The following is a 115343-nucleotide window of genomic DNA, read 5'->3' on the forward strand; positions in this document are numbered from 1 at the left end:
CGAAGTATCCTTCGGCTCGCCACATTATGTATGATGCCAATTCGGTATCGGGCATTATTCAGGCAAACCAGGCGTCGTTCGGTAAGGCGGTTGTCCCATCATACGATTTCAGCAAAGCCAAAACGATTGTTAGTATTGGTGCTGACTTCCTGGGTACGTGGGTTGCTCCACTTGATCATGCCATGCCGTACGCCAAGACACGTAAAATTGGTGCAGTAGGTGGTGGTAACAAAGAGATGTCCCGTCACTATCAGTTTGAGACGATTATGTCGATGACTGGTGCTAACGCTGACTATCGGGGTACGTATAAGCCTTCGCAGGAAGGCCTGGTTGTTGCCAGTCTATATAACAAGGTAGCTGCCAAGTTGGGTGCGCCTGCGGTAAGTGCTACTGCGGTGACCGTTCAACACCTCGACAAGGCCGCCGCTGATTTGATTGCTTCGCGGGGCGCTGCTCTCGTCGTGGCTGGCTCAAATGATCCGAACGTTCAGATCCTTGTTAATGCGCTGAACAGCCTGTTAGGTAGCTATTCATCAACGATCAACCTTAATGTGCCGGTAAACTATCGTCAGGGGAATGATCAGCAAATGAACGCGTTCATCGACGAACTGAAAGGCGGTCGTGTACAGGCGGCTATGTTCTACATGGCCAACCCTGTGTATGATCACCCACGGGGTGCTGAAATTGCTGACGCTCTCCCTAAAGTTGGTCTATCGGTGTCATTTGCCGATCGGGCTGATGAAACAGGTTCGCTGGTAAAATACATGACACCAGCGCCTCACTTCCTGGAGTGCTGGAACGATACCGAGCCTAAGACAGGCTACTATAGCTTAACGCAACCTGCTATTACGTACATCTTCAAAACTCGTCAAATGCAGTCGAGCTTGTTGACATGGGCAGGGAAAAGCAACGATTTTCAGGAGTACGTTCGCAGCTATTGGCGCAACAATATATTCCCTAAAGCATCAGGCTTTGCTACATTCGACGAGTTCTGGATTAAGTCTTTACACGACGGTGTGTTCGAGCCGGCTTCAGCGGTACTTGTTCCATCAGGCGCAACGTTTGCCGGTAATGTAGCTGCTGCAGCAACGGGTATCAGTCAGCGTTACAAACCTACTACGGGTATTGAAGTAGCCCTTTACGAGAAAGTAGGTATGGGTAATGGCTCGCAAGCCAACAACCCCTGGATTCAGGAGTTTCCTGATCCTGTATCGAAAGCATGCTGGGATAATTATGCTGCCGTTTCTCAAAAGACAGCTACGGACCTTGGCGTTGAGCAAAACGAACTGATTAAGGTTGACGTGGCAGGTAAGTCTATTGAGCTACCTGTATTGATACAGCCAGGACAAGCGGATCAAACGGTAGCTATCGCTATTGGATATGGCCGATCAAAGTCAGGCAAATGTGCAAATGGCGTGGGCCAGAACGCGTACCCACTTGCTTCTATCTCGGGCGGAACGGTAAGTATGTCGGCCGTTAACGCGTCGGTTAGCAAATCAAGTGGTCGTCATGACATTGCCCAGACCCAAACGCATGAGACCGTAATGGGTCGTCGGGCTGTATTGCAGGAAGGTATTCTTGCCCGGTACAAGAAAAATCCGAAAGAAGGTCGTTACGAGCCCAAGGTGGAAACATCAGAAGGCCCGGTAGAGCCAACAGATATTACGTTGTGGCATGGTTACGGCAAGCCAAACCACTCGTGGGGTATGGTTATTGACCTGAACTCATGTATTGGTTGCGGTGCCTGTGTGGTTGGCTGTATTTCTGAGAACAACACACCAACAGTAGGTCGTGACGAAGTGTTAGCTCGTCGCGAGATGCACTGGATGCGGATTGACCGGTACTACAGCAGTGATGCCGACTTCGAGAATATGGGTGCTATTGAAGGGTATCGTGCACTTGAAGTAGCGTCGGCTAATCCTGAAGTAACATTCCAGCCGATGTTATGCCAGCATTGTAGTAACGCACCCTGCGAAACGGTTTGTCCTGTATTGGCTACCACGCACAGTACGGAAGGTTTAAACCAAATGACGTATAACCGGTGTATTGGCACTCGTTATTGCGCGAACAACTGTCCGTACAAGGTGCGTCGTTTCAACTGGTTTAAGTACCACGACGAAGATAAGTTTGATTATCAATTCAATAATGACCTGGGTAAAATGGTCATTAACCCCGACGTTACTGTCCGTGCCCGGGGGGTTATTGAGAAGTGTTCTTTCTGTGTGCAGCGTATCCAGGAAGGTAAGCTTACAGCTAAGAAAGAACGTCGTCGCCCATTGCCAGATGAAATTCAATCAGCGTGTGCTCAAGCCTGCCCAACAGATGCGATCATCTTCGGTGACATGAACAACCCTGAAAGCACAATTTCTAAGGTGCTGGAAACGGAATTAAATGAACGCGCTTTCCACGTTCTGGAAGAGATTAACGTTCGCCCGCAAATTGCTTATCTGACCAAAATCCGTAATAAGGAGGAAGGACCAAAGCAAGAAACTACTCAGAAAACAGAAGCGTAGGTCAACGTACTATTTGAAAATTTAAAAACGATGCATATCACTTCAGCCGTACGCACACCGTTAGTATCTAATGGGAAAACCTATGCAGATGTCACAGAAGACATCTGTAAGCAGGTAGAAGGCCGTCCAACTCGTGAGTGGACAATTGCATTTACGATTTCTGTCCTTGTACTTGTCTACGGCACAGCGTGTGTATTCTACACATGGTGGGAGGGCCTGGGCGTATGGGGTTTGAATAAAACTGTTGGCTGGGCCTGGGATATTACCAACTTCGTTTGGTGGGTAGGTATTGGTCACGCAGGTACGTTGATTTCTGCCGTTTTGTTGTTGTTCCGTCAGAAATGGCGGACGTCGATTAACCGGGCGGCAGAAGCTATGACCATCTTCGCCGTTATTTGCGCGGCAACGTTCATCTTTATGCACATGGGCCGTCCGTGGCTGGCATACTGGGCGTTACCGCTACCAAATACATTTGGCTCTTTGTGGGTAAACTTTAAATCACCGCTGGTGTGGGACGTATTCGCCATCAGCACTTACTTCACTGTATCACTGGTATTCTGGTACATGGGTCTGGTGCCTGATCTGGCTACTATCCGTGACCGGGCTCGTAGCAAAGTGAGCCGGTACGTGTACGGTGCGTTCTCACTTGGCTGGAATGGTTCAGCAAAAACATGGGCTCGGTACGAGTACATGAGCTTGATCCTGGCTGGTATCTCTACACCGTTGGTACTGTCAGTACACACGATTGTAAGTATGGACTTTGCTACGTCGGTTATTCCTGGTTGGCATACTACGATCTTCCCGCCTTACTTCGTTGCAGGTGCTATCTTCTCTGGATTTGCCATGGTGCAAAACCTCGTATTGATCATCCGCGTCGTGTTTAAACTGGAAGACTATGTCACTGTAGAACATATTGAGTCGATGAATAAAATCATCACACTCACGGGGTCTATTGTAGGAGTAGCTTATATTACCGAGTTTTTCATCGCCTGGTATTCAGGAGTTGAATTTGAAAGTTATGCGTTTATTAACCGGGGTACTGGGCCTTACTGGTGGGCTTACTGGGCAATGATGACCTGTAACGTAATTTCTCCACAACTGTTCTGGTCGAAGACAATTCGTACGTCAGTCGTGTGGACGTTTGTTCTTTCGGTTATCGTGAACATCGGTATGTGGTTTGAGCGATTTGTGATCATCGTTACGTCGCTGCACCGCGATTACCTGCCATCAAGCTGGGCCATGTTCCACCCAACCCTGTTCGATATCAGTGATTACCTCTTCTCATTTGGTGTGTTCTTTACGTTGTTCTTGTTGTTTGCCAAGTTCCTTCCCGTTGTTAACATGGCGGAAGTGAAATCAATCATCAAGTCTTCGTCGGCTCAATTACCAAAATCAGTTTCAGGCGTTGCAAAAGGAGAGCGTGTTACTGCGCCTACCTTTAACAAGAACGCTGACTAATTCACCTTTATACGTATCTGTATGGCTTCGCCAGTTAACAGTCGATTTTTAGTAGGCATTTTTGACGACGATGATGTCGTGATGAAGGCCGTCAGAGAAGTTCGTGAATCGGGAGTACGCATTCACGAGGTTTACACACCATTCCCGGTGCACGGTCTCGATGTTGCCTTAGGACATCCACGTTCACGGTTAGGTATAGCTGCATTCATGTTTGGCCTAACCGGCTTGCTGACTGCCGCTGCGCTGATGTCATACACTGAGAAATTTGACTGGCCAATGATCGTAGGGGGTAAGGACTCATTTTCCTACCCAATCTATGTTCCGATTGCCTTTGAGTTAACCGTATTATTCACTGCATTAGGCATGGTCTCGACCTTCATTATTTCTAATGGGCTCGGGCCAACAGTAAAGCCTCTTATGTTCGATTTGCGAACAACTGACAACAAGTTTGCTATGGCCATTGACATGGAAAATAACAAGCTTCAGGAATCAGAGATTGAGACGATCCTGCGGAAATCAGGTGCAGCTGAAGTAAACGTTAAGCAGTTCTAATAGACCGATTATGAAATTCAAGCATATAGTGCTTTCATCGATTGGGTTAGCATCTGTGCTTTTTTTGAGTGCCTGTGGTGATAGCCGGAATGATACAGGAACTCAATTTGCACCCCAGATGTATGACCCCGTTGGTTACGAGCCTTACAAGCAAACTAAAGCTAACCCGTTTACTGCTAATGGCCTGAACATGCGTGACCCAGCCCGGGGCACCGTATCTCGCCGTAATTACCATACTACATTTGGTAAAGGTGATAGCGCGACAACAGACCTGATGGTATATAACATACCTAAAGACAGTATTGCTATCGCTGAAAGAACCTTGACTAATCCAATTCCGAATACAGAAGCTAGCTTAAAGGAGGGTGAAATTCTGTATGGCCGTTATTGCATTCACTGTCACGGGGAAGGTGGTAAAGGAGATGGACTTGTGGGCAAAGAGTATAAGGGTGTACCTAACTACTCAGCGGGCGCTTATAAGACCATGAATGATGGACATATATTTCATGTCATTACGCACGGTAAAGGACGGATGTGGCCGCACGGCTCACAAATGACACCAGAAGAACGCTGGAAAATTGTCATGTACGTTCACAAACTTCAGCAAGGATAATTCTGAATCAGCTAGACTGCTATGTTCATCAACAGGCATAGCAGCCATACCATCAATAGAGTCAATAATGGCATCAGTACACGCAATACCTTCCCTTGATGAGCAGTTCGAATTTACTGCCGATTCGAAACGGCGTTTGCTAATCGGCGGAGCCGTCGGCGTAGCGTTAGTTGTTCTTGGCGCCGTTCTGTTATCATCGGGTGTAGGTGAACACGCACATGAAGCAGTTCAGGGGCATGGCCTGAGTGAAGGGCATGAAGGTGCTCACGGGCATTACAAGTGGACAACCCGACTATGGGCCAACATTTGGGTCAACAGTATTTATTTCACTGGTATTGCCGTTGCTGGCATGTTCTTCATGTCTTATAACTATCTGGCTCAGGCGGGATGGTCGTCGGTAATAAAGCGGGTTCCAGAAGCAATGCCTGCTTTCTTACCAGTTACGGGTATTATCATGCTGGGAGTTTTCCTGTTTGCCGGGCACGACATATTTCACTGGACACACGAGGGTTTATATGATAAGGCAAGCGAAGAATATGATCCGATAATTGCTGGAAAACATGGCTTCCTAAATACACCGTTCTTCCTGGCACGGATGGCATTTTACTTCATATCGTGGTATATGCTGTGGCGGGTTCTACGCAATCTTTCACTTCAGGAAGATTTGTATGGTGGAACGGAATACTATTATAAGAGTATGAAGTATGGGATCATCTTCCTCGTTGTTTTTGCTGTAACCTCATCAACGGCCGCCTGGGACCTGATCATGTCGATCGATACTCACTGGTTCAGTACAATGTTTGGCTGGTATACGTTGGCTAGCTGGCACGTAGCTGGTCTTGCAACAATGACGTTGGTGGTAGTTATGCTCAAAGAGCAAGGTTTCCTTAAGGCGGTAAACAATAGCCATTTACATGATTTAGGCAAGTTTATATTCGCCTTTAGTATATTCTGGACATATGTGTGGTTTGCTCAGTTCATGCTGATTTATTACGCTAACCTTCCTGAAGAAACGATCTATTACCGTGAACGTTTTAGCGGCCACGGCGGCATTTATCTGGCTCCATTCTGGGTTAACGTTGTTCTAAACTTTGTCTTCCCATTCCTCGTTCTAATGACACGGGATGCAAAGCGGACGAACGTATTATTGAAGCTTGCCTGTTGGGGAGTGTTGATTGGTCACTACTTTGATTTTTACATGAACATTATGCCCGGCACAGTAGGCGAGCATGGTGGATTTGGCCCGATTGAGTTTGGCATGATCCTTATTTTCGCCTGTGCGTTTATCTGGTCAGTCTCAACTCAGTTGACAAAAGCCAACTTGATTCCCAAGAATCACCCGTTGTTAGAAGAAGCATTGCATCACGACATTTAGACTTTATCTAAATCACACAAGTATGGTTTACATCGTAGGATTATTGTCGCTCGTTTTCCTTGCGCTTGCCTTTATGGTATTTGGTCGGCTGACCAGCGTAATGAAAAGTGTAGGTACGTCAGGAGAGCAGGAGACGTACGGAGGTACTAGTAATAAAATCAACGGAGCCATGTTCATGGTCTTCCTGATTGCTGGCACAATTGCTGCCACCTGGTCATTTATTCACTCTACCCAATACTTTCTCCCCGAAGCTTCGTCTATTCATGGTCGACGGGTTGATGGCCTTTTTTGGGGATCAATGGCAATTGTTACAGCCTCTGCGCTGCTGACAAATATTTTGCTGTTCTACTTTGCCTATCGTTACCAATATAAGGATGGAAAGCGGGCGTCATATTATCCTGAAAATCATAAGCTCGAGCTAATTTGGACCGTAGTACCTGCCGTTGTTATGGCGATCATGGTATTTACGGGTTGGAAAGCGTGGCGGGATATTATGTCTGAAGCACCTGAGGGTGCTCAGGAAGTTGAACTTGTAGGTAAACAGTTTAACTGGATTGCTCGCTACCCTGGTGTTGACAATAACAAACTGGGTGCTTTTAATTACAAGCTGATTGATAACACGAATGAGACCGGCATTGACTTCTCGGACGAATCTTCTTTTGATGATTTTACGAATCCTTCGGAATTACACATTCCTGTTGGTAAGCCTGTATTAATTCGGATTCGTGCCCGTGATGTACTGCACAGCGTGTTTATTCCTCACATGCGCGTGAAGATGGATGCCGTACCTGGCATGCCAACCCGTTTCTGGTTTCATCCAGACAAAACGACTGAGCAGATGCGTAATGAGACTGGCAATCAGAACTTCAAATACGAAATTGCTTGTACTGAGGTGTGTGGGCGTGGGCACTTCTCAATGAAGATGAATTTGATCGTAGAAGACGAAGATTCATTCAAAAAATGGTGTGCCGAACAGAAACCATTGCTGTCGACAGCACCAGAATACGCATCACGCATTCCGGCAAATCTGAAAGCAAAAGCCGCAAAATACCTGCCGACGGTTGGTGCTGATACAACATCTACCGCATCTGCCGGTGGTGTTGCCGGTTCAGGTAGTGCTTCATTACGTTAATCCTTTAGATCAACAAATCGCTAATAATGGCAACTACAGACGCAATTTCAACTGCCGGTGTTCATGTGGCTGAACATGAGCATCATGAGCACGAATTGAATTTTTGGCGCAAATACGTTTTCGCTGAAGACCATAAAACGATTGCCAAGCAATACCTGATTACCGGTATTTTCTGGGCAATCATCGGTATCAGTTTCTCTGTAATCTTCCGTTTGCAACTGGGCTTCCCCCAAATGAAAATGGAATGGTTACGCCCCCTGATCGGTAACTGGATCGAGGAAAGTGGAAAGCTAAGTCCTGACTTTTATCTGGCTCTGGTTACCATGCACGGTACCATCATGGTATTCTTTGTGCTTACAGCTGGCCTAAGTGGAACGTTCAGTAACTTCTTGATTCCACTACAGGTAGGTGCGCGGGACATGGCATCGGGCTTCATGAACATGTTGTCTTACTGGTTCTTCTTTATGGCCAGTCTGCTTATGTTCGTGTCGATCTTCTTGGAGACAGGTCCTGCTGCTGGTGGATGGGTCGTTTATCCGCCTCTTAGCGCGTTACCACAGGCACACAAAGGTTCTGAGATGGGTATGACATTATGGTTGAGTAGCATGGCTCTCTTCATTGTGTCTCAATTGCTGGGTGGTATCAACTACATCACGACGGTAATCAACCTTCGTACACGTGGTATGTCGTTTAGCAAACTGCCACTTACAATTTGGGCTTTCTTTTTGACGGCTGTTCTGGGTCTTATTTCGTTCCCTGTTCTCCTGTCGGCTGCGTTGTTACTGATTTTCGACCGTAGTTTTGGCACTAGTTTCTTCCTGTCAGATATTTATATTGCTGGGGAAGCACTGCCAAACGTAGGTGGTAGCCCAATCCTGTTCCAGCACTTATTCTGGTTCCTGGGTCACCCCGAAGTGTATATTGTGATGCTGCCTGCACTGGGTATTACATCTGAAATTATTGCGACGAACTCGCGCAAGCCAATCTTTGGCTATCGGGCCATGATCGCGTCAATGATGGGTATTGCTTTCCTTGCGTTCATTGTGTGGGCTCACCATATGTTCGTGACGGGTATGAATCCCTTCCTGGGATCTGTGTTTATGTTCCTGACGCTTATCATCGCTGTACCATCGGCGGTAAAAGCGTTTAACTACATCACAACCCTATGGCGCGGGAACATCCGGTTTACCCCGGCTATGTTGTTCTCGATTGGCCTCGTGTCTTTCTTTATCTCGGGTGGTGTTACCGGTCTTATTCTGGGCAATGCTGCACTTGACATTCAACTACACGATACGTACTTCGTTGTTGCCCACTTTCACTTAGTGATGGGCGCTTCGTCGGCCTTTGGTCTGTTAGCTGGTGTGTATCACTGGTTCCCCAAGATGTTTGGTCGCATGATGAATGATAAACTTGGGTACGTCCATTTCTGGTTAACATTCATCGGTATCTACTGTGTATTCTTCCCAATGCACTATATCGGTATCGCTGGTTTCCCACGCCGTTATTATAGCTTCACCAGCAACGATTTCACGAGCAATATCTTCCAGGATATGAACGCGTTTATCAGCCTTGCTGCTATCGTTACGTTCTCTGCTCAGTTCCTGTTCCTGTATAACTTCGTGTACAGCTTAATTAAAGGAAAGCGGGCTACATTGAACCCATGGCAGTCGAACACGCTGGAATGGACAACGCCCGTAGTACCAGGACATGGTAACTGGCCAGGTGAAATTCCAGCCGTATACCGCTGGCCATATGACTATAGCAAACCGGGTGCGAAGGATGACTTCATTCCTCAAAACGTACCATACTCGCAAACTCCTGAGTCAAACCTTCCGCATGAGAAAGAGTTGATTTCGCTGGAGAAGGCGATCGAAGCTCAAAACTTCAATGACCAGTTCAAGCAACCCCATTAATGAGCGTTCATTTCGGCGCCTGGCGCTTCTAACAGTTATTGCTGTCTTCCTGCTGATTTTAGTGGGAGGCGTAGTTAGAAGCACCGGGGCCGGAATGGGATGCCCAGACTGGCCAAGATGCTTTGGGCAATGGATACCACCAACTGATGTATCTCAACTTCCCGCAAACTATCAGGAAATCTATAGTCATCGCGGTTACGCAAATACTGAGTTCAATGTTGTAAAGACATGGACGGAGTATTTGAACAGATTGTTGGGGGCTTTGATCGGGGTGCTAATCTTCTTCACATTTGTAGCCTCTGCTAAAGCCTACTGGCAGCGTGACCGCGCCATTGTAGGCTTTAGTTTTTTAGCCCTGTTTCTCGTTGGATTTCAGGGTTGGCTTGGTGCAAAAGTTGTATCGAGCGTACTGGCCGCCTGGTTGATAACACTGCATATGTTGTTGGCCATTGTTATCGTTGGCGTGTTACTATATGTGGTGGCACGTACCCAGGCTGCAACTATGTCAGTCAGTTCGATGCGTTTATCAACAGCATCAAACCGATGGCTGTTGATAAGTTCCGGCCTGCTGCTTTTGCAGATCCTGTTAGGCACTCAAGTTAGAGAGACGGTTGATGAAGTCGCTCACCGGCTTGGAGAGATGCAACGGCTTCGCTGGATCGACGGGTTAGATCTCCGGTTTTATATCCATAGAAGCTTTTCGTTGGTTGTATTAATAAGCCAGCTTTTGTGGATAATACCAGTTGCCAGGCAATCTACAAATAGTGCACTCATTAAGCGGTTAGCAGTAGCTACAGGAAGCCTGTTGGTTGTTGAAATAGCTACGGGTGCAATTATGGCTTACTTCGCTATACCTGCCTGGGCGCAACCGGTTCATCTTACGTTAGCCGTTCTCTCATTAGGAATTCAATTCGTTGTTATTCTGTTTTCCTATAGAGAAGTGGTCATGAAAAGCATACCAGATCGGTCGTTAGCAACTACTGACAAATCTGGGTCAGTAACCACGTTATGAATTCATCCATAGAGCAACCAATAATGCCGCCTGCCAGTAAGCCGAACAAGGCATCTTGGAAGGATTACCTTGCTTTGACCAAGTTAAGGTTGTCATTGTTGGTGGGGTTTTCGGCCGTTCTAGGTTACCTGATGGCGGCTTCAAAGCCGTATTCGATTGGTCAGATCGCCTTATTTACTATTAGTGGCCTTCTTATCACCGGCGCTGCAAATGCCGTCAATCAGGTGCTGGAGGTCGAATTTGACCGATTAATGAAACGGACAGGCAGTCGGCCGTTGCCAACAGGACGCATTAGTAAAGAGCGGGCTATTGTATTTGTTGCCGTACTCTTGTTTATAGGGCTGTTTATTCAAACACTGTGGTTTAATCCATTGACGGCAGGTATCTCTTTCGTTTCTTTTTTGCTGTATGGATTTGTATACACACCCTTGAAACGAGTAGGTTCTATAGCTGTTTATGTAGGAGCCTTGCCTGGTGGTTTGCCGCCATTGATTGGTTGGGTAGCCTTCACAGGTACCATAAGCAATGAAGCACTTTGGTTGTTCGCCGTTCAGTTCGTTTGGCAGTTTACTCATTTCTGGGCTGTTGCCTGGGTGCTTGATGAAGATTATGCCAAAGCAGGTTTCAAACTTTTACCATTGAAGAGACCCGCCAAGGCACAAACGGCGTTGGTCATTTTAAGCTTCACTGTTTGGCTTATACCACTGGGCTTGTTGCCCTTTTATTGGGGGTATATTGGAATCATATCGGCAAGCATTGCAGTAGTTGCAGCACTTGCCTTGCTGTGGCTTAATATAGGCTTGGTTAGAAAGCCTGATATTGTTACAGCAAAACGTCTCATGTTTGCCGCGTTTGCCTACTTACCAGTTGTCCAAATCGCGTTTGTTTTAGATCGTGTTTAACATGAAAGAAGAAACGGAAGAAATAAAATGGCTCGAAGAAGAGCCTGAAGAGACGCTCTCCGTTAATCCACGGAAGTTCATTCTCTGGTTATTTATTGTGAGTATTCTGATGCTGTTTGCCTCATTCACAAGCGCATATCTGGTGCGGCGTGCAGAAGGCAACTGGCTTGAGTTTACGGTTCCGGCTATTTTTGGATATAGTACGGTTGTGCTAGTGCTGAGTAGTCTTACAATGCACTGGGCTTACCTGGCTGCTAAAAAAGACAATTTCAACGCGCTAAGGATAGCTATATCTATTACTTTTGCGCTTGGAATCGTATTTCTGTACATGCAATTTCAGGGGTGGATTGAGTTGGTGCGAAACAATGTGTACTTTGTTGGAAACCCGGCTGGATCATTCATCTATGTCTTCACGGGCATGCATGCATTCCACTTGATCTCTGGGTTGATTGTTTTGGTTTTTGCCCTCGTGGCAGCATTTAGATTACGCATACACGCGAAGTCACTTGAGCAGGTTCAGGTGGCTTCAACTTATTGGCATTTTCTGGACGTACTCTGGATCTACCTGTATTTCTTCTTACTTTATTTCCATTAATCAGCTCACGGACGCATGGCGGCTACAGCAACAACTGACGAGTCAGTAGTATTTGATAAGAAAGCCTGGATGGGGGGCGTAGAACCCATGAATGTCAGCTACGGTAAGCTGATGATGTGGTTTTTCCTCATCTCAGATACATTTACCTTCTCGGCATTATTAGTCACCTACGGTCTGATCCGCTATAGCTATCCAGCGTACGATCCGGTTATACACGGGACTCCCTTTCACTTCTCGAATATCTACTGGCCTGTTCCAGATCATGTGTTCAATGCGTTTCCGTTCTTTCACGGAACGAACCTGCCGCTGATCTTCGTAGGTCTGATGACCTTCATTCTTATCTTCTCGTCGGTAACGATGGTATTGGCTGTAGAAGCCGGACACCGTCGCGATCGGCAGGATGTTGAGAAATATATGCTGTGGACTATTCTGGGCGGTTTAGCCTTCCTGAGCAGTCAGGCATGGGAATGGTCGCACTTTATTCACGGAACAGAAGAGGGAAACACTATTCGCGAGTTGGTGAGCGGTACATGGGTTGAACGAACCATTTTTGGAGCCAACCTCACAGAGAATCAGTATGGACCGCCAGCCTTTGCCGATCTGTTCTTTTTCATCACTGGATTCCACGGTACGCACGTATTCTCGGGTGTTATTCTAAACATACTGATTTTCTATCGGACTGCAACTGGTATGTACGAGCAGCGAGGTCATTACGAGATGGTTGAGAAAGTAGGCCTCTACTGGCACTTTGTAGATCTGGTCTGGGTCTTCGTGTTTACGTTCTTCTATCTCGTTTAATTGCTTTTTCTTCCTTCGACAATGGCAAATACACCATACACCGACAACCACGGCGGCACAGATATAGCTCCACCGCCAGCGAATACTAAAGTAATTTGGCGCACATTTCTTATCTTATGTGGTATAACCGCCGTTGAATTCATTATTGCTTTTACAATGACTGCTGGCCATTTTCGTGTCGCAATCTTCGTAGGAATGACACTTATCAAGGCGTTTTACATCGTGGCCGAGTTTATGCACTTAAAACATGAGGTAAAAAGCTTAATCTGGGCCATTATGCTGCCAATCATTTTCATTGTCTGGTTGCTTATTGCATTGATGTACGAAGGCGGCTCGATTTTCCAATTGAGATAACAAATGAATACATACCGCAAAGCCGGGACTCTCCTCTTAACGTTGGTGGTCCCGGCTTTTGCGTACATACTGCTTAGAGCCTGTACGCAAAATCATTACACATTGCCCCGCTATATACCGGTTATCGACTCAACGAGGGGCGAACCGGTTATGCAAACGATTACAGATAAGAACGGAGATAAACGTCAGGATACCCTGTTCAGGCACGTACCTGGCTTCGCACTCATTGATCAGAATGGGAAGCCGGTCAACCAGTCAGTTACAAAAGGGAAAATCCACGTGGCCGATTTCTTCTTCACACGCTGCGGTACCATCTGCCCCAAGATTCAACTGAATCTTAGCCGGGTTCAGGAAATCTTTAAGGAGCGTAACGATCTGGTGTTCCTGTCGTATTCGGTAGACCCGGAAAATGACGGACCGGCCGAGCTGAAAGCCTACGCAAACAAGATAGGAGCAAAGCCGGGCATGTGGTATTTCCTGACAGGCGATAAGGCCCAAATCTACCATCTGGCGCAGCGTGGCTACTTCTTACCCGTTGTTGATCACGGGGTTAGTTACGGCAAGCCCGACGAAACTTTTATACACAGTGAAAAGTTGGTTTTAGTAGATAAAGAGGGCATAATCCGGGGGTTCTATGACGGAACCGATAAAAAGGACATCGACCGGCTAATCGCCGAAATCCGGGTGCTATTCGATATCTACAGTAAGCAAACGTAATTTATGGAAGCCACCTCACTCGTTGAAAAAGACAAGAATGCCAACCGGCTGATCAACATTGTTTCAATCGCCGTTCCACTTGTGGTTGCTCTGATGTTGGGCATACGCCAGAAGTTTGATCTGGGTTCGTGGACGACGTACCTGCCGCACATTAACGGCGTAATTAATTCGCTGACATCTGTGTTACTGGTTATAGGCTATTACTTCATTCGGCAGAAGAACGTAACCGCCCATCGTCGAACAATGATGACTGCGTTTACATTGGGAGCGTTCTTTCTGGTCAATTATGTACTGTATCACATCTCAAACGAATCAACACCATTCGGTGGCGAGGGATGGATTAGGCCGGTATATTACTTTTTATTGATCTCACACATCGCCTTATCTGTGGTCGTGTTATGGTTCGTATTACGAGCCGTCTATTTTGCATTGACCAAACAGTTTGTGCTGCATAAGAAAATGACCCGCTGGGCATTGCCAATCTGGCTTTATGTGAGTACTACGGGGGTGATTGTGTATTTGATGATTAAACCATATTACACACATTAATCGACGGAATCAGCGTATGAAAAAGTGGGGATGGGTGATCGTAACAGCACTGTTTGTCTGTTTTGGACCAGATGTGTTGGCTCAATGTGCTATGTGTCGGGCTACCGTTGAAAGCACCGTTAGTAACGGACGCAGCGTTGTTGCCTCTGATCTGAATCTTGGAATTTTGTACCTATTGGCGGCGCCCTATCTAATTGTGGCTTCCATCAGTTATCTCTGGTATCGCACCAGCAAAAAAGAACATGCCCAACGTATCAAAATTTCAAGCCGTGTCAAAGGGGCTATGTCCTAAGTGTAGACAGGGTAAGATTTTTCAAACGCCGCTGTATGCTCCGATTGGCTTCGGCAAAATGAATGAGTTCTGTCCACACTGCGGGATGCGCTTCGAAATTGAGCCGGGTTACTTTATTGGAGCCATGTATGTAAGCTATGCGTTCTCGGGCGGTATAGCGCTCGTATTGGGCTTTATTCTATTTTATCTGGCAAATAATCCGCCGGGCTGGGTATACTCGTTGGTAATTTCAATAGCCGTCATAGTAATCTCAGCCATAAACTTTCGGCTGTCAAGGGTTATCTGGCTGCATTATGTAGCCGGTATTCAATACAACCCGGCACTTTGAATTGAATAATTCATGAAAATCCCAACCTGCACAGGTTGGGATTTTTTAGTTTGGATGCAACCAGACGAAAACAAGCTGCATCTTGCTTATAAATGAAGTAAAAGATGGCTCTCTCTATACCATACTATCTGTCGGAAAGTCAGTTGGTAGTTGCGCTGCAACGGGGAGAGGCGCGTGCACAAAAGATTACCTACGAGCGGTATGCTACGCGAATGATGGCCGTGTGCCTCAGGTACGTTGCCAATCAGGCTGATGCCGAAGATGTATTGATCGACGCATTTATGCGCGTGTTTGAACGGATAAATCAGTTTAGGAACGAAGGGAGCTTTGAAGGATGGATTCGCCGAATCATGGTCACAGAGTCGCTGATGTTTCTGAGGAAGAACAAGTCACTCCGGCAGGAAATACCACTCGACACCGTGATGGAAGAACCCGATTACCCATGGGCCGATGAGAATCTGCAAGCCGATGACCTGTTGCGGCTGGTAGCTCAATTGCCAGATGGATACCGGACCATTTTCAACTTGTATGCTATTGAGGGGTACAACCACGCCGAAATAGCCAATCTGACAGGCATTAGCGAAGGAACGTCGAAGTCGCAGCTATCGCGGGCCAGAGCATTACTACAACAAAAGATTAGAACGCTTGAAACCGACGTGAAGTCGGCACCGATATATGGAAAAGCAGCCAGTTGATGACCTCTTCGCCCGCAAGCTGCGGGAAGCAGAAGCACCAGTCGGCCCTGATGTGTTTAACCAGCTACAAAAGCGAATGGGAGGACAGCCGACACCTATTCGTCGGCCGGTAGTTGCCTGGTGGCACGTTGCTAGCGCAGCCTGTCTGCTGGTGGCACTTTGGTTTCTGTATGTGATCAACAAAGTGGAGCCGGAAACGAGTATACCAATAGCTGTAAGGCAGGCTTTCCAAAAGCTGCAAAGCAACGGGGATGATGACAAAGCCATAGCCGATGCAACAGCAAAGCCTGAACTTGATCAAAAAAGACAGCATGATTTTGCAGTGGATGAAGCCAACAAACAGCAGGAAGAAGAAAGCATAGCTCAGGCAACGTACCTGGCCCAAAGAAAAAGCCAGACGAAGCTGTTCAATAAGCCTGAGGCCCCAACGCAAACGCCCGTTCGGCCAGTTGAAACAGAACGGATCGTAGCAACGCCTGAACAACTGGTTCAGCCCATAGTCGAACCGTCAGTTGTACCGATTAATCCAGTACCAGTTGAACGGATCGCCAGAGTAAACAACGCACAAAAACAGGCGACCGAGCGTACCATTCTGCTAACGATTGAAGAGCCGCAGTTAACGAATAGCCTGACAGCCGCAAAAAGCGACATCACGACGCTTGAGGTACAACAACCTCATCAAAATGGCTTATCGAGCTTATTTGGTAAGCTGAAGCAATTGAAGAATGGCGAAGTGTTGGCCAAAGCTGTTCCGGTCAGTAATCAGAATAATCAGAAGAACCGGCTGGGCCGGGTATTCTCGGAAGTGAAAGAAAGTTTGAAAAATGAAACGACACTAGAATAATGAAAACGCTCATCCTGTCTACCTGCCTCATTCTGAATTCGTTGGTTGCGCTATGTGCGCCAGCCGATTCACTCATCATTCGATTTGGCAATAAAGGGCGTATCGCTGTGTATGCGCCCACCAAAGATCAATTGAAAGGAATAACCAGATATGATCTGAACCGGATTGTCCGGGACATGGTCACCAAATTAGACTCTGTACCGGAGGGTCAGGTATATGCCATTGATGCCGCCAACGGTCAAAAATATTTGCGGGATACATTAATTGTTGTTCAAAAATCGAACGGCAAGGTCACTGTCACGGTCAAAAGTGATGAGTCGGATACAACGGACCTATATAAAAAAGGGGGCACAAGAGTTTACAAAGTCAAAAAAGACAGTAACTCAAACCGCAACAACTGGAAAGTCAATACGGATATTCACTTTGGCCTGAATACGTGGATAGGGGGGCCAGATGTGCAAACGTATGGCGGAAACTCGTACGAGCTTGACCCGCTGGGATCGCGCTACTTTGCCATCAGTATGACGCAGAACCCGGCTATTGTCAGAACCAATAAGTTTAAACTGAGTGTAAGGTACGGCCTTCAGATTGCCTGGAATAACTTCATGTTTCAGGAAAGTGTTGTAGCGCAGAAGGGACCAGATGGTATTCAGTTTAACCCATCTCAAACTCACTTAACAAAGAGTAAACTCACCGTCTGTAACCTTGAAATTCCGCTAGTACCTCAATTCTCGTTCTACAATACCAACCGTAAACGGGCTTTCAACATTGGTGTTGGCGGTTTCGTAGGCTACCGAGTCGACAGTTACACGAAGATCAAACAGGATAACGGCGACAAGTTTCATGATCACGCCGGTTTCTATCTTAATAATTTACAATATGGCGTTCAGGGAAACATCGGTCTGGCTAATTTCAACTTCTTTGTAAAATATAATCTGAACACTAGCTTCCAGGATGGGAAGGGCCCTGCTGTACACCCACTAAGCTTTGGCATAACGATTTAGCTAGTAAAAGTAGCAAGTCAGCAAGCCTCATCAGATAGGTCTGATGAGGCTTGCTGATGGGAAAGAAAAAAGATTTTTTACTTACCCTGTTGACAACGGAGAAAAACCTTGTAATTTTGCAACTCCAAACTGAGAAGCAGGGCGGAAATTGTTCTTTTTAGATTGACTTGGGGAGTTTCCAGAGTGGCCAAATGGATCAGACTGTAAATCTGCTGGCGTACGCCTTCGGAGGTTCGAATCCTCCACTCCCCACCATTTAAGTAAAGTAAGCGGGAGTAGCTCAGCTGGTAGAGCGATAGCCTTCCAAGCTATAGGTCGCGAGTTCGAACCTCGTCTCCCGCTCAACGACGTACCTGGAATTAGTTTTGTATTTGATGTAAATAGTCAGATTCAGTACTAATTCTTATTCGATTACACTGTACTTGCCTTCTTAGCTCAGTGGTAGAGCACTTCCTTGGTAAGGAAGAGGTCGTCGGTTCAAATCCGATAGAAGGCTCTAAGCTGCCAGATGTTGCTCTGTTGAGGCGGCTTTGATAAGGTGCTCTGCAAAGAGCACTTTTTGCGTAAGGGCAAATCAACTAACACTAACTATAGTTAACTAAAGCGTTTTTAGACATGGCAAAGGAGAATTTTGACCGCTCGAAACCGCACGTCAACATCGGTACGATTGGTCACGTTGACCACGGCAAGACGACGCTGACGGCAGCAATTACGAAAGTACTCGCCGGGAAAGGTCTGGCGGCAATGCGGGACTTCTCGTCGATCGATAATGCCCCAGAGGAAAAAGAGCGTGGTATCACGATCAACACCTCACACGTAGAATATGCGACGGCCAACCGTCACTATGCACACGTTGACTGCCCAGGTCACGCCGACTATGTGAAGAACATGGTAACGGGTGCCGCTCAGATGGACGGTGCTATTCTGGTAGTAGCTGCGACGGATGGCCCAATGCCACAAACTCGTGAGCACATCCTGCTGGCTCGCCAGGTAGGTGTACCCCAGCTTGTTGTCTTTATGAATAAAGTCGACATGGTGGATGATCCTGAACTGCTTGAGCTCGTTGAGATGGAAATCCGCGAACTGTTGAGCTTCTACCAATTTGATGGCGACAACATTCCAGTTATTCAGGGTTCTGCTCTGGGTGGCCTGAATGGTGACGATAAGTGGGTTGGAAGCATCGAAGAGTTGATGGATGCTGTTGACTCATTCATTCCCCTGCCTCCACGGATGACGGATCTTCCGTTCCTGATGCCTGTAGAGGACGTGTTCTCGATCACTGGTCGTGGTACTGTAGCCACTGGTCGTATCGAGCGTGGTGTGATCAACTCAGGTGAGCCTGTTGAGATCCTGGGTATGGGTGCTGAGAACCTGAAATCAGTTGTTACTGGTGTTGAAATGTTCCGGAAAATTCTGGACCGTGGCGAAGCTGGCGATAACGTAGGTCTGCTGCTCCGTGGTATTGAAAAGACCGATATCCGTCGTGGTATGGTTATTTGCAAGCCAGGTTCAGTAACGCCACACGCAAAATTCAAAGCTGAGGTGTATGTATTGTCGAAAGAAGAGGGTGGCCGTCACACGCCATTCTTCAACAAGTACCGTCCTCAGTTCTACTTCCGCACCACGGACGTAACGGGCGAGATCATCCTGCCAGCTGGTGTTGAAATGGTAATGCCTGGTGATAACATCACTATCGAGGTAACCCTGATCAGCAAAATCGCAATGGAGAAAGGTCTTCGGTTCGCTATTCGTGAAGGTGGTCGTACAGTAGGTGCCGGTCAGGTGACTGAAATCCTCGACTAATCAATTGATTTTTAAAACAAGTGCATCTCTCTACAGGGATGCACTTGTTTTTTGATCTCTTTTTGCGATCTTTGCAGTCCGATTGCAAAAGCGTCATTTACTGCGTGTTATTTCTTGTTATTGATTGCCATTCCCTGCTGAATGGCAATTCACAACAAATGACCACTTAATGACAATTAATTCTACGGGTGTAGTTCAAGGGTAGAATAGCGGTCTCCAAAACCGTTGATGGGAGTTCGAATCTCTCCACCCGTGCCAATTTTTAACAAACGATGGAAAAGGTTACTACCTTCCTCAAGCATTCCTGGGAAGAAGTTCAGCACAATGTGACTTGGCCCAAGTTCAGTGATTTACAGGCTAGTTCATCACTGGTACTGATCGCTTCGCTGATTTTCGCGCTAATGGTCGGCCTGATTGACTACCTGTTCGAAAACGGCCTGAATTTGTTCTACCAGTCATTCTAACTTGTTGTTTGGCCATTTGTTTGTTAAAGTTGAACAGACAGACAAGCAAACAGACAAACAACTTTTACGTATGGTCAACGGTATCAACTGGTACGTTATCCGAGCTGTCTCAGGGCAGGAAAAAAAAGTAAAATCGTATCTGGATAACGAAATACACCGTCAGCAACTAACGGAAGTAGTACCGCAGGTACTGATTCCTTCTGAGAAGGTGTATGAGATGCGGAATGGTAAAAAGCGAATTCGTGAGAAATCGTTCTTTCCAGGCTACATCCTGATATCCGCTGACCTGTCTAATGCGCGCGCGCTGGCCTTGATCACAACAATGCCTGGCGTTATTGGTTTTTTGGGCAATACAGGCTCAGGAAATTCAAAAATTCCCGTTCCACTTCGGGAAGTTGAAGTAAATCGCATTTTAGGTAAGGTAGAAGAAGAGACGCAGGAGGCCGCAACGCCAACCATAGCGTACCTGAAAGGCGAGTCAGTAAAAGTAGTTGATGGGCCATTTAGCGGCTTCATCGGTACAGTGGAAGAAGTGTTCGATGATCGGAAGAAACTGAACGTAGTTGTTAAGATTTTCGGTCGGAGTACACCTGTTGAATTGAGTTACGCACAAGTAGATAAAGAGAGTTAACAAATCGTTAGCGCTCATGCCCATGGGTCGATGCTTCCCATCGAGACACCGGGCAACCAACCAGTCCGCTGGCAGTTAATGAAGATTACGTCAGGTATGACACTGATCTAATAGGGAGTTGGCTGCAAATGACTTGTAAATAAGTATTAACAATGGCAAAAGAAGTAGCTGGCTACGTTAAGTTGCAGGTTAAGGGTGGTCAAGCCAACCCATCGCCTCCAATCGGTCCTGCGCTGGGTTCCAAGGGTTTGAATATCATGGAATTCTGCAAGCAGTTTAATGGCCGTACGCAGGATAAGATGGGCATGGTCTTGCCGGTACTGATTACGTACTACAAAGACAAGTCGTTCGACTTCGTCATCAAGACCCCGCCTGCACCAATTATGCTGATGGAAGCTGCTAAACTGAAAGGTGGATCAGCACAGCCAAACCGGAACAAAGTTGGTTCGGTTAGCTGGGATCAGGTGAAAACCATCGCCGAGACGAAAATGCCCGATCTAAATTGCTTCACGGTTGAATCAGCCATGAAGATGATCGCCGGTACGGCTCGTAGCATGGGTATCACAGTTTCAGGTGTAGCCCCTTGGGATAATTAGCAAACTTGCCTTAGGCATCTTAACGACATCATGGCAAAGTTGACAAAGAAACAAAAAGAAGCGCAGGCGAAGTATGATGCTACGCAGGTGTACTCACTCGAAAAGGCTGCTGAGATCCTGAAAGAGATTTCATACACCAAGTTCGACGCTTCTGTAGACATCGACGTGCGTCTGGGCGTTGATCCGCGTAAAGCTGATCAAATGGTTCGGGGTGTGGCAACACTGCCCCACGGCACAGGCAAAACGGTACGGGTTCTGGTGCTTTGCTCTCCTGATAAGGAAGCAGAAGCTACAGAAGCCGGAGCAGATTATGTAGGCTTAGACGATTATATCAAGAAGATCGAAGGTGGCTGGACTGACGTAGACGTGATTATCACGATGCCGACAGTTATGGCTAAAGTTGGTCGTCTGGGTCGCGTTCTGGGGCCACGTGGTCTGATGCCGAACCCTAAATCGGGTACGGTTACGTTGGAAGTGGGTAAAGCAGTGAAGGAAGTGAAAGCTGGTAAAATTGACTTTAAAGTCGATAAAACCGGTATCATTCACACCAGCATTGGTAAAGTATCATTCAGCCCTGAGAAATTGGCTGAAAATGCACAGGAAGTAATTTCTACGCTGGTACGTCTGAAGCCTTCTTCATCGAAAGGTACTTATGTGCAGACGATCTATCTGTCAAGCACGATGAGTCCGAGTGTTAGTATTGATAAAGCAACCGTTGCCGGACTGTAAACGATGACAAGAGAAGAAAAAGGCGCGATCATTGACGAGCTGAGTCAGAAGTTCCAGTCTATTCCGTATTTCTATATTACCGATGCCAGTGGCATGTCTGTAGCTGAGACGAACGATTTGCGTCGTCTTTGCTTCGAACGGGGAATTGAATACGTAGTAGTGAAGAACACCTTGATCAAAAAGGCGCTCGAAACGGTAGAAAACACGGATTATACCTCCTTCGATGAGGTGCTGAAAGGCTTTTCGGGTGTGATGTTTCACCCTGAGAACGGTAAAGCAGCCGCCCAACTGATTAAGGATTTCCGTAAAACCAACAAGAAACTTCAATTGAAGGGTGCTTCAGTTGATTATAGTTTGTTCGTTGGTGCTGATCAACTGGATACGCTCATCAACCTGAAGAGCCGTACCGAACTCATCGGCGATATTATTGGTCTGTTGCAATCACCTGCCAAGAACGTGGTATCTGCGCTCACAAGCGGTGGTGGCAAACTAGCCGGTATTCTGAAAACGCTGTCGGAGCGCGAAGAAAACTAAGCCCGACAATCATTAGTTCAATCAATCTTGTAACAACTTAATTTCCAATACAAAAATGGCAGATTTGAAAGCGTTCGCTGAGCAGCTTGTAAACCTGACGGTTAAAGAAGTAAACGAGCTGGCTGCTATCCTGAAAGATGAGTACGGCATCGAACCTGCTGCTGCAGCTCCAGTAATGGTAGCTGGTGGTGGTGGTGGCGAAGCAGCCGCAGCTCCTGTTGAGAAAACGTCATTCGACGTTATCCTTAAAGCAGCAGGTGCCAGCAAGCTGGCCGTTGTGAAACTGGTTAAAGACCTGACAGGTCTGGGCCTGAAAGAAGCCAAAGAACTGGTAGACGGTGCGCCTAAGCCTGTTAAAGAAGGTGTAGCAAAAGACGAAGCGGAAGCCCTGCGTAAGCAACTGGAAGAAGCTGGTGCTGAAGTAGAAGTTAAGTAAGCATACTGTCGTTCTACGATACTCCAAGCGGAAAGAGGCCTGGCTCCATGTCAGGTCTTTTTCCGCTTGGAGACTTTTTATCTATATACATCGTACCGTAAAAACTATTTTTTACGGGCAGGTGTTGCTTTTTTACGCCCTTTTAACTACGTTACAAAATTTCGTAAGGCAGAAGGGTGTTTTAGTATAGAATCAGTCGCTCAACTAAACGCAGAAGAGCCTTGGCTACAAACGCTAAAAACACCAACACACGCAAGAACTTTGCGACGATTCAGCCAGTACTTGAATACCCCGACTTTCTGGATATTCAACTGAAATCATTCCGCGACTTTTTCCAGTTGGATACCCCTTCAGACAGCCGTTCGCAAGAAGGCCTGTACAAGGTGTTTCAGGAGAACTTCCCGATTTCTGACTCGCGCGAGAATTTCAAGCTGGAATTTATCGATTATTCGGTTGATCCCCCAAAATATTCGGTCGATGAATGTATCGATCGTGGATTAACTTATTCAGTGCCCCTTAAAGCTAAGCTTCGGTTGTCGAATAGTGATCCTGATAATGAGGATTTCGAGACAATAGAGCAGGAAGTATTTTTGGGAAATATCCCTTACATGACCGCTAAAGCATCGTTTGTCATAAACGGAGCCGAACGGGTCATTGTTTCGCAGTTGCACCGGTCACCGGGTGTGTTCTTCTCGATGAGCAAACATACCAACGGTACCAAGTTGTATTCTGCCCGGATTATTCCGTTTAAAGGCTCATGGATTGAGTTCTCGACGGACGTTAACAATGTCATGTACGCGTACATCGATCGGAAGAAGAAATTTCCGGTTACGACGCTGTTACGGGCAATCGGATTTGGCTCTGACAAAGATATTCTGGACTTGTTCGGGTTATCAGAAGAGATAAATGCAACGCCGGCTAGCTTGAAAAAAGCAATTGGCCGTCGGTTGGCAGCACGCGTGTTACGTACCTGGACAGAAGACTTCGTTGATGAAGATACCGGTGAGGTAGTTTCGATCAGCCGTAACGAAGTGTTACTGGAACGGGATTCGGTAATCGGTGCTGACGATATTGATACGATTACGGAGTCGGGCCAGAAGTCGGTCATCCTGCACAAGGAAGACATGAACGTGGCTGACTACAACATTATTTACAATACACTTCAGAAGGATAGTTCGAACTCAGAGAAGGAAGCCGTAGAGCAAATCTATCGCCAGCTTCGGAACACGGAGGCACCTGATGAACAGTCGGCCCGCGAAGTGATTCAAAGCCTGTTCTTCTCAGACAAACGGTATGACCTCGGCGACGTTGGCCGGTATCGGATTAACAAGAAACTGGGCCTTGACGTAGCATTGGATACGAAAGTACTGACTACTCAGGATATCGTATCGATTGTAAAATACCTGATCGGTTTGATCAATGCCAAAGCGGTTGTCGATGATATTGACCACTTGAGTAATCGCCGGGTACGTACTGTTGGTGAGCAGTTATATGCCCAGTTCGGTGTTGGTCTGGCCCGTATGGCCCGAACCATCAAAGAGCGGATGAACGTACGTGATAACGAAGACTTCAAGCCTGTTGACCTGATCAACGCACGGACGCTGTCTTCGGTGATTAATTCGTTCTTTGGAACGAACCAGTTATCGCAGTTTATGGACCAGACCAACCCGTTGGCCGAAGTGACGCACAAGCGTCGTATGTCGGCACTCGGGCCAGGTGGTCTGTCTCGTGAGCGTGCAGGTTTCGAGGTACGTGACGTACACTATACCCACTACGGTCGGTTGTGTACGATCGAGACGCCTGAAGGACCAAACATTGGTCTGATTTCGTCGCTTTGCGTATTCGCGAAAGTAAACAGCATGGGCTTCATCGAAACACCATACCGGATTGTAGAAAACGGTAAGGTGCCCGATAAGCCAGTGATGTACCTGACGGCTGAAGAGGAAGATACTCACTACATCGCGCAGGCCAGCTCGGCGCTTGATGCGAAGGGTAACTTTAAAGTAGACCGTTTGAAAGCGCGTTTCGAAGGTGACTTCCCAATTTCGGAGCCATCGAGCGTGTCGTTCATGGATATTGCGCCCAACCAGATTGTATCGGTGGCCGCGTCGATGATTCCGTTCCTGGAACATGATGATGCTAACCGTGCTCTGATGGGATCGAACATGCAACGTCAGGCTGTACCACTTCTTCGTCCGGAGGCCCCAATCGTGGGTACTGGTCTGGAAGGACGTGTTGCTGTTGACTCGCGTGCACTGGTTATCGCCGAAACTGATGGTGTGATCGACTTTGTTGATTCAACCAAAATCATCGTTCGGTATAATTTGGATAAAGACACTGGTCTGGTAACGTTCGATGAAGACATCAAAACGTACAACCTGATCAAGTTCCGTCGGACTAACCAGGATACATGCATTAACCTGAAACCTGTTGTGTTGAAAAACCAGAAGGTGAAGAAAGGTGATGTGCTTTGCGAAGGCTACGCCACGCAAAAAGGTGAACTGGCACTGGGTCGTAACATGAAGGTTGCCTTCATGCCTTGGCAGGGTTATAACTTCGAGGATGCCATTGTGATTTCTGAGCGTGTTGTGCGCGAAGATATTTTCACGTCGATCCACATTGAAGAGTTTGAACTGGAAGTACGTGATACGAAACGGGGTGAAGAGGAATTAACCTCCGAAATTCCAAACGTATCGGAAGAAACCGTTCGTAACCTTGATGAGAATGGTATCGTTCGCGTGGGTACTGAAGTTAAAGAAGGCGATATTCTGATCGGTAAGATTACACCGAAAGGGGAAAGCGATCCAACACCGGAAGAGAAACTGCTTCGCGCCATCTTCGGCGATAAGGCTGGTGATGTGAAAGATGCGTCTAAAAAGGCACCACCTTCATTGAAAGGCGTTGTTATCGATACCAAATTGTTCTCACGTCCGTCGAAAGAAGATCGTGGCAAGCACAAGGAGGAATTGAAGGTGCTGATGAAGAAGTACGGTCGCGACCTGGTTGCGTTCCGTGCTCGCGGGATCGACAAATTAGTGGAATTGCTGGATGGCAAAACCAGCCAGGGCGTTAAGCACCGGTTTGGCGATGAAATCATCAGCAAGGGCACGAAGTTCAACCGGAAAAACATTACGGATAACCTGTTCCCGGATAAAAACCCGTATCGCGACGAAAGTGGCTACTCGGTACCGGAAGAGGTAAACCTGATGGCTGACCTGGTGTTGGAGAACTGGACCGAAGACGAAGCAACCAACGCGTTGCTGGTGAAACTGGTCAAGAACTATAACACCCGCCGGAACGAAATCTCAGGCCGTTTCAAGCGGGAGCGGTTCACCCTCGAAGTGGGTGATGAGTTACCAGCAGGTATTGTTAAGCTGGCCAAAGTTTATATCGCCAAGAAGCGTAAGCTGAAAGTAGGTGATAAAATGGCCGGTCGTCACGGAAACAAAGGTGTAGTCGCCCGGATCGTTCGTGATGAAGATATGCCGTTCCTTGAAGATGGAACACCTGTTGATATCGTTCTGAACCCACTGGGTGTACCATCCCGGATGAACATTGGTCAGATATATGAAACGGTATTGGCCTGGGCTGGTCAGAAACTGAACCGTAAGTATGCAACGCCGATCTTCGACGGTGCTACGGAGCAGCAAGTATCTGATGAACTGACAGAGGCAGGACTGCCCGAGTTTGGCCGGACGTACCTGTACAACGGTTTGTCGGGTGAGCGTTTCGATCAGAAAGTGACAGTGGGTATCATCTACATGCTGAAACTCGGTCACCTGGTCGATGACAAGATGCACGCCCGTTCAATCGGGCCCTACTCGCTCATCACACAGCAGCCGCTGGGTGGTAAAGCACAGTTTGGTGGTCAGCGGTTTGGCGAGATGGAGGTGTGGGCGTTGGAGGCTTTCGGAGCATCGAATATCCTGCAGGAAATCCTGACCGTTAAATCGGATGACGTGGTAGGCCGTGCCAAGGCGTATGAGGCTATTGTAAAAGGCGAAAATATGCCGAAGCCAAATATTCCAGAATCATTCAACGTACTCGTTCATGAGCTACGCGGTCTGGCACTTGAAATCACATTAGAGTAGGTCATTCTTTGTTATTTGTTGTCATTAAGTAGTCATTTATTGTCATGCATCGTAAAGGTTGTAGTGCTCACCACGAATGACAACAAATGACTACTTAATGACAACAAATGACGATTAAATGACTCGTTTCAACTATATAATCTCCAACAGATGTCTTTTAAGAAGAACAAGAAACTCAACAGCGATTTCCAGAGCGTAACGATCAGCCTGGCATCGCCCGAGTCAATTCTGGAGAGTTCATACGGTGAGGTCACCCAACCCGAAACGATTAACTACCGGACCTACAAGCCTGAAATGGGCGGTTTGTTCTGTGAGCGGATCTTCGGGCCGGTGAAAGACTGGGAGTGCCACTGCGGCAAATACAAGCGGATTCGCTATAAAGGCATTATCTGCGATCGTTGCGGTGTGGAAGTAACGGAGAAGAAAGTACGTCGTGAGCGAATGGGTCACATTGAACTCGTTGTTCCTGTTGCTCACATTTGGTACTTCCGTAGCCTTCCAAACAAAATTGGTTATCTGCTTGGCCTGTCGACCAAGAAGCTTGATCAAATCATCTATTACGAACGGTACGTTGTTGTTCAATCAGGCGTAAAAGCCGCTGATGGTATCAACGAACTCGATTTCTTAACGGAAGACGAGTACCTGGATATCATCGACAAATTGCCCGCTACGAACCAGCACCTCGACGATAAAGACCCAAACAAATTCATCGCTAAGATGGGGGCTGATGCGCTGGAGATGTTGCTGTCACGCGTGCAGTTGGATGAACTTTCGTTTAGCCTGCGCCACTCAGCCGCAACCGACACATCGCAACAACGTAAGGCTGAAGCCTTGAAGCGGTTGAAAGTGGTTGAAGCGTTCCGTGAGGCAAACGGTCGTGTAGAGAACCGTCCCGAGTGGATGGTGATTCGCATGGTACCGGTGATTCCACCCGAACTTCGTCCGCTTGTACCCCTTGATGGTGGCCGTTTTGCAACGTCTGACCTGAACGATCTATATCGTCGCGTAATCATTCGGAACAACCGGTTGAAGCGTCTGATCGAGATCAAAGCGCCAGAAGTAATTCTGCGTAACGAGAAGCGGATGCTTCAGGAAGCCGTTGACTCTCTGTTCGATAACTCGCGTAAAGTAAACGCGGTCCGTTCAGAAGGTAACCGGGCGCTGAAATCACTCTCTGATATGCTGAAAGGTAAGCAGGGACGTTTCCGTCAGAACTTACTTGGTAAGCGTGTCGACTATTCAGGTCGTTCGGTTATTGTGGTAGGTCCTGAACTGAAGATGCACGAGTGTGGTCTGCCGAAAGACATGGCCGCCGAGCTATTCAAGCCGTTCATTATCCGTAAGCTTATTGAGCGCGGTATCGTGAAAACGGTGAAGTCGGCCAAGAAGATCGTTGACCGGAAAGACCCCGTTATCTGGGACATTCTGGAAAACGTATTGAAAGGGCACCCTGTACTGCTGAACCGGGCTCCAACGTTGCACCGTCTGGGTATTCAGGCGTTCCAGCCGAAGTTGATCGAAGGGAAAGCGATTCAGTTGCACCCGCTGGTAACAACGGCCTTCAACGCTGACTTTGACGGTGACCAAATGGCTGTTCACGTTCCACTGGGACAGGAAGCCGTTCTGGAAGCCTCTCTGCTGATGCTGGCCTCGCACAACATTCTGAACCCTGCCAATGGCGCCCCAATTACGGTTCCTTCGCAAGACATGGTGTTGGGTCTGTATTACGTAACGAAAGGTCGGAAAACAACCGAAGCTTATCCGATTGCTGGTGAAGGTATGATCTTCTACGGTGCTGAGGAAGTAGTTATCGCGGTAAATGAAGGCAAACTGTCGAAGCACGCTAACATCAAGTGCCGGGTTAACGTACGGAACGAAGACGGTACACTGGAATCGAAAATCATTGAAACGGTAGCGGGTCGTGTGATTTTTAATCAGTTTGTACCAACTGAAGTTGGCTTCATTAATGAACTGCTGACCAAGAAAAAACTGCAGCAAATCATCGCCCTCATCTTTAAGATTTCGGGTGTTGCCAAAACCGCAGAATTCCTCGATAACATCAAAGAACTTGGTTTCCAGCAAGCCTTCAAAGGTGGTTTGTCAATCGGTTTGAGCGACATCAAGATTCCTGACGAAAAACAGGCGCTTGTTGATGAAGCGAAAAAAGACGTACAGGCTGTTTGGGATAACTACCTGATGGGTCTTATCACGGAAAACGAACGTTACAACCAGGTCATCGACATCTGGACACGGGTGAACTCACGCGTGACCGAGACGCTGATGAAGCAACTGGAAGCGGATCAGCAGGGCTTCAACTCCATCTACATGATGATGCACTCGGGAGCCCGTGGTTCGCGTGAGCAGATTCGTCAACTGGGTGGTATGCGGGGTCTGATGGCCAAGCCACAGAAAAACCTGCAGGGTTCGGTAGGGGAGATCATTGAAAACCCGATTCTGTCGAACTTCAAAGAAGGCCTCGACGTATTGGAGTACTTTATCTCAACGCACGGTGCCCGTAAAGGTCTGGCCGATACCGCCTTGAAAACGGCTGATGCCGGTTACCTGACCCGTCGTTTGCACGACGTGGCACAGGACGTAATCATCAGTGAAGTCGACTGTGGCACACTTCGTGGTATCCAGACGTCAGCGCTGAAAGACAACGAAGACGTTGTTGAACCGCTGTCGGAACGGATTCTGGGACGTACCTCAGTACACGATATTTACGACCCATTGAAGAAAAACGAGAACGGTGATCCGCTTTTGTTGATCGGCAATGGTGAACTGATCACGGAAGAGATTGCGGCCATCATTGATGAAACCAGCATCGAAACCGTTGAAATTCGTTCAGTACTGACTTGCGAGGCCAAGCAGGGCGTTTGCGCCAAATGCTACGGTCGTAACCTGGCAACGGGTCGCATGGTTGATATTGGTGAAGCAGTGGGCGTTATCGCTTCACAGTCGATTGGGGAGCCAGGTACGCAGTTGACACTTCGTACATTCCACGTAGGTGGTACGGCATCCAACATTGCGGTGGATGCATCGCTTCGCGCTAAGTTTGACGGTGTTGTGCAGTTTGAGGAAATGCGGACGGTAGCTTCACAAGATAACGAAGGCAATCCACAGACAGTGGTGATGGGCCGTTCGGGTGAAGTGAAGATCGTTGATCCGGCTAACCCGAATATCGTCTTCATCAGCAACAACGTACCATACGGTGCCTTCCTGCGGGTGAAAGAAGGTGATGTAGTGAAGAAGGGTGCTGAGTTATGCGTCTGGGACCCTTACAACGCCGTGATCCTGTCGGAACTGACTGGTAAAGTGTCGTTCGATGCCATTGAAGAGGCGATCACCTATCGTGAAGAATTCGATGAACAAACCGGCTTCCAGGAGATGGTTATCATCGAAACCCGCGACAAGGCGAAAAACCCGTCGATCATCGTAACGGGCACGACTACACTGCTGGAGGACACCACCGAGAAAGGCTACAACCTGCCCGTTGGTTCACGTCTGGTTGTGAAGTCAGGTCAGTCGATCGTGGCTGGTCAGCCGCTGGCGAAGATTCCGCGTAACGTGGGTAAAACCCGAGATATCACGGGTGGTCTGCCACGGGTAACTGAACTGTTTGAAGCCCGTAACCCGTCGAACCCGGCGGTTGTGTCGGAAATCGATGGTGTTGTTACGTACGGTGCCATTAAGCGTGGTAACCGCGAAATCTTCATCGAATCGAAAGACGGTACTCGTAAGAAGTACATGGTGCCGCTGGCCAAGTTCATCCTGGTGCAGGACAATGACTTCGTGAAGGCCGGTTCGCCGCTGTCTGACGGAGCCATTACGCCAAGCGATATTCTGTCGATCAAAGGCCCAACGGCTGTTCAGGAATACCTCGTAAACGAGATTCAGGAAGTATACCGCTTGCAGGGTGTGAAAATTAACGATAAGCACATTGAGTCGATCGTTCGGCAGATGATGCAGAAAGTTGAGATCACGGACTCAGGCGATACCAACTTCCTTGAAAATCAGGTTGTCGACAAGTGGTTGTTCCGTCAGGAAAACGACAAGATGATGGACGCTAAAGTGGTAACTGACGCTGGTGACTCAGAGAACCTGAAGCCTGGTCAGATCATTTCGGCCCGTCGTCTGCGCGATGAAAATTCGAGCCTGAAACGTCGTGACATGAAGATCGTAACTGTTCGTGATGCCATGACTGCCGTATCACAGCCAATCCTGCAAGGTATTACGCAGGCGTCGCTGGGTACCGACAGCTTCATCTCGGCGGCTTCGTTCCAGGAAACGACCAAGGTGTTGAGCGAAGCCTCGATTCGGGGTAAGCAGGACAACCTGGAAGGCCTGAAAGAGAACGTCATCGTGGGTCACCTGATTCCGGCTGGTACGGGTACGCGCAAGTACCTGAACACCATTGTTGGGTCGCAGGAGGAACTGGAGACAATCACCGAATCACGCGAGCAGTTTACGCGGAGTAAGAAGAAAGTAACGGCCTAAACTCAGGTACGTTAGTGAGCGAATAGAAAAGGCCAGCCTGGAAACGGGTTGGCCTTTTTATGTTTGGATGGATACTGTTGCATATGTGATGATGAAAAGCACATAGTGTAAACAGGTTAATTGCTTATATTTGGTATAAATCGAATTGATTATGAACGCTATACGTCAAATTGTTAGGCCCCTGAATGGGCGGATTTCCATAGATATCCCAAAAGAGTATCAGCAGAACAGTTTTGAAGTGATCATACTACCTATTGACGAAGTGCCTGATAAAGAACAGATTCAGGCTAAGATGGCCCGTTTTCTGGAAACGCTTCCACCTACAGAGCCTGACTTGACCGACAGCGACATTTTGGCGGAGATTAAAGATGTGAGAGCTAAACGGTATGAATAGCGAGTCGGTTGGCGTTGTAATCGACACGAATATCTGGGTGAGTATGGCTATTGGCAGTCGTGTTGTGGCAGAGCAAATGCAGACGATTATTCAACGTTCAGATATTGAGTTGTATATATCTGTTGAACTGCTTGACGAATTAACGGAGACACTATCTAAACAGCGTTTACAGAAGTATCTCACTCAGGAACGTACCCAAAGCCTATTTGATTTAATCTGGCTTGAAGCTAAACTGATTCAGGTAAACAGGGCAAATACATATTGCCGAGACCCAAAAGACGATTTTATCATCAATTTAGCCGTGGAAGCAAAAGCTCACTTTATCGTCACCGGCGATGATGATTTACTCGTGCTGAATCCTATTGATCAAATTCAGGTGTTGACTCTTTCTGAGGTCGTTCAGCGGTTTTAATTTTTTGGGTGAATAGGGCAATCACCGAATCACGCGAGCAGTTTACGCGGAGTAAGAAGAAAGTAACGGCCTAAACTCAGGTACGTTAGTGAGCGAATAGAAAAGGCCAGCCTGGAAACGGATTGGCCTTTTTTGAGTGTTTTTACTTGAGTTAAGGTATCTAATTTGTGAATAAGAGTTATTTATTCAGTACTTTTCTCCCTTGCTTGTGGTAAGTGCCTCGTATAGATTTGCGCTAATTAGTACAAAATGCCAAATTCAACGCCTTATGCACATGCTTTATTCATTCACCGCCGTCACTACCCTGTTGGCGCTGCTGACCAACTGCACCGACCGATCTGTACTTACGCCCACCACACCCGTAGTGGTGGCAACGCCGCCTGGCTCGCAAACCATCATCGACGCGGCTCCCCTGCCTACCGCCCCGCCCGTAGAGAAACTACCCGACTGGGGGCTGCACCCGATGGCCTATCCTTCGCTGATTACGGGCAAAACCGAGTACGTGTCGGGCCTGAAATCTGAAGCCCTTACGCCCGTGGCCGCCAACGTTGAGCTGGGTACGTTGGTGCCGACGGGGCAACCCCTGCGGATGATTGCTTTGGGGGGAAGCCTGACGGCGGGGGTACGCAACGGGGGCCTCTACCGCGAGGGGCAACTCACGGCCTACCCTAATCTGGTGGCCAGGCAGATGGGCATCACCGATTTTCAGTCGCCCACATTCGCGCCGCAGGAAGCCAACGGGACGGGTTTTTATGTGTACGATGAGCAGGCGACCACCTACCCCCGCTGGCGGGAGGTCAGTAATCAGAAAGCAGTGGTGCAAGCTGGCGACCCGCCTATACTAAGTGCTTACAGTGGCGTAGTTGATAACTATGCTGTGCCGGGGATGGGTGGTAGTGCCTTTAATTTCTTATGGTATCCCAACAGTACCGCCTATAATGGGACAGATCATAAATGGCTTCCATTTCAACTCTATTTGTGGCGGTATATGCCACAAGAAAAAAACCAACAGGTAGGTTTAACTGACGACATAGTCGCCGCAAAAAAGCCATATGACATCTTCCTGTTAGAAGACAAGATGGAAGCATGGTTGAAAATATTTACGAAAAACGATAATCTGCGTCTGATGGACTTCATCTATGAGTTGACCATCGGCATGTTCGAGTATGAGAAGTCAGCCACCAAACTATTACAGGGTGGCAAGAAGGGAGTGGTCTTTACTGTGCCCGACCCCAAAGACTATGCCTTTATGCAATGGTACAGGGCCAGCGATTTGAAAAAGAAGGCTCCCCTGATCGAAATTGATTATCGGGATGGAGCCTATCAGGAGCCTAGAATCAAACTCGATCCTGCTACTACCTTTTATTTTATGCCAACAGCCGCAGTGGCCAGACTATTCGAGACCCATAAAGAAGGCGATATCGTAAAGGCCACCCTGACCGATGCCGACGTGATGGATCAGGCAGAGGCCGTGGGCAGTAGGCCCAACGTGTATAACGAGGAGGTCGTGAAGTTGGCCCGGAAACTAAATCTGGCTTTGGTCGATCTGAATGAGGTTTACAGGCAGATTGCCCAGGGCACGTACCTGGCCGAAGGGGGGTTGGTGATTGATGGGTCACCCAAAGGCAATTTCTTTTCCTCAGATGGCACCTACCCTACGGCTATTGGGCAGGCGGTGATTGCCAACGAGGTCATCAAGGCCCTCAACAGGACCTACCAAAGTCGCATTCCGCTGATCAACGTGAGCGAGTTTGCCCGCACAGCGGGTGCTAAATGATCTGTCTGTACCATCACCATTCACGTAGTAACTCATGAAACCATTCATAAAGTTGATGCTGGCTACCCTTGTCGGGTGTGCCGCTCAAATCGCCATTGCCCAGTCGGTGCAGCTTTCTTATCCAATTGATTATTCAGTACTTCAACGCAATAACAGCGATCAGGCCGTTGTCACTATCGCGGGGCAGGTAGCCGGTGGCTCGTCGAGCGTTTCCAATTACCAGTTATACTATCGGACATCCATATTGGATGCAAGTGGTAACGCCATATCGACAACCGGCTGGTCCAGTTTGGGTATGCAGTCGAACGGGTCGTATTATACAACACCAGTGTTTAGCAAGGGCTGGTATCGGTTAGATATGGGCGTTTACAATAGTTTTGGTGGTAATATCGCAGTCGCCGCCAGCGTGAAGTTTGGCGTGGGCGATGTGTTTATGATTGCCGGACAATCCAACGCGTAAGGAATAAACGATGATATGGTTCCTTGGGGTTTACCTTCTACTACTAACTTTCCTGAGTGGGTGGTGGGAGTAAATGGAAACTGGAGTTGCGAGCAGCTTTTGCCGGGTATGCCAACCTTTTCAACCATCACAGGCTACAACAAGATTGGCCCTAATGGTAACAATAGCTGGTGCTATGCTGTGCTGGGCAAGAATATATCAGATGCGGGGGTATGCCCGTCGCTTTCTTTAACGCAGCCTACGGGGGAAGTACCATATTGAATTGATACAATAGCTCAACTAATACAGCATCTAATCAGGCTTTTACTCACAAGCAGACCTGCTTTACACCCTACCCGGATGATAATTCAACAACAGATGATAAAGGACGAACGGCCAGTTATTATAACGGTATGCCATATTTAACGCTCAGGAATACGCTCAATCTGCACGGATCACTATTTGGGACGAGAGGGTTACTCTGGCATCAGGGTGAAACAGATGCCGACCCGACAAGGAATGCCAGTGACCGCACAACCAACAAGCAGGATTATAAAGACCGGCTTCAACAGGTAATCAGCCAAACGCGTAGCGACTTTAATGGTAATCTGTCGTGGATAATTGCCCAGGCAACGTTCACAAATTACGGAAACATCACCCAGTCGATCCGGGACGCTCAATTGGAAAAGGGGCAGGAAGGCGACAAAAACGAAGGCCCTGATACGGATTACCAACCTAACGGTCAGTCAACAACAGATATATACAGAAGCGACGGAACCCACTTCAATGAGACTACCAATTCAGGGCTAACGTACCTGGCTACCTACGAATGGAGCGGTAAGGTAAACGCTCCCTCACCGGCTGGTTTCAATCGAATTAGTGCCAATCCGGTGCCAAGCCTGTCGATCTCCAAAAACGGTAGTAATCGGACACTGTCCGTGTCTCCTATCAGTGGGGCTCAGGAGTACCGCTGGGGTACAGACATTAACAATCCATCTCAGCAGGGAGCCAACCTGACAACGATAACCGTTAGTGCCTATTCGGGGAGCTATCGTTGCTATATAAAAGACGCTACCGGCAACTGGCGTATTTCACCCAAAGCAGATCTGGGTTGCCCTTCCTGCCGGGTGGGAGTTGAGGAAGCTGCCAATGAAGACCCCTACGGCCTTGCCCTGACAACGTACCCAAATCCATTTGCTAAAGACCTGACGATTGAATTTAACGTACCTGAGGCTAGGAGTGATGTTCGGCTTGAACTGGTAGATATAGAAGGTAAAGTGATTCGCACAGTTGCTACTGGTATTTATGATAAAGGACATTGGAAATACCCCCTGTCTAACTTAAATATACCAACTAACAGAGTTTATTTCTGTCGGTTGAAGGTGGGGGATCTATTTGTTACAAGGAAGCTGTTACCCATCGATTGATTGCCTGTATGAACTCGACCATACTCTGGATGGGCGGTGGCCCCCCAACGTTTGTGGCCTCTCTGGCAGCGAAGTTGAGGGCCGCAGGATATGAGATGCTTCAGCCCGATCCTCTGCGGCCGGGCTGGCAACTACCCACCGCTCAATTCGCCCTTATCGACTGGGCAGTGAACGAGCAACTGGCCCGGCAGCAGGCACAACTAGTGCGATGCCATCAACCGGCCTGTCATTTGCTGTTACTACTGCCCGAAGAACGTTCGGCTGTACTTGCAGGATTACTACTCACTGCCACTGGCTACCTGGCCGCACCGCTCTGCCCAACAGAATTACTGGCCTGTTTCACTAGCATTAGCCTGGGCAATGGGTACTGGAACGCCAACCTGCTAACGTTGCTGACCGGGATGGTGCCTGCCAGACAGACGTACCCGGCGGGGCTTAACAAGCGGGAGCATGAACTGTGGGACTACCTGGCCGATGGCTTAACCAACCGCCAACTGGAGGAGAAAATGTGTCTTAGTGCCAGTCGCGTTAAAAACTTGAAGACTTGCCTGGCGCAGAAGCTAAACCTCCCCAATGCCCATCACCTTACCGGGCAGGCCATTCTGTGGCGTAAACACAGTTGACAGGCGTACCTGATACTGTGCTGATTAGCTATCTGCTGGGCCGTGACCCGAAAAAACAGGGAGCGTTGGTTATATAACTCTTCCTGCTCTATATCGTTGAGTGGGTATGAATACACCCATCTCAAAAACAGCGGCAGAAGTTGCGCTTCAGAAAGCCGTTGAAAAAATTGGCCGTTACCTGGGGGCCGACCGTTGTTTTTTATACGTACGACAACCCGATCAGCAGCGCGGCCGAACGGCTTTTCAATGGCGCAGAAACGAAACCATTCCCGATACAATTCAGCCTGACTGGCAGGCAGACACGACGCACTTACCCAAAGAAGATCCGCTGATTCGGGCAGCACTGGATATGAAGCCGTCTGTTTACGTTGACGATGTGGAGAAAGCAGGTCCCGACGTGCTGAACCGTGAGTTTGAGCAGCGGACCTTTGGCCATCGTGCATTGATTCACGCGCACATACAGGCTGATGGGCAACTGTGGGGCATTCTACAGCCCTGCGTGTTTGGGCAACCACGCCAGTGGTCGCCCAATGAACGGGCCTACATCGAGCGCCAATTGCCGGGATTATTAGCGCCCATTCAATCCTTTGTTGCAGAGTAAACGTAAAAGGCCAATGGCCAGAATTGCTCCACATGCGTTAATCTGCGGAACAACTTTGGCCATTGGACTGTAAACCAGTCAGTTCAACTATACCGGTCGTTGCGCCAGGGGTAGGCGGTATTGGAGTAACCGCGCTCCTCCCAGAAACCCAGGCGGTTGCTGGTCATAAACTCAATTCGCTTGATCCACTTTGATCCTTTCCAGGCGTAAAGCTGAGGCGTGATCATGCGCAGTGGGCCACCATGCTCCAGCGTAAGTGGCTGGCCGTCGGCGGTATGGACCAGCAAAACGTCAGGTTTCAGGGCTTCTTCCAGCGAAATGTTGGTCGAATAGCCATCGTAGCCGTAGCACATCACGTGTGTAGCCGAGCCTTTCGGGTCAACCAGAGCGGCGAGGTCTATGAAGCGGACACCCACCCAGGGTACGTCGAGGCGCGACCAGGTGGTAACGCAGTGGAAATCGCTGGTGTCTTCAACCTGTGGCAAGGCCATTAGATCGTCCCACTTCAATCGAACGGGGTGATTCACTTCGCCATCGATGTTCAACTGCCATTTGTCGAGCGGAATAGTTGGCTGATAGCCCAGGTCGAGCACAGGCCATTTGGCAGTAACCGTTTGTCCGATGGGTACTTGTGGCATACCGTGCCGGTTGGTTGGCCCTTTTCCCCGTGGCTTAAAGGTGCCGCTGTCACTATCTGCTACAGACGGGGTCTGCGCCATCTTTTCGTCAAACCGCCGTTTCAGCTTCATGCGAGCTTCCACAATGCGATCGAGCTTATCGTTCGATTCCATGATGGGATTTCTTTCTTTTTTTAACCAATATGGCTGACTGCTTGTTCGCTTTACGCCGTTAATCTGGCAGAGCGGTGGCTAAAGGGGCTTGATGTTAAGAAATGCGTGCAGGTAGCAGCACGGTATCAGTTCTCGCAACGCGCAATGTACCTTTGGCACCACGAACCAATACACGCTATGAGCGAGAAAAAACCGCTAATTCTGGTAACAAACGACGATGGAATCACCTCGCGGGGTATTGCCTTTTTAGTCGACTGCATGCAGGAACTGGGCAATGTGGTAGTGGTGGCCCCCAACAGCCCACAATCGGGAATGGGGCACGCTATTACCATCGCCAATCCACTCCGGTTATATCCCACTACGGTGTTCCCCGACTTGCCAGCCTACGAATGCTCCGGTACACCCGCCGACTGTGTGAAGCTGGCCAAACATCATGTGTTGAAGGATAACGCGCCCGATCTGGTGGTGAGTGGAATTAATCACGGCAGTAACTCGGCCATCAGTATTTTATATTCGGGCACGATGTCGGCGGCCATCGAAGCGGCCATAGAGGGTATTCCGGCGATTGGTTTCTCCCTCGCCGACTACACCCGCGAACCCGATTTTTCGCATACGCGTGAGTACGTGCTGACCATAGCCCGTAATGTGCTGGAGAAAGGCATCAAAAAAGGGGTGGCGCTGAACGTGAACTTCCCGGCCCGTAGCCCGGATCCGCTAAAAGGGGTGAAAATTTGCCGGCAGGCCGATGCAAAATGGCAGGAGATTTTCGACGAGCGGCGCGACCCTAATGGCCGTCGTTACTTTTGGCTGGCCGGGGAGTTCGTCAATAACGACCCCGGCAAAGATACCGACGAGTTTGCGCTGGCCGAAAACTACGTGTCGGTGGTCCCCTGCCAGTACGACCTGACCGCCTACGACACCATGGCCACGATGAACGAGTGGGGAATGTAGTCAATGATCAATGACCAATTATCAGTCAACAGCAACTTTGATAATTGGTCATTGATCATTGTTAATTGATCATTATCTATGGCTATTCTTGGCAGTTTATTGAAACGCGGTATCCGGCTGACCAACGTGGTGCAGCGGCGTAAGAAACTGAACCCGTTCAGGGCGCAGAAAAGAACGCTGCTGAAACTGATCGAGAAGGCGCGATACACCGAATTTGGGCAGCGGTATACGTTCGACGAAGTATTACGCGAAGGGCACTTCGGGAGCGAACGGGCATTTTACGAAGCGTATAAACGGCACGTCCCCGTTTATGATTATAACTCTATTTTTGCGGCCTGGTGGCATCGTACCCTGGCTGGCGAAAAGAACATTACCTGGCCGGGGCGCGTCAAGTATTTCGCGCTTAGTTCAGGTACGTCGGAAGCGGCCTCCAAATACATTCCAGTGACGAAGGCCATGAGCAAGGCTATTCAGAAAACCAGTATCCGCCAGATTCTGACGCTGGGGAAATACCAGCATCTGCCTGCGTCGCTATATGAAAAAGGCTATCTGATGCTGGGCGGTAGCACGAAGCTGAACGCCCGTGAAGGTCATTACGAAGGTGATCTGAGCGGAATTACGGCGGGTAAGATACCATTCTGGTTTCAGCGGTTTTATAAGCCGGGTCCCGAAATTGCTCAGGAACGCGACTGGGGCGTCAAGCTTGATGAAATTACCGAACAGGCCGCCAATTGGGACATTGGGTACATTGTTGGCGTGCCAGCCTGGATTCAGTTGCTGATGGAAAAGATCATCACCCATTACAACGTGAAAACGATCCACGACATCTGGCCGAACCTGTCTGTATTCTGCCACGGCGGCGTGTCGTTCGAGCCGTATAAACTCGGTTTCGAAAAGCTGCTTGCCCGGCCTATCACCTACATCGAAACGTACCTAGCTTCGGAGGGATTCATCGCCTATCAGACTCACCCCGAGGCTGAAGGCATGCAATTAGTGCTGAACAACGGCATTTTTCACGAATTCGTACCGTTCAACGAAGCCAATTTCACACCTGACGGGGTGATGGTCGACACGCCGCAGACGCTGATGATCGACGAGGTGGAGGAAGGCAAAGAATACGCGTTGCTGCTATCGACCTGCGCAGGTACGTGGCGTTATTTGATCGGAGACACCATTAAGTTTATCTCGAAACAGAAAGCAGAGATCGTCATCACCGGCCGTACCAAGTTCTTTCTGAGCCTCTGTGGTGAACATTTGTCCGTCGATAATATGAATAAGGCGGTTGAACTGTCGGCGCGGGAGATGAACCTCGATGTTCGGGAGTTTACTGTGGCGGGCATCAACCATGATCCGCTTTTTGCCCATCACTGGTACATTGGGGCCGATGGCCAGGTCGACGCCGACCAGCTTCGCGACCGAATCGACGCCCATCTGAAGGCGTTGAATGACGATTATGCGACCGAGCGGCTCCATGCGCTGAAGAACGTTTTCGTTACCGTGTTGCCAACCCAAACTTTCTACAACTGGATGGAGGCACGCGGTAAAATGGGTGGTCAGCATAAATTTCCACGCGTGTTGAAAAAGAATCAGATCGCTGAATGGCAGGCATTTATTGGTGAATCGGAATCGTAGAAACGCATCCTTGCGTCTCTACAAATACAACTACCCTAAACTATGCGCCAACTCTACCTGCTTTTTCTGCTCATTCCCAGCCTGGCCAATGCCTTTGCGCCGCCGCTTAGCTCGCGAAATGCGAACTATCGGATCGACGTTCGGCTGAATACGGATACGAAACGGATGGACGGTAAACAGACGTTGACGTGGCAAAACACGTCGCCGGATGTCATTCGGGAACTGCAATTCCACCTGTATCTAAACGCCTTCAAAGATGCTAACTCCACGTTCATGCGCGAGTCGGGCGGACAGTTGCGGGGAGACGCGCTGGACAAATCGAAGCCGGAAAACTTTGGCTGGACGAAACTGACAGCCCTGACCGATCGGCGTACGGGTGAAAGTCTACTTGGTCAGATGCAGTTTATTCAGCCCGATGATCTAACGTCAGGTACGTTCAACCCCGACGATCGAACGGTGATCCGTGTGCCACTGAGCCGCCCGGTCGCGCCCGGCGAGACCATCGTGCTCGACATGGTGTTTCAGGCGAAGCTGCCCAAAATCTTTGCCCGGACGGGTTTTAGCAACGACTTTTTTCTGGTAGGGCAGTGGTTTCCTAAAATCGGGGTGTATGAACCGGCAGGCATGCGTGGTCGGCGTATTGGCGGATGGAACTGCCATCAGTTTCACGCCCACTCGGAGTTCTACGCCGACTATGGCACGTATGACGTGGCCATTACTACACCGCAGCCGTTCAGGATAGGTGCAACGGGCCAGCAAACGAACGAGCAGGCCAACCGCGACGGCACCAGAACTACCCGCTGGCATGCCGACGATGTGATTGATTTTGCCTGGACGGCTTCACCGCATTACGAACTGATTGATAGTCAGTGGAAAGGCAAATCGGGGGTGCCGGTGACTATACGGCTGATGATGCAGCCAGAGCATAGCGATCAGGCACAGCGCCATCTCGATGCGGCCAAAGCGGCTTTGTCGTATTTCGACACGTACCTGGGCCGCTATCCTTACTCAACGCTGACCATCGTTGACCCACCCTTGCGTGCTTCCGGAGCGGCGGGTATGGAATACCCAACCTTCATCACCGCAGGTACGTCCTGGGCCATTCCCGATGGGCTTCGTTTCCCCGAGATGGTTACCGTGCATGAGTTTGGTCATCAGTACTTTATGCTGTTACTGGCCAGTAATGAATTTGAAGAGGCGTGGCTCGACGAAGGGTTCAATCAGTATTACGAAGGCCGCATCATGGACGCTACGTTTGGCCCGCAGCGTGGCATGGTCGACTGGTTTGGGTTCCGAATGGGCGATCTGGAGGCTTCGCGCGATGGGTACGTTCATCTCGACAATCCGGCCATTAGCCCATCGTATGGCAATGTATGGCAATTGCCATCGTCTTATTATGGTGAACTGACGTACTCGAAAACGGCCACCTGGCTACGAACGCTGGACGGACTGGTGGGCCGTTCGGTGATGGACGAGATCATGCAGACATACTTTAGCCGCTGGCGGTTCAGGCACCCTAACGCGCAGAGTTTCATCGATGTGGTCAATGAAGTGGTGCCCCGGCGGCTGGGGGCTAAGTGGCCGGGATATGGCTCAGATATGAGCTGGTTTTTCTATCAGGTGCTTTTTGGCGATCAGGTCTGTGATTACAAACTGGCCCGCCTGACCAACCATACCGGTAGTCCGGCTACGCTGCGCATCGACCGGCTGGGCGATATGCACCTGCCCGTCGAGGTGCTGGTCCATTTTGATGATGGGAGGGAAGAAATGCTATATTGGGATGGCAAGGCACGTACCCACACCGTTTCCCCTACTCAGAAAGGGCGAGTAGCCTGGGCGCAGGTCGACCCTAAACAGAAGCTATATATGGATGTCAACGTAATTAACAACAGCTTGTCTGTGAGTCCATCAGATGCTCCGGCAGCCAAATACGCGACTAAATTTCTGTTTTGGGTAGAAACCACCATGCAGTGGCTGGCGTGGCTGGCTTAGTAATGTAAACAGGGGGTGCTAGTTAGGCCATATCTTGGATATATGGCCTAACTAGCACCCCCTGTTTTATGAGCCTAAAAGCCTATTTCACCGTGTACGTGAACAAAGTAGGCGCGGCGGTGCCAGTGCGGCCAACGGCTCCACGAACCACCAGCGTGTACTTGCGGCCCTGATCCAGCGTATTGAAACTCAATGCCGTTCCGATCAATGTGGTAGCGCCGGTGTTCCGTATCTGGAACGAATAGGGCGACGCGGCTGCGTTTGGATCTATCTCGGTGTAGGCCGAAACGCCCTTGTAAGGAACGTTCGTCAGCAATGGCGTACCGGTGCCAATGGCGAGATCAACCGCCTGACCACTACTGAGCAGGTTCAGCACCCGAATGTAGTTCTTCTTCGGGTTAGGAACCGTCTGGTCGTCATCGACTAGAAAACCGACTGGTGCCGTTGCTGTTCCGGCCGCAACCACCGAGTAGTATTTGTCGGCTTCGAGCGCAACGGGTGCCGTAAGTACGGTGGCTTCTGCTACCGTTCCTGAAGCGACCGTTGATACTTTTAGCGTTGTCTGACCCGGTGCAATGGCCGCGTATTCCGTTGGGAATGTAGTACCGTAGGCGATTGAGGTGCCGTTCAGCTTGGTGTCGTTGGCAAACACATTGATAACCGGCCCGTCGACCACCGCATGCACGAATTTTACACGCGCACCAGTAGCGGGAATCTGATTACTCAGAATATCACTTTTCGTCCCGCAGGCGGTCAGCAATAGAGCCAGTCCGCCAAGGAGATATATATTGGTTAACTTAGACATAGAATCAGGTAGTTAGGGTTGAGAGAACCACATCGGAACCGTGTGGTAATCTGGTTTATCGGCACCAATCTTAGCCAGTGAAGTAGCGTTCCACATGTACTCCGAGTTGAAACGGGGGCGTACGCGCTGTACCGTTTTACCATTGTTGTCGGGGAAGAGGCTGGCTGGCGGTGCAAAGCCGGTGTAAATGTCGGCGCTGTACTGAAAGCGGCGCATATCAACCCATGTTTCCAGCATACCGTGGCCATACATGGCGATGTACTTCTGGAGCATGATGTTGCTCAGCGTGAGGTCGGCGGCCGTTTGGGCTACCGCTTTACTGGCCAGGTACGTTGTCCGCTGGGCGGCGGTTACGCGTTTGGTGGCATCTGTTTCCAGGCTGTTGAGCAGGTCAAAGCTGGCGTTGATGCCGTTTTTATAAGCGGTAAGCGCCGTAGCCCGATCACCTTTGCGGAATGCCGCTTCGGCTTTGATAAACTGTAGTTCGCCGTAGGTCATGATCGGGTATGGCGCGTTATCGCGGAACATTCCCCGACCAGTACCCGACAGGGCTACCGTGTTGCCACCCCAGAAAGTGGGAATGAAGGCTGGTGTACCCGATGCATTCGGGTCGCCCTGTGCTGGTGCAATGGCCCGGTAAACACCATCGGCCGATGGGTTGAACAACAAGGTCTGCCGCGGATCTGGCGCACCCATTGTGGTACCATTCACCAGGTTCATGGCGAAAATAGCAGGCCGGAACGTACCCAGGTTATTCCGTAACGGACCGAAGAAGTTAGAATCGTCGGTGTTTGAGCCGTTATGCGGAACCAGGAAGTTATCGGCGTTGCTGGCCAGCGATTTATCGACAAAGGCGATAACATCGTCGGGCTTATACGAGGCTTTGTTACTGATATGGTTGGCATTGCGAGCCAGCACGGCATACGCAAACTTAGTCCATTTGGCGCGGTCACCGGCATAAACCAGATCAGCGCGGGCGGCTGTACCCGGCGTAACCTGATCGTCTTTGGCCAGATCGGCCAAGGCATCGTTTGCTTGCTTTGCTGCTTCCGCGTAGGCTACCTCCTGCGAGTCGAAGTCGAACGAGTAGCGGCCAAATTCAAACACCTGCTTCACAATCATGTCGCCATGCCAGTCGGTGGTCGATTGCAGGCTCCATGCCCAGATAGCTTTGGCAATACCCGAATAGGTGGGTCGGTTAGTAGCGGTGGCATCATCCATGATCAGGAAGAGGTTGGCTCCATTCCCAAAGTAATGTGACCGCCATTTTTCGGCACCAGCATCTGAACTGGCTGCGTAGCCCTGGCGATCCCACACGTTGGCCGCTGTGGTAACGGCCCAGTTCTGAATGAACGAGCCCGCGTAACGGCTATCGAAGAATTCGCCCCGGGCCATCTGCGCAAACATGGGCGGCAATATCACCTGCGAAGACGCCACCTGAGGCGTACTCGGGTTTTTATTGACGTCCAGGTATTCTTTACAGCCACTTGTTCCCAGCAGGAGGGCAGCGGCAACTAATAAGTATCTTTTCATGAGTTTTGTTGATGTTATAATTGAATCTGAACGCCGAACGCATAGCCGCGTGGCACAGCCACCGTGCCGTAGTCGAAACCAGCCGCGCCGCTACCGCCAGTCGAAGCGTTCAATCCGTTGATGGATGGATCGGCTCCGGTGTAGTTGGTTAGCAGGAACAGATCAGTACCCGTGAAGAAAACACTGGCACCGCGCACAAACTTGTTATCGCCCAGCAGGCTCTTTGGAAAGGCGTAGCGCAGGGTTACGTCGCGGAGTCGGAGCCAGTTGATATTGTGCTCAATGAAGTCAGACTCAACATAAGCCGTATTGTAAAAATCATTGCGGGTGCTAGGCGTTACCTGGATGGTGTTTACCGTTGGCTTCTCTGAGTTCTCTAAGCCATCGCGCAGCACGCCTTTAACCACCCGTGGAGTTTCCCGGTCAAGGGTTCTGGTGCTCAGACCATTGGTATACAGGAACAATTCGTTGGCGTTGAACACATCACCGCCGCGCCGAATGTCGAGCAGGGCCGATAGCGTGAAGTTCTTATACCGGAATGAGTTGGTTAAGCCCATCGTGAAGAGCGGGTTACGATCGCCAATCTCCGTAAAGTTGGTATTCTTAACCGGGTAACCAGTTGCCGGGTTGATCAGGATATCCCCTTTGTTGTTGCGCAGGTAATCATTACCACCAAACACAGTAGCCGGGCGGCCGGTGAACAGGCTGTTCCGAACATTAGTATACAGCCAGGTATCAGATACATAAAATTCCGGCTGACCAGCAGGCAGGCTGAGCACTGTGCTGTTGTTGCGGGTAAAGTTGAGCGTCACATCCCAGTTAAAGTTGGCTTTACGAACCGGATTACCCGTCAGGAGTAGTTCAAAACCACGGCTTTCGATGGTGCCGCTATTGATATACTGAAGAATAAAGCCGGTAGCGTAGCTAAGGCGGGGAGCCGAGATCTGGTTGTTGGCCGTGCGGTTAAAGTACGCCGCGTCGATACCCAGTCGTCCGTTGAAGAGGCGAACGTCAGCGCCAATTTCATAGGATGAGGTACGTTCCGGCACCAGAATGCCATTGCCACCCGTTACGTTGTAGGCCAGACCACCGCCCGTTGTCACCTGGCCAAGCAAGTTAGACTGTGTGATGTATGGAACCGGCGCATCTTTACCTACTTCGGCGTAGGAAGCCCGCAGTTTCGCAAACGAAATGATCTTACCGGCTTGGAGGCCAGGCAGTTCAGTAACCACAAAGCTACCACCTACAGATGGGTAGAAGAACGAGTTATTGGCTTCGGGCAGGGTGCTCGACCAGTCATTTCGACCCGTTACGGTCAGGTAAAGCATGCTTTCGTAGCTGGCCGTGAACTGCCCAAACGCCGCCTGCCGACGAATCAGGTTCAGGGTGTTTTTGGCCCGTTGAGTGGTTGGCAGTGTGTTGTTGATCCCGTTGAAATCCACTTCGTAGAACTGCTGACCCTGAACGGCATCTACATTGTACCGACGGTCGTCGAAGGACGTACCCAGCAGCAGCGACGTGCTGATTTTGCCGAAATCCTTCTTGCCCGTTACCAACAATTGACCGTTCAGCAATTGGCTGATCTCGGTGAAGTTTTCGATGCTACCCCGCGTTGAAATAGCCCGGTTCGACTGGGGGTGGAAGAGCAGGTTGCCCGTTGTCGAGTAAATATCGGCGCCAACAAGTCCCTGCACTTTCAGCCACGACAGCGGATCATACGTCAGCGTCAGGTTGGCCAGCATCCGGTTGGTCTGGTCCTTGTTTTTGTTTTTGTAGACATCGAAAAACGGGTTGTCAATGTCCTGTGTATCGCTGTTCGGGTTCAGGCGGCGGCGTGTTCCATCATTGTTTGTGTAATTCCGTGCGTCGTCAGATAGTGGCCATGACAAGAGCGCAAGCAACGTACTGCCTGCTCCTTTACCGGCCTTTGTGTTGCTGGTATTGATGTAGTTGAACGTGGTACTGGCTTCCAGTTTGTTGGTGATCTTGCTGGTACCCGCTAACCGTACCGACAGGCGTTTGTAATCGGTCGTTGGCACAACGCCCTGCTGACCCGTATACCCTACGCTAAGGCGATACGATGATTTGTCGTTGCCACCTTCCAGACCCAGGTTATGGCGGCTGGTGTAGCCCGTCTGGAAAAAGTTGGCCAGGTTGTCATACAAAGGCACATCAGACGGGTATTTGGGGCCGAAATACAGGCGGGTCGGCGTGCTGAATGTGCCGTTGTTGCCAGGGCCATACGTTTTCTGATACTCAGGGTAACGGTACACATCCTCGAAGCGGAAGGCGTTATCGTACGTAATGCGGCCACGACCGGCTGTGCTGCCTTTCTTTGTCGTGATCACGATTGCACCCGAAGCGGCGTCGAGACCATACAGGGCCGATGCTTCCGGTCCTTTCAGAATCGTCAGCGTTTCAATGTCGTTGGGGTTGATGTCGGCACCGCGGTTCTGGTAGTCATTGTTTCGGTTTGGTGAGTCAGATACCAACGCACCCTGGTTAAATGTCCGGTTGTCGATCGGTAACCCATCGACCACAAACAACGGCTGGTTATTACCACCAATCGAGCTAATTCCGCGCAGTGTGATCGAGGTCGACGCGCCGGGGTTACCGCTGGTTGGCGTGATAGACGCACCAGCCACGCGTCCGTTGAGGGCATTCAGGAAGTTGTCGCGTTGTGTTTCGGCAATAACGTTACCTTTTACTTCCTGTACCGAGTAGCTCAGGGCCCGTTTTTCCACCTTCTGACCGAGGGCAGTTACCACCACTTCGTTCAACTGGTTGTTATCGCCCTCCATCGCTACGTCGATTACTTCGGCATTGCCCACTACCACATCGCGTGATTTGCTGCCGATGAAGCTGAAGCGCAGAGTCTGACCTGCGTTGGCCTGAATGCGGTAATTGCCGTCAGCGTCGGCGGTTGTTCCCCGCGCGGTGCCCAAGACAACAATGCTGGCTCCGGGGATAGGCTTATTGTCTTCTGATGAGGTTACTTTTCCTCTGATGTCGCGGCTTTGCGCCCAGGTTGCCGATATTGACAGGCCTAAGCATAACCAAAACAACAGGCATCTACGTAGCAATTGCTTCATGATGTACGATGGTTTGAGATGAGTCGATTAATCTCCAAAATGGAGCAGTAACAAAGTTCTCTATAGGAAAGCAGGATTAAAAATGTGTTAGCGAAAATTCATCGCTTAATTGGGCCAAAGATTGTTTGTTCCGTAGATAATTTTCCGAAACAAATCGTGTACCGGGCAAATGAGCTGGTTTGTCATCGATAGCACACGAAAGAGTTATAAAATAACAGGCGCAGCGTATGGGGGTCGCTGCGCCTGAGTATGCTCCATGTAGATGCCTGTTTGTATTGTGGATCGCTATTCCTATCTGGTGGCTATGTGTTGTTCCTGCCCCTTCCGCCCCCGACTATCAATCCACACCACCGATCTTACGTGCTTGTCCAAGCTCAACGTACGGCTTGACTGGGATAGATAAGAACTGCCAAAGGGCAACTCTACCCGCTGCGTGCGCCCGTTGGCAAAGGTGATCAATGCGGCAACGTCGGTGGTTTTCGGAGTTAATAGCCGGGTAGGTACGTTGGTTTGGAAGGCACAGACAGGTCCACGGTTCTGGGTGCTCAGAAATAACGAATTCCCTGCCGCACCAGTCGCCAGCCGAACTAGCCCTTTAGCATTTCCGGTAACGCAAAAGCCGCTCTTTTGCATAGGCTGTGCGGTAAAGTTTCCGTTGCCATTGCCCTTCAAAAACAGACCATTCAGGGCGTCGTAGCGGCCAACCAGCACTTCACCGCTAAAGTCGTTCCCAACCGCCAGCAGGTCTAGATTGCCGTCGTGGTCCATATCGCTGGCTACCATACCAAACAAAGGGCTCATTTGAGCCTGCATGGGCAAGGGGTGCATAGCCAATTCGCCGTTTCCTTTATTTTCGATATACATCGATCGGAACTCATTCGCTTCAAGCACCAGTGCCCGCTGTCGTTCTTCAGGCTTCAGGAGCTTATCGATGCTGGCCTGGGTGAAGTCTTTATACTGCTGGAACCGACCCCGCATTAGGATCATCTGCTTAATGAGATCGTCGCGACCATGAAAGGTAAATTCACGCGCCTGCCCGTTCTCATCGGGGATGAATACCGTTGGAATGGCATCGTAGAAACCGTTATTGTCGAAATCGCCTGCATACGTCCGTACGGGTTGCTGCTCACTAGCCCGCATCCGGGCGTTGAGACCCAGATTGCCCGCTACATAATCAATATCGCCATCGTTGTCGAAATCGCCTGGTGTCAGCGAATTCCACCAGCCACGAGCGTTCGTTAGTTTACAATCTACCGGTTTCAGTTGGCCCTGCCGGTTTTCGAATAGGGTGATGGGCATAAACTCGCCAGCGAGCATCAGATCCGCGTCGCCATCGTTATCGGGGTCGGTCCAAAGCGCATCGCAGACAAGGCCAATATTGATCAGGGCTGGCGCTACCTGCGCCGTTACGTCGGTGAAACGGGGCTGTCCAGCTTTGCTATCATTGCGAAGCACTAAACTCGATGTTGGCTGAGGGTAGTGATCGGGAATGACCCGGCCACCCACAAACAGGTCGAGGTCGCCGTCCTGATCGAAATCGGCCGCTTTCACGCAGGATTTACTGATTGTACTGGCTGGTAATGCACCAACGGCCAGCGTATACATGCCCGTGCCGTTGTTTAGGTAAAGCCGATCCTGATAAGCCGGATCGCCAGCCGGTGCCTCCACGCTGCCACTGGCAATGTACAGATCAAGGTCTTCATCGCCATCCGCGTCGAAGAGCAACGTACCCATATCTTCCTGGGGTTTATCGGCTGGCTTTTTCAAGACGGGCAAGCCTCCTTTTTCAATGAAAGCACCAGCTCGCGTCTGAATCAACAAGTGTCCCTGTTGCTGCCGTGACCCACCCACAAACAGGTCTTCAAGGCCATCCCCATTCACATCCCCAACGGCTACCGACGGGCCAAACTGCGATAGCTTATGCGGTAGTAATTTCTGACTGTTGAAGTCGATAAACTCAGGCTCCGTATGTGTCAAACTCAATCCGATCGAATCGGTCAGGTCGCGGAGCAGGGGAGTAGCGGCAGGGCTGGCGGGCGTGGGCGCTTCGGTCGCATCCTGCTGCCGAAGCGTGAGCACCTGATTGGGCTTCACGTTTCGCAACGTTTGCTGGCGGGCAGGCTGTCCATCATGAGCCGGCCAGACCACCCGCAGTTCACCAATGATATCGACTGCGCCCAGCCCGAAATGGCCGATGGGCTCAACCGTCGACAAGTAACCCCGGTATGGGCTATGCTCATACACTTGCTGCTGACTGGTTTGTCCATCGCGTATATCGTAGTTGATGGTTACGTATGCACCAAGCCCCATTCGGTTGCGGGCAGGTCCCTCGAATCGAAGCCGCAGGTACGTTGCTGCCTGGCCTTGTTGTTCGATGAGGTTATTGCGGTATACAAAGGCCGAATCGTTGATATTGTTGACTACATAGTCCAGGTCGCCGTCGTTATCGAGGTCACCGTAGGCCGCACCATTGGAGAAGCTGGGGGTTTTAAGCCCCCATTCTTCTGTGACATCAGCAAACGCAGGTACGTTGCCACCCAGGTTTCGGAAGGCGTAATTTGGAATCTTAACTACCGGAATCTGATCGAGCAGGAATCGTTTGGTGGTTACCATTTCGCTTTGCTGGCGGAATGAGGTAAAATCCCGGTCGGTTACATCCTTCGGAAATCCGTTGGTAATCAATAAGTCGCGATGCCCGTCGTGGTCAAAGTCGACGAGCAAAGGTGCCCAGCTCCAGTCTGTTTCGGCCACATCGGCCAGTAGACTCACCTCACTAAATAAAGGGGCTCCTTGCTCTACCGGCTGAATCGGCATCGGTTGACCATCTGGTCGGCATGGCTGGCCACTGCTAAGGCCCCTGGTGCCAGGCCGTGGCCCCTGATTGAGTTGCAGCGTGTTTCGTGCATATTGATACGTAAAGCCGTACTGATCGTTGTTCAGGTACGTCTGATAGTTGTTGGGGCCGACCAGCATTTTCTTCCGAAAATTGTCGCGGGGTAACATGTCAACGGCGACAATGTCCATCAATCCGTCGTTATTCACATCGGCCACGTCGTTTCCCATTGCCGAACTGCTGGTATGTTTAAAATACTGGCCTGCCTCATCGCGAAACCCCGTGTGCTTACCGGCGTTGTGCTGATTGATCCAGAGCAGGTCGTCTGTGAGGTAGTCGTTGGTTACGTAAACGTCACGCCAGCCATCGCGGTTAAGATCGGTGATATTGAGTCCCAGGCCGTAGCCTTCCATCTGTATGCCTTCGGTCTTCGACACGTTGGTGAATACCGGATGCCCCAGCTTTGTATCGATGTCGTTCCGATAGAGCCGGTCGGTAGTTTTGGAGGCGCCATTGGCAACCTTGTAATGATACGTACCTGGGTTCCGCTCTTCGATGGTGTTTGTCAATACATACAGGTCCAGATCACCATCATTGTCATAATCAAAAAAGGCGGCGTTGGTGGTGTGTCCGTCGTCGGCAATGCCATATTCGTGGGCCATCTCCTTAAAAACGGGTGCCCCATTTTTCACACCCTGATTGACATAAAGCAGGTTTTGCCGTTTCACCGAATCCTTGCTGACGGTAGCGCCCACATACAGATCCATCCGCCCGTCGTTGTTGATATCGACCATTGCTACTCCTGAGCACCACTTTCCATTTCCGCCAACGCCAGCTTCCTGCGTTACGTCGTGGAAGTGCAGGTTGTGCGAACCCTGCTCCGTCTGGTTGATATACAGCCGGTTAGCTACCTGATTGCCGGTAAAAAACACATCTGTACGCCCGTCATTATCGAAATCGCCCAGTGCTACACCGCCTCCATTATAGATATACTCGAAGTCGACAATATTCATCGAGTCGTTGTCGAGGATACGATTAGCGAACGTAATGCCTGTCTCTTCGGCTGGTACTAAAGAGAATAGCGGTTTCCTACTAAACTGGCAGGAAGCCAGACTTATAACCAGTACTACAATAACCAACTGACCAGTAGGTATATGCTTAAGAGGGCGTAAAACTTCTATGATCGACACGATTGAGTACTAATCTTGATTAACAAAAAATTTATATTTAGTGCTATTTGAAAACTACTGTAGTAAGCCTGCATATGCAATTATACATCTTATTTTAGCTGAACATAAGCGATAATTGTATTATTTTGCAATTAAGTAGAGTATAAGAAAGTGGATCACCTCTTAAATAGGCTATAAAGTACCAAGTACATTTCTTATACTTTATGAAGGATTCATTACGTTTTAGTTGTCGTTTTTAAACCTACAATCTACATGAGAAGCAAGCTTCTACAAATTACTTACATGAGCATGGTGCTGTTCCTGATTGGGATTAGCACTTTTGCTCAGAACCGGCGCGTCAATGGGCGCGTTACCGGTCCCGATGGTGGGCTACCGGGCATTAACGTGGTTATTAAAGGCACCTCAACCGGTACGTCTACGGACGCAAACGGAGGGTATAGCCTCAATCTGCGGGGTAACAGTGATGTACTGGTTTTCTCTGGTATAGGCTTCAAATCGCAGGAGGTGGCTGTAGGCAACAAAACGAGCGTTGACGTAAGCATGAGCGAAGATGCTTCGGTGCTGAATGAAGTAATTGTGACGGGTTACACCAGTGAAACGCGAAAAGACCTTACCGGGGCAGTCTCTTCGGTAAAAAGCCGCGATTTAACGGTAGCGCCCTCTGGCAACGTCGAGCAGCTTTTCCAGGGCCGCGTGGCGGGTGTAACGGTAATTACAAATGGCCAGCCGGGTACCAACAGCCTGGTACGTATCCGGGGCTTTGGCTCATTCGACGGTAACCAGCCTCTGTATGTAGTAGATGGTGTGCCTATCAGCGACAACGGCAATGGTATAAACTTCCTTAGCCCGGATGATATTGAGCGCACCGACATCCTGAAAGATGCCTCTACGGCGTCGATCTATGGGGCACGGGCGGCTGGTGGTGTGATCAACATCACCACAAAGCGGGGTACGCGCAATGCCAAAAAACTAACGGTAACCTATGATGGCTTCTTCGGTGTAACAACGCCCGGTACAGGCCAACCGATCCTGAATCCGCAGCAACAGGCCGACTGGTCGTGGCAAGCCCGGAAGAACGATATCTTCCAGGCGGGGGGATCTATTAAACCCGATAGCTTCACTGGTATTGCCGGTGGCCAGTATGGTCAGGGACAAACGCCTGTATTGCCTACTTATATCAACGTTGGTGGCGTAGCCGGCGTAAGTGGTGCCGTGGATCTGGCGGCCGAGCGACTGAAATACAACGTTGACCGCAACGCGGGTAATGTGTATCAGGTAGTGGAGGCGAACAAAGCAGGTACGAACTGGTATGAGGCGATTACTCGTAATGCACCCCTGATCCGTAATACCATCGGTATCTCGGGTGGTGGTGAAAACAGTCGTTTTTACATTGGTTTCAGTCAGCAGAATCAGGCGGGTATTCTGAAGAACAACGATTTTACCCGGTATACTTTCCGGGCGAACACGGAGTTCAACATCCTGAAGAACCTGCGCCTGGGCGAAAATCTACAGTTTACCTATCGGTCGGCCCTTGGGCAGGGCGGGGGTAACAACGGCCAGAACGTACCTCAGGATGAGAATGATATCCTGCAAGCATTCCGTATGCCACCGATTATTCCCGTATATGATGTATTTGGTGGCTACGCTGGCACAGCGGCAAAGGGCTTTAACAACCCACGTAACCCGGTGGCGTCACGCGATGGACAAGTAAACGACCGTAATTTCAACGGTAACGCGTTTGGTAACCTGTATCTGGAGTTCGATCCGATTCCAAACCTGACATTGCGTAGCAGCATCGGTGGCCAGTTTAATAGTGGCTACTATAACTACTACCAGCGGTTGCAGTACGAGAACTCGGAAAATAACAGCAGCTTCGGGTATGGCGAAGGCAGCGGGTATAGCCTGTCATGGACGTTGACCAACACGGCCAACTACCGTCGTCAGTTCGGTGTTCACACGGTGGATATACTGGCCGGTCAGGAAGCACTCAACACGGGTAGTGGCCGTGGTATCGACGGATTTGGTATCAATCCATTTTCGACGGACCCTAACTTCGTAACGCTGGGTACGGTACAGGGCACGGGTAAGCAGGTAAACAGCGGCTACGGGCTGGGTACCAATTTCTCGTCGATATTTGGCCGCCTGAATTACTCGTACAGAGACAAGTATAGCATCACTGGCGTTATTCGCCGGGATGGTTCATCGCGTTTTGCCCCGGAATACCGTTATGGCGTTTTCCCGGCGGTATCGGCAGGCTGGACTATTTCGAGCGAGCCGTTCATGAAGAATATCCCGGCTATCACGTTCCTGCGTTTGCACGCTGGTTACGGGGCAATGGGTAACTCAAACAACGTGAACCCCAACAACCAGTTTAGCCTGTACGCATCGAGTATCGACCGGGGGTATGACCTTACCGGGTCAAAGAGCAGCGTAGTAGGCGGTATCACCCGTAGCCGGATTGGTAACCCGCTGGCTAAATGGGAAACGGCTGTCACGGCTGATATTGGCCTGGATGCGACCCTGTTCAATGGCAAACTGGAGGTGGCCGTCAGCGTATGGCGGAAGACGACGAAAGATCTGCTGATTCAGGTGCCGCTGCCTGCTGTAGTTGGTGTTACTGCCAGCGCGCCATCGGTAAACGTAGCTGAAATGCAGAACCAGGGTATCGACCTGCAAATTTCTAACAAGGGTGTACTTACTGGTGCGCTGAAGTATGAGCTGGTCTTTAATGGCAGCTTCCTGAGCAACACCGTGAAGAGCCTGGCTCCTGGGGTAGCGAATATCCAGCCAGCCAACTTCCGTAACATCAGCCCTGTACAGATTCAGCCTGGCTTGCCAATCTCGTCATTCTACGGCTATCAGGTAGTTGGGCTGTTTGGTAACAAGGCTGAAGTCGATGGCGCGGCCAAACAGGATGGCGCAGCACCGGGTCGTTTCCGGTATGCGGACATCAATGGCGATGGTCAGATAACGGCCGACGACCGCACATTCCTGGGTAGCCCGGTGCCTTCATTCACGGGTGGTATCACCATGGTACTGCGCTACAAAGGCTTTGATCTGACGGCCAACCTGTATAGCTCGCTGGGTGGTAAAATTTACAACTTCTCGAAGTGGTATACCGACTTCTACCCGTCGTTTACGGGAGCAGCAGTTAGTGCCCGGGTGCTCAACTCATGGTTGCCAACCAACACAAATACCGACACGCCTATTTTCGAGAACACGTCTAACTTCAGTACCAATACCGTATCGAACTCTTTCTACGTAGAAAGCGGTGACTACCTGCGGTTACAGAACGTAACGCTGGGTTACTCATTGCCACCTACGTCGCGTCTGGCACGGCTGCGGTTCTTTGTTCAGTCGACAAACCTTTTCACGGTTACTGGCTACAAAGGACTTGACCCTGCGGTAGGTGGTTCGGCCGATACCAACTTCGGTATCGACGTGGGCAACTACCCGGTTACCCGTGGCTTCAACGGCGGTATTGGTTTAACTTTCTAAGCAACAAAATTCATGATCACAAACGTTAAAAAAGGCCTTCTGGCCGCTGCCCTGACGGTGTTTTTCACCTTCATCGGCTTTGCCTGTAAAGACAGTTTCCTGTCGGTGGCTCCCACCGCTCAACTAGCGAATAGCCAGCTCTCGACTAATGCTGGTATTCAGTCGTTACTTGTTGGCGCTTATGCCAGTATGAATGGCCGTGATTTCGGCTGGTTTGGCGGTAGCAGCAACTGGCTCTGGGGAAGCGTAACGGGCGGAGACGCCAATAAAGGGTCCAATGCTGGTGACCAGAGTACAGCCGTGTTCATTCAGAACTTTACGGTTACGCCATCAACAGGTCCCGGTAACGACAAGTGGCAGGCTATGTATGACGGCGTAAGCCGCTCGAACAATGTGCTGCGTATCCTGGGTTCTGCCGGCCCGGACGTGACCGACGCTATCAAGAAGAACGTAAGTGGGCAGGCGCGTTTTCTGCGTGGTCACTACTACTTCGAGCTACGGAAAACGTTCGGTTCAGTACCGTTCGTGGATGAATCGGTCGACTACGGAACGGGCATCGACAAGGTGAAGAACGATAAGGAGATCTGGCCAATGATTGAGGCTGACTTCAAGTACGCCTACGACAACATACCCGAAGTACAGGATGCACCCGGCCGCGCCAACAAATGGGCTGCTGCTGCTTATCTGGCCAAGACGTACATGTTCCAGAAGAAATTTGCCGAAGCCAAAGCACTTTTTGACCAGATCATTGCGAATGGCAAGACAGCCAGTGGTAAGAAATACGGGCTACTGCCTAAGTTCCAGGATGTGTTCAACGCAGCAGTGAGCAATAGCGAAGAGTCTGTTTTCGCTATTCAGGCGGCAGCAAATACAGGGAGCGTAGCCAATGCTAACCCCGACTTTGTACTGAACTTTCCGTATAACGGTGGCCCTGCCGGTTGCTGCGGTTTCTTCCAGCCTAGCTTTGATCTGGCAAACTCGTTCCGCACCAACGCCAACGGACTGCCTTTGCTGGATGGCTCGTATAACGCAGGGGCTAACCAGTTGAAAACAGACCAGGGTATTGACTCGAAAACAGCCTTCGTTCCCGATGCGGGTCCGGTAGATCCTCGCCTCGACCACTCAGTAGGCCGTCGTGGATTGCCTTATCTTGACTGGGGTCCGCACCCTGGTCAGGACTGGATTCGTGACCAGACGTATGGTGGTCCATTTGCCCCGAAGAAGTTCATCTATTACAAGTCGCAGGATAAAACGCTGACGGATGGTAGTTCATGGACAGACGGTTACTCGGCTATCAACTACAACGTAATCCGGTATGCCGATGTGCTACTGATGGCCGCTGAGGCTGAAGTGGAACTGGGTGGCCTGGAAAATGCCCGTAAACTGGTCAATCAGGTACGTGCCCGCGCCGCTAATGCCGACTCATTCGTGAAAGGTACCGATGGCAAGCCTGCCGCCAATTATGTGATCAACCAGTACACGACTGCCTGGACTGATGCAACGGTGGCGCGTAACGCCGTTCAGTTCGAGCGTAAGCTGGAACTGTCGGGTGAAGGGCATCGCTTCTTCGATCTGGTTCGCTGGGGTACGGCCGAAAAAGTGTTGAACGCATACTTCGCTTATGAAGGTGGTAAACTGCCAGGTACGTTTACCGGGGCTAAGTTTGTAACTGGTAAAAACGAAGTAATGCCGATTCCGCAAACGCAACTCGACCGGCAAATTGGTGTGCTGACCCAGAATAAAGGGTATCAATAGGCCAACAGGATTACTTTAAAAAGAAACAGGCCAGCCTCTTACGGGGCTGGCCTGTTTCTTTTTAAACGTGACTCAAATGCTGCTCTCGAAACTAGTACAACGGATTCTGCTTCAGGATATCCTTGCCCTGTAAATCAATCTGTATCTGTGGCAGCGGTAAATATTCGTTTTTGCCGGCAGTGAAAACAGCGCCGCTGTAAGCGTTAGAGAGCTTTGTTTTCTCATACGCCAGGAAGCTGTTGAGCGTTGGTGCGGCAATACCCCAGCGAACCAGATCAAAGAACCGTTGACCTTCTTCGGCCAGTTCCAGCTTGCGCTCAAACCGAACTGTTTGCCGGGCCACATCCTGCGAAGCAAACGACGACGCTGGATAAGGGCTGATTACATAGTTGGCAGCGGGTTTACCGTCCGATGTGGTTACGAAGCCAGCAGGGTTAGCCGCCCGGGTACGTACCTGATTCACGTAGCTCATCGCCGTTGCCAGGCTTCCCACTTCTACTTCGGCTTCGGCAGCCATCAGCAGTACATCCGAATAACGCATCAGCACAATGTTCGTAGCCGACCAGCCTTTCGTCCAGTTCGATACGTCGGCAACCTTACCCTGTTGACCCAGGTAGAAAACGTACTTCTTGGTAGAATACGGGCCACCAAAACCCTGGTTACGAGTCCAGGCGCTGGTGAAAAGACCATAGTCCAGATACGGAATACCCCGACGGCCAACAGTGTGGTCCAGGCGGGGGTCAACTGCGCGGGTGTCTGGCGTAAAAGCATCAGCAGGTAACAGGCCCATGTCCGTTTTCAATTCGTTGGTGCCGTTGTCGTAGGCACCGTTGGCCTGGGCGATGTCGATCGGTAACCCGTTGGCGTTGGTGCGGAACGAGTTCGCCAGATCGAAGCTAGGCTTGAAGAAATCGCAGCATGTGGCACCAATACCGGCACTGTAGGGGTAATTCAGGTTCAGGTCACCCGAAGCTGCGTCTGAGCTACCGGCGTTGGCTACGTTCTGCGTCGAAAAAACGGCTTCTTCACTGTTTTCATTCGCCGCATTGAACACCTGCGCATACTGAGGAACCAGGCCGAATTTTTTGCCATTGGTTGTTTTTCCGTTGGCAATGATCAGGTCATACAGGGCTTTCGCTTCCGTGAATTTCCGCTGGTACATATACGTTCTGGCCAGGTACGTTGCCGCCGCCCACTTATTGGCGCGACCTGCCTGCGTATTTGTTTCGGCCAGGTTATCATACGCATATTTGAAATCAGCTTCGATCTTCGGCCAGATATCGGTGTTGTTCGGGATGGCTTTGATCGTAGCGCCAAAATCGGCTCCGTAATCCACCGTTTCGTCGATGTAAGGGACCATGTTGAAGGTCCGCTTCAGATCGAAATAATATAGACCTCTCAGGAAACGAGACTCGCCCGACAACTGCTGCTTAAGGGCAGCCGTTACGGTTGGGTCGGCCGTTGGCAGCAGCCGGAGCACCGAGTTGGCGCGGCTGACACCTTCATAAAGTGCCTGCCAGCGGGCGTTTAATTCGGCGCTGGAAGCGTTGATCAGGTACGTCTCAAACGGCGTGATGGCACCGAAGTCGGCCGGGTCAGACCCCTTGTTAGCGTCGCCCCCCATGATGCTGCCATACACCCAGTTGGTTGGGCTGGCTGTTTGTGAGTAGCCCCGCCCGTTCAACTGAGCGTAGGCACTAATCAGCAAGCCCTGTAAGCCGTTGTTTGTCGTTAACGACGTGCTAAGTAGCTGACCATTAGGAACTATACTAAGAAACGAATCTTTACAAGCTATCGAAACTACAGTCAGAAGCAGTATTAAACTGGCTCCTTTCGTGAATGTCTTTTTCATCTTACTATCTTTTTAATTGATTGAATCGTGATTGTTTGGCTTCATGAGCCTGAGCTACCAGCCAGGTGCCTGGCTGGTTAGCTTAACCGGGTTTAAAAACCGATGCTCAAGCCAGCGTTGTAACTGCGGGTGATTGGGTAGTTACCAACATCGATACCGAAGTTATTATCAGCGGCACCACCAACGCCCGGATCAAGCCCTTTGTAGCCTGTTACCGTAAACAGGTTGTTGGCCGCCAGTGAGAAGCGCACCCGGCTCAGGCCTAGTTTGCCAATCAATTGAGAAGGCAGCGTATAGCCGATTGTCAGGTTCTGCATCCGCAGGAAAGAGCCGTTTTCTACGTAGAACGAGTTGGGAACTGTGTTGGTACTCAGGTTCGAAACGTCTTCAAAAATGGGCTGCATGGTATTGGTGTTCGTCGGTGTCCATGAATCTTTCACCCGAGCGCTGATGGCGGCTCCAGAGAAGGATGGATAGAAATCGGTGAACCACTTAGACAGGTTGAAAATCTTGCTGCCAAGCGATGTGTACAGGTACGTTGCCACATCGAATCCTTTGAACGTAAGCCGGAGGTTCAACCCACCCGTGAACTTAGGTACCGGGCTACCCAGGAACGTGCGGTCGTCAGGCGTGATCTGACCATCGCCATTGGTGTCAGCATAGCGGAAACGACCTACACCTGCACCTTCCTGCGTGGGGGCAGAAGCTACTTCTTCTTTTGTCTGGAACAGACCAACTACCTGATAACCATAGAACGCGGCCAGGCTCTGGCCCGGCTGGTTCCGGGTTGCCGGTAATGACAGGCGTTGTGTGCCGAGTGGCGCGTCGACGTAAGGAACGCCCGGTGCCAGCGACTGAATCTGGTTTTGCAGGAAGCTACCCGTTACGTTTACTTCATAACCCACATCACTGGCGGCCACTTTACCCCGCGTAATCAACTGAATGTCGATACCCTGGTTCCGCATGCTGGCGATGTTTACCGATGGAGCCGTTGCCCGCTGTCCGATCACACCCGCGATAGGCACCTGGAAAAGCAGGTCCTTGGTATCTTTCCGCCAGATGTCTAATACGATGTCCAGTTTTCCGTTCAGAAATGAACCATCGATACCCAGGTTGGTGGTGGTGCTGGTTTCCCATTTGGCATTCGGGTTACCGATCCGGCTCCGGTAAAAGCCAGGATCTACGCCTGAGTTACCGCCGCTGATGTCATACGAGTTGGCAATATTCGACTGGTAAAGGCTATACTGGTTGTTTGGGTCTACGTTGTTCGAGTTACCCATCTGGCCCCAGCCACCCCGCACTTTCAGATCCGTTACGAACGGAATGTCTTTCATAAACGGTTCAGCCGATAAGCGCCAGGCTGCTGACAGGGCCGGGAATACCCCATACCGGTTGGTAGCCCCGAAACGCGATGAACCGTCGCGACGCAGAACGCCGGTGAAAATGTATTTATCCAGTAAGCTGTAGTTAACCCGGCCAAATTGCGAGTAAAAATTGACCCCACTGAACAGGTCACTGTTCGACTGGCGTCCTGAGGCCGACGAGGTTGTGATGCTGGCATAGTCTGGATCCGTTGAGAAGGGGTTTAGACCAACACCGCTCAGGTTACGACCAAAGCCCGTATTCAACGCTTCCAGACCCACCAACACGTCGAGGCCGTGGATACCAAACTTCCGCTTGTATTGGGCGGTGTTCGTAAACGTCCAGGCTATGTTGTAGCCAGCCCCTTCGTTGATCCGAAACCCGCCGTTGTTACCCTCGGCGTTTTCGTACGTATTGCGCGTTGTTGTTTTATTGTAATAGTTTGTCAGTGAACCGCCGATGCTGCTCCGAACAGTCAGGTCGGGGAGGATATCATATTCCAGGTAGGCATTGCCGAAGAACCCGATGTTAAAATTCCGGTTATTCTTGGCTCCGTCCCGTGAAGCTACCGGGTTAGCCGGGTTGTTGAACCCCTTGGCCGCCGTACCGGCATACCCACCAAATACGTCGTAAACAGGAATGATCGGAGCCATCCGAAACGCCGTCAGGATCTCGCTTTCTTCCTGCGACAGGTTTTGCCCCGCATTACCACCTACCTGACCAGAGTTATCGATGTAGGTAGCCTGGAGATTCTCGCCAAACCGGAACTTCTTGTTCTTGAGAATGTCGAAATCCGAGTTGGCACGGAAGGTATAGCGGCTGAAGTTGTTGTTCAGCAGGATACCTGCCTGCGTTTGCTGACTAACGCTGATGTAGTACCGGCTGCTTTCACCACCGCCTGAAAAGCCGAGTGTATGACGCATTAATGGAGCCGTACGGGTAATGGCTTTATACCAGTTTGTACCTGCCTGATTGGCACGAGTCACCTGATAGATACCACCCAACGACGCATCAATGTTGTATTTCGACCGTTCGGCCGCCAGATCTACCCCGCCTGTTACGCCAAACCGGTTGCCCACCTGCAGGTATTCAGGTAGAACAGGCGTTTGGCCGGCGCCATACTGACCGCCAGCAATACCCGTGAAGCTATCGGGACCAATGGTTTCGCCGTTGGCAAGCCGACGGTTACGAATGGCATTCCAGGTCCAGTCGGCCTGCTCTTGTGGGCTGAGCACGGCAGGAGCTGTTCCTGGGTCGGTGACGCCATACAGGCCATCATACGAAACGCTCAGACGCTGTGCCTTGCGCTGCCCTTTTTTCGTTGTCACAACAATAACCCCGTTGGCAGCACGAGCCCCATAAATAGACGCAGCGGCCGCGTCTTTGAGTACCGATGTAGACTCGATATCGTCAGGGCTAAGGTTACCAATGCCACCAGTTGGCACACCATCGACAACGTAGAGCGGCTGGTTACCACCAAAGGCACCAAAGCCACGTACCCGGATGGTGTTGTTTGCGCCGGGTTGTCCGCTGGCAATAACGGTAACCCCGGCCACGCGACCCTGTAACTGGGTTTCCACGTTAGCAGAGGGAACAACCGCCAAATCGCGCGACTTCACCGTCGATACGGCACCTGTGTTGTCCCGCTTGCTATCGGTCGAGTAACCCGTCACGATCACCTCGTTCAGCGTAGAGGCTTCTTCCTGAAGCTGAACATCGAGGGTAGTGCGGGCGCCGACTGTTATATCGGTTGATTTATAGCCGATTGCCGAAACGGTGATGACGTCATTTGCATCGCGCAGGTTGATCGAAAATGCCCCATTGGCATCTGTTGTTGTGCCGGTAGTCGTACCCTTAATAACAACTGTAGCACCAGGCACCGGATCTGTATTACTGGTAACTGTTCCGGTAATCCGACGCCCCTGCGCCGAAACATTCATGCTACAGAGCAGCATGAATGCCCCCAGTAAAATAGCCTGAAAGGTACTGTAGAATCTTGTGTTCATCTGGTTGAGACCATTAAATTGTGAAAACGAATCAATGCATATTACTACACTGATACATCAAAGTATATTTTGATATTTTTTAACTTAGATATGACATTAAAATTTAAAATAATTTAAAATTAATATGAATATACCTATATATTGCGTTGATTATCAATAAGTTACGAGATATTAATGTTTGTTGTTATGATTTAGTGAGATAAAAATAATTTTGTGCACTATATTACTATTTATAAGAGTATAACTACAAAAATATACCAATAAAATACTTAATTTTGTGCTGGTATTTATATTAGTTACTAGTCTTAATTTAATTGCAGTGCTAAAATAGTCTTGAGTACTTTATTATTAAAATTTGCACCTTATACTCATGAAATTCCATACGCTGTTTATCGTATATTTCGTACTGACAAGTAGTTTATTAGTCGGTTGTGAACCCGCTGATAAGCCGTTATTTACCTCACTACCAGCCGAAGAGACTGGTATTGTATTTGTAAACCGCCTATCTGAGTCAGATTCGGTAAGCATCCTCGACCTTGAGTATTTCTATAACGGGGGAGGTGTGGCTCTGGGCGATTTCAACAACGACAGCCTGCCTGATGTCTTCTTCACCGGCAACCAGGTAACCAACCGGCTATATGTGAACAAAGGCAATTTCAAGTTCGACGACGTAACCAGGTCGGCAGGGGTAGGGGGAAACGGTAAATGGTGTTCGGGAGCCACGCTGATCGACATTAATAATGATGGCTGGCTGGACATATACGTTAGCGCCACCCTGAGCAGAAGTGATACGCAACGGGAGAATTTGCTCTATGTAAATCAGGGTGTGAAAAACGGGCCACCTGCTTTCCGGGAAATGGCCAGCGAATATGGCATTGCCGATAACAGCCATACCACCAACGCCGCTTTCTTTGATTATGATAATGACGGTGACCTGGACCTGTACCTGCTAACCGACCGCATCGACGAGTATCCGAATGTGTATCGGGCTAAAGTCAATGATGGATCTTCGCTGAACACCGACCGCCTCTATCGCAATGATCCTGATGCTAAACTTGGTCACCCGGTTTTCACCAACGTGTCGAAACAGGCTGGTATTTTGCACGATGGCTACGGGCTTGGCGTAAATATTACCGACATCAACCGGGATGGCTGGAAAGATATTTACGTCACCAACGACTACCTCTCCGACGATCTCCTGTACATCAACAACCACGACGGAACGTTTACCGACCGGGCTGCCGAAACCTTCAAGCATACCAGCAACACGGCGATGGGCAACGACGTGACTGACATTAATAATGATGGACTGGCTGATATCATCGCCGTAGACATGATGCCCCGCGACAACTACCGGAAAAAGATGATGCTGGCAGCCAACAGCTACCAGACGTACCTGAACAACGATCAGTTTGGGTTCAATTACCAGGTAATTCGTAACACACTACAACTTAATCAGGGTGGGCGCCCCAACTTTACTACGCCTGCTTTTAGTGAAATCAGCCTGCTGGCCGACGTAGCCGAAACGGACTGGAGCTGGGCACCGATGGTAGTCGATTTTGACAATAATGGCTTTCGTGACCTGCTGATTACCAATGGTTTCCCGAAGGATGTGACCGATCGGGACTTCATGACGTTTCGCGCCGAAAACGGCCGGATTGCTACGAAAGACTATATTCTGGCGCAAATTCCGGTGGTCAAGATCAGCAACTACGCGTTTCGGAATAATGGCGACCTGACGTTTTCAGACGTTACCAGTAAATGGGGAATCGACATACCCTCCTTTTCAAACGGAGCAGCCTATGGCGACCTCGATAACGATGGCGACCTGGATTATGTCGTCAACAACATTAACGATTCGGCCTTCGTCTACCGCAACAACCTGAATGATAGTAAGTCTGAACAGGCTAATTACCTGCGGATCAAGTTTGTGGGACCAGCCCAGAACCGAATGGGACTGGGTGCTTTTGTTGAACTTCATTATGGCAAGCAAAACGAACAGCAGCAGGTATATGAGCATAGTCCGTATCGGGGTTACCTGTCGACGGTTGAACCGGTAGCCCATTTTGGTTTAGGTAAAGAACAGATAATCACCGAGGTGCGAATTATCTGGCCCGCCAGCGGAACGCAGCCTGCCCGTCAGCAAACGTTGCGTAATGTGAAGGCCAACCAGGTGATCACGGCCGATCGTCGCAATGCGAACGAACCTGTTTCGCCGCCTGCCAATAAACCGACTGGCTTGTTTACCGAGGTGACAGACTCGCTAAAAATAGCTTTTCAGCATCAGGAGCCTGACTATATCGACTTCAATACGCAAAAATTACTGCCACATAAATTATCGCAGTATGGCCCCGGCGTGTCGGTTGGGGATGTAAACGGCGACGGTCTGGACGACCTGTTTATTGGTGGTTCGAAAGGTAATAAAGGGCATTTTCTGCTGCAGACAACGGCCGGCTCATTCGTAGATAAAGACTTACTGCCCACTGAAACGGGGACTGATGGTAAGGCTGAAGAGGATATGGGTACGTTGCTCTTCGACGCTGATGGTGACGGAGACCTTGATCTGTACATTGCCAGTGGCGGTACAGAAGGTCAGGCTAATACGGTGGCCTATCAGGATCGTCTGTATATAAATGAAGGCGGTGCGTTCACCCATATTCCAGGTACGTTGCCTGCCAATACAACCAGCAAATCGTGCGTGAAAGCTGTTGATTTTGACCGTGATGGTGATCTGGACCTGTTTGTTGGCGGCCGTGTGATACCCGATCAGTATCCAAAACCGACGTCGAGTATAGTGCTTCGCAATGACAGTAAAGCCGGTCAGCCCCGTTTTGTTGATGTGACGGCACAGGTCGCCCCGGACTTGACAGACATTGGCCTGGTATGCGATGCGCTCTGGACAGACCCTGATAACGATGGATGGCCCGACCTCATGCTGGCCGGCGAATTTATGCCGCTTACCTTATTGAAAAATCAAAAGGGCAAACTAACTAAAACGACGGTTGGCCTCGAGGCAAAAAAAGGCTGGTGGAACTCGCTGGTAGCGGGTGATTTCGATCGCGACGGCGATATTGATTACATCGCGGGAAACCTTGGGCGCAATGCCCGGATGCGGGCCAGCGATACCGAACCGGTACGCCTCTATGCGGGGGATTTTGACAACAACGGCTTTTACGACGCCATACCAACGATTTTTATTCCCGATGCTGAAGGCAAACGGCAGGAGTATACGTTTCACGGACGCGAAGACCTGATTAAGCAGATGATCGTGATGCGAAAACGGTTTCCGTATTACAAAGACTTCGCAACAGCCACGATCGACAAGCTGCTGACGCCCGAAGAACGCCAGACTGCCCTGGTGCTGGAAGCGAATTACCTGGAGTCGGCTTATGTGGAAAACAAAGGAGACGGTACATTTGCCATGCACCCGTTGCCAATACAGGCACAAGTGGCCCCTATTTTTGGAATGGTGGCCGAGGATGTTGACCGGGATGGTAAGCTCGACGTTATGCTAGTGGGAAACGACTACGGCGGTGAGGTACTGGCGGGACGGTATGATGCCATGAACGGCTTGTTTCTGCGGGGCGACGGCAAAGGTAATTTTGCGCCACAATCCATTGCCAGCAGTGGCTTCTACGTACCTGGCAACGCGAAGGGACTGGTTCAGCTTGCCGATGGCCGCGGGTCTGAATTGCTGGCCGCTACCCAGAATCGGGGTCGGTTGTGCGTGTTCCGTAACACCAAACCGGCCAGAAATTTACGCCTTGCCCCAACCGATGCCACAGCGCTGCTGACGTATGCGGATGGGAAAAAGCAAAAGGTTGAATTTGGTTACGGTAATTCGTTTCTGTCGCAATCGGCCCGGATGCTGCTGGTCAGTCCGCAAGTGAAATCGGTCGAAATAACGGATTCGCAAGGGCATAAACGACAGGGGTTACAGCCAACTGATCTAGCCCGGCGATGAACACGGCCGGGTGGTCAATTCACTTCAGCAAGGTTCGATAGGTGCGGGCAATGCGGGTGGGGGATACGTTGCAGGCAAACAGGAGAACCGCCGTCAGGTTGGCCAACTGAACTCGTAACCAGGAATTAGCCTCGTATTTTCGGGCCGACACAACCACATCTTTAGGAATCACCACAAAGCGGGCCTGTTGTTCGATTCGACGGATGATATCAAAATCTTCCATGATCACATAATGTTCATCGAAACCGTGGAGTCGTTCGAAAAGGGTACGCCTAATGAATAAGGTCTGATCGCCGCCCCGGCTCATGAGCCCGCCAAAACGGGTGCTGTAACTGTTGAAACGCAATAAAACGTTGTCGGAGTCGAACCGGAACCGGTAGCGACCGGCTTCATAGCCTTGCTCTATAGCGTGTGAAATGTCGCTGACGAAATCGGGGTGAATACGCACATCAGCGTGAACAAAATAGAGTACATCACCCGTTGCCAGTCGGGCACCGTAGTTCATCTGGGCGGCTCGCCCGAGCGTTGGTGCTGCCAGCACTGTTGCTCCGGCCCGATGGGCAATGTCGGCGGTTTCATCGGTGCTGCCCCCATCAACAACCAGTACCTCCACTACCTGTTCATGCCCGTGGGTAAACGCGTCGTTGACTACCCGCTCAATGGTGGCGGCCTCGTTATAGGTGGGGATAATGACGCTAATTTTCATTCAGGGCAAAAATCGCAATAAATAAACGCCCGGCAAGCACATGGCCTGCCGGGCGTTTAGCCACTTCTAAACTAGTAGCCGAGTCGGGTACTAGGCAATGAATGGACCAGCGATGGCTAATACATCTGCTTTGCTTAGTGGCTCATCAAACGATTCCGTTACAGCCGCATGCGATTTGCCAGCAATACCATTCAGTTCAACACCAAGTTGCACCGTTATGTTGTCGTTGGCATAGATAGCCGCTGGCAGACCAGAGGCATCTGATTCAGTGATATAGCCTTTGAAACCACGCAACGAACGAATCCGTGCCGCGTGACGGGCTTCTACCGAGTGAATGTTGAGGGCAACCTCCAGCACGGCTGGCGCAGCAATCAGGTTACCAGCCTGACCTTTGTAGGCCCGAACGCCGGTATCTTCAAACGCCTGCGATAAGGCAGCATACGTATCGAAGCTCGAGAATACAGTTGGGAACGCGCCTTTCGCCGTGAAATCGAACGTTGGTTTGGCAACAGCCTGAGCACCCAATACCGAGCGGAGCAACCGTACGTGAGCCTCTTCGTGCTTACGAATCTGACGGAAGATCATCATGTACTGGCTTGGAATCAGACCGGCTGTTTCGGTGCCGCGCACATAAAATTCGGCTTCCAGGTATTCGAGCGTCAGGGCAAAGTTGAGTACGTCAACTACACCGGCTGGCAAACCTGACTGACCATAGGCATTAGACAGGGCCGAAGCCATTACTGCGGGAGCAGCTACGGCTAATTTGGCCGCTTTATTCGCCCACATGTTGAACATGTTGCGGCGTGATACATGAGCCAGACGGTCGAAAACCTCGCCATCGACGGACTCCAGCTCGTTGAGAATATTTTGCAGATTCATTGCTGAGTTTCTTTTTATTCGATGATAAGATTGATTAACCTAATGTGTAGGTGATCGTTTCCTCCACAAATGGAGCTACAATCGCTAACACAGCACCTGGTTCACGTGAACGCTCCAGACCCTGACCGTCGATTGGGGTATCACCCGCAAAGGCAGTCTGAAGTGGGAACTGCAACTCGCTCAATAGGGCCGCGTGACGAGCTTCTACCGATACAATTTTGCCGGCAGTTAGCAGGTAATCAGCCGTTTTCAGGAATTTGCCAGCGCCGTTGTAAGCTGTTACACCCACATCTTCGAACTGACGGGCTACGTCGATTGCTACCGAGCGCTGCTTGAAATTGATACCACTGAAGTTTGGCGTCAGGCCGGGAATGGCGGCTGCACCCAATGCTCTCTTGAAAAATTCGCGGTGAATAACCTCGTGGTCCCGGATATCCATAAACATAGCGCGCTCCATAGCGGTCATTTCTGGATAAGGGTTTGCCAGCAGCGCTTCGTAATAAGCTGCTTCGAGTTGTTCCAACGCGTAAGCGTAGTTAAGGATGGCAACTTCACCTGATCCTAAATTAACGGTGATGCCGTTGCTCATCTGGCGGGCATACTTGTTCAGGTTGTAACCACCCAGGTTTGTTGACGAGGTAACGTCATCAGAGGTTGGTGTGCAGGATGATAAAATCCCTCCAACTACTGCGGCCCCACCCACATAACGCAGGAACGACCGACGGCCCACACCTTCCACTCGGGTCGGCGACTCAGGCAATGTGTTAAGTTCTTCCATAATCGTAGAAATAAGAATCGGTTAACTTCCGCCGGTTGTTCGGGAAAGCTTATGGTATACGATGTTGCGAAGACTTTGGATTTTTTAAATTGACGGTGCGGGAAAAAAATGTTGATTTAGCTGAAAATTGTACTCATAACGTATAAATCCAGTAATTACAGTGACAAAATATAGCTGTATTACTATTTTAACTCTATAGATTAATAGAAATTAACAAATTGTTACTAGTTCATTCTTTTAGCCATTTTGCCGGGTTAACAAGCGGCAACGGGTATGTCTGCCCCAGCGTTACCCCATAGTCGATTTGTTGCTGAGGAGAGAGTTGGGACAACAGATGAATTTTTTCGGCAGGTACGTTAGCGAGTTCCGGTAGCCAATGCCTCACGTAAGCACCCTGCTCATCATAGCGGGTGGCCTGACTGTATACATTAAAATATCTCGCTTTTTCCCCATTCCCACGGGGATCATTACCTACGCCGGCTATGTAATTCCAGTTGCCCCAGTTACTGCACGGGTCGTAGTCGATGAGCATACTTTCGAAATAGGCCGCGCCCCAGGTCCAGTCGATTCCAAGATCAGACACCAGGAAACTGGCTACGTTTTGTCGGCCCCGGTTGCTCATGAATCCCGTTGCGTTCAGTTCCCGCATGTTGGCGTCGATAAATGGGATACCTGTTTCGCCACCAGCCCAGCGCCGAAACAGGTCGGTGTCGCGTTGCCACCGTCTTTTCAGATCATGTTTGATACCGCTTGGTTTGAATAGCCGCGGGCCGAAGCGCAAGGCTACGAACCGGAAAAAATCACGCCAGATCAGCTCGAAAATCAGCCAGTAGGTGGAGTCATTACGCAGGCGTTCAGCTTCGTACCGTTTCACTTCGTGGTAGATCAGGCGTGGCGACAGGCAACCGTGAGCCAGCCAGGGCGAAAACTTGCTCGAATAGGCTTCACCTAACATGCCGTTGCGCGTCTCCTTGTAGGTACGTATCAGGTCGCTGGCCCAGAGGTAATGGTGGAGCCGGTCGAGGGCCACGGTCTCACCACCTTTAAAACTAATGGCCGCCCTTGTATCGGGTTGATAGTCAGTTGGAAATCCAAACTGGCTTAGCGTCGGCAGGTCCCCGGCCTCAACACCGGCAGGCATACGTACCTGGTCGGGTGTGGGGTCCAGCTCACGTACCTGCACGTGTTTTTCCAGTTGATTTCTGAAGTGGGTGAAGACATCCGGCAGTTTAATGATGCCAAACGGTAAGTCGCGAATGTGGTAGAGCGTACTGGTCCAGAGCAACTCAATATCAATGTTTAATGGCTTCAGCCGCTTCGACAACGCAGATTCAACATCGGTTTCTTCCGAAGTCACTTCTTTGCTGGCGTAAACAGCCGTAGCGTCGATATCTTCGGCCAGATCAGCCAGAATGCAGGCGGGGTCTCCAACGCGAATGATCAGGTCGGCACCGCGCAACCGGAGCGAGGCCCGAAGGTCAGCCACGCATTCGATGAGAAATTTGGTGCGGAAAATTCCCGTTTTTTTGATGCCTGGAACAGGCAATTCCCGAAACTGCCGGGGATCGAATACGTAAACGGGGAGTACTTCCGCCGCTTCGGTGCAGGCTGCACTAAAAGCAGGATTATCGTGAAGCCGCAGGTCGTTGCGGAACCAGTATAGAATGCGATTGTGGGATGACATAGCGAGGTGTGTACGCCGGAAGCGCACAATAAACCAACCCCAGACCGCCGAAAAAGGTTAGTCAGCTACTTGGAAACTAACGCCAGGTGATGGCAATTTTCTGGCTTTTCAGGCGAAAAGGACGCATCTGCAAATACGCATTCACGAATGGAGATACCGGGCATCGTGGTTGGGATAGTCCGAATAATCTGAATCGACTTGTTTTGAATGAACCGCTCGATCTGGTAGTTCCACCGCTCGTCGACCACGAAAAAATGGGGAACTGTCTGTGCGTTGAAGGAAGCAAGCGGCCTAACGGCACCCACATGGTATTTGGCTTTTACGGCCGCCAGCGTATGAAATCCCACCGATGCACCCGGGTCATTGGCAGGGTCAAACGCCGATTTATAATCCAGCAGAAAATAGACCGGTCGGTGAGTATGGCTATAAAACCAGACGGGCATAAAGTTGATCGACGATTCCAGAAAGACCGGATACCGCTTGTCTAACTGGTCGACATACATCATGACGGTGGTCGGGGCCAGGGCTACCTTCCGACCCTGATAAAACAGCAGGCAGGCCAGCCCGGCAACGTACACGGGCAATAATGGGATCAGCCTGCTCCCGGCGAATTTAAATCGGCGAAACGCGTAGTTAGCCGGAAAGGCATGAGCCAGTCGCGGCCAGGTACGTTCGCGACTGGTAAAGAAATGATAGGCGTAGACTAGTTGGTAGATGACCAGCAGGTGGTTGGGCCACAGATACCGGCTGATGAAAACAGATGTGTGTACCAGACTGACAATCAGTGTAATGCTGATCGTTGCCAGGTAAATAAACGCCGCCAGCAGGTACAGCATAAAACCCGAGTCAGACACAGCGGCGCGGAAACCCTCTTTCAGGCTGGGAACGGCGATCGCGAAGAAGAGGATAACCAGCCCCGCGAAGCGCAACGCAGGAAGAACCGGCACCGAACCAGCGGCTTCCAGCCGGGCCGATAGAGCGGGAGCCAGTTCACCCACAATCTGAAAGAACGAATGAACCGTTGGTAGCGGAATCCAGGAGTGGGGTTCACCTGCTTTGGCCTGAATGGCGAAACTGGTATACCAGACTACCAGCCACACAAGACCAATTATGGGGAACGTACCCAGCACATACGCATAGGCGCGGTTTCGCGACCATAGCCAGAGCAAGCAGAAAAAGGCACCCGCCGCCGCTACGTAAAACAAGCCAAAGTTATGCGTGAGCACCACGAGCAGACCCAGGCCCACATGGGCCAGCAGCCAGGTTGGTTTAGTTGGTTGGCGGGTTAGTTGGTGAAGTACAACGAAATAGCCAAGGGTGAGCAATAGAAAGAGCGGATACGCCCGAATCTGGGTTGCCAGTGTGCTGTTCAGGTACGTAAAGGCCGCCAGGCTGGTGATCAGCACGAAATTTCGGATGGGACCGCCCAGTATGCGGCTTGTGTAATAATGAAAAAAAGCGAGTGTAGCGGCAAAAATGACCACCGATATGCCCTTTAAAAAGACCACGTTCATGCTGACGACATGCGCAATAAGCCAGTACAGATTGGCAAATAAAGGCGGATTGGCATCTAAACCGCTAACGATGGCCTCATTGAGATGAGCCAGCGACTGGTCTGAAATGAGGAGGTAGCTCAGAATTTCGTCCATCCAGAGCAGCGGCTGTTTGGCGAGGAGGGACACGATCAGGCTACCGGAAAAAAGGAGGAAAATAAGGAAACTAAACAGCCCCGTTTTGTTGGCTACACGACGCATAGAGAAAGCTTACTTGTACAGATTAACGAGAGTATCTACGGGATAACTGGTAGCGAATGCATGACCAAGTAAGCCTATTATCCACAGTTGCCTGACTGGCAAGCGGATATTGTGAGGGAACGAACTCACTATTTTTAAGATTGTTATTTATTCTATAGATTTTATAGGAATAATTAAAATCGAGTTGCAAAGAAAAGTCTTTTCAGCTAGCCTTATCGGCTTCGTTCGACAGCTAGTTTAATGCCCAGAAGGATGAAAATAGTACCAGTAAACCGGTTGAGCCAGGTTTTAATTCGACCATTGCGTTTAAAGCCTTCGCTCATATTGGCCGAGAAAATGGCGAGTAACAGGTTCCAGATGGTGCCCGTGAGGTTGAAGGTGATACCCAGCAGCAGGAAAGAGAGCGACGTATGGCCGTAGGATTTCTGCACGAACTGCGGCAGAAAAGCGATAAAGAACAAGGCCACTTTTGGGTTCAACACGTTTGTGACCACGCCTGAGATAAACACTTGCCGGTAGTTCGTTTCGGCGATAGCCGCCACGTCGAAGGCGGCTTCATCTCGGGTCAGAATCATTCTGATGCCCAGATAAAACAGGTAGGCGGCTCCCAGATACTTCACCACATTGAACGCCACCTGCGACTGGGCGATGAGGACCGACAACCCGAAAGCGGCCAGAAACGTATGAACGAGGCACCCCACCGCAATACCCAGCGCCGAGTAAACGCCCGCCCGCATACCCTGTGATAGACTCCGGCCCAGAATATACATTGTATCGGAGCCGGGCGTCATGTTAAGCAGGATACCGGCCAGGAGAAACGCCGCAAAATTGTCGATTCCGAACATGGTTGTGCAGGGCTGGGTACGTTCAATGAATGGAATAATACCGTCTGGGATGGTCGATCAGGCGATCGTCCAGGTAGATAAAGAGGCTGGTGAGCGCGACTGTACACAGCAGGAAAGCACCTACGTAACGGAGGCCTTTTTTGCGAAGTAAAACAAGTTGTACGATGACAGCGACCAGAAGAAACAGGAAGATGACACTCCCTTGAAAGGGGTTCAAGCTCATGGAAAAATAGCTGCCAATGGCGAGCAACAAGCTCCAGAGCGTTACGCGCAGGCCAAATTGTACAGCAGGGGTCATGCGTTGGGTTGAACTGATGGGGTGGCGCAGCTCGATTTGTCTGGTCAAGTTACGAATACAGGGTATTAGTTGGGTATAAGCTGGATGGCGACGCGTCTGTTTTTGCTCTTATTCTCTTCCGAATCGTTCGGTGCGTTGGGCGAATCTGGTCCTTTCCAGACGGAAACAATTTTTGCCGGATTTATGCCCCGCTGCTGCAAATAATTTACTATTGTTCGTACACGATATTCGGATAAAGTTACGTTCAGATCGCGCTTGCCTACGTTGTCGGTGTAGCCGGTTAATTTGATCACTTTAGTTGGCTGACTTAGCAAAAGACGGGAAACAGAATCCAGGCTGGCCTTTGTATCGGCTCGTAGGTCGTAACTGCTTTGATCGAAATAAACAAGCTTAGTGGCGAATGGTAAACTAGCCGTGGTAGCCAGTACGCTGGGCTTCGGAAAGCGAATAATTTTAAAGGTAAATCCTTTTCCAATCGTTACTGGCTCATCGTTAATTACCTGCCCGTGGTTGATAGCCGTTGCCAGCATGTAGTTTCCGGGAGCGATGGTTTGTAATTCCAGATTTGGTATATGATGACCGCTGGTAAATTGTAATCGCGTTGAATACGTAGCGCTGTTTAGTTTAGTTAATTTATAGTCGATATCCAGATCGTTTGGCGCTATAAAAAAGAGGGAAAATCGGGTAAGGGGTGGCAGCGCCAGCGAACCGGTCGCGCTCATGGGAACATAAACCATGAACCGGGCATTTTCTTCCATCTCGCCGGAAAATTGTACGGGTGCAGAAACTGGCTGATAGCCATCTGCCTCAAATGATAGGTACGTTGCTGAAACAGGTAGCTGAAAATCAAATTTACCGTTGCCGGTACTAGTGCCTATTTTTACCTTTTTACCCTCAGCAACCACAAAAGCGTCAACCAATAAGTCGGCACCCGTTGCCACATTATAGCAGCTTCCATAAATCCGGATTGACTGGCCATTTTTGGGCTGTTCACCCTGATCGGAATAGCCGTTAACCAAGCATACGATGAATAGAAGGATAGACGAAAACATACTAACTACGTTGCCAGGACTGAACACTGAAGCGACTGGCAATTTATTGAATCAAATTCAAACAAGCTGAGCATAGGCTTCCTGGCGAATGCGTAACCTGAGTGAATGGATCAAAAATAAGCTGAATGGATACGTTGCTTATTGGCTTTATTGTGTGGCTTCGTAGCTAAACCTATTGGTCGCATAGCGACTGAATGGTTGTAGCAAAAGTGGGTAATAAGCTCGCGTGCCATATGTGGGTCGCTAAACGGCCAGTAGCCTTGGCTACGAAACTATGCAACGAAGCTAGAATGCATTACTATTAGTTGCGAAATAAAGAAGGGTACACTCCTAACTTGCATTGAGCACGAACCATTGGTGTCAACTCAAATCTTCCGCGTATTGACCGGGCCGTTTTCCAGGTTCAGTACGCCACGTGGGCATACCGACGAGCAGATGCCGCAACCGACGCAGGACGAACGGACGATGTCCTGGCCTTTCTGGGCGTAGGCGCGGACGTCGATACCCATTTCGCAGTAGGTCGAGCAGTTGCCGCAGGAGATGCATTGCCCGCCATTGGTGGTGATGCGGAATTGTGATTTAAATCGCTGAACCAAACCTAGATAAGCGGCAAGCGGGCACCCAAACCGGCACCAGACACGATTACCCATGAGCGGGTAAAAACCAGTGCCCACCACGCCCGCGAAGATGGAACCGATCAGGAAACCGTAGGCCTTGCGAACGCTGTACGAATCGAGGAAGCCGAAGAGGGCGCTTTGGCCGGAGAAGTAGCTGTAGAGCACCAGCAGGGTCATTACCACGGCGAAAACCAGGACGCTATGCACCAGGACCCGCTCAATTTTCCACGCTTTCAGTGATTTGTCAGATAGGTGACGGTAAGGGTCGCCGAGGGTTTCGGCCAGGCCACCGCAGCCGCATACCCACGAGCAGTACCAGCGTTTGCCCACAAAATACGTGATGGTTGGAACGCCCACCGTGGAGAGGGCGGTGCCCCAGACAAACATGAAAATGCCCAGCGTACCGGCTTTCAGTTTGGCGTTGATTTCATAGTCGAAGAAGAAGTCGTAATCGAGGGGCCAGATGCTTTTCAGGTCCTGGTAGGGCGCGTTGAGCAGGCTCATCAACTCGGGAATGAGAAACGCGAAAAAGAGCTGGAATGCCATCACCGACAGTGTCCGGTATTGCTGGTAGCGGCTGTGGCGGTATTTGATGAGCATTCGCACGCCCATGACCGTCACGGCGGCCGTGTACAGAAATCCGTAGAGAAACCACTTGCTGGCCGGGCCACCGTTGAGGGCGCGGCTGAATGGATCGACCAGAGCCGTCCAGTTGGTGAGGTATTCGGGATAGAAATACAGCAGGATATAAAAGCCGATCAGGAACGTACCCACGATGATACCGATCCAGCCGCGATGGGTGGCGGGGTGGCGCATGATGCCGTTGTTGCGAATGCCGGGTTTGTCGTTGAGGCGGGGGAGGGCATACAGCAGCGTGCCCAGCGCGGCCAGCCCAATACTGAGCCAGAACCAGATACCGTGATCGGCGGCGCCACCGCTGGTGCTGCGTTTGGTGAGGTCGAACAGATAGTCGTCGTAGATGACCGCTTTCCAGTTCTGTTTATCCTGCTGCTCCTTGTTGTATGTGTCTATGACGGTTCGTATGTCGCTGATAAAGTGAAGGTTACTGTAGTAGGTCTTATTCAGCAGCGGGGCGAAGCGGGGGGGCAACACGGCCTGGTGTTCGGGCTTCAGCGTTTGGCTGAGTACGTCGTTCGTTAGTCGAAACTGGCCGAGGGTGAGTACGTAGACAAAGGCCGCAAAGCCGATCAGGAACAGGCCGAGGCCAAGCGGGCGAAGAAAAGCAGGTACGTGCATAGGGCAGGATCGTGTACCCAAATATACGCGCTGAATGGGGGGAAGGTTTTTGTCAATGTACAATGAGCAATTATCAATGATCCTTTATTGCTTTGCAACTTCAGCCAGAACTATAGATTTGGCAAGTGTTAAACCTGTTCAGCAACTGATCATTGTTAATTGTTGATTGATAATTAATCTATGACCATCACCTTTATCGGCGCGGGGAATGTGGCCTGGCATCTGGCTCCTGCCCTTGAAAATGCGGGACATCATGTACTGGCCATCTACAGTCGGCAACTGACGCACGCCAGGCAACTGGCTACGATGCTGTATGATGCCCGCCCTGTTTCAGAGCTCAATCTGGCGAACAACCCGTCGCAGTTGTTTATTCTGGCCGTGCCCGACCATGCGCTCGATGAGGTATGTGCCCGGTTGGTGCTGCCCGAAAACGCCACGATCGTGCATACATCGGGTGGTCTTTCGCTGGAGAAACTGCGGCAACTGATGAGCGTGTACAGTGACGTACCGGTAAAAACCGGCGTTTTCTACCCGTTACAAACCTTCTCGCGCGGCCGTGTCCTGCTCGATTTCGAACAGATTCCGCTCTGCATCGAGGCCGATAACAGCGAGACTCAGCAACAACTGGTGACGATGGGGCAGGAGATGAGCACGATTGTGTATCTGGTCAATTCGGCCGAGCGGCGGGCGTTGCATGTGGCGGCGGTGCTGGCCTGCAATTTCAGCAATCACCTGATGGCGCTGGCCAAAGACATTACCGACGATGAAGACCTGGAGTTCGACTTGCTGAAACCGCTGATCCGCGAAACCATACGAAAAGCCCTCGACGCCGACCACCCCGCCGATGTGCAGACTGGCCCCGCCCGCCGCAACGATGCACAGGTGATTGGAAACCACTTAACGTACCTGCGCCCCAAACCCGATGTTGCCCGCATCTACGAACTGCTCACCGAAAGCATTCGGCGGCGCTATGAATAGTGCACGCGTTCCTATCCAAAACCCGCACCCTATTAACTCCTGGCCAGACCCTGATTCAGCGTACGGATGCGGCGGCTCAGTAGGCGGATGATGTTGCGCAATAGTTCGTCGCGTTCTTCCATCAGGTCGTAGAAATCGTCCTGATCGATGCGGAACAGCAGCACGTCGCCGTGGGCGATTACGGTAGCCGAACGAGGCTCGGCGTCGAGCAGGGCTAGCTCGCCGAAGACATCTCCTTTGTGCATTTCGGCCAGTGCCTGCTGCCCATCGTAAATGCCCACTTGCCCATCGTGAATAATAAACAGGCTGGTGCCGAGATCGCCTTTCCGCACAATTGCCTGCCCGTCAGAAAACGACACCTCTTTCATGATCGGGGCAATGCTGCCAAGCACGTTGGCGGGGGTGTCGGCAAAGAGGCTGGTACTTTTCAGTAGAAAAACCCGCTCAATGGTTGAAGTCGATGCTGTGGTGGTGTTGTGATGCATACTGGGTGACGGGTCTGTGTCGGAAAGCATATCGTCGGCACTCAGGCAGAGCACCGTCCATTCGGTAAACGTAGTGTGCCCGGTCTGGCGAATGTAGGATTGAATGGCCGTTTCGGTTGCGGGTAGCTGAACGTGGGGTTTTAGCAGAGCAAGTCGGTCGGGGAGGGGCAAGGCCGTGTCGGAAATGGCCAGTAGCCCGGCGTACACAGCGCGTGAGTGGCTCGCCGTTGTGTTGGAGCCTGTCATGTTTTCGAGCAGTTCGAGCGAATTGGCGCGGCGTTCGGCCGTTTGGTGCGTCAGGCTCTGGCGTACGTTCCGAACGGTTTCGCGGTCATATAGGCCCATCAGCAGCAACAGAATCCGGTCGGTTACGACGGTCAATTCGTAGTCGAGGGCATCGGCCAGCCGGGGCGACAGGCTTTCGGTTTTTCCGTGCAGCAGGCGGTAGGTCAGGGCCAGTTCGTCGGTAAGCAGTTGGCTATACAGGTCGTTGTCGCGCTCTGTGGGTGAGAACGTGTTCAGGGCATCGAGCAGCGCGCCACGCTGGGTTGGCAGGGCGTTGGCTAGTTGATCGAGCAGCCAGGTACGTGCCGGTTCGGTCGCTATTTTTCCCGCAACGGTTGCCGTCCGTTTCACCAGCAACGCCTGCCCCAATAAAGAGTCAATAGCCGGTAACAACGGCAGGGCTTCATCGCCGAGCGCAATCAGGCTTTCCACGGCTGTCCGGCCATACCGTCGGTGCGGCAGGAACGCGACGAGCTGACGCCGCATGGCCGGGTCTGGCTGCCAGGCGGCAACGCGCAAAGCCGCTTCCACCACCGCCGGGTCTGCTCCGTGTAAACTAGCGGCCACAAACTGGGCCTGATCCGGCATCAGGTTGCCCTCGCTGCCAAGCGCAGCCAGACAAGCCAGCGCCGCCACCCGACGACCGGGATTATCGGATGCGGCCAGTTCAGTCAGGCTGGCCAGCGCGTTTTTATCCTGAAGGTTGGTGCGCAGATGACCGATAATGGCTCCTTCGCGGGCGGGCATGTCGGCTGTACTCAACAGCAGGCGGGCCACATCGAGCGATCGGGGCGGCATAAGCGATGCGTAGCCCGATGCCGTGCGGGTGAGTTGCTCGGCGGCCTCGTGGCGCACGGTGGCGTCGGGGTCGTGTTGCGCCAGATCGCCCAGGGTAGTCAGCAGTGCCGGTACATGCAGTGGGTCGGTCAGGGTTAGTGCCCGTTGCCGAACCACGGCTTCGGGATGACGCAGCAGCGCCTGGGTACGTTGCTGAAGGGCATCGGCCGGGAGCGCATGGGCAAATTCGAGGGCGTTAATCACGTCGACCGGGTTGTTGCTGTCCAGTGCCTGTTCAACAAAAGTGGCCGCGGTGCCGCGCAGGGTTACCTCGTCGGGGGCGATAAACCGGCGGCTGAGGGCATCCTGCAAGGTGTTTACATAATGCCGGTAGGTACGTTGCACAAAGACGAACAGCAGCGCGCTCAACACGAAACCCGCCAGTAGCAGCCACTGATACGACGATTCGCCGATGGTATACACCAGCCAAAGCGCCACCCCGGCCAAAGCAATGCCTATTGGTTCGTAGAGCCCCTTCGCCAGGGTATGCCCTTTGAGCCGTTGTTGGGGCGGAAGTGGCTGAAACAGAACCAGTAGCACCGGGTCGAAAATAGCGCGGCGGACCACTTCAAACGAGATATACAGCAGGCTGAAGTAAAGAAGCTGCGCCGTTTCGCTGGTTGGTCGCCAGGCAATCAGACCGTAGGCCGCAAAGCCTACGGCCGCCAGCACGGGCAACCCGCCAAGGGTGGGCATGATGCCGAACTGATCGAGCACGCGCCGCGAAAACAGGGCTTTCACGCCCATGGCCAGCAGGTACGTTACCCCCAGCACTTCGCCCAGCGCGTGCATCACCTCGCCCTGATCGTGGAATTTATGCTTTACGTTGATGAAAAATTCGTATTCGATACCCGCCGCGATCATCGCCACCGGAACCAGCGTCAGGCAAACGGCCGAGATCAGGTCGCTACCGCCAAACAACTGCTCGACCCACGGGCGGGTGGTGCGCCGGTTTGACCGCACGGGGCGCGACGTGGCTTCGATGTTGTGCAGCCGGATGCTTCGGTTGGTGATAACCAGGGCTACTCCGTAACAGGCAAACGCCAGCAGCAGCAGCCACACCAGCGGCCCGTGACCGTGAATCAGGGCGGCCAGCAGTGCGCCGAGGGCTTTAGCGGGCATGTCGCCCGAACTGATAACGCCAAATAAGCGCTTGCTTTGTCGTACATCGAATACCAGCGCCGATACCGCCCAGAACTCCAGGTTGGTGAGCAGGTAGATGATCCGGTAACCCACCATGATGGTGATGGCGGCGGCTACTGAATGGCCAAACACAACGAACCCCGCAATCACCGCCGTCAGCACAATCACCGACCACAGCACCCGCGTGGCTAGTTGCTGAAGCGCCAGGTGATGCTCGAAATGCGCGTAGATACGCCCCACCACAGCCATACCAACGCCCGAAGCCATGTAGGCAATCGGTAAGCTGGTTTCCGGGTGGTTTTCGAGCAAGAGCACGTTGGCCGCTACGTAGACCAGTACCGTGCCGATACCCAGCAAAAAGTTGTGCAGAAAAAACAAACGGACGATCTGCCCCTCATCGGCACGAATGCCGAGAGACCGATTGACCCGTTGTGCTGAACGTGAATTTGACGAACGCGTTTCGACCATAAAGCAAAGAAAACCAAATTCAGCCAACCATCGCTGCTTTACGCCCCGGCAAGTGGCGACTTAACGGTTCGGTAACAGATGTCCGGTTCGCCGGGCCGGGCCAACGGTTCGCCTCCGCAAGCCGACGGTTCACCCCCGAATCGCTTTACCCGCTTCCCGTTTGTGCCCAGTTTTGTTCCGTCAACGGCAACAAAGTCGTTGGCGACAGGCAAGACAACATGAAAAAGTTAGCGTTCACCCTCATTGCCGGACTGGCATTTGGCACGTCGACAATGGCGCAGCAACGGGCTGATTTCCCGTACTCCAACCGCTTTAGCTTCGGCACCGGTATTAGTCAACTACTGCTGGGCGGCTTCAATGTGCAGGCCGAGTATACTACCAGGCGCATGGTATTTGATTACTCGCACGGTTTCAACATCAACCTGTCGGGGCAGACGGCCTCGCTACTGGCGCAGGACCAGAAACTCAACGAAAAGCTGGTATCGACCCTGGGTGTTGGCATCGGTTACCGCCTCACACCCGGCTTAGATATTCGCTTTGAGCCTAAACTGCATCAGTATGACGTGAATTACAACGGACAGACCGAAGCGGGAAATGCGCTGTTGACGACCTACAAAACCGTCACGCTCGGTCTGGGAGCCTATTATCGGTATTATCCGTTTCGGAAACAGAACAACGCGCTGGCGGGCATTCTGATCTTGCCGAGCCTCCGCTTCTGGCCAAACGTCTGGAGTTCGCTGGACGACAACAAGCTGACGTATAGCAACAAGGCAACGAACCGGACGGAAACCTACAAAGCCGCATCGCAGGGCTTTCCGGGCACTGGCGGGCTGCTGGCAAACGTCACCATCGGCTATACCTTTGGCTTCCGCAGAAACTGATTTATCCTCTCGAAACCAGTATCTTTCCTGCCATCCCGATCCGGCTTTTCCCAAAGCGAACCAATGGAAGCACCGTTGTATACCCTACATGATCGCAAGATGCGCCTAATTGGCATGCCGCTTCTGAGCCTTGTGATTCCAGCCATTCAGCACTTCAGCGACTTCCGGCAACTGAACGCTGCGTATGGCATGTATGTAGTCATAGCCATCTGCACAACGGTGTCGTTATGGGAAGGTAACCGCTTTATTATTAAGCGGATGCGTTGCCGGTTTCCGGCCTATAACCAGACTACCCGGCGGCTGCTGAGCGAAGCCGCGCTGGGGTTGCTGTTCACTTTCGTGGCTACGTACCTGCTCGATCAGGTGCTGTGCAAACTTATTTTTCACAATGAAGGCCTGTTCGTGGGGTTCCGCATGAGCCTGATTCCCACGCTGCTGGTGTACCTGGTATATGAGGCGATTTACTTTTTCGAGGCCTGGAAACTGAATGTCCGCAAGACCGAATCGCTGGCGCGCGAAAGTGTACAGTCGCAACTGGCGGTGTTGAAAAATCAGCTCGATCCACATTTTCTCTTCAACAGTATGAATACGCTCGCCGCTCTGATCGACGACGAGAACATCGACGCCCAGCAGTACCTCGAACGGTTGTCTGATGTGTACCGCTACGTGTTGGTAAGCCGGACTAAAAATACAGTATTGCTCGAAGAAGAAATCGCTTTTGTCGATGCGTATGTGTACCTCAACAAGATTCGATTCCGGGATAACTTACAGGTAGACAAGCAGCTATCGCCCGAAGCCTACGGGCAGTACGTGACGCCGCTGAGTTTGCAGATGCTCATCGAGAATGCCATCAAACACAACGTCGTTTCAAAAGAGAGCCCCCTGACGATCCGTATTCAGCAGGAGGGCGACCAACTGGTTGTGGCGAATAATATTCAGGAAAAGACGATCCTGGAGAAGTCGACGCGGGTGGGGTTGCAGAACATCATCAACCGCTACAGCCTGCTCACCGACCGGCAGGTGGAAGTTGTTCGGCAGGGTGGACTGTTCACCGTGAAAATTCCGCTGCTCGCCCAGCTTGCCTAATGGCCTTCATCAACGTACCTGCGTTCGTCCCGTTTTTCGCCAGCTATGAAAGCGTTACTCATTGAAGACGAATACCCTGCCGCCGAGCGGCTTGAAAAGCTCATCCGCAAACTCGATCCCCGCGTCGAGATTGTTGGTGTACTCGAAAGCGTGGAGGCGGCCAGGCGATGGTTTGCTACGGGCCAGCCGGTCGATCTGATCTTTTCGGATATTCAGCTTTCCGATGGGTTGAGCTTTCAGATTTTCGACGCGTTTCCCGCCCATAGCCCGATCATTTTTACGACTTCCTACGATGAGTATGCCATCAAGGCGTTCCGGGTGAAAAGCATCGACTACCTGTTGAAACCCATTAAACTACCCGAACTGGCCGAGGCGATCAGGAAATACGAAGCTTTGAAACAGACGTTTTCGCCGCAGGCCTACGCGCAGAAAGTAGAGTCGTTGCTGGATAGTCTGGCGATCAGTCGGCGGGCGCACAAAACGCGATTTCTGGTTAAACAGGGTGAGCAACTTATTCCCATTGCTCAGGATCAGGTAGCCTATTTCTACGCGGCCAACGAACTCGCCTGCCTGGTTAGCCGCGACGGTCGGCAGTACCTGATCGACTACACGCTGGAGGAACTGGAAGCCGTGGTTGACCCGCTCCAGTTTTTTCGGCTCAACCGGCAGTTCATTGCTCAGGTTACGGCCATTCAGAAAATACACACTTATTTCAACGGAAAGCTTAAAGTCGAACTCCGGCCCGAAACGGCGCAGGAGGTGCTGGTAAGCCGCGACAAAGCCCCCTCGTTCAAAGCCTGGTTAGACGGCTAGCCAATCGGCTCAGCGTCTGTTCACAACGTGTCATCTACCTACCAATGCTCCACAAGCCGTAAACGGCTTGTTCAGGGCTTTTTGTGTCAGTCTCAACCGAATTATATCATGAAAACGATCCTGTTTTTCCTGTTCCTCGTGGCTATCACTGAGCCAATAGTGGCGCAGCAACCGCTCCGGTACACCGTTTGGGCCGATGGTCTGGTTAATCCGCAACTGGCTAAATCCAGTTTTTACCTGCTCGGAACGGGGCTGCGGGCCGAGGTGAGCCGACCCGTTCGCCATAGTCCGAACGCGTGGTTTGCGCAGATCGGCTATGCCCATTTTTTTCAGAAACCGACCAGCGCGTTTACGGCCAGCATCGGCCTGGTGAACATCGGTTATCGCTACCAATCGCGGAAGGCGTTCTTCGCTTCGGCGGGCGTGGGTGCCCAATACTGGAGCGAACGGATGCGTCTTCGTTTTCCCGATTACGCCATCGACGAAACGTTGAACAGCCTCATTCCCAGCGCCATCGTCGGGTTTGGCTTTCGCCTGAATCAACGTACCCAGCTTGGGATTGAGTACCGTGGGCTGTTCAAACCAGAAAACGGCGCTGTGGTCCTGACCAATAATGTGGGGCTTTCTGTTGGCTATACCCTTTAATCTAATCGCAATGAACCTGCTCAAAACCATCGCTTTACTGGCCGGTGTCGCGGTGTACGGCCTGACGATCTACGCCTGCCAGCCTACGGAGCTGACCGTAGACATTGAACAGAATTTTGCCGCCCTGCCCCAAACCGTACTCGACCCCGCCGACAATCCGCGAACCCCCGGAAAGGTAGCCCTTGGCAAGATGCTGTTCTACGACCCGGTGTTATCGGGAAACAAAGACGTAGCCTGTGCCACCTGCCACCACCCGAATTTTGGCTATACCGATGGCCTCGACCTTCCCATTGGCGTTGGTGGAGAAGGGCTTGGCCCGAACCGGCATTTCAGCGCGGGGCAAACCACTCCACGCACCAAACGCAACACACCGACGCTGCTGAACGTGGCCTTTAATGGTATGAATACCCGTGGCCAGTACGACCCCGCCACCGCGCCGATGTTCTTCGATCTGCGGGCCCGGTCGCTCGAATCGCAGTCGCTGATGCCCATCACCACGTTTGAAGAAATGCGGGGACATGTGTTCACAGAGGCATCGGCTATCGACAGCGTACTGGCCCGACTACGGGCCATTCCGGCCTACCGAACTTCGTTCACAACGGTGTTTGGTGGGTCGGCGGCGATCTCAGCCCAGACGCTTGGGAAAGCACTGGCGGCCTATGAACGAACGCTGCTGGCCAACAACGCGCCGATCGATCGTTACCTGCGGGGCGACCGGGCTGCAATGACCCCGGCTCAGAAACGGGGCATGGTGCTGTTTGTGCAAAACGGCTGCAACACCTGTCATAACGGGCCGATGTTCAGCGATTACAAAACGCACGTGCTGGGCGTAGCCGATAACGACAAACTGGGTTACACCGATACAGGCAGCAACGGCGCGTATGCTTTCCGAACGCCAAGCCTGCGGAATAGCGCACTTACTGCACCCTACATGCATAATGGCAAGCAACAATCATTGGCCGATGTGCTGGTGTTTTATGACGTCGTGAAAGACGGCACGCAACTGAACAGCAACGTACCTGTTGCCCGACTCGACTCCCTGTTGCGGCCCCGTGTAACCCGAAGCAATGACCTGATCGAGTTTCTCCATGCTCTCACCGACACCACCTTCGACAAATCGATACCCGCCAGCGTACCCAGTGGGTTACCGGTGGGCGGTACAATTCAGTGAGCAACTGCCCGCCCAGCCCAGGTACGTTGCCGGGGTCAAACGCCGGTTAGACTGGCAGCCAGGGCATCGGCTACGGCGACTCGCCAGGTATCGAGTTCTGGTTTGCCAGGTTTCCGTTCGCCGAAAACCAACGCTACATTCTGGCCGGTTTTATCGAACAGTTCCAGCGCCGTTACGATGCCGTCGGCGGTGGGTTTTTTCGTGAGCCAGACCTGATCGACCAGCGTTTCGTTGAGGTGCAGGTTAAACGCCGGGTCGAGCACGTTGTACCACGGCCCCATCTGCACCAGTTTCTTCACCGACCCGGTATGAATCTGGATACAACCCGGATTAGACACGAAGACCATGATCGACACATCGCGGTCGGCGGCATTGGCAAAAACCTGTTTCAGTATGTCCATCGACAGCAATTGCGCGTGCCCTTCGGGAGCCAATCGTAACCCCTGCTGCCGACCAACGCTGTACTGGCGGAGCAGTCCGAAAAATTCGTGCGTGTCCTGCATGGCCAGCCAGCTTGACTGAAAACCAGGTACGTCGATGGCTGCATCCGGTTTGTCGGCCACTTTCTCGTCGGAAGGTGCGATGAGCAAACGGTCAGATTGATCGTCTGACCGGAAAGCGGCCACCAGGTTTTCGTAGGCTGCCAGATTTGACTGGTCGGTGAGGTAAATCTTGTGGATGGCTTCGCCCTGCGCATCGAAAAACTGGAGGCTTCGGCGGTCGTTTTCATTGACGGCGAATCCCCACTGCCAGCGATGCATGAACAGCCGCAGGTCGATATCAGGACCAAGTACCAGACCAACATGGTTATTGAACGATACCTTTTCGTACACGCCTTTGCGTTCGTGAACCAGCACATCGTTGCGGGTCAGGGCCATCACGTACCCAAGCGACGATACCTGTTTAAGCAGCTCACGAAAGTCACCCGCCAGCCGGACAACGGTTTGGCCAACACCCGTAACGAGTAGTTCGGTCTCGCTGACGCCCAGTTGTTTAGCGGCGTCGCGGATGCGTGATTTGGGGTTTTGCCGGCGAAAATCAGCCCAGCGCGTTTTGAGAGAAAGCGTGTCGGTAGTCATTAGGGAAGTAGTTTTTACTGGCTAAAAGCCGATTGGAAGTTGGGAACAGGAACAATCAGGGGGCATTGGTGGCAGGGGTTGTCGACCAACTGAACCGGCAGACCAAATACCCGTTCAATGATGGGAGCGGTGAGCACCTCGCGCGGGTTGCCGTACGCTTCCCGGCGGCCCGATTTGAGCATCAGCATGTTGTCGGCATATTGAGCGGCCATGTTCAGATCGTGCAGCACCGCCACCACCGCATAACCCCGCCGGGCCATTTGCCGGGCCACGTCGAGGAGGTGGTGCTGGTGCAGCAGGTCGAGGCCCGTGGTGGGCTCATCCAGTAAAAGCAGGCCGTCAGGTACATTCCAGACCTGGGCCAGCACCCGCGCCAGTTGAACGCGCTGCTGTTCGCCGCCCGACAACGTAGACACGATCCGGGAACTGAAACTGCGCATGCCCACGGTGTCCAGGGCAGCCTCGGCAATGGCGTAGTCTGCCGCGGCCGGGTGCGCGCCGTAGTGCGGGTAGCGGCCCATCAGCACCAGCTCGTCTACCCGAAACGGAAAGGTCAGCGTATTCTGCTGGTGAAGCACACCCCGAAACAGGGCCAGTTGCTTCCCCGTGTAGTCATGCACCGACTTGCCCAGCACCGTGATCGAGCCGGAAACGGGTTCCAGTTCGCGGGCACAGAGCTTGAGTAGAGTCGACTTGCCCGCCCCATTTGGGCCAACAATGGCGAGCAGTTCGCCCGCCCGCGCCTGGAAAGAAAGGGCGTTCAGCAGCGTTCGGTCCCCAATTCGGTACGACACCTGGTTGGCTTGCAGCATGGCTTAGGTTGTTTTTCGTTCGTTGATAAGCATCCACAGAAAAACGGGCGTTCCCAGCAGGGCCGTCAGAATACCGATGGGCAGTTCGGCGGGGGCCACGATGGTACGGGCCAGGGCGTCGGCGGCGGTTAGCACAATGGCGCCGCCAAGGGCCGAGCCCACTAGCAAACGCCGATGGTCGGAGCCCGCCACCAGCCGAATCAGGTGCGGAATGACCAGCCCAACAAACCCGATGATGCCCGCCACCGCTACCGACGTACCCACGGCCAGCGTTGCCAGCACAATGACCCGGCGTTTCAGCCCCGTTATGTTCACGCCCAGCATGGCGGCCTGACTTTCGCCAAGCGCCAGCAGATTCAACGATTTCGCCAGTCGCGGCAGGCCCAGCAGCACCACGATGGTGAACGGGAGTATTGTCAGAACGGTGGTCCAACTGGCTCCGCCCAGACTGCCCAGCGCCCAGAACGTGACCGTCCGCAGTTGCTCATCGGTAGCCAGGTACGTTAGCAGGCCCGTTAGGGCACCCGCCAGCGAGTTGATGGCAATGCCCGCCAGCAACATCGTTGTCACCACCGACCGGCCCGCCACCCGCGCCAGCCTATACACGAGCAGGGTTGTGCCGCAGGCTCCGGCAAAAGCAACGAGCGACAGCGCGTAATAACCCAGCAAGCCGGAAAGCTTCTGAAACAGGGTCACTTCCAGCACGATCATTGCCACTGCCGCCAGCGAAGCCCCCGACGAAATACCGATCAGGCCGGGGTCGGCCAGCGGATTGCGAAACAGGCCCTGCATAGCTGCTCCAGCTACCGCCAGCCCCGCCCCGATGAGCAAACCCAGGGACACACGCGGCAGCCGAATGGTGGTCAGGATAACGGTTTTCGTTTCATCAACGGCACCGGTCAGGCCCAGCGAATGGCCCAGGATCGCCAGCACGTCGGCGGGCGAAATGGCCACCGCGCCCACGCCAACGGAGAGTAGCATGGTTACGATCAGGCCAACTGTCAGCGCGGGCATCAGCCAGGGGCGCTGGTGCGTCACCGTGAAGTTGATTGGCTTGGTTACCGATGGCGCAGCGAGCGTGTTGGTTTCCATGATTAGAGGGTGCCGACAGGACCAATTTTACGGGCCAGTTCGCCGAGGGCTTTCCCCAGCCGGGGTGTGAATCCGGTTAGCAGGTGGCCGTCTATGGTGACGAATCGCTTGTTTTTACCGGCGTTGGTCTGTGCGATGCCAGGTACGTTCAGCAGGCCATTGTCGCCGCCGAGGCTTTCAAGCCCGCTATCAAAAAGCAGAATAATGTCGGGGTTAGCGGCCACCAGGGCTTCGGTTGTCAACGGTTTGAAGTCCTCGAACTGAGGCGTTGCATTCTGTCCACCCGCCAGGTCGATCATCTTTTCGACAGGGGTGCCACGGCCGGCTACGAACATCGTTCCGGCCCCACGCGCATAAATGAACAGTACTTTTGGCCGACCTGTGGCCTGCTGCACTTTTGCCAGATCACCCTCCAGCCGACGAATCACCGCGCGGGCTTTGCTTGGTACGCGACAGGTAGTGGCAATATCGGTGATGAGTTTTTTCGTGCCATCGACTGAAAATTCCTGTTTGAACGTAATCACCTGAACGCCCGCCGACCGCAGTTGGTCAAGGACGTCGGCTTTGGTGCCCGCTTTTTCGGTCGTCAGCACAAGTGTGGGTTTCTGGGCCAGTACGCCTTCGGCCGAGATGCTCCGGTTGTGGCCCACTTTAGGCAGCTTTTGCAGACTTTCCGGGTATGTACTGGTCACATCGACACCAACCAGCCGCGCCTGCAAGCCCAGGTCGCACAGGATTTCGCTTACTGTTCCGTCCAGCGAAACGATCCGGGGTGGGGTTTGCGCCCTGGCGATCCCGGTGGTGATCAGACAGAGAAAAAAGAGTTTTAAGTAGTTCATTGTCGTGCGTTTTGGCGTGTTTGAGCGTAATCTAATCGTGGTGTGTCAGGTGCTACTTTGGCAACGAGTGTAATCGCTACTGGTGGTGCGCTCACCTGTGGCGAGTGGCAACGAGTGTAATCGCTACTGGTGGTGTGCTCACATATCAATTCGGGGATAATCTGCCGTGTGTGAGTAGATCAAGGTCGAGTCGGAGGCAGGCGAGGCTGAGGCCGCGCGAAAGCTGGTCGCGTTCGCCTTCGGTCAGGTGCAGGCCGATTGCCTGGAAACCGGCGCGAACCAGCGTGTCGCGCACGTCGAGCAGACCAACTACGTAGCGACTGGCCGTTGCCATCGTGTCGAGCCGACGAATCAGCGCGTACAGATCGGTCAGGTTCAGTGCCATGGTGATATTTCGGAAGTACAGTTCGATCTCTCCGCAACAGCGGCATTGTGCCAGCAGCAAACCGGGTTCTTCGACCAGAATTTGGTGCGATAAATGAGCGTCAGGCTTCATAGCGATCAGTTCAGGCGTTGGCTCAAATCCAGAATTCGCTCGGCTTCCAACACGGGAGCCGCTTCGTTGAGCAGAGCGCAAAGGCTTGCCAGATCCTGTTCGGAAAACAGCAGAAAGTAGTTCGGCATGGGTGTGGGCAGCATAAACTCCTTGCCATGCGTGGTGTTGATCGGGCGCATCGCCAGCCGGTTGTGCATCATCTCGGCAAAGGCTTCGAACTGATCGAGCGTGAGGCAAAACAGCGAATTCTGAAAAGCCACGTTGATCGTGCGACAACCGACACACATACCGATGTACCCAAATTCGGTTTCGACAAAGGTTCTGAACTTATGGTTATGCTGCATAACGAAAGCGGTTAGCCGGGTGCCCGGTCAGCTAGAAACAGAGTTGATAATAACGTGAGTAATAAGTAGATGACTTGGGCTGGCTAGGTGGCTGGCGCGTCAGCAATACACTTGGCGCGAAGCCACACACGTAGCGTCAGTCGGGTCAGTTGAGTTTGGTAGAACCGTCGGGCTGGTATACGTACCTGAACGTGTAGAACCGGGACCGGCTGGTAGCGACAGGCGCGGCGGGTGCGTTTTCGTAGTAGCTCAGCACTTCCAGTTTGGCATACTTACCGTCGCCCGTCCGAATAACCAGCACTCGGCCCGGAATGGGCGTGACAATGTTCGTCGATGAGTTGTAGTTGTACCAGCCACTGCCTGAAACGGCCGGAATAGCCAGTCCCGACGTCTGGTCCTGCGCGAACGTGGCCGACGTGGGAACGGTCGTTAGCTGCTCGAACGTACCTGTATATACGTAAGCGCCGCCCTGCCCGCTCCGGATGGGTCCGCCGTTGATGATAACAGACGTTCCCCGGAAACCAATATCCCATTTGTTACTGGCCGAATCGGTGTTGGCCACGGTTTTGTTGTCACGCAGGTTATAGAATGTGTATTTGCCAGTGGTTCCCAGGGGTTGCCCTGTGGTTGGGTTTACGCCCGTGGTTGGGTCGGCGGGCAGGTTGGTCACCGTCTGCGCCTGAACGGGAACAACAGGTTGAGCGGCATCCTCTTTCTTACAGGCTATTGTGGTTGCTAACGAGGCGGTGATCAGTAGGACGTGATACGTGATTTTCATCGGAGTAAATCGGAATAAACAGGTTGAATTAAGTGGTTGTATTGACTTTACGTACCCAGTTCCAGCGGAGGCTGGCGTACCAGAGCCGCCCGGCGAGTGAGGGTATGAATTGTGGATCGGTGTAGCCCGTCACGTTATCGACACCCGCCTGGATGGTGAGGGTTTTGATGGTTTTAGACGCTGTGATGTGCCACGTAATGTACCTGGGTACGTATTCGCTGGCATCGTCGAGAATCAAGTTCCCGTTGGTATCCGCAAAGCCGTAACGACTCCGATACACGCCCCGTAACGAAGCCGATAGCCCCCGTTTGGGCAGTTCGTAGAAGAATTTCAGGTTAGCCATGTGCCGCGAGCGATTGAGCAAACCGCCATAATCGGCCAGTTGAACGCGTTCGGTAACCAGGGTAGTTGGGTTGCGTCGGAATACCTGTCCATTGCGAATAGTCTCGACTACGGCTTTGTCTTTGGCGTCCAGATACTGATAGCCGCTGCTAACCGTCAACAGCCCCGTTTGTAGCTTGAACCGATAGCTGCCATCTATTTCTGCGCCCTGCGTAAAGACCCGGCTCAGATTGGTGTAGCTGAACACGTTCTGTCCATTGTTTTTGCGGGCAACTACCTGCGTTTCAATCAAATCACGAATGTCGTTGCGAAACAGGTTGACCGACAGGCGAAGCGGCCGGTCGTATTTCTTCTGGAAATCAGCTACGGCTCCACTGTTTACGGCCACCGAACTTTCGGCCTTTATGCTGCCAAAGCGCGACGGGTCGAGCAGGATGTCGGCGATCTGCCCCTGTTGTTGCAGCCGGGCGATACCGGCTGCAACTTCCTGCGTACCGAATACACTGTAGCCCGCCACGGCATTGTCGAAATTGAGGTACAACTGCCGGAAATCGGGCGCTTTGAAGCCAACCCCCGCACTGCCCCGCAACGCCACCGTCTGACTCACTTCATACCGCGCCGATAGCTTCGGGCTAAGTTGAGCAGCGTATTGACTGTGCGCGTCAAACCGGCCCCCGGCAATGAGCGTAAACCGCTGCGTGGGCACCCACTCAAACTGGGCAAAGCCATAGCGGGTCGTAAACTGCTGCCGACCGGGATAGCGGGTGGCCTCCACGCTTTCGTCAATGAAGCCCGCGCCGACCGTGAGGAAATGGCGATTTTGCAGGGTTCGCTCCGTAACTACCTCGGCCCGGTTGAAGGTCTGCCGGAAATAGCTCTCGTCGTAGGCCTCGCGGGTATCCTGATAAGTCAGGCCGGTGGTGGTTTGGTAGCCGGTTCGGTAATAGCGATAGGTCAGCTTCCACTTATCGGATACCTGCTGCGTCAGCACCGGATTGACGGTGTATTCCCGAACCGTGCCAATGCCCGTCACCATGCGCTGGTCGGTCAGGCTGAAGGCGTTATCCTGTTGTTCGGTGAAAAAACGGCCCGATACGCTCAACTTCAGGCGCGACCCAAAGGCGGTGGTCAGCCGGCCGCTGAGCGTATGGTTCAGGAACGGCGACACCGTGTTGCCCGCTGTTTCGGGGTTCAGGTCGTAGCCACCCGACAGGTAGCGATTGCCAAACAGGTACAGCCCCGTTTTCCCCGCCCGAAGCGACACGTCGCCCGTCAGGTCACTCGTGCGATTGGCTCCGTAGCGTGCCGACAAACTGCCGCTTGTGCGCCCCGGATTATCGGTGATGATATTGACCACGCCCGCCAGCGCTTCAGATCCGTATAAACTGGACGACGGCCCCTTGACAATCTCGATCTGCTTGATATTTCCCACAGTCAGTCGGTTCAGGTCGAGCGTACCGGCCGTGCGGCCAACCAGTGGTTCGCCATCAACCAGGATCAGGGTGTAATCGGGGCCGAATCCCTGCACTTGCAGTCCTTGTCCGTGGTCATTTATAATGGCTAACCCCGTTTGCTCCCGTAGAATGTCGTTGAGTCGCAAACTGCCCGACTGCCGAATCTGAGGCTGGCCGATCACGGTGACCGGCATGGGAAGCGACCCTACCCGCCGTTCGGTACGCGTGGCTGTAATCACCACTGCATCAAGCTGTTTCGTCTGCGTTGAGTCAGGTGTTTGAGCAGGGAGCTGTTGTGCCAACAGGAAAAGTAAAGCCAGTAACATCGTTGAGCAGATCAGAAAGTCTGCTGCAAACGTATAGCTTGTTTATATTTAATCCAAATAAAAACAGGCGTTATGCAGATTATTTCTAAATAAGTCAATTCGTAGTGGGGTTCTCCTCCAGTTCGGCGTAGGCAGTTGATCGGGTGCTGGGGCGTTGGAAACGTACCTAAAAACGGGTGAACTTGTCGGTTTCAGCCGAAAGGCGTTTCTTTAGGTGTTTGAAACACGTTTTTATGTCCCGCTTAGCGCTTGTACTGATGGGCTGGCTGTGGGCCACGCTGGCAATGGGTCAGGTTGTTGTGGTTGATAGTTTGCCCGAAGCTGGTTTTCCCCTTACAGCCACCTGGACTTCCAGAGCGGGTAAAGCTGGCCCCATAAGCTGGGCCTTTCGGGCGGGCGATGATCCTGAATGGAGCCGCCCCAATCTGAACGACAGTGACTGGCAGCGCATTCAGCCAACCCGGCCTGTGGGTGACCTTCTGCCCCTGATGCCCGATGATAAAACAGGCTGGCTACGATTACGATTACGCGTAAAACCGGAACTAACCCAGCAGGGACTGATTCTTGCGTGGCGGCAAACGGCTGCTACTGAGTTATTTGTCAATGGAAAGCGGCTGCGGCAAACAGGTACGTTCCCTACAGACGGTAAGCCAGCCGAACCGACTCACTCGATCACCCAGCATAGCGTGCTAGTGCAGCCCGACCCGGCCGGGAATCTGGTGCTGGCCGTTCGCTTTGCCGTTATCGATGATGCGTATTGGGGAAGCTACCGGCCACCAGGGCGTTCATTATTCTGGGCACGGTTGCTGGACGGGAGCCAACCCGTAGTTGAACCGTTTGCCATTCGCTGGCAACGAATTATCGCGTCGTTCACCGCCGGGCTTTTCTTTATGCTAGCCCTGTTGCATGGCCTGTTCTTCGTTTACAATACCAACGACCGGGCCAACGGGGCTATGGCCCTGGCCTGTGCCGCGTTTACGGTGGCCTTCTCGTCGATCATGCTTGTGTTGGGCGTCGTTGACCTGTACGATACCTACGCGCATTGGTCGCTGCTGGGTACGTTGGCGTATCCGGTTGGCTACATAGCCCTGATGACCGCCATGTATACCATTTACGAAAAGCCATTCGGGATCGTCTACTTTTTGCTCGTAGCCAGTATGCTTGCCAGTGGGCTGATGGTGTTCATTCTGCCCGATACAGGTGCTAACTGGACGGAATTTGTACCCGCTCTGCTGGCTACCGCCGAATGCGGCCGGGTTACGCTACTGGGTCGGCGGCAGTGGGGGGGGGAGTTCATTTCGGCGGGTATGCTCAGTGCCCTGGTGTTGTTCTCGGTATTCAGTATCTATTCATTCGACGAACTGGCCTCGTTGCGGTTAATTTCCCTGTCGGATTTTGCCCAGCAACTGATCTATTACCTGGCAGTACTCTTCATACCCCTGTCGATCTCGCTCTACATTGCCCGTTCGTTTGTGTTTACGCAACGCCGGATGGCTGGTCAACTGCTTGAAGTTCAGCGGTTATCGAAGCAGTCGTTTGAGCAGGAAAAAGACCGGCAAACCATTCTGGCCCGGCAGAAAGAAACGCTGGAAAAGCAGGTTGTCGAGCGTACCGCCCAGTTGCAGGAGTCGCTGGACGAGCTACGGTCAACGCAGAATCAACTGGTTCAGAAAGAGAAAATGGCGAGCCTGGGTGAGCTGACGGCGGGCATCGCCCATGAGATCCAGAACCCCCTGAACTTCGTCAACAACTTCTCGGAGGTCTCCGTCGACCTGGTCACCGAACTGCTGGAAGAACGCCAGCGCCCGCCCGCCGAACGCGATGCGGACCTGGAAGAGGAACTGCTGAGTGACCTGAGCCAGAACCTGACCAAGATCAGCCACCACGGCCAGCGGGCTTCGGGCATCGTGCGCAACATGCTCCAGCACAGCCGCACCAGCACGGGCCAGCGCGAGCCCACGGATTTGAACGCGCTGGCCGACGAGTACCTGCGCTTGAGCTACCACGGCTTGCGGGCCAAAGACAAGAGCTTTAACGCCAACTTTCGCACCGAGCTGGATGCTGACCTGCCCCGGGTGAAGGTGGTGGCCCAGGACATTGGGCGGGTGCTGCTCAACCTCTTCAACAACGCCTTTTATGCCGTTCAGCAGCGGCATCAGCAGGGGGAAGCCAACTACCAGCCCACGGTAACGGTTGAAACAAAAGTGGTGGGCAAACGGGTCGAAATTCGGGTTCGGGATAATGGAGTAGGTATTCCCGAGGATGTACGGAGCAAGATTTTTCAGCCGTTTTTCACCACCAAACCGACGGGCTCCGGCACGGGCCTGGGTCTAAGTTTAAGCTATGACATTGTAACAAAGGGGCATGGGGGGACGCTCGATGTTGAATCGGAAGCTGGTCAGTTTACCGAGTTTCGTATTACCTTGCCTATACAGGTTGCCTAAGCCATTACCGCCGCCATGAATGTTCCTGTTCTAGTCATCACCATTTTCTTCCTGCTTCAAACGCGCAACTTCCTTAACACGAAGGAAAAAATGCCGACGTGGGATCGCTGGCTGATTGGAACGGCGATCGTGTTGGCGGGTCTGTTTGTGCTGGATAAAATTCTGGACACCAACGGAGCCTACCAGCTAAAGGCAACCTGGGTTTGCTACGTTGCCCTTGCGCTCAACATTTATATCGTCAACGCTGGTGCCCGGCGCTATCCACCGGCACGCGCCCTGCTGCTGGCCCTGATTCCGTTTTTGCTGGTATTGGCGGGCACGTCATTTGTGCGGAGTTTCCTGGAAAAATCGCTTTACGATCCTTACAAAGACGTATTCGAGAATTCGATCGGGTTTGCCTACGTCTGGGTATTTTCGCTCTTTGGTTATGCGGCCCGTCAGCGTAAAACGTACAGTAAAGAGCATCAGGCACGTATTGACCGCGAAGAAGCTGAGCGGCGTGAACGACAGGTGCTGGAAGGGCTGGTGCAGGAACGTACCCAGGAACTGACGCAACAAAAGGCAGAAATTACCCGCCAGAAGGAAGAACTGGAACTGGCCCTGAGCGAACTGCGCGCTACACAGGACCAGCTAGTACAACGCGAAAAACTGGCGAGCCTGGGTGAACTGACGGCGGGCATCGCCCATGAGATCCAGAACCCCCTGAACTTCGTCAACAACTTCTCGGAGGTCTCCGTCGACCTGGTCACCGAACTGCTGGAAGAACGCCAGCGCCCGCCCGCCGAACGCGATGCGGACCTGGAAGAGGAACTGCTGAGTGACCTGAGCCAGAACCTGACCAAGATCAGCCACCACGGCCAGCGGGCTTCGGGCATCGTGCGCAACATGCTCCAGCACAGCCGCACCAGCACGGGCCAGCGCGAGCCCACGGATTTGAACGCGCTGGCCGACGAGTACCTGCGCTTGAGCTACCACGGCTTGCGGGCCAAAGACAAGAGCTTTAACGCCAACTTTCGCACCGAGCTGGATGCTGACCTGCCCCGGGTGAAGGTGGTGGCCCAGGACATTGGGCGGGTGCTGCTCAACCTCTTCAACAACGCCTTTTATGCCGTTCAGCAACGACAAATTGCTGAACGACAGTCTGATACGTTAAAAGGATTTGCCTACCAGCCGACGGTGGTAGTTACCACAATACAGACACCGGTGGGCGTTGAAATCCAGGTACGTGACAACGGCACGGGTATGTCGGACGAGGTGCAGCAGAAGATTTTTCAACCCTTTTTCACGACAAAACCATCCGGCTCCGGCACAGGTTTAGGGCTGAGTCTGAGCTACGAAATCATTACTAAAGGCCACGGAGGCACCCTATTGCTCGACAGTAAAGACGGTGTCGGAACAACGTTTACTATCTTATTACCAGCAACTTAAAGCCAGTTTATAGTTTTCTGTCTACCGTTTTCTGTTGCGCTGCTCAAAAGCGGAGCAACAGAAAACGGTAGACAGAAAACTGTGAGCTCCCCTTCTCATGACTCATATTCTTGTCGTCGATGACGAACCCGATGTACAGCCGCTGTTTGAACAGCGGTTCAGGCGTGAAATTCGGAGTGGTGCCGTACACATGACGTTTGCTTCGTCGGGTGAAGAAGCGTTACAGATTTTCAACGACCGTCCTCACGAAGCCGTACTTATCCTGTCAGACATTAATATGCCGGGGATGAGCGGGCTGGAACTGCTCCGCCACATTCGCACGGTAACGCCTCAACGTCCGCCCGTTGTGATGATGATCACGGCCTACGGCGATGCCGAGAGCCATCAGCAGGCAATGGAACTTGGGGCTGATGATTTCCTGGCAAAACCGCTGGATTTCAATTCGCTGAAAGAGAAACTGGCCAACCTGCCGGTTTGATGGATGGTATGCAGATTGACGCAGATTTTTGATTAAAGCGGAGCAAATCAGTTCGAATCAAAAATCTGCGTCAATCCGTTGAATCCGCGTACCTGTATAATCACGCTAGTCTAGCACCGTCAACGTACCTGACCGGTCGGGCATAGACGGGCCGGGGCTAATCACGTACCTGTAGGGGCCGGGGGCTACGCGCTCACCCCGAATGCGGCCATCCCAGGGCTGGTTATAAGGCGATTGGTTCAGAATCAGCTCGCCCCAGCGGTTATAAATCTGAACCGAACAGAGCGGAAACGCTTCGACCCCCACGATCGTCCAAACGTCATTCTGGCCGTCGCCGTTGGGCGTAAATGCCGACGGGAAAAACAGGCCGGGCAACACCGTTATCACGATGCTGCTGCTGAGCGGACATTGGCTGTCGGCGCTAACGGTGAGATGATAGGTGGTTGTCTGGCCAGGCTGGGCAAGCACGCGGGGGAGATTCAGCCGCCCGCCGCTGGTGTCGGAAAAGCCTTCGGTCAGCAATCCGTCGATGGGGTCCCAGGTGTAGGATAGATTGGTGCCGGTTGGCCCCTGCAACGCCACGCTCGTGCCGACAATGATGGTCTGGTTTGGCCCCAGGTCGGGCTGGGGAACGCTCACTACCTCGATGGTCTGGGCAGCAGTGGCCTCGCAGCCGCTGGTATTGGTAACAGAATACGTAACCGTATGCTGACCGGCCCCCGCCAGTTTGGGCATGAACTGTCCATTCTGTACGCCATTTCCCGAAAAGATACCGCCGGTTGGCGTGGCCGTTAGTGGCAACTGCTCCACCGAACCGGCGCAAACGGCCGGTATCACCGGAAACTCCGGTTTAGGTTTGGCAAACACCTCGATTGGCCCGGCCTGCACTTCACAGTCCGCATCGAGCACGAATACGCTGTACTTGCCGGGTTGGTCGGTGCGCATGGTGGGGCCGTTGCCGGGCAATGTAAATCCGTTGCGCTGCCAGTTGTAAACCAAACTGACCGAAGCCGGATCGGTGGTGCCCGCGTCGATAGCGGCAACCAGCGAACCGCCTTCACACGCCACCTGCTGGGTCAGCGATACCAGCGATAAGCTTTTGAGGGTGCTTTGCCGGATCACGACAACATCCGTTTCCACGCAATTGGCGCTGGCCGTGTTGGTTACCTCCAGTTTATACGTACCTGGCTTGCTGATCGTGAGCAGGTACGTTGACTCGCCAACGAGTACCGCCCCATCTTTAAACCAGCGATACCGGTAGGAGGGCAGGATATTCGAGCGCAACTCAAGCGATTCGCCCACGCACAGAACGGTCTTGCTAACGGTGATGTGGGCGGGTAAACAGGCCTTTAAATCCAGTTGAATCTGGCCAGGTTTTGCCCGGCTGCGGACCCGCCTGCTTTGCCCGTTAGCCAGGAAAGACAGAAGGCATAATAAGCTGATTAAAAAGACTTTACGATGTAGTAATGGGTGCATGTTGATGAGCGTATGGGTTACACTCGCTGGGCATCAGTAAGGAAATTCGCGCTGTGGCTTTTGCCATAGACGCGTTTTTTGCGTTTACGTACCAACTACTTCATCATAAACCATGCCTATTTACCATCGCCTCGGTCAGCTACCGCCCAAGCGGCATACGATATTTCGCAGTCCAGAGGGTGCATTCTATTACGAGCAGTTGTTTGGCACCGTCGGTTTCGACGGCATGTCGTCGCTGCTGTACCACATTCACCGGCCCACGCAGGTGAAAGCCGTGCTTGATTCGGTTGATCTGCGCCCGACACTAGCCGTTGAGCACAACATCATGTCGCGCAAGCTGGTCGGGTTCGATGTGCCGCCCGCCAATGATTTTCTGAACAGCCGAACGCCACTGCTCGTCAACAGCGACGTGGTGGTGGGCGTGGCCGCACCCCGCGAGTCGCTCACCGATTATTTCTACAAAAATGCCGACTCCGACGAACTGCTGTTCGTGCATCGGGGCGCAGGTACGTTGCACACGCTGCTGGGTACGATTCCATTTGTGTCGGGCGATTACCTGCTTATTCCACGCGGCATGATCTACCAGATTCAGTTCGATGCCACCGACGTACCTGAAGGCACCCGCCTGTTTTACCTCGAATCGACCTCACCTATTTATACGCCCAAACGCTACCGGAATTACTTCGGGCAGCAGCTTGAGCATTCGCCCTACAGCGAGCGCGATTACAAGCTGCCGCAGAACCTGGAAACGCATGACGAACGCGGCGATTTTGTGATGAAGATCAAGAAGGAAGGTATCCTGCACACGCTTGTGTACGACACGCACCCGTTCGACGTGGTAGGCTGGGACGGCTACAATTTCCCGTACGGTTTCTCTATCCACAACTTCGAGCCCATTACCGGACGTATCCACCAGCCGCCACCGGTACATCAGACGTTCGAGACCAAATCGTGCGTGGTTTGTTCCTTCGTGCCGCGCCTCTACGACTACCACCCCGACGCTATTCCGGCCCCCTACAACCACAGTAACATCGACTCCGATGAGGTGCTGTACTATGTCGATGGCGATTTTATGAGCCGTAATGGCATTTCGCCCGGCATCCTGACGCTGCACCCCGGTGGTATTCCGCATGGGCCGCATCCCGGCGCGATGGAGCGCAGCATCGGTAAAACCAAAACCGATGAACTCGCCGTGATGGTCGATACGTTCCGGCCGCTAAAACTGACCAATCAGGCCGTTGGCATCGACGACGGCGTTTATTTTCAATCCTGGCGGGAATAAAGAGTAAAAGAACGGATGAGCGATTAAGTGAAAGTTGCTTACGCCTGTATCTGCTTCAGACATAAGCGGCATTTGCTCATTCGTTCTTTCACTCATTCACTCTTTCTCTCTTTCATTCTATGTCCTGGCTCTCCATTTCGCCTGATTCTGACTTTTCGATTCATAACCTGCCGTTTGGTATTTTTTCCACCGCCAGCCAACCCGAACCACGGGTGGGCGTGGCTATTGGCGACCAGATTATTGATATGGCTTTCACGGCCGATATGAATATTTTCGACCCCTTTATACCCTACCACTGGCGACGCGATGTTTTCTGGCAAAACAACCTCAATGAGTTTATCCGAATGGGTCGGCCAGTATGGCAGCATGTACGTTCGGTATTGCAAGCGGAACTGACCAATCCAGATTCGGTGCTACGTCAGGTAATCGAATATGTCCTGATCCCGCAAGCCGACGCCACCATGCACCTGCCCGTTCAGATTGGCGACTACACCGATTTTTATTCCAGCATCGACCATGCCAGCAATGTGGGAAAGATGTTTCGCGACCCGGCCAATGCGCTGCTTCCCAACTGGCGCCACTTGCCCGTAGGCTATCATGGGCGGGCTTCGTCGGTGGTGGTATCAGGTACGTCGATTAAGCGGCCGAAAGGGCAGCGGTTACCCAAAGGCGACATACAGCCCGTTTTTGAAACATCGCAACGGCTTGATTTCGAGTTGGAAACGGCTTTTATCGTCGGAAAAGATACGTCGTTGGGTACGTCGTTGACCACGGCTGATTTTGACGAACACGTATTTGGCATGGTGCTGCTCAACGACTGGTCGGCGCGGGATATACAGCAGTGGGAGTATGTGCCGTTGGGGCCATTTCTGGGCAAAAGCTTCGGCACGTCGATCTCGCCCTGGGTGGTGACGATGGAGGCCCTCGCGCCCTTTCGGGTGCCTGGGTACGTTCAGGAACCCGCCCCGTTAACGTACCTGGAAGAGGTAAGTCCGCTACCCAATCTGGACGTACACCTGACCGTTAGCCTGACGCCCGAAACCGGCGGCGAGTTGGTCATTTCGCGGTCGAATCAACGGTATTTGTATTGGTCACAGGCGCAGCAACTGGCGCATCATACGGTCAATGGCTGCAACATCCGTGTGGGTGACCTGATGGCATCGGGCACCATCTCCGGCCCCAATCGTTCGTCGTGGGGGTCATTGCTCGAACTGTCGTGGGGTGGTGCCGAGCCGATTACACTGGCATCGGGTGAAACGCGCACCTTTCTGGAAGATGGTGATACGGTAACGTTTCGAGGCTACGCCGAAAAAGATGGAATTCGGGTTGGTTTTGGGTCCGTTTCGGGGCAAATTGTATCGTAACCGGGAGACGCGCGTGTTGCGTCTCTACCAAAAACCTGCCTATGCGCCTCATTCTGCTTTTCCTGCTTGTTGCCACCACTGCCTGTACACAAAACCTCAACGTCGAAGGCCTGCAACAGCCAGTAGAAGTGCTGTGCGACCAGTGGGGGGTGAACCATATTTACGCCAAAAATGAGCACGACCTATTCTTTGCGCAAGGTTATCTGGCGGCGCAGGACCGGCTGTTTCAACTGGAAATGTGGCGCAGACAGGCAACGGGTACGGTAGCTGAACTGCTTGGCCCCCGTGAGCTGAAACGCGATGTGGGCACCCGGCTTTTTAAATTCCGCCCCCAGAATCTGGACGCTGAACTGAACCACTACCACCCGCACGGCAGCCTGATTGTGCGATCATTCGTGGCGGGCATCAATGCATACATCACTGCCATTAACAAGACACCCGATAAACTGCCGTTTGAGTTTAAAACCCTGCGCACAAAACCCCAGCTCTGGACACCGGAGGTGGTGATCAGTCGCCATCAGGGGTTACTGAGCAACATCCGGGACGAACTCAACTACGGGCGGCTGGTGCATCTGATCGGGGCCGACAGCCTGCGTGCGCTGCAGTGGTTTCACCCGCAGTCCAGCGCTTCGGGGGCTGGCCAGAACGAGCCTGATCTGACCTTGCATGTCGACGGGGCGGGGCTGATGCAAAACATTCTGGAACTGTATGAAGCCTTCCGACTACCCATTCGATTCAGCAAAAATGACCAGACACCAGGCGCAACCGATGAAGAGGAAGCCCAACAACGTACCCACGAGCGGGAGAAGATCGACGACTGGTTCGAGGCTGAGAAACAGTTCGTTGGCTCGAACAACTGGGCCGTATCGGGCGATAAATCGGCGAGCGGCTACCCCATGCTGGCCAACGATCCGCACCGTGCCCAGTCGACGCCATCGTTGCGGTATTGGGCTCATCTGAACGCCCCCGGCTGGAACGTCATCGGTGCCGGCGAACCAACCTTGCCCGGCATTTCCATTGGTCATAATGACTACGGCGCGTGGGGCCTCACTATTTTCGACACCGATAACGAGGATTTATACGTCTACGAAATTAATCCGGCCAACCCAAACCAGTACCGTTATAAAGGCCACTGGGAAACCATGCGGACACGGCGCGAAACGATTCCGGTACGGGGGCAGGCGGCACAAACGGTTACGCTGAGATACACGCGTCACGGGCCGGTGGTGTTTGAAGACGGAAAGGCCAACCGGGCTTATGCCGTGCGGGCGGGCTGGCTCGAGCCGGGCTGCTCGCCTTATCTGGCTAGTCTGCGCATGAACCAGGCGCGGTCATGGACCGAGTTTCGGCAGGCCTGTTTACACAGTCGAATTCCAGGCGAAAACATGGTCTGGGCGGGGCGGCCCTCCGTGGACTCTAAAGGCACGATTGGCTGGCAAGCCGTGGGGCTGGCCCCCATCCGTAAAAACTGGACGGGACTGGTGCCGGTGCCGGGCGACGGACGCTACGAATGGGCGGGCTACCTGCCCATTGCCCAACTGCCGCATAGCGAAAATCCACCGTCGGGCTACATCGTAACGGCCAATAACAACCTCACGCCGGTCGATTATCCGTACCGCAATGCCATCGGCTGGGTATGGGCATCGCCGTCGCGGGCGCACCGGATCGAAGAGGTACTGAACGACGGTAAACGCAAGACCATCAGCGATTTCATGCGCTTGCAGGCCGATTACCTGTCGTTGCCCGCCCGAACGCTGGTGCCATTGCTCGAACCGCTCTCATCCGACAATCTGCCCACCGAGCAGGCGCTAACGTACCTGCGCAAGTGGAATTATGAACTGAGTCCGTCGTCGGTAGCGGCGGCCATTTATGTGGGTTTTGAAGCGCACCTTCGTCGGGCGTTCATGGCGTTGTCCATCCCTGCCGATGCGCGACCGTACCTGAAAAGTATTCCGACCAAGCGCATCCTCGACTGGGCGGTGTCGCCGCAATTGCTTACAAAACAACCCATTGAGTCGCCAAATTGGCGGGATAGTTTGCTGCTCGCCTGCGTAACCCATGCCGTCGACGACCTGACTCAGCAGTTTGGCCCGGAGATGGAAACCTGGGTGTATGGGCAACGTACCTACAAACACATTACGCTCACCCACGCCCTTAGCGAACTGGTCGGTGAGGAGCAACGGCGGCGCATCAATATCGGTCCGGTGGCGCGGGGTGGCTACGCAGAAACGGTCAATGCAACGGGGAATAGCCTGAATCAGGAACACGGCGCTACCTTCCGCATTGTGATGGATACCGAGGATTGGGACCGTACGATGGGGATCAACAGCCCCGGCCAATCGGCCGACCCCGACAGCCCGCACTACCGTGATCTGTTCCCGCTGTGGGCCGAAAACGGCTATTTTCCGGTGTTCTTCACCCGAAAACGCGTTGAGCAAGTAGCCGAAACGAAGTTGGTACTAAAGCCCTGAACGCACGGTGGTATATCGGTAAAATTGCTTTCTCGCTGTAGGTTGCTGATGAAAGGAAGTTTATTGACACGCTTTTACCGTAACGACCCAGGGTACCGGTTAACTGCTTTTTGTTGCCGGAAACATAAAAAAAGGGGCTGTACATATACATACAGCCCCTTCTCATTCTTCATGGAGTGAATGGTGGTTTACTACCCTTTAATTTACGCCTGCCGCAACTTTTGTTTTCTCTTTGGCTACGACTTTAAGCGCTTTCGCTTCGCTTTTCAATGCTTTCTTCTCGGCTTTTTTCTCTTTTCTATCCGCTTTGGCCAGGCGGGTTTTTTTGTCCGAAACGCCTGCTATTTCCAGGCCTTTGCCTGTTTTGGCTTCTTCCCGATATTCTTCGGCTTTTGCCATTTTCTTTTCAGCCTTCATTTCTTTTTTTACCTCTTTGGCTTTCTGAACTGCCTGGGCAAATCCGACCTGCGAGGCCAGCAAAAAGGCTAGAGCGGCAACAAAAATTGACTTCTTCATAACGATTAGTGATATAGGTGATTGACCTGCTATTTAACGGGCCTTTTGCTTGAACAACAGAATAACGTGTGATATGTTGTTTACTATTTCTGGTCGTGTTTTAGAAAAGACATATTTCCTATAAAGCCTGTATACTAAGTAATAAAAGCAAAAATGGCCCCGTAAAGGCCATTTTTAGTGCATTAACGAATTGTTTTATTTGAAATGGCTACACGAAAAAAGCTGAGCGAACGGCCCAAACTTTTTAGGTGAACAAACTGATCGTCGTAAAAAGTGAGCCGTAGCCAGGTGGTTATTAGTGTACGCCGAATATGGTTTTCTAGTCAGTAAAATTTGTCGGACCGTTGACCTATACCACTACTCACTCACTTTTAGTTTCCAAGCTTTACACCGAATCGGTCACCCAATTCGTTCAGGCTTTTAACCACTGTTTCGTGAACAGGAATTCCGTTTTGCAGACGATCGGCTTCGAGTATTCGTTCGGGATCGCCGGGTATCAATACCTGCTGTCCATCCACAGCTTTAGCGGAGCGGAACCGCTGAATCCACGTGTCCATGTGTTGCTTGAAGTCATCGGCGGGGCGGAAAGCGTCGATGCGCATGGCTCCGAAAAAATGACCGGTTCCTACACCCACACCCTCGTTGGCCTGCATGAATCCGGCTGTGGCAAAAGGAGGTACCCACGGACCATAGTTAGCCCCGGATAATACGCCGGAGAAAATATCGACAATAGCGCCTAATCCGTAGCCTTTATGGCTACCGTGTTCGCGGTCGGAGCCAAGAGGGAGTAACGCTCCGCCATTTTTCACGGCATTGGCATCCGTTGTGGCATTTCCATTGGCATCCTGTGCCCAGCCCACGGGGATATCCTGTCCCTTGCGTTGCAGGATTTCCAGCTTGCCGTAAGCTACAGCCGTTGAGGCAAAATCGGCCAGAAAAGGCGGCTCCGTTGCGGCCGGAATAGCCACCGCAATTGGATTGGTGCCCAAGAGTTTATCCAGCGAAAAAGTGGGTGCAACGAGCGGCGCGGCATGGGTCATGGCCTGCCCGATCATGTCGTGCTCAATGGCCAGCAGCGCGTGGTAACCGGCAATGCCGAAGTGGTTCGAGTTGCGCACAGCCACCCAGCCGGTGCCAGCTACGCGGGCCTTCTCGATGGCTACCCGCATGGCCCACGGTCCAACAACCAGTCCCAATCCCCGGTCGCCGTCAACCACGGCGGTCGACGGGGTTTCGTGCACGATACGAATAGTGGGGGTGGGGTTCAACCGGCCATGGTCATAGAGACGAACGTACCCAGCCAACCGGGCCACACCGTGCGAATCGACACCGCGCAGATCGGCAGAAACAAGTACATCAGCGGCTAATTGAGCGTCGGTTTCCGAACAACCGATGGCCTGAAAAATCTGCTCCGTAAACGAGCGTAATGGCTTGGCATGAATCATGGTGTAAAAATAAGGTTCAATGGTCAAGGTCTAACGTTCAAGGTTTCTAATGATGCAGCATTGTAGTGTGAGGATTGAACAGCTTGAACGTTAGACCTTGACCATTGAACCTTATTTTTACACCATGACTAATAAATTTACCAGTCGATTGCTGGCCTATTTCGGGCGGGGTTTGCTGGCTATTGCGCCGCTTGGCCTGACTATTTACGTGATCTATGGCGTGTTTGTGTGGGTCGATGGGCTGGTGCCTATCGATATTCCCGGCATTGGCTTTCTGATCATGACGGGGATTATCCTGGGATCGGGGCTGTTGATTTCTACGGTTATTCCGCAGTCGGTAGCGTCGCTGTTCGAAGGGTCAATCCGGCATTTACCGCTCGTCAGCCTGATTTATTTCTCCGTAAAAGATCTGATATCAGCCTTTGTGGGCGATAAGAAAAAATTTAATCAGCCCGCCCTGATTACAATCAACAAGGAGTCGGGTATTCGTAAAATCGGATTTATTACACAAACGGACCTGAGTCATTTCAACCTTTCCGATTCGGTTATGGTCTACTGTCCGCACTCATATGCGTTTTCCGGCGAATTATTCATCGTACCGACCGAAAATGTCAAGCTACTGAACCTGTCGAGCGCTGAGGCCATGAAGCTGATCGTATCGGGTGGGGTAAGTAAATAGCCGGATGGCAGCATGAGGCGTGTATAACCTTTCCTCGATGCTATGCGTTGAGCAACTAGTAATTGGTTACTGACATGGATATGCTGCGCTTTCTATCTTTTTTTCCTGTTGCCTGGCTGGGTACGATTGCCTGCCTGGCTCAACCCGCTACAGTGCCGGGGGTACGTCTGCAGGAACCGGAGCCTCGTCCGGCAGCCTACCAGCCCTCGTCTGATACGTTGCCAGCCATTGAGGGGCAGGCAAAATCGTTGACCAAGAGCCGTTACCTGTCCATTGATGTCACCGGCACATTTGGCCAGTTTCGGCGCTACCGCATTTTTTCCGGTGAAACGATGGCCTTCCGGGCTAAATCAGACGGAGAAAAATACCGGTATCCACTTACGGCGGTGAGCGATACGGCCTTCACGATCGCCTTCCAGAACGAACTTTACGACCAACCGCAGGCACTGATGTTTCCGTTGGCTGATGTGCAGCGCGTGTATCTCAAACACAGAATTCCCTTTATAACAGAGCTTGGTTATTTGCTGCCAGCCGCCGGTGCCATCTTTGTTATAGCCGATTTTGTTAATCCCCGTAGTCTGGATGGGCATACCGGCCGTTTCCAATTCGATCCAAAGTCATTGGTACCGGGTGGTCTCATGCTGTTGGGTGGAGCGGTGTGTTATAAGCTCTCCCACAGGAGTTACACCATTAACGATCGTCACAGGATAAAGGTACTGTGGACCAGGTAGTTGGTTTCTGGTTGGCCACGCTCTTTAATCAGATAACGTATTAAACGTTTGTGAAATTCTACACAAGCCATTTGGCAAATTTGCTTTTGTTGGAAGGTGACGGTACCTTTATACGTACCACTTAGACGTATCAAGATTAGAGGAGATGAACCAGCATACCATCTTTGTAGCGGAAGACGACGAGGATGATCAGTTTCTCCTCAGAACGGCATTTGCCTCTACGGGAGTGGCATGCGATCTCGTTTTTTTTACCAATGGTGAAGAATTAATCAGCCAGTTGGCTACTTCGCAGGAGCGCCCCACGCTCGTCTTGCTGGACCTCAACATGCCCATCATGGACGGGTTTCAGACGCTCGTTCATCTCCGTAATCAGGAGGCCTATAAGACAATGCCTGTGCTGGTTCTGACTACGTCGAGCCAACGTGAAGACGTAACCCGGGCTTATTCGCTGGGGGCTAACTCATTCATTACCAAGCCGCACCAATACGACGATCTGACGCGTACGGTTCAACAGCTACAACAATTCTGGCTCCTCACGGCCAGTATTCCGAAGCCCAGTAAATCAAAACAGCCAATTGCTTAAGCTGTCTGCTGACGCGCCGGGTTTACGACTGATTATAGTGAATTTGGTCAAAAAATTGGCTCTCTGGCGGCATTTGCCGAGGTCATAGCTGAAAATTGCGTTCTTTTGCGGCATGAATGCCCTTTTACTGACGCCCCCCACACAGCCCGTTCGGGCTATTATTGCCCTCGCCTCTTCGAAAAGTGAAAGCAACCGTGCGCTCATTCTCGATGCGCTCACCAGTTTCCGCTGCCAGCTCGAAAACCTGTCTACAGCCCGCGATACGCAGACCATGATTCGCCTGCTGCGCGATAACAACGCACCAACCGCCGACGTACTCGACGCGGGAACGACCATGCGTTTTCTGACCGCTTATTTCGCGTTAACGGGCCAAACCAAGATTATGACCGGCACGCCACGTATGTGCGAGCGACCGATTGGGTTGCTGGTCGAGGCGTTACGGACACTGGGAGCTGATATAACGTACCTGGGTCAGGATGGTTATCCGCCACTGCAAACGGCTGGTTTTCAGTCTACAGGCATCGCTGAGTTGAGCATCCGGGGTGATGTGAGCAGTCAGTATATTTCCGCATTGGCCATGCTGGCTCCGTATTTGCCCACCGGCTTGACGTTGCATCTGACAGGCACGTTGGGCTCGGTGCCCTACATGACCATGACGTTGCAACAGATGGCGGTTTTTGGTATTACCGCCACCGCCGACTGGGATGCGCAGACAATTCATATTCCGGCAGGTACGTATCAACCTACTACCTACGCCATCGAATCCGACTGGTCGGGGGCGAGCTACTGGTTCAGCATCGTTGCCCTGGCCGACGATGCCGATATTGAACTGCTAGGTCTGAAAGAGCAGTCGCTTCAGGGGGACAGCGCGATCGTAGGAATCATGGACCAGTTGGGGGTGCAGGTGACGTATACGGGTAAAGGGTTCAGGCTTACCAAAAAAGCGGCAGCCACCCACCTTACCGTCGATTTCACCAACTGCCCTGATTTGGCGCAGACGGTCGCCGTTTGTTGTGCACTGAAAAATATTCCAGCCACGTTTACTGGTATCGAAAGCCTGAAAATCAAGGAGACCGACCGGGTGGTGGCGATCCAGAACGAGCTGCGCAAGTTTGGCGGTGATCTGGTCGAAGTGGTGCCTAATGAACGCTACGAGATTCAGGCCGTAACGGCTCCGGCTACGGATGAGCCGGTGCGGATCGATACGTACGACGATCACCGGATGGCTATGGCTTTTGCACCCATCGCCATGCTTCGCCCCGTCATTATCGAAGAGCCGGGCGTGGTGGCTAAATCATATCCATCTTTCTGGGACGATTTCGAGAAAGTAGCGCTGATAAAGGCGGTGTAAAGTAGTCAGGCTTTGGCGATCATGCGGTCGAAAACGGCCCGCTGTGCTTTCATCGAGGCAACTTTATCGGCGGGGTCGGTGTGACATTCGAGCAACACCCAGCCTTTATAATTGATCTTCGTCAGGTTCGTCAGCAATTCCTGATACGGATAATCGGTCCGGTCGAGCTCACGGACGTGGCAAGTTGCGCCCAATCGATTACTGACCAGATTGAAGTTGGCCTGAAAACCGTTGCCGTTCAGGTCCTGCGGGTTGCAATTCCAGCAGATGGTGGCGTTTGGATGGGTGGCAACGTCCATAATCTGTTTGATCGCGGGTAGTTCCTGCGTGGCTTCGCCATGTACTTCCAGCCTGATCTGCTGCCCCAGCGTTGCCCCGTAAGTGGCCAGTTCGTTCAGCGATTCGCCGATCTGAGCGAGCGTTTTTTCAACCGGAACCTCTTTATGCAGCCCATTCGGTTTCACCTTCACGCCCGACCCGCCAACGTCTGCGCTTAGCCGGATGAATTCTTTTGCCCGCTCGATAGACGCCCTCAACTGGCTCTGATCAACATAATCGAACTGCTGGTTGGTGCCTAAGCCAATTAACTGAACCGGGCTATCGGAAAACCGTTTTTTAACGTCCAGCCGCTGGGCGGCAGTCAGGTCGGGCATTACTTTATGAGCATGCTCAACGCGTAGCTCCACGCCCGGAATGTCGGTATCCCGGCAGTTTTTGATGAGCGTCGGCAGGTCCCAGTCTTTGCCCCACAGGTACGTGACGAAACCCAGTTTGATGGCTGATTTTGTCGCAGTCGGCATCGCTGTCAACCCAGGCGCCGACAGGAGCGAAGCACCCGCCAGTAGGGAAATTTCTTTCAGGAACGTGTATCTGTCGATAGCAGGCATAGCAGTTGGGGGTAGGCAGTAATTTAGCGAATGCTCTCTGATACACACAAAGTCTACCGCCCGGAGGGATTACTTATACGGTTGATGAAGTAGAGGTAAAAGCGTGAGTTATATATCCGGGATTTAGAAAACTGTATGTACAGCCACCTGACTCATCTGTAATCTATAATAGACTAAAATCTTGCAGGTACGTTCCAGCCAGAAGAGGCCCCATGATTGAAGGTAGGTGTCCACTATAAATGGCTACTATCCGCTTTGCGTTTTGAAAATGCTAAGCCGCTGCTTCGCCTTATTTTGGGAAAAATTGGTTATCCAACTGTCAAAGCCGTTTATCAGCAGCGACTGGCAACCTGGAACGAAGTGAGCGCGGAAGCTCACGGTAAATAAAGCAGTAACGTAAACCAGTTATGAAAGCAGTAGGATTCAACACATCGCTCCCTATCTCGGAAGCCAAAAGTTTTATCGACGTCGACATTGATAAACCCGTTCCGGGTAGTCACGATCTGTTGGTGAAAGTCAATGCCGTATCGGTGAACCCGGTGGATTTTAAAATCCGGCAGAACTCGGCTAAAAACACCGTGCTGGAACAACCAAAAATCATTGGCTGGGACGCGGCGGGTGTGGTGGAGGCGGTGGGCAGTGCCGTCACGCTGTTTGCCGTGGGCGATGCCGTGTATTATGCCGGTGATATCACCAAACCGGGCAGCAACGCCGAATACCAGTTGATCGACGAACGGATTGTGGGCCGAAAGCCAGGTACGTTGTCAGACGAAGCGGCGGCGGCAATCCCGCTGACCGCCCTGACGGCCTGGGAAATTTTCTTCGACCGGATGCGTCTTTCGCCCGAACGCGACCGCAACAAAACGCTACTGATCATTGGTGGAGCCGGTGGTGTGGGTTCTATTGCTATCCAACTGGCCAAAAAAGTGCTGGGACTGCACGTCATCGCCACCGCCTCGCGCCCCGAAACCAATGAGTGGTGTAAGAAAATGGGTGCCGATCTGGTTGTCAATCACCGTAACCTCGTCGACGAGGTTAGAAACGCCGGGTTTCAGTACGTGGATTACATTGTCGATTTTGTGGATATCAACGCTTACTGGGATACGCTGGCCGAACTCATTAAACCACAGGGCCATATTGCTTCCATTACGGGGAGTGCCTCGCCCGTTGCGCTGAACAAGCTGAAGAGCAAGAGCGTCAGTTTCTCCTGGGAGTTGATGTTTACCCGTTCCACGTTTCAGACCGACGATATGATCGAGCAGCACCATATCCTGAACCGGGTGGCCGACCTGCTCGACGCCGGTGTGCTGGAAACGACCCTCACGCAAACTCTGCATGGCCTGTCGGCCGATACGCTGAAACAGGCCCACGCGCAACTCGAATCGGGCACGACGATTGGTAAACTGGTTATCTCGTTCTGATTATGGACCGGATAAACCATTATAAAACCATATCCGAACTGCATCAGAAAAGCGGGTTTCCACCGCCCGAGCACCCGCTGCTGAGTCTGATTCTGATGAATGTGGTTAATTTTCAGGTACACTGTGTCAATTATAGTAATCCTAAAAATACCACATCATGCTTGTATTCATTGGCTTAGGCGGACGAGAGTTTGCGCTCATCTTAGTTACGCTCCTGTTCATACCGATACTGCCACTATGGTAATCTTCAAGAAATCGGGTCAGCATCCGTTGTTCAGTTTGTTGGCCCTTCTGCCAGGTATTGGTCTGGTCATCGCCTTGTACGTTGCTGCCTTCTCCGATTGGCGTACTGATAAATAAGGGGTCGATCGGTTATTCCCAGTCTACTTCGCCGAGGCCCTGCCGGATCACTTCGAAAGCGTCGGTGGTAGCGTTGATAATGGTAGAGGGTGCGTAACCGCCATAGCCACCGTCGATGACAATGTCGACATCGTGGCGGTACGTTTCATAAATCAGTTCAGGGTCGGTGCTGTAGGCAATGCCTTCGGGCAGGTCTTCGGGTCCACCTTCGCGGAGGGTGGTGGTAATGATCGGGTTGCCGAGTTCCTGTACGATCAGCCGGGGAATGTCATTATCGGGCACCCGAATACCCACTGTTTTCTTGCTGGAGTTGAGCAGCTTAGGTACGTTGTTGTTTGCGTCGAGAATGAAGGTGTATGGGCCGGGCAGCAGCCGTTTCATCAGCTTGAAGGCCGAATTGCTCACGCGGGCGTAATCGGCAATGTGACTGAGGTCGTAACAGATGAACGAAAAGTCGTTTTTCTGGGGCTTGATGCCCTTAATACGGGCTACTCGTTCCACCGCCCGAGCGTTGTGAATGTCGCAGCCGAGGCCGTAGATGGTATCCGTCGGATAAATCACTACTGCTCCCTGGCTCAGCGCCTTCGCGACCTGCCTGATCCGGTTCAGGTCAGGGTTTTTGGGATATAACTTGATAAGCTCAGCAGGCATGACAGGTATCAATTAACAGTGAACAATTATCAATGATCGATTTTAGTCGGGTACGTTCATCTATACAAGAATTGATCATTGATAATTGTTCACTGTTAATTGATACCTGTTAACTGTTCATTGTGGCGACGCGGTACCGGCGATACATGCTGTTGACGGGCAGGTGCATCCGGCAAAAAAGCAGAATTACTCGCGACGGAAAGCCTGCCGGTTCGATCTGGATGAGTAACTGGCCAAACTTAGCGGCCAGCGTGTACTGTTCGGCGTAAAAACATTTGCGAATAAACTGCCTGATCCGGTCGGCCAGGGCCTTGTATTCGTCGGGTGTTTCGCACAGTTCGTACGCTTTGTAGCAGACCCGCCAGGTAGAATCGAGCAGCGTATTGTCGGCTTTCATAATTTGCTGACCCAACGAATTGGGCAGGACCCGTTTCTGGGTTAGTACCTCATCGATGTATGCATACCGGTAGGAGCGGGCCGAACGTACCCAGAAATCAAAATCTTCGTAGGCCAGCGTTTCATCGTAGCCACCCAGGGCGACCAGCATGTCGCGGCGCATCATCATCGTGGGGGTGTTGATGAAATAGCGGGTCAGCACGTCCTGAAATACGTCGCCGGTGGGTACCCGTTCGGTTGTTCGGCCGTCGGGGCGAACGGGGTGATGGTGCCGGAGAAATTCGCCCTGTGTATCAATGTAGGTGGCATTCGAGAAGACAACCCCGTAATAGGCCGGCAACGACATAAACTGGTCGACCTGCCGGGCTACGCGCTGAGGCAGCATGACGTCGTCGGCGGCCAGGTCAATAACATAGTCGCCAATGGCCAGCGCCAACCCCTGATTAAACGCCCGGCAAAGCCCTCGATTGGTTGCATTTCGGATAAACCGGGTAGACGGAAACAACGCGCAGAAGGCGGCAATCTCTTCGGCAGACCGATCGCTGCTTCCGTTATCAATCACGATCAGTTCAACGTTTGGGTACGTCTGGCCAACGACCGAGTGGAGGCTCTGTTGTACAAACTCACCCTGGTTGAAGCAGGTGCAGATAACTGATACCCAAGGCTTGTGTTTATTCAGGAACGGCGCCATCGGAATGGTGACGCCCGCCTGGGTGATCCGTTGGCGGTCCATATTGGCGATTCATGTTGGAGAAAGTCGTTAGAATAATATACGTTATGAAAGTAACAGGTTACCTCTAGCTTAACGCTTTTTTTTGAGCAACCGGAATTAACCCACTTATTTTTAATCGCATTCGCAGGTTTGGCACAGTTTTTCGATAGTAGTAGGTACGCGACTTGGGTGGCGTGCCAAATTGCCTGCTGCCCAACCGCGATCACATTTATGGGTTAGGGTTCGCAAATGCCACTTCACATGTTGGAGGTGGCATTTGTTGTTTTCCGGGCAACCGACGGGTTCTTGTCGCCCTCCAGGTCAAACAGCGACACGTTCATTTCGTACCCCAGCACTAGCAGCAGGCAAACCAGATTGGTCCAGATCATCAAGGCAATCAGCGTTCCGATGGAGCCGTAGACCTTGTTATAGGAGCTGAAATTGGAGACGTAATACGAGAACCCCAGGGTTGTGAGGACGATCAGCACCGAGGCGGCCACCGAGCCGGGTAAGATAAACGTCCACTTCATGTTCACGTCGGGTCCGTACCGGTAGATGACCGAGACCACGCCCACGAAAACGGCGAATACCAGCAGGTATCGGGCAATTTTAAGCAGGTAATAAAAGACGATGTTGTTGAAGACGCCAAACTTGAGCAGGTAGTCGATCACCACGCCGCCTACCACAAGCAGGCCGATGGCCAGAAAAAGCGAGATGGCCAGCGCCACCGTAAGCAGAACAGCAATGCCCCGTTTGGCCAGAAAGCTCCGCCGCTCCGCCGTTTCGTGCGCTGAGTTGAAGGCATTCATCAAGGCCACCATGCCACTGGTTGCTGAATACAACGCCAGTATAAACCCAAACGACAGCACGCCCCCACGCGGCTGGCTGACAATATCTTTGATCGTGGTATCGACCGTGTCGAAGGCGCCGATTGGGAGCGCCTGGGCAAATAACTGCATGATCTGTTTGTCCAGATCGGGAATAAACTTGATAAACGGAATCAGTGTGAACAGAAAAATGACCGTTGGGAAGATGGCCAGAATGAGGCTATAAGCTACCGAAGAAGCTCGTTCGCTGAGATCATTGTCGGTGATCTTTTCGGTGATCTTGCTCAGAAAACTATACCAGTCTTTCTTCGAATTGAAAGCGTTGTGCGTACGTAGCCAGACCCGTGCTCCCGACAGGGATTTCAGACTCATTAGTTTCTTGAACATAAGCTGAAGGATTTGGGGTTTTGGATTTGGAATGTCGGATTTGCTCTGCTTGATACCGTTCCAAACCTGAGCGGAGCAAATCCGACATCCAGAATCCATTTATACTATGCCAACCTACGCCTCAAAAAAAGGTTTCAGATGGTCGAGAAGCCCGGTGGGAGCGGCCGATAGTCGGCCGGTGTCGGCCCGTTGAAAAACCAGCGTTGTCTGCCCGGTATGCAGCAACGCGCCGACTTCGTTGGTGATGGCGTACTGAAACACGATCCGGGCGCGGGGCAACTCAGGAATTGTCACCGTCACGGTGAGCAGATCATCGTAGCGGGCCGGCTTCATATAGCGCGACGTGTTTTCGTACACCGGCATCATAATGCCCGACGCTTCCATTTCCTTGTACGAAAAGCCCAGACTACGGAGTGCCTCCACGCGTCCGATCTCGTAGAACCGCGCGTAGTTGCCGTAATACACGTACCCCATCTGGTCGGTGTCGGCATAACGTACCCGGAAGGGAGGAACGATGAAGGTGAACATAGGGGTGTTGAATCAAGAGTTAAGAATTGCTCTGCTAAGTATTGATACGTTTGTCTAGCGGAGCCACTCTTACTTCTTAATTTATTTCATGATTTTCCGTTCGTTCAGGGCGCGCTGGTAGATGCGGGCGTTGGCCATGTGTTCGGCCATGTTGCGCGAGAACGTGTGGTAGCCGGAAAAATCGGCTTTGGCTACGAAAAACAGGTAGTCGTGCTGCTCCGGATTCAGTACGGCGTCGATGGCGCCTGGCGGTGGCAGGTTGATCGGTCCCGGTGGTAAACCGCCATACATGTAGGTGTTGTAGGGGCTATTGAAGGCCAGGTGCTTGTTCAATACACGCCGAATG

Annotated in this window: 94 protein-coding genes and 4 tRNA genes (2 of these 98 running past the window's edge); 63 read left to right on the forward strand and 35 right to left on the reverse strand. The window is 51.8% G+C overall.

Annotated elements, in window-relative coordinates; all coding sequences use genetic code 11:
• From ACFE8Q_RS04370 to ACFE8Q_RS04560, 39 genes are all read left to right on the forward strand, one after another.
• On the forward strand, positions 1-2513 hold the 3' portion of the coding sequence (locus tag ACFE8Q_RS04370; RefSeq protein WP_375444137.1) for a TAT-variant-translocated molybdopterin oxidoreductase. The gene continues 601 nt to the left of window position 1, outside the view; the window shows 2513 of its 3114 coding nt (coding positions 602-3114); its start codon lies beyond the left edge, outside the window; its stop codon occupies positions 2511-2513.
• Between the two features lie 30 nt (positions 2514-2543).
• A complete protein-coding gene (gene nrfD, locus ACFE8Q_RS04375) occupies positions 2544-3971 on the forward strand; it encodes an NrfD/PsrC family molybdoenzyme membrane anchor subunit (RefSeq protein WP_375444138.1) in 1428 nt (475 codons plus the stop codon).
• 21 nt (positions 3972-3992) lie between these two features.
• The gene (locus ACFE8Q_RS04380; protein WP_375444139.1) at positions 3993-4523 is read left to right on the forward strand and encodes a DUF3341 domain-containing protein; all 531 of its coding nucleotides are present in this window, start codon (positions 3993-3995) and stop codon (positions 4521-4523) included.
• A gap of 10 nt (positions 4524-4533) precedes the next feature.
• Complete coding sequence (locus ACFE8Q_RS04385) at positions 4534-5136, forward strand: c-type cytochrome (protein WP_375444140.1); 603 nt, start codon at positions 4534-4536, stop codon at positions 5134-5136.
• 67 nt (positions 5137-5203) lie between these two features.
• Entirely contained in the window at positions 5204-6511 is a 1308-nt protein-coding gene (locus tag ACFE8Q_RS04390) for a quinol:cytochrome C oxidoreductase (RefSeq protein WP_375444141.1), read from the forward strand.
• 22 nt (positions 6512-6533) lie between these two features.
• Positions 6534-7643: a cytochrome c oxidase subunit II gene (locus ACFE8Q_RS04395; protein ID WP_375444142.1), complete on the forward strand. Its 1110-nt coding sequence runs from the start codon at positions 6534-6536 to the stop codon at positions 7641-7643.
• A 26-nt stretch (positions 7644-7669) separates the two neighbouring features.
• Complete coding sequence (locus ACFE8Q_RS04400; protein WP_375444143.1) at positions 7670-9556, forward strand: cbb3-type cytochrome c oxidase subunit I; 1887 nt, start codon at positions 7670-7672, stop codon at positions 9554-9556.
• Positions 9531-10568, forward strand: coding sequence for a heme A synthase (locus ACFE8Q_RS04405; protein WP_375444144.1), 1038 nt, complete (start codon positions 9531-9533; stop codon positions 10566-10568). Before ACFE8Q_RS04400 ends, ACFE8Q_RS04405 begins: the two co-directional genes overlap by 26 nt.
• Positions 10565-11470, forward strand: coding sequence for a heme o synthase (gene cyoE / locus ACFE8Q_RS04410; RefSeq protein WP_375444145.1), 906 nt, complete (start codon positions 10565-10567; stop codon positions 11468-11470). Before ACFE8Q_RS04405 ends, cyoE begins: the two co-directional genes overlap by 4 nt.
• 1 nt (position 11471) lies before the next feature.
• Complete coding sequence (locus tag ACFE8Q_RS04415) at positions 11472-12065, forward strand: heme-copper oxidase subunit III (protein ID WP_375444146.1); 594 nt, start codon at positions 11472-11474, stop codon at positions 12063-12065.
• A 15-nt stretch (positions 12066-12080) separates the two neighbouring features.
• Positions 12081-12863, forward strand: coding sequence for a cytochrome c oxidase subunit 3 (locus ACFE8Q_RS04420; protein WP_375444147.1), 783 nt, complete (start codon positions 12081-12083; stop codon positions 12861-12863).
• Positions 12864-12884: 21 nt separating this feature from the next.
• Positions 12885-13217 carry a cytochrome C oxidase subunit IV family protein gene (locus ACFE8Q_RS04425; protein ID WP_375444148.1) on the forward strand — a complete coding sequence of 111 codons (333 nt, stop codon included), beginning with the start codon at positions 12885-12887 and terminating at the stop codon, positions 13215-13217.
• A gap of 150 nt (positions 13218-13367) precedes the next feature.
• Complete coding sequence (locus tag ACFE8Q_RS04430; RefSeq protein ID WP_375444149.1) at positions 13368-13934, forward strand: SCO family protein; 567 nt, start codon at positions 13368-13370, stop codon at positions 13932-13934.
• A 3-nt stretch (positions 13935-13937) separates the two neighbouring features.
• Complete coding sequence (locus ACFE8Q_RS04435) at positions 13938-14483, forward strand: DUF420 domain-containing protein (RefSeq protein ID WP_375444150.1); 546 nt, start codon at positions 13938-13940, stop codon at positions 14481-14483.
• 16 nt (positions 14484-14499) lie between these two features.
• Positions 14500-14775, forward strand: a complete 276-nt coding sequence (locus tag ACFE8Q_RS04440) for a hypothetical protein (protein ID WP_375444151.1) — start codon at positions 14500-14502, stop codon at positions 14773-14775.
• Between the two features lie 58 nt (positions 14776-14833).
• Positions 14834-15103: a DUF983 domain-containing protein gene (locus ACFE8Q_RS04445; RefSeq protein ID WP_375444152.1), complete on the forward strand. Its 270-nt coding sequence runs from the start codon at positions 14834-14836 to the stop codon at positions 15101-15103.
• A 104-nt stretch (positions 15104-15207) separates the two neighbouring features.
• Positions 15208-15798, forward strand: a complete 591-nt coding sequence (locus tag ACFE8Q_RS04450; RefSeq protein WP_375444153.1) for an RNA polymerase sigma factor — start codon at positions 15208-15210, stop codon at positions 15796-15798.
• Positions 15779-16642 (forward strand): hypothetical protein, encoded by an 864-nt coding sequence (locus tag ACFE8Q_RS04455; RefSeq protein ID WP_375444154.1) that lies wholly within the window; start codon positions 15779-15781, stop codon positions 16640-16642. The genes ACFE8Q_RS04450 and ACFE8Q_RS04455 overlap by 20 nt, the downstream gene beginning before the upstream one ends.
• On the forward strand, positions 16642-17646 hold the full coding sequence (locus tag ACFE8Q_RS04460; RefSeq protein ID WP_375444155.1) for a hypothetical protein: 1005 nt from the start codon (positions 16642-16644) through the stop codon (positions 17644-17646). Before ACFE8Q_RS04455 ends, ACFE8Q_RS04460 begins: the two co-directional genes overlap by 1 nt.
• Positions 17647-17815: 169 nt before the next feature.
• A tRNA-Tyr gene (locus ACFE8Q_RS04465) sits at positions 17816-17901 on the forward strand.
• A gap of 14 nt (positions 17902-17915) precedes the next feature.
• A tRNA-Gly gene (locus tag ACFE8Q_RS04470) sits at positions 17916-17988 on the forward strand.
• A gap of 82 nt (positions 17989-18070) precedes the next feature.
• Positions 18071-18142: transfer RNA gene (locus ACFE8Q_RS04475), tRNA-Thr, on the forward strand.
• A gap of 119 nt (positions 18143-18261) precedes the next feature.
• Positions 18262-19449 (forward strand): elongation factor Tu, encoded by a 1188-nt coding sequence (gene tuf, locus ACFE8Q_RS04480; RefSeq protein ID WP_375444156.1) that lies wholly within the window; start codon positions 18262-18264, stop codon positions 19447-19449.
• Positions 19450-19633: 184 nt separating this feature from the next.
• A tRNA-Trp gene (locus ACFE8Q_RS04485) sits at positions 19634-19707 on the forward strand.
• Between the two features lie 14 nt (positions 19708-19721).
• Positions 19722-19913, forward strand: coding sequence for a preprotein translocase subunit SecE (gene secE, locus ACFE8Q_RS04490; protein ID WP_085410816.1), 192 nt, complete (start codon positions 19722-19724; stop codon positions 19911-19913).
• Positions 19914-19983: 70 nt separating this feature from the next.
• Positions 19984-20544 carry a transcription termination/antitermination protein NusG gene (gene nusG / locus ACFE8Q_RS04495; RefSeq protein ID WP_375444157.1) on the forward strand — a complete coding sequence of 187 codons (561 nt, stop codon included), beginning with the start codon at positions 19984-19986 and terminating at the stop codon, positions 20542-20544.
• 152 nt (positions 20545-20696) lie between these two features.
• A complete protein-coding gene (gene rplK / locus ACFE8Q_RS04500) occupies positions 20697-21140 on the forward strand; it encodes a 50S ribosomal protein L11 (protein WP_085410814.1) in 444 nt (147 codons plus the stop codon).
• A gap of 30 nt (positions 21141-21170) precedes the next feature.
• Positions 21171-21869 carry a 50S ribosomal protein L1 gene (gene rplA, locus ACFE8Q_RS04505; protein WP_375444158.1) on the forward strand — a complete coding sequence of 233 codons (699 nt, stop codon included), beginning with the start codon at positions 21171-21173 and terminating at the stop codon, positions 21867-21869.
• A 3-nt stretch (positions 21870-21872) separates the two neighbouring features.
• Positions 21873-22403 carry a 50S ribosomal protein L10 gene (gene rplJ, locus ACFE8Q_RS04510; protein ID WP_375444159.1) on the forward strand — a complete coding sequence of 177 codons (531 nt, stop codon included), beginning with the start codon at positions 21873-21875 and terminating at the stop codon, positions 22401-22403.
• A gap of 55 nt (positions 22404-22458) precedes the next feature.
• Entirely contained in the window at positions 22459-22839 is a 381-nt protein-coding gene (gene rplL / locus ACFE8Q_RS04515) for a 50S ribosomal protein L7/L12 (protein ID WP_375444160.1), read from the forward strand.
• Between the two features lie 221 nt (positions 22840-23060).
• On the forward strand, positions 23061-26930 hold the full coding sequence (rpoB, locus tag ACFE8Q_RS04520) for a DNA-directed RNA polymerase subunit beta (protein ID WP_375444161.1): 3870 nt from the start codon (positions 23061-23063) through the stop codon (positions 26928-26930).
• A gap of 150 nt (positions 26931-27080) precedes the next feature.
• A complete protein-coding gene (gene rpoC / locus ACFE8Q_RS04525) occupies positions 27081-31427 on the forward strand; it encodes a DNA-directed RNA polymerase subunit beta' (protein WP_375444162.1) in 4347 nt (1448 codons plus the stop codon).
• Positions 31428-31578: 151 nt separating this feature from the next.
• The gene (locus ACFE8Q_RS04530) at positions 31579-31821 is read left to right on the forward strand and encodes a hypothetical protein (RefSeq protein ID WP_375444163.1); all 243 of its coding nucleotides are present in this window, start codon (positions 31579-31581) and stop codon (positions 31819-31821) included.
• A complete protein-coding gene (locus tag ACFE8Q_RS04535) occupies positions 31814-32233 on the forward strand; it encodes a putative toxin-antitoxin system toxin component, PIN family (protein WP_375444164.1) in 420 nt (139 codons plus the stop codon). Before ACFE8Q_RS04530 ends, ACFE8Q_RS04535 begins: the two co-directional genes overlap by 8 nt.
• Before the next feature lie 274 nt (positions 32234-32507).
• Complete coding sequence (locus tag ACFE8Q_RS04540; protein ID WP_375444165.1) at positions 32508-34010, forward strand: hypothetical protein; 1503 nt, start codon at positions 32508-32510, stop codon at positions 34008-34010.
• A 34-nt stretch (positions 34011-34044) separates the two neighbouring features.
• Entirely contained in the window at positions 34045-34470 is a 426-nt protein-coding gene (locus tag ACFE8Q_RS04545) for a hypothetical protein (protein ID WP_375444166.1), read from the forward strand.
• A gap of 392 nt (positions 34471-34862) precedes the next feature.
• Positions 34863-35876: a sialate O-acetylesterase gene (locus ACFE8Q_RS04550; RefSeq protein ID WP_375444167.1), complete on the forward strand. Its 1014-nt coding sequence runs from the start codon at positions 34863-34865 to the stop codon at positions 35874-35876.
• A gap of 8 nt (positions 35877-35884) precedes the next feature.
• Positions 35885-36499 (forward strand): LuxR C-terminal-related transcriptional regulator, encoded by a 615-nt coding sequence (locus ACFE8Q_RS04555; protein WP_375444168.1) that lies wholly within the window; start codon positions 35885-35887, stop codon positions 36497-36499.
• A gap of 106 nt (positions 36500-36605) precedes the next feature.
• On the forward strand, positions 36606-37100 hold the full coding sequence (locus ACFE8Q_RS04560) for a GAF domain-containing protein (RefSeq protein ID WP_375444169.1): 495 nt from the start codon (positions 36606-36608) through the stop codon (positions 37098-37100).
• Positions 37101-37183: 83 nt separating this feature from the next.
• Here ACFE8Q_RS04560 and ACFE8Q_RS04565 read toward each other — a convergent pair whose 3' ends face one another.
• Complete coding sequence (locus tag ACFE8Q_RS04565) at positions 37184-37891, reverse strand: sulfite oxidase-like oxidoreductase (protein ID WP_375444170.1); 708 nt, start codon at positions 37889-37891, stop codon at positions 37184-37186.
• 177 nt (positions 37892-38068) lie between these two features.
• Between ACFE8Q_RS04565 and surE the strand changes: the two genes are divergently transcribed.
• From surE to ACFE8Q_RS04580, 3 genes are all read left to right on the forward strand, one after another.
• Positions 38069-38842, forward strand: a complete 774-nt coding sequence (gene surE / locus ACFE8Q_RS04570) for a 5'/3'-nucleotidase SurE (protein ID WP_375444171.1) — start codon at positions 38069-38071, stop codon at positions 38840-38842.
• A 78-nt stretch (positions 38843-38920) separates the two neighbouring features.
• On the forward strand, positions 38921-40474 hold the full coding sequence (locus ACFE8Q_RS04575; protein WP_375444172.1) for a GH3 auxin-responsive promoter family protein: 1554 nt from the start codon (positions 38921-38923) through the stop codon (positions 40472-40474).
• A gap of 42 nt (positions 40475-40516) precedes the next feature.
• A complete protein-coding gene (locus ACFE8Q_RS04580; RefSeq protein WP_375444173.1) occupies positions 40517-42466 on the forward strand; it encodes a M1 family metallopeptidase in 1950 nt (649 codons plus the stop codon).
• A gap of 82 nt (positions 42467-42548) precedes the next feature.
• On the opposite strand, the gene ACFE8Q_RS04585 is transcribed toward ACFE8Q_RS04580, so the two are convergent.
• From ACFE8Q_RS04585 to ACFE8Q_RS04600, 4 genes are all read right to left on the reverse strand, one after another.
• Positions 42549-43271 (reverse strand): DUF4397 domain-containing protein, encoded by a 723-nt coding sequence (locus ACFE8Q_RS04585; protein ID WP_375444174.1) that lies wholly within the window; start codon positions 43269-43271, stop codon positions 42549-42551.
• Between the two features lie 12 nt (positions 43272-43283).
• Positions 43284-44804 (reverse strand): SusD/RagB family nutrient-binding outer membrane lipoprotein, encoded by a 1521-nt coding sequence (locus ACFE8Q_RS04590; protein ID WP_375444175.1) that lies wholly within the window; start codon positions 44802-44804, stop codon positions 43284-43286.
• Between the two features lie 14 nt (positions 44805-44818).
• Positions 44819-47896 carry a SusC/RagA family TonB-linked outer membrane protein gene (locus ACFE8Q_RS04595; protein WP_375444176.1) on the reverse strand — a complete coding sequence of 1026 codons (3078 nt, stop codon included), beginning with the start codon at positions 47894-47896 and terminating at the stop codon, positions 44819-44821.
• A gap of 291 nt (positions 47897-48187) precedes the next feature.
• Positions 48188-51742, reverse strand: a complete 3555-nt coding sequence (locus tag ACFE8Q_RS04600; RefSeq protein WP_375444177.1) for an FG-GAP-like repeat-containing protein — start codon at positions 51740-51742, stop codon at positions 48188-48190.
• A gap of 429 nt (positions 51743-52171) precedes the next feature.
• On the opposite strand from ACFE8Q_RS04600, the gene ACFE8Q_RS04605 reads away from it, so the two are divergent.
• Positions 52172-55417, forward strand: coding sequence for a SusC/RagA family TonB-linked outer membrane protein (locus tag ACFE8Q_RS04605; protein ID WP_375444178.1), 3246 nt, complete (start codon positions 52172-52174; stop codon positions 55415-55417).
• A 12-nt stretch (positions 55418-55429) separates the two neighbouring features.
• Positions 55430-57172 (forward strand): RagB/SusD family nutrient uptake outer membrane protein, encoded by a 1743-nt coding sequence (locus ACFE8Q_RS04610; RefSeq protein ID WP_375444179.1) that lies wholly within the window; start codon positions 55430-55432, stop codon positions 57170-57172.
• Between the two features lie 91 nt (positions 57173-57263).
• Here ACFE8Q_RS04610 and ACFE8Q_RS04615 read toward each other — a convergent pair whose 3' ends face one another.
• Positions 57264-59024, reverse strand: a complete 1761-nt coding sequence (locus tag ACFE8Q_RS04615; protein ID WP_375444180.1) for a RagB/SusD family nutrient uptake outer membrane protein — start codon at positions 59022-59024, stop codon at positions 57264-57266.
• A gap of 92 nt (positions 59025-59116) precedes the next feature.
• Positions 59117-62392: a SusC/RagA family TonB-linked outer membrane protein gene (locus ACFE8Q_RS04620; protein WP_375444181.1), complete on the reverse strand. Its 3276-nt coding sequence runs from the start codon at positions 62390-62392 to the stop codon at positions 59117-59119.
• 370 nt (positions 62393-62762) lie between these two features.
• Here ACFE8Q_RS04620 and ACFE8Q_RS04625 point away from each other — a divergent pair, with 370 nt between their 5' ends.
• On the forward strand, positions 62763-66356 hold the full coding sequence (locus ACFE8Q_RS04625; RefSeq protein ID WP_375444182.1) for a VCBS repeat-containing protein: 3594 nt from the start codon (positions 62763-62765) through the stop codon (positions 66354-66356).
• 19 nt (positions 66357-66375) lie between these two features.
• Here the strand turns inward: ACFE8Q_RS04625 and ACFE8Q_RS04630 are convergent, their stop codons facing one another.
• From ACFE8Q_RS04630 to ACFE8Q_RS04670, 9 genes are all read right to left on the reverse strand, one after another.
• Positions 66376-67062 carry a TIGR04283 family arsenosugar biosynthesis glycosyltransferase gene (locus ACFE8Q_RS04630; RefSeq protein WP_375444183.1) on the reverse strand — a complete coding sequence of 229 codons (687 nt, stop codon included), beginning with the start codon at positions 67060-67062 and terminating at the stop codon, positions 66376-66378.
• Between the two features lie 90 nt (positions 67063-67152).
• The gene (locus tag ACFE8Q_RS04635) at positions 67153-67941 is read right to left on the reverse strand and encodes a ferritin-like domain-containing protein (protein ID WP_375444184.1); all 789 of its coding nucleotides are present in this window, start codon (positions 67939-67941) and stop codon (positions 67153-67155) included.
• A 34-nt stretch (positions 67942-67975) separates the two neighbouring features.
• On the reverse strand, positions 67976-68719 hold the full coding sequence (locus tag ACFE8Q_RS04640; protein ID WP_375444185.1) for a ferritin-like domain-containing protein: 744 nt from the start codon (positions 68717-68719) through the stop codon (positions 67976-67978).
• A 229-nt stretch (positions 68720-68948) separates the two neighbouring features.
• Entirely contained in the window at positions 68949-70403 is a 1455-nt protein-coding gene (locus tag ACFE8Q_RS04645) for a DASH family cryptochrome (protein ID WP_375444186.1), read from the reverse strand.
• Positions 70404-70468: 65 nt separating this feature from the next.
• Positions 70469-72157 carry a hypothetical protein gene (locus ACFE8Q_RS04650; protein WP_375444187.1) on the reverse strand — a complete coding sequence of 563 codons (1689 nt, stop codon included), beginning with the start codon at positions 72155-72157 and terminating at the stop codon, positions 70469-70471.
• 212 nt (positions 72158-72369) lie between these two features.
• Complete coding sequence (locus ACFE8Q_RS04655) at positions 72370-73002, reverse strand: LysE family translocator (RefSeq protein WP_375444188.1); 633 nt, start codon at positions 73000-73002, stop codon at positions 72370-72372.
• A gap of 22 nt (positions 73003-73024) precedes the next feature.
• Entirely contained in the window at positions 73025-73300 is a 276-nt protein-coding gene (locus tag ACFE8Q_RS04660) for a hypothetical protein (protein WP_375444189.1), read from the reverse strand.
• A 65-nt stretch (positions 73301-73365) separates the two neighbouring features.
• Positions 73366-74352 carry an OmpA family protein gene (locus ACFE8Q_RS04665; protein WP_375444190.1) on the reverse strand — a complete coding sequence of 329 codons (987 nt, stop codon included), beginning with the start codon at positions 74350-74352 and terminating at the stop codon, positions 73366-73368.
• A gap of 365 nt (positions 74353-74717) precedes the next feature.
• Positions 74718-76226, reverse strand: a complete 1509-nt coding sequence (locus tag ACFE8Q_RS04670; protein WP_375444191.1) for a 4Fe-4S binding protein — start codon at positions 76224-76226, stop codon at positions 74718-74720.
• Positions 76227-76406: 180 nt separating this feature from the next.
• Here ACFE8Q_RS04670 and ACFE8Q_RS04675 point away from each other — a divergent pair, with 180 nt between their 5' ends.
• Positions 76407-77204: a Rossmann-like and DUF2520 domain-containing protein gene (locus ACFE8Q_RS04675; protein WP_375444192.1), complete on the forward strand. Its 798-nt coding sequence runs from the start codon at positions 76407-76409 to the stop codon at positions 77202-77204.
• Positions 77205-77236: 32 nt separating this feature from the next.
• On the opposite strand, the gene ACFE8Q_RS04680 is transcribed toward ACFE8Q_RS04675, so the two are convergent.
• Together ACFE8Q_RS04680 and ACFE8Q_RS04685 are read right to left on the reverse strand one after the other, a co-directional pair.
• Complete coding sequence (locus ACFE8Q_RS04680) at positions 77237-80422, reverse strand: cyclic nucleotide-binding domain-containing protein (RefSeq protein ID WP_375444193.1); 3186 nt, start codon at positions 80420-80422, stop codon at positions 77237-77239.
• Between the two features lie 38 nt (positions 80423-80460).
• The gene (locus tag ACFE8Q_RS04685; RefSeq protein WP_375444194.1) at positions 80461-80634 is read right to left on the reverse strand and encodes a hypothetical protein; all 174 of its coding nucleotides are present in this window, start codon (positions 80632-80634) and stop codon (positions 80461-80463) included.
• Between the two features lie 6 nt (positions 80635-80640).
• Here ACFE8Q_RS04685 and ACFE8Q_RS04690 point away from each other — a divergent pair, with 6 nt between their 5' ends.
• From ACFE8Q_RS04690 to ACFE8Q_RS04710, 5 genes are all read left to right on the forward strand, one after another.
• On the forward strand, positions 80641-81303 hold the full coding sequence (locus tag ACFE8Q_RS04690) for a hypothetical protein (RefSeq protein ID WP_375444195.1): 663 nt from the start codon (positions 80641-80643) through the stop codon (positions 81301-81303).
• Between the two features lie 99 nt (positions 81304-81402).
• A complete protein-coding gene (locus ACFE8Q_RS04695) occupies positions 81403-82389 on the forward strand; it encodes a sensor histidine kinase (protein WP_375444196.1) in 987 nt (328 codons plus the stop codon).
• Between the two features lie 45 nt (positions 82390-82434).
• Positions 82435-83202, forward strand: coding sequence for a LytR/AlgR family response regulator transcription factor (locus tag ACFE8Q_RS04700; protein WP_375444197.1), 768 nt, complete (start codon positions 82435-82437; stop codon positions 83200-83202).
• A 108-nt stretch (positions 83203-83310) separates the two neighbouring features.
• On the forward strand, positions 83311-83847 hold the full coding sequence (locus ACFE8Q_RS04705) for a hypothetical protein (RefSeq protein WP_375444198.1): 537 nt from the start codon (positions 83311-83313) through the stop codon (positions 83845-83847).
• Between the two features lie 10 nt (positions 83848-83857).
• Positions 83858-85018, forward strand: coding sequence for a cytochrome-c peroxidase (locus ACFE8Q_RS04710; RefSeq protein WP_375444199.1), 1161 nt, complete (start codon positions 83858-83860; stop codon positions 85016-85018).
• 35 nt (positions 85019-85053) lie between these two features.
• Here ACFE8Q_RS04710 and ACFE8Q_RS04715 read toward each other — a convergent pair whose 3' ends face one another.
• The 8 genes from ACFE8Q_RS04715 to ACFE8Q_RS04750 form a co-directional block, all read right to left on the reverse strand.
• On the reverse strand, positions 85054-86097 hold the full coding sequence (locus ACFE8Q_RS04715; protein WP_375444200.1) for a hemin-degrading factor: 1044 nt from the start codon (positions 86095-86097) through the stop codon (positions 85054-85056).
• 14 nt (positions 86098-86111) lie between these two features.
• Positions 86112-86909 carry a heme ABC transporter ATP-binding protein gene (locus ACFE8Q_RS04720; protein ID WP_375444201.1) on the reverse strand — a complete coding sequence of 266 codons (798 nt, stop codon included), beginning with the start codon at positions 86907-86909 and terminating at the stop codon, positions 86112-86114.
• 3 nt (positions 86910-86912) lie between these two features.
• A complete protein-coding gene (locus tag ACFE8Q_RS04725; RefSeq protein WP_375444202.1) occupies positions 86913-88001 on the reverse strand; it encodes a FecCD family ABC transporter permease in 1089 nt (362 codons plus the stop codon).
• A gap of 2 nt (positions 88002-88003) precedes the next feature.
• Complete coding sequence (locus tag ACFE8Q_RS04730) at positions 88004-88840, reverse strand: hemin ABC transporter substrate-binding protein (RefSeq protein WP_375444203.1); 837 nt, start codon at positions 88838-88840, stop codon at positions 88004-88006.
• A gap of 145 nt (positions 88841-88985) precedes the next feature.
• The gene (locus ACFE8Q_RS04735; protein WP_375444204.1) at positions 88986-89336 is read right to left on the reverse strand and encodes a hypothetical protein; all 351 of its coding nucleotides are present in this window, start codon (positions 89334-89336) and stop codon (positions 88986-88988) included.
• Positions 89337-89341: 5 nt separating this feature from the next.
• A complete protein-coding gene (locus tag ACFE8Q_RS04740; RefSeq protein WP_375444205.1) occupies positions 89342-89680 on the reverse strand; it encodes a DUF6686 family protein in 339 nt (112 codons plus the stop codon).
• 145 nt (positions 89681-89825) lie between these two features.
• A complete protein-coding gene (locus tag ACFE8Q_RS04745; protein ID WP_375444206.1) occupies positions 89826-90458 on the reverse strand; it encodes an HmuY family protein in 633 nt (210 codons plus the stop codon).
• Positions 90459-90486: 28 nt separating this feature from the next.
• On the reverse strand, positions 90487-92556 hold the full coding sequence (locus tag ACFE8Q_RS04750; RefSeq protein ID WP_375444207.1) for a TonB-dependent receptor plug domain-containing protein: 2070 nt from the start codon (positions 92554-92556) through the stop codon (positions 90487-90489).
• Between the two features lie 257 nt (positions 92557-92813).
• Here ACFE8Q_RS04750 and ACFE8Q_RS04755 point away from each other — a divergent pair, with 257 nt between their 5' ends.
• The 3 genes from ACFE8Q_RS04755 to ACFE8Q_RS04765 all read left to right on the forward strand — a co-directional run bounded on the left by ACFE8Q_RS04755 (position 92814) and on the right by ACFE8Q_RS04765 (position 96930).
• The gene (locus ACFE8Q_RS04755) at positions 92814-95024 is read left to right on the forward strand and encodes a sensor histidine kinase (RefSeq protein ID WP_375444208.1); all 2211 of its coding nucleotides are present in this window, start codon (positions 92814-92816) and stop codon (positions 95022-95024) included.
• 15 nt (positions 95025-95039) lie between these two features.
• Positions 95040-96452 carry an ATP-binding protein gene (locus tag ACFE8Q_RS04760; protein WP_375444209.1) on the forward strand — a complete coding sequence of 471 codons (1413 nt, stop codon included), beginning with the start codon at positions 95040-95042 and terminating at the stop codon, positions 96450-96452.
• 97 nt (positions 96453-96549) lie between these two features.
• Entirely contained in the window at positions 96550-96930 is a 381-nt protein-coding gene (locus ACFE8Q_RS04765) for a response regulator (RefSeq protein WP_375444210.1), read from the forward strand.
• A 105-nt stretch (positions 96931-97035) separates the two neighbouring features.
• Here ACFE8Q_RS04765 and ACFE8Q_RS04770 read toward each other — a convergent pair whose 3' ends face one another.
• The gene (locus tag ACFE8Q_RS04770) at positions 97036-98406 is read right to left on the reverse strand and encodes a gliding motility-associated C-terminal domain-containing protein (RefSeq protein WP_375444211.1); all 1371 of its coding nucleotides are present in this window, start codon (positions 98404-98406) and stop codon (positions 97036-97038) included.
• Positions 98407-98518: 112 nt separating this feature from the next.
• Here ACFE8Q_RS04770 and ACFE8Q_RS04775 point away from each other — a divergent pair, with 112 nt between their 5' ends.
• The 3 genes from ACFE8Q_RS04775 to ACFE8Q_RS04785 all read left to right on the forward strand — a co-directional run bounded on the left by ACFE8Q_RS04775 (position 98519) and on the right by ACFE8Q_RS04785 (position 103523).
• The gene (locus tag ACFE8Q_RS04775) at positions 98519-99688 is read left to right on the forward strand and encodes a homogentisate 1,2-dioxygenase (protein ID WP_375444212.1); all 1170 of its coding nucleotides are present in this window, start codon (positions 98519-98521) and stop codon (positions 99686-99688) included.
• Positions 99689-99807: 119 nt separating this feature from the next.
• Positions 99808-101052 (forward strand): fumarylacetoacetase, encoded by a 1245-nt coding sequence (gene fahA, locus ACFE8Q_RS04780; protein WP_375444213.1) that lies wholly within the window; start codon positions 99808-99810, stop codon positions 101050-101052.
• 41 nt (positions 101053-101093) lie between these two features.
• Entirely contained in the window at positions 101094-103523 is a 2430-nt protein-coding gene (locus ACFE8Q_RS04785; RefSeq protein WP_375444214.1) for a penicillin acylase family protein, read from the forward strand.
• A 198-nt stretch (positions 103524-103721) separates the two neighbouring features.
• Here ACFE8Q_RS04785 and ACFE8Q_RS04790 read toward each other — a convergent pair whose 3' ends face one another.
• Positions 103722-104039, reverse strand: coding sequence for a hypothetical protein (locus ACFE8Q_RS04790; RefSeq protein WP_375444215.1), 318 nt, complete (start codon positions 104037-104039; stop codon positions 103722-103724).
• Between the two features lie 371 nt (positions 104040-104410).
• Entirely contained in the window at positions 104411-105484 is a 1074-nt protein-coding gene (locus ACFE8Q_RS04795) for an Ldh family oxidoreductase (protein WP_375444355.1), read from the reverse strand.
• 124 nt (positions 105485-105608) lie between these two features.
• Here ACFE8Q_RS04795 and ACFE8Q_RS04800 point away from each other — a divergent pair, with 124 nt between their 5' ends.
• The 4 genes from ACFE8Q_RS04800 (at position 105609) to ACFE8Q_RS04815 (ending at position 108828) form a co-directional block, all read left to right on the forward strand.
• The gene (locus ACFE8Q_RS04800; protein ID WP_375444216.1) at positions 105609-106163 is read left to right on the forward strand and encodes a DUF502 domain-containing protein; all 555 of its coding nucleotides are present in this window, start codon (positions 105609-105611) and stop codon (positions 106161-106163) included.
• An 80-nt stretch (positions 106164-106243) separates the two neighbouring features.
• Complete coding sequence (locus ACFE8Q_RS04805; protein ID WP_375444217.1) at positions 106244-106894, forward strand: hypothetical protein; 651 nt, start codon at positions 106244-106246, stop codon at positions 106892-106894.
• A 145-nt stretch (positions 106895-107039) separates the two neighbouring features.
• Positions 107040-107477 (forward strand): response regulator, encoded by a 438-nt coding sequence (locus tag ACFE8Q_RS04810; protein WP_375444218.1) that lies wholly within the window; start codon positions 107040-107042, stop codon positions 107475-107477.
• 112 nt (positions 107478-107589) lie between these two features.
• Positions 107590-108828, forward strand: a complete 1239-nt coding sequence (locus tag ACFE8Q_RS04815) for a 3-phosphoshikimate 1-carboxyvinyltransferase (RefSeq protein ID WP_375444219.1) — start codon at positions 107590-107592, stop codon at positions 108826-108828.
• 5 nt (positions 108829-108833) lie between these two features.
• Here ACFE8Q_RS04815 and ACFE8Q_RS04820 read toward each other — a convergent pair whose 3' ends face one another.
• Positions 108834-109715, reverse strand: coding sequence for a sugar phosphate isomerase/epimerase family protein (locus ACFE8Q_RS04820; RefSeq protein ID WP_375444220.1), 882 nt, complete (start codon positions 109713-109715; stop codon positions 108834-108836).
• Positions 109716-110122: 407 nt separating this feature from the next.
• Here ACFE8Q_RS04820 and ACFE8Q_RS04825 point away from each other — a divergent pair, with 407 nt between their 5' ends.
• Together ACFE8Q_RS04825 and ACFE8Q_RS04830 are read left to right on the forward strand one after the other, a co-directional pair.
• On the forward strand, positions 110123-111136 hold the full coding sequence (locus ACFE8Q_RS04825; RefSeq protein WP_375444221.1) for a zinc-binding alcohol dehydrogenase family protein: 1014 nt from the start codon (positions 110123-110125) through the stop codon (positions 111134-111136).
• Between the two features lie 237 nt (positions 111137-111373).
• On the forward strand, positions 111374-111496 hold the full coding sequence (locus ACFE8Q_RS04830) for a hypothetical protein (RefSeq protein ID WP_375444222.1): 123 nt from the start codon (positions 111374-111376) through the stop codon (positions 111494-111496).
• Between the two features lie 12 nt (positions 111497-111508).
• Here ACFE8Q_RS04830 and ACFE8Q_RS04835 read toward each other — a convergent pair whose 3' ends face one another.
• The 5 genes from ACFE8Q_RS04835 to mltG all read right to left on the reverse strand — a co-directional run.
• A complete protein-coding gene (locus ACFE8Q_RS04835) occupies positions 111509-112147 on the reverse strand; it encodes an L-threonylcarbamoyladenylate synthase (protein WP_375444223.1) in 639 nt (212 codons plus the stop codon).
• A 109-nt stretch (positions 112148-112256) separates the two neighbouring features.
• The gene (locus ACFE8Q_RS04840) at positions 112257-113276 is read right to left on the reverse strand and encodes a glycosyltransferase (protein WP_375444224.1); all 1020 of its coding nucleotides are present in this window, start codon (positions 113274-113276) and stop codon (positions 112257-112259) included.
• Positions 113277-113512: 236 nt separating this feature from the next.
• Complete coding sequence (locus ACFE8Q_RS04845) at positions 113513-114469, reverse strand: YihY/virulence factor BrkB family protein (RefSeq protein ID WP_375444225.1); 957 nt, start codon at positions 114467-114469, stop codon at positions 113513-113515.
• 114 nt (positions 114470-114583) lie between these two features.
• Positions 114584-114997, reverse strand: a complete 414-nt coding sequence (locus tag ACFE8Q_RS04850) for an acyl-CoA thioesterase (RefSeq protein WP_375444226.1) — start codon at positions 114995-114997, stop codon at positions 114584-114586.
• An 81-nt stretch (positions 114998-115078) separates the two neighbouring features.
• Positions 115079-115343, reverse strand: the 3' end of a protein-coding gene (mltG, locus tag ACFE8Q_RS04855; RefSeq protein WP_375444356.1) for an endolytic transglycosylase MltG. The gene runs 779 nt beyond the window's last position; only the last 265 of its 1044 coding nucleotides appear in the window; its start codon lies beyond the right edge, outside the window; it ends in the stop codon at positions 115079-115081.

Source organism: uncultured Fibrella sp., from assembly GCF_964250085.1.
GTDB lineage: Bacteria > Bacteroidota > Bacteroidia > Cytophagales > Spirosomataceae > Fibrella.

What these genes read in the sequence shown, in the direction of transcription:
- surE (WP_375444171.1), top strand. Translation starts at nt 38,069, where the DNA reads ATGAGCGAGAAAAAACCGCTAATTCTGGTAACAAACGACGATGGAATC.
- ACFE8Q_RS04840 (WP_375444224.1), bottom strand. Translation starts at nt 113,276, where the DNA reads ATGGACCGCCAACGGATCACCCAGGCGGGCGTCACCATTCCGATGGCG.
- ACFE8Q_RS04555 (WP_375444168.1), top strand. Translation starts at nt 35,885, where the DNA reads ATGAACTCGACCATACTCTGGATGGGCGGTGGCCCCCCAACGTTTGTG.
- ACFE8Q_RS04385 (WP_375444140.1), top strand. Translation starts at nt 4,534, where the DNA reads ATGAAATTCAAGCATATAGTGCTTTCATCGATTGGGTTAGCATCTGTG.
- ACFE8Q_RS04390 (WP_375444141.1), top strand. Translation starts at nt 5,204, where the DNA reads ATGGCATCAGTACACGCAATACCTTCCCTTGATGAGCAGTTCGAATTT.
- ACFE8Q_RS04455 (WP_375444154.1), top strand. Translation starts at nt 15,779, where the DNA reads ATGGAAAAGCAGCCAGTTGATGACCTCTTCGCCCGCAAGCTGCGGGAA.
- ACFE8Q_RS04650 (WP_375444187.1), bottom strand. Translation starts at nt 72,157, where the DNA reads ATGCGTCGTGTAGCCAACAAAACGGGGCTGTTTAGTTTCCTTATTTTC.
- ACFE8Q_RS04760 (WP_375444209.1), top strand. Translation starts at nt 95,040, where the DNA reads ATGAATGTTCCTGTTCTAGTCATCACCATTTTCTTCCTGCTTCAAACG.
- ACFE8Q_RS04550 (WP_375444167.1), top strand. Translation starts at nt 34,863, where the DNA reads ATGCCATATTTAACGCTCAGGAATACGCTCAATCTGCACGGATCACTA.
- ACFE8Q_RS04445 (WP_375444152.1), top strand. Translation starts at nt 14,834, where the DNA reads ATGAATGAGTTCTGTCCACACTGCGGGATGCGCTTCGAAATTGAGCCG.
- rplK (WP_085410814.1), top strand. Translation starts at nt 20,697, where the DNA reads ATGGCAAAAGAAGTAGCTGGCTACGTTAAGTTGCAGGTTAAGGGTGGT.
- ACFE8Q_RS04825 (WP_375444221.1), top strand. Translation starts at nt 110,123, where the DNA reads ATGAAAGCAGTAGGATTCAACACATCGCTCCCTATCTCGGAAGCCAAA.
- ACFE8Q_RS04745 (WP_375444206.1), bottom strand. Translation starts at nt 90,458, where the DNA reads ATGAAAATCACGTATCACGTCCTACTGATCACCGCCTCGTTAGCAACC.
- ACFE8Q_RS04565 (WP_375444170.1), bottom strand. Translation starts at nt 37,891, where the DNA reads ATGGAATCGAACGATAAGCTCGATCGCATTGTGGAAGCTCGCATGAAG.
- ACFE8Q_RS04735 (WP_375444204.1), bottom strand. Translation starts at nt 89,336, where the DNA reads ATGAAGCCTGACGCTCATTTATCGCACCAAATTCTGGTCGAAGAACCC.
- ACFE8Q_RS04730 (WP_375444203.1), bottom strand. Translation starts at nt 88,840, where the DNA reads ATGAACTACTTAAAACTCTTTTTTCTCTGTCTGATCACCACCGGGATC.
- ACFE8Q_RS04545 (WP_375444166.1), top strand. Translation starts at nt 34,045, where the DNA reads ATGAAACCATTCATAAAGTTGATGCTGGCTACCCTTGTCGGGTGTGCC.
- ACFE8Q_RS04740 (WP_375444205.1), bottom strand. Translation starts at nt 89,680, where the DNA reads ATGCAGCATAACCATAAGTTCAGAACCTTTGTCGAAACCGAATTTGGG.
- ACFE8Q_RS04430 (WP_375444149.1), top strand. Translation starts at nt 13,368, where the DNA reads ATGCAAACGATTACAGATAAGAACGGAGATAAACGTCAGGATACCCTG.
- ACFE8Q_RS04420 (WP_375444147.1), top strand. Translation starts at nt 12,081, where the DNA reads ATGGCGGCTACAGCAACAACTGACGAGTCAGTAGTATTTGATAAGAAA.
- rplL (WP_375444160.1), top strand. Translation starts at nt 22,459, where the DNA reads ATGGCAGATTTGAAAGCGTTCGCTGAGCAGCTTGTAAACCTGACGGTT.
- ACFE8Q_RS04690 (WP_375444195.1), top strand. Translation starts at nt 80,641, where the DNA reads ATGAAAAAGTTAGCGTTCACCCTCATTGCCGGACTGGCATTTGGCACG.
- ACFE8Q_RS04715 (WP_375444200.1), bottom strand. Translation starts at nt 86,097, where the DNA reads ATGACTACCGACACGCTTTCTCTCAAAACGCGCTGGGCTGATTTTCGC.
- ACFE8Q_RS04615 (WP_375444180.1), bottom strand. Translation starts at nt 59,024, where the DNA reads ATGAAAAAGACATTCACGAAAGGAGCCAGTTTAATACTGCTTCTGACT.
- ACFE8Q_RS04720 (WP_375444201.1), bottom strand. Translation starts at nt 86,909, where the DNA reads ATGCTGCAAGCCAACCAGGTGTCGTACCGAATTGGGGACCGAACGCTG.
- nusG (WP_375444157.1), top strand. Translation starts at nt 19,984, where the DNA reads ATGGTCAACGGTATCAACTGGTACGTTATCCGAGCTGTCTCAGGGCAG.
- ACFE8Q_RS04380 (WP_375444139.1), top strand. Translation starts at nt 3,993, where the DNA reads ATGGCTTCGCCAGTTAACAGTCGATTTTTAGTAGGCATTTTTGACGAC.
- ACFE8Q_RS04620 (WP_375444181.1), bottom strand. Translation starts at nt 62,392, where the DNA reads ATGAACACAAGATTCTACAGTACCTTTCAGGCTATTTTACTGGGGGCA.
- ACFE8Q_RS04645 (WP_375444186.1), bottom strand. Translation starts at nt 70,403, where the DNA reads ATGTCATCCCACAATCGCATTCTATACTGGTTCCGCAACGACCTGCGG.
- ACFE8Q_RS04590 (WP_375444175.1), bottom strand. Translation starts at nt 44,804, where the DNA reads ATGAAAAGATACTTATTAGTTGCCGCTGCCCTCCTGCTGGGAACAAGT.
- ACFE8Q_RS04775 (WP_375444212.1), top strand. Translation starts at nt 98,519, where the DNA reads ATGCCTATTTACCATCGCCTCGGTCAGCTACCGCCCAAGCGGCATACG.
- ACFE8Q_RS04805 (WP_375444217.1), top strand. Translation starts at nt 106,244, where the DNA reads ATGCTGCGCTTTCTATCTTTTTTTCCTGTTGCCTGGCTGGGTACGATT.
- ACFE8Q_RS04585 (WP_375444174.1), bottom strand. Translation starts at nt 43,271, where the DNA reads ATGTCTAAGTTAACCAATATATATCTCCTTGGCGGACTGGCTCTATTG.
- secE (WP_085410816.1), top strand. Translation starts at nt 19,722, where the DNA reads ATGGAAAAGGTTACTACCTTCCTCAAGCATTCCTGGGAAGAAGTTCAG.
- ACFE8Q_RS04725 (WP_375444202.1), bottom strand. Translation starts at nt 88,001, where the DNA reads ATGGAAACCAACACGCTCGCTGCGCCATCGGTAACCAAGCCAATCAAC.
- ACFE8Q_RS04400 (WP_375444143.1), top strand. Translation starts at nt 7,670, where the DNA reads ATGGCAACTACAGACGCAATTTCAACTGCCGGTGTTCATGTGGCTGAA.
- ACFE8Q_RS04580 (WP_375444173.1), top strand. Translation starts at nt 40,517, where the DNA reads ATGCGCCAACTCTACCTGCTTTTTCTGCTCATTCCCAGCCTGGCCAAT.
- ACFE8Q_RS04850 (WP_375444226.1), bottom strand. Translation starts at nt 114,997, where the DNA reads ATGTTCACCTTCATCGTTCCTCCCTTCCGGGTACGTTATGCCGACACC.
- ACFE8Q_RS04635 (WP_375444184.1), bottom strand. Translation starts at nt 67,941, where the DNA reads ATGAATCTGCAAAATATTCTCAACGAGCTGGAGTCCGTCGATGGCGAG.
- ACFE8Q_RS04540 (WP_375444165.1), top strand. Translation starts at nt 32,508, where the DNA reads ATGCTTTATTCATTCACCGCCGTCACTACCCTGTTGGCGCTGCTGACC.
- tuf (WP_375444156.1), top strand. Translation starts at nt 18,262, where the DNA reads ATGGCAAAGGAGAATTTTGACCGCTCGAAACCGCACGTCAACATCGGT.
- ACFE8Q_RS04630 (WP_375444183.1), bottom strand. Translation starts at nt 67,062, where the DNA reads ATGAAAATTAGCGTCATTATCCCCACCTATAACGAGGCCGCCACCATT.
- cyoE (WP_375444145.1), top strand. Translation starts at nt 10,565, where the DNA reads ATGAATTCATCCATAGAGCAACCAATAATGCCGCCTGCCAGTAAGCCG.
- ACFE8Q_RS04765 (WP_375444210.1), top strand. Translation starts at nt 96,550, where the DNA reads ATGACTCATATTCTTGTCGTCGATGACGAACCCGATGTACAGCCGCTG.
- ACFE8Q_RS04595 (WP_375444176.1), bottom strand. Translation starts at nt 47,896, where the DNA reads ATGAAGCAATTGCTACGTAGATGCCTGTTGTTTTGGTTATGCTTAGGC.
- ACFE8Q_RS04815 (WP_375444219.1), top strand. Translation starts at nt 107,590, where the DNA reads ATGAATGCCCTTTTACTGACGCCCCCCACACAGCCCGTTCGGGCTATT.
- ACFE8Q_RS04560 (WP_375444169.1), top strand. Translation starts at nt 36,606, where the DNA reads ATGAATACACCCATCTCAAAAACAGCGGCAGAAGTTGCGCTTCAGAAA.
- rplJ (WP_375444159.1), top strand. Translation starts at nt 21,873, where the DNA reads ATGACAAGAGAAGAAAAAGGCGCGATCATTGACGAGCTGAGTCAGAAG.
- ACFE8Q_RS04405 (WP_375444144.1), top strand. Translation starts at nt 9,531, where the DNA reads ATGACCAGTTCAAGCAACCCCATTAATGAGCGTTCATTTCGGCGCCTG.
- ACFE8Q_RS04680 (WP_375444193.1), bottom strand. Translation starts at nt 80,422, where the DNA reads ATGGTCGAAACGCGTTCGTCAAATTCACGTTCAGCACAACGGGTCAAT.
- ACFE8Q_RS04535 (WP_375444164.1), top strand. Translation starts at nt 31,814, where the DNA reads ATGAATAGCGAGTCGGTTGGCGTTGTAATCGACACGAATATCTGGGTG.
- fahA (WP_375444213.1), top strand. Translation starts at nt 99,808, where the DNA reads ATGTCCTGGCTCTCCATTTCGCCTGATTCTGACTTTTCGATTCATAAC.
- ACFE8Q_RS04625 (WP_375444182.1), top strand. Translation starts at nt 62,763, where the DNA reads ATGAAATTCCATACGCTGTTTATCGTATATTTCGTACTGACAAGTAGT.
- ACFE8Q_RS04700 (WP_375444197.1), top strand. Translation starts at nt 82,435, where the DNA reads ATGAAAGCGTTACTCATTGAAGACGAATACCCTGCCGCCGAGCGGCTT.
- ACFE8Q_RS04670 (WP_375444191.1), bottom strand. Translation starts at nt 76,226, where the DNA reads ATGCACGTACCTGCTTTTCTTCGCCCGCTTGGCCTCGGCCTGTTCCTG.
- ACFE8Q_RS04440 (WP_375444151.1), top strand. Translation starts at nt 14,500, where the DNA reads ATGAAAAAGTGGGGATGGGTGATCGTAACAGCACTGTTTGTCTGTTTT.
- ACFE8Q_RS04800 (WP_375444216.1), top strand. Translation starts at nt 105,609, where the DNA reads ATGACTAATAAATTTACCAGTCGATTGCTGGCCTATTTCGGGCGGGGT.
- ACFE8Q_RS04655 (WP_375444188.1), bottom strand. Translation starts at nt 73,002, where the DNA reads ATGTTCGGAATCGACAATTTTGCGGCGTTTCTCCTGGCCGGTATCCTG.
- ACFE8Q_RS04845 (WP_375444225.1), bottom strand. Translation starts at nt 114,469, where the DNA reads ATGTTCAAGAAACTAATGAGTCTGAAATCCCTGTCGGGAGCACGGGTC.
- ACFE8Q_RS04675 (WP_375444192.1), top strand. Translation starts at nt 76,407, where the DNA reads ATGACCATCACCTTTATCGGCGCGGGGAATGTGGCCTGGCATCTGGCT.
- ACFE8Q_RS04705 (WP_375444198.1), top strand. Translation starts at nt 83,311, where the DNA reads ATGAAAACGATCCTGTTTTTCCTGTTCCTCGTGGCTATCACTGAGCCA.
- rplA (WP_375444158.1), top strand. Translation starts at nt 21,171, where the DNA reads ATGGCAAAGTTGACAAAGAAACAAAAAGAAGCGCAGGCGAAGTATGAT.
- ACFE8Q_RS04605 (WP_375444178.1), top strand. Translation starts at nt 52,172, where the DNA reads ATGAGAAGCAAGCTTCTACAAATTACTTACATGAGCATGGTGCTGTTC.
- ACFE8Q_RS04790 (WP_375444215.1), bottom strand. Translation starts at nt 104,039, where the DNA reads ATGAAGAAGTCAATTTTTGTTGCCGCTCTAGCCTTTTTGCTGGCCTCG.
- ACFE8Q_RS04425 (WP_375444148.1), top strand. Translation starts at nt 12,885, where the DNA reads ATGGCAAATACACCATACACCGACAACCACGGCGGCACAGATATAGCT.
- ACFE8Q_RS04660 (WP_375444189.1), bottom strand. Translation starts at nt 73,300, where the DNA reads ATGACCCCTGCTGTACAATTTGGCCTGCGCGTAACGCTCTGGAGCTTG.
- ACFE8Q_RS04810 (WP_375444218.1), top strand. Translation starts at nt 107,040, where the DNA reads ATGAACCAGCATACCATCTTTGTAGCGGAAGACGACGAGGATGATCAG.
- ACFE8Q_RS04785 (WP_375444214.1), top strand. Translation starts at nt 101,094, where the DNA reads ATGCGCCTCATTCTGCTTTTCCTGCTTGTTGCCACCACTGCCTGTACA.
- ACFE8Q_RS04460 (WP_375444155.1), top strand. Translation starts at nt 16,642, where the DNA reads ATGAAAACGCTCATCCTGTCTACCTGCCTCATTCTGAATTCGTTGGTT.
- ACFE8Q_RS04820 (WP_375444220.1), bottom strand. Translation starts at nt 109,715, where the DNA reads ATGCCTGCTATCGACAGATACACGTTCCTGAAAGAAATTTCCCTACTG.
- ACFE8Q_RS04600 (WP_375444177.1), bottom strand. Translation starts at nt 51,742, where the DNA reads ATGAATATTGTCGACTTCGAGTATATCTATAATGGAGGCGGTGTAGCA.
- ACFE8Q_RS04395 (WP_375444142.1), top strand. Translation starts at nt 6,534, where the DNA reads ATGGTTTACATCGTAGGATTATTGTCGCTCGTTTTCCTTGCGCTTGCC.
- ACFE8Q_RS04530 (WP_375444163.1), top strand. Translation starts at nt 31,579, where the DNA reads ATGAACGCTATACGTCAAATTGTTAGGCCCCTGAATGGGCGGATTTCC.
- rpoC (WP_375444162.1), top strand. Translation starts at nt 27,081, where the DNA reads ATGTCTTTTAAGAAGAACAAGAAACTCAACAGCGATTTCCAGAGCGTA.
- nrfD (WP_375444138.1), top strand. Translation starts at nt 2,544, where the DNA reads ATGCATATCACTTCAGCCGTACGCACACCGTTAGTATCTAATGGGAAA.
- ACFE8Q_RS04770 (WP_375444211.1), bottom strand. Translation starts at nt 98,406, where the DNA reads ATGCACCCATTACTACATCGTAAAGTCTTTTTAATCAGCTTATTATGC.
- ACFE8Q_RS04835 (WP_375444223.1), bottom strand. Translation starts at nt 112,147, where the DNA reads ATGCCTGCTGAGCTTATCAAGTTATATCCCAAAAACCCTGACCTGAAC.
- ACFE8Q_RS04575 (WP_375444172.1), top strand. Translation starts at nt 38,921, where the DNA reads ATGGCTATTCTTGGCAGTTTATTGAAACGCGGTATCCGGCTGACCAAC.
- ACFE8Q_RS04710 (WP_375444199.1), top strand. Translation starts at nt 83,858, where the DNA reads ATGAACCTGCTCAAAACCATCGCTTTACTGGCCGGTGTCGCGGTGTAC.
- ACFE8Q_RS04450 (WP_375444153.1), top strand. Translation starts at nt 15,208, where the DNA reads ATGGCTCTCTCTATACCATACTATCTGTCGGAAAGTCAGTTGGTAGTT.
- ACFE8Q_RS04755 (WP_375444208.1), top strand. Translation starts at nt 92,814, where the DNA reads ATGTCCCGCTTAGCGCTTGTACTGATGGGCTGGCTGTGGGCCACGCTG.
- ACFE8Q_RS04830 (WP_375444222.1), top strand. Translation starts at nt 111,374, where the DNA reads ATGGTAATCTTCAAGAAATCGGGTCAGCATCCGTTGTTCAGTTTGTTG.
- ACFE8Q_RS04435 (WP_375444150.1), top strand. Translation starts at nt 13,938, where the DNA reads ATGGAAGCCACCTCACTCGTTGAAAAAGACAAGAATGCCAACCGGCTG.
- ACFE8Q_RS04695 (WP_375444196.1), top strand. Translation starts at nt 81,403, where the DNA reads ATGCGCCTAATTGGCATGCCGCTTCTGAGCCTTGTGATTCCAGCCATT.
- ACFE8Q_RS04415 (WP_375444146.1), top strand. Translation starts at nt 11,472, where the DNA reads ATGAAAGAAGAAACGGAAGAAATAAAATGGCTCGAAGAAGAGCCTGAA.
- ACFE8Q_RS04665 (WP_375444190.1), bottom strand. Translation starts at nt 74,352, where the DNA reads ATGTTTTCGTCTATCCTTCTATTCATCGTATGCTTGGTTAACGGCTAT.
- ACFE8Q_RS04610 (WP_375444179.1), top strand. Translation starts at nt 55,430, where the DNA reads ATGATCACAAACGTTAAAAAAGGCCTTCTGGCCGCTGCCCTGACGGTG.
- ACFE8Q_RS04640 (WP_375444185.1), bottom strand. Translation starts at nt 68,719, where the DNA reads ATGGAAGAACTTAACACATTGCCTGAGTCGCCGACCCGAGTGGAAGGT.
- ACFE8Q_RS04795 (WP_375444355.1), bottom strand. Translation starts at nt 105,484, where the DNA reads ATGATTCATGCCAAGCCATTACGCTCGTTTACGGAGCAGATTTTTCAG.